Source organism: Methylobacterium sp. HMF5984, assembly GCF_045033435.1.
GTDB lineage: Bacteria > Pseudomonadota > Alphaproteobacteria > Rhizobiales > Beijerinckiaceae > Methylobacterium.
In genome coordinates, this window is sequence record NZ_JBJFLN010000001.1 from 2,587,122 (window position 1) to 2,694,400 (window position 107,279).

A 107,279-nucleotide genomic window follows, 5' to 3' on the forward strand; every position below is an offset into this window, starting at 1 on the left:
GTGCGCCTGCTGCCCGGCGTGATGGGCAAGGCGGCGTCCGGCGACGAGGAGAGCTTCGAGGGCGGCCGGCTCGAATACCCGCACTACACCCGCCCCCGCGACTGGGAGGGCCGGACGATCCCGGAGGTGCTGACCGGCGGCGACCACGGCGCGATCCGCGCCTGGCGCCGGGCCGAATCCGAGCGGATCACCGCCGAGCGCCGGCCGGATCTGATGGCGCGGCCGCGCGGCGGCTGAGGCGCATCCCGGCAGGCGCGCGAACACCGCGGCGCGATGCAAGCGGATCGGGGTGTCCACGCGTCCCCGGCCCTTGCAGGGCCGCCGGCATCGGCGCATCCCGGCGGCGGGACACGCCTCCCCGACGAGGTGCGCCCATCTGTAAGGATGGATCCTCATGTTGCGCCGACCCGACACCCGCCCCCGGGTGCCCCATTTCTCCTCCGGCCCCTGCGCCAAGCGCCCCGGCTGGACCCCGGCGGCCCTGGCCGACGCGCCGCTCGGCCGCTCGCATCGCTCGGTCGCCGGCAGGGCCAAGCTCCGCCGGGCGATCGACCTGACCCGCGACGTGCTGCGCGTGCCGGCCGACTACCGCATCGGCATCGTCCCGGCCTCCGACACCGGCGCCGTCGAGATGGCGATGTGGTCGATGCTCGGGCCGCGGACCGTGGAGGTGGCGGCCTGGGAGGCGTTCGGCTCGGAGTGGGTCACCGACGCGTTGAGGCAGCTCAAGATCAGCCCGCGCATCCACCAGACGCCCTACGGCGTGCTGCCCGACCTGTCGGCGATCGACACGAAGCACAACGACGTGGTCTTCACCTGGAACGGCACCGCCGCCGGGGTGAAGGTGCTGAACGGCGACTGGATCGCCGCCGACCGCGAGGGGCTGACGATCTGCGACGCGACCTCGGCCGCCTTCGCCCAGGCGCTCGACTGGGACAAGCTCGATGTGGTGACCTTCTCCTGGCAGAAGGTGATGGGCGGCGAGGCGGCGCACGGCATGCTGGTGCTCTCGCCCCGCGCCGTCGCCCGCCTCGAGAGCCACGTCCCGGCCTGGCCGCTGCCGAAGGTGTTCCGCCTGACCAAGGGCGGAAAGCTGATCGAGGGGATCTTCTCCGGCGACACCATCAACACGCCCTCCATGCTCGCGGTCGAGGACTACCTCGACACGCTGGCCTGGGCGCAGGACCTCGGCGGGCTCGACGCCCTGCATGCGCGGGCGGACGGCAACGCGCGGGTGATCCACGACTGGGTCGCGCGCACGCCCTGGATCGCCAACCTCGCGGTCGACCCGGCGACGTATTCCAACACCGGCGTGTGCCTCGTCATCGCCGATGCCGACGTGCTGGCGCTGGGCGACGCGGTGGTGGAGCGCGTGGCCAAGGGCATCGTCGAGACCCTGGAGCGCGAGGGCGTGGCCCTCGACATCGGCGCCTACCGCGACGCGCCGCCCGGCCTGCGCATCTGGTGCGGCGGCACGGTGGAGCGGAGCGACCTCGAGGCGCTGACGCCCTGGCTCGACTGGGCCTTCGCCCGGGAGAAGGCGGCCCTGACGCAGGCGGCGTAGGAACGCGGCCCGCGCGCCACCCGGCAGCGCGCCAACGAAAACGGGCGGCCCGATCGGGCCGCCCGTTTTCGTTGGCGTGGTGGATGCGGGACCGTGAGGACGGCCCCGCAGGCCGCCGGGATCAGAAGGTGATGCCGGTCTCGACCATGTAGCGGTCCTGCGAGGTGCGGTTGCCGGTGCGGCCGAAGCCGGTGCCGAGGGTGCCGGCCGCCAGGCTGCCGCGGGTGATGTCGTAGAGCTCGACCCGCGAGTACTCGCCGCGGAGGAAGTACTGGCCGAAGGTGAAGGTCGGCGTGACGGTGAAGGAGAGCGCTTCGCTGCCGGCGCCGTAGAGGACGGAGGTGTCGGGGAACAGGCTCAAGCGGTTTCCGCTCTGGGCGATGTACTCGAAGCGGCCGGCCAGGGCGAAGTTGTCGGTGAAGGCGTAGCTCGCGAGGATCGCGCCGCCGAAGGTCTCGGCGCCGTTGAGCCCGAGGGCGGCGTTGCGCTCGACGTTGGTGTACTGGATGTAGGGCGTCACGATCCAGGGACCGGCCGAGTAGGTGTAGTTCAGGCTGATGATGCTGCTGTTCTGCAGCGACAGGGGCGTGGCGTACTGGAAGCGCAGGCTCTGCAGGCCGGAATTGAAGCTGCTGAAGTGCGTGCCGCCGTTGATGCCGATCGTGTTGGCGTCGTCAATCTTGTAGGTGATCAGGCCGGTGATCCAGTTGAGCTCACCCGAGAAGAACCCGTCGGTCGCCGCCAGCGAGGCCGCCCACGGGCCGCTGGCGTAGTTCACCTGGACGCCCTGGTTGATCACGTTCTCCTGGTTGAATAGCAGGCCGCGGGAGATGTTCAGGTTTTGGAAGGTGAACGGCAGCTCCGAGCCGATGTTGGTCGGCATGCGGCCGCCCTGGAGCGACCACTCGTCGTTGATCTGGTACTTGCCGAACGCGATCGAGACCGGGGTGAAGAGCAGATCGGTCTGATCGAAGGCGCTGTAGATCGGCGCGCCGAGGCCGGGGATCGTGTAGGCGCCGACCGCGACGTAGAACTGGAACGGGCCGTCGGCCTTCTGGATGAAGCCCTGCAGGTTCGAGAAGTCGACGCGGCCGGCGCGGTCGGCGGGAACGCCGGGCGGCGTGACCGCGGTGTTGAACGGGTTGGTCTGCGTGTAGGCGTAGCCGGTCACCGCGCCGCCGACGTAGATCTCGCCGATGCCGCCGATGGTGAAGCAGCTCGGGTTCGGGTTCTGCTTGATGACGCCGCCGTAGGCCGGGAAGGTGATCGCGACCTTGCAGGCCTCGGGGACCGGGGGCGGAGCGGGCTTGGCCGACAGGTCGGCGGCCGACACCTGTCCGACGCAGAGCAGCGTGGCGATCGACGCCGTGGCGCCCTGGAGGAACAGCTTCAAGGTCATAGTCCGAGCCCCGTTTGTTTTTTGCTGCGGCCAAGGTGCCGAAAGTTCCCACCCTCCGCAAAAACAACTTTCGGGCAATTGCCTACGAAACGGGCAATCGCGGCCGCAGCCGCCCCAAGCTCAAGATGTGTTGCCGTCGCACCACAACCAGTCGGCCCATCCGGCGCGGATCATCCGGAATTCCGTGCGTCTTCGTTAACGGATCGTTACCAAGCGCCGCCGGACCGGGCCGGATCGACTGCATCGGCGAATCGCTCGACGATCGAGGACTGATCCTGGACTTGGTCGCGAGCCTCGGGACACGTTGCACGCATCGGCTTGGTTCGAGACGCCTCCGGACGAAGGACCGGATCCCCCGACCGCTGCCCCGCGACCGCCTCGGGGATGGCCGCCACGAAAGAAGCCCCGGTGCGGGGCACCGGGGCTTCGTCGGCGTCATGGGGACGTCGATGGATCAGTAGTTGTAGGCGCGCTCGCCGTGATCGGCGATGTCGAGGCCCTCGCGCTCCTCGTCCTGGGTCACGCGCAGGCCGATCGTCAGGTCGACGAGCTTGTACAGGATCGCCGAGCCGATGCCCGACCACAGCAGGGTGAGGCCGACGGCCTCGGCCTGGATGATGAACTGGCTCATCATGTCGTAGGTGCCGAGAACCATCTCGCCGGGCTTGGTCGCGTAGTCGGGGATGCCGACGCCGCCGAGCTTCGGATCCACCAGGATGCCCGTCGCCAGGGCGCCGAGGATGCCGCCGATGCAGTGGACGCCGAACACGTCGAGCGAGTCGTCGTAGCCGATCGCGTTCTTCACGGTGGAGCACATCACGAAGCAGACGCCGCCGGCGACGAGGCCGAGCACGATCGAGCCCATCGGGCCGGCGAAGCCCGAGGCCGGGGTGACGGCGACGAGGCCGGCGATGGCGCCGGAGACCATGCCGAGCAGCGACGGCTTGCCCTTCATCGCCCACTCCACGAACAGCCAGGAGACCGCCGCCGCCGCGGTCGCGACGAAGGTGTTGATCATGGCGAGCGCCGTGGTGCCGTTCGACTCGAGGTTGGAGCCGGCGTTGAAGCCGAACCAGCCGACCCAGAGCAGCGAGGCGCCGATCATGGTCATGGTCAGCGAGTGCGGGGCGAGCAGGTCACGGCCGTAGCCGATGCGCTTGCCGAGCATCAGGCAGCCGACGAAGCCGGCGATGCCCGCGTTGATGTGCACGACGGTGCCGCCGGCGAAGTCGAGGGCGCCCTTCTTGAACAGGAAGCCCGCATCGGCGTTGACGGCGTCGAGCGCGTCCTGCGCGGTCTTCTTGGCCGCGTCGTCGGTCGCCATGGCGAGCGCCTTGGCGGCGTTGCCGACCGCGTCCGGGCCGCCCCAGTACCAGACCATGTGCGCCATCGGGAAGTAGATCAGCGTCACCCAGAGGATGGTGAACACCACGAGCGCCGAGAACTTCATCCGCTCGGCGAAGGCGCCGACGATGAGGGCCGGGGTGATCATCGCGAACGTCATCTGGAAGCAGATGTAGACGTATTCCGGGATGACGACGCCGTTGGAGAAGGTGGCGACGGTCGAGTTCGGGTCGACGCCCTTCAGGAACGCCTTCGAGAAGCCGCCGACGAAGTCGTTGATGGTGCCGCCGTTGGTGAAGGCGAGGCTGTAGCCGTAGAACACCCACAGCAGGCAGACGATCGAGACGATCGCGAAGACCTGGGTCAGGACGGAGAGCATGTTCTTGGTGCGCACGAGGCCGCCGTAGAACAGCGCCAGGCCCGGCACGCTCATCATCAGCACGAGGGCCGACGAGATCAGCATCCAGGAGGTGTCGCCCTTGTTGGGCACCAGGGCGACGGGCGCGGGCGCCGAGGCCGCTTCCGGCACCGGCGTCTGCGCGAGGGACGGCTCGACGAGGACCAGGGCGAGCGCGGCCCCTCCCAGTCCGAGCGCGAGGGCGTTGCGAAGTTTCATGGACACGAGACTCCCGGGTCGCGGTGCTGTCAGGATTGTTGCGAGGCAGAAATGGGTGGTGAGGGCGGCGGCCCTCGCGGGCCGGCTCAGAGCGCGTCGGCGTCGGTCTCGCCGGTGCGGATCCGGACGGCCTTCTCCAGCGGCATGACGAAGATCTTGCCGTCGCCGATCTGGCCGGTGCGGGCGGCGCCCGCGATGGCGTCGATCACCGTGCTGGTCAGGTCGGCGGCGACCGCGACCTCGATCTTCAGCTTGGGCAGGAAGCTCACGGCGTATTCCGCGCCGCGGTAGATCTCGGTGTGGCCCTTCTGGCGGCCGTAGCCCTTGACCTCGGTCACCGTCAGGCCGTGCACGCCGATGCCGGTCAGTGCGTCACGCACCTCCTCCAGCTTGAACGGCTTGATGATGGCCATCACGATCTTCATGCTTGGCGCCCCCTGCGTGGGTTGGGAACCGTGTGCCGCAGCCGACGCTCGGCAGGGGGTTCCGGTCCAGGATGGTCGCGCAGGATCCGAATGACCCCGCGATCGCCGGGCCCTCATTCAAGGACTATGCCAGCGCCGAACTTTTTGGGAACCTTTTCACGCGACCGCCGGATGCACACGCTTTGGTCGCGGACTGGCGCGGGGACGGGCTCAAGCTGAGCAGTAATCGCACACAAAACGGGCAAATGCTCATCAGAAGCGCAGTAATTCGGCGCGTGCGGCGGCCTGCCGGCGGTTTGACGCCAAACTAGGCCGGCCGCGGGCGGATCAGGCCCTCCTGCGCCACCGACGCCACCAGCGTCCCGTCGCGCGCGAAGATCTGGCCGCGGGCGAACCCCCGCGCGCCGGCGGAATTGGGGCTGTCCTGGGCGTAGAGCAGCCACTCGTCGGCCCGGAACGGGCGGTGGAACCACAGGGCGTGGTCGAGGCTCGCCGACTGGATGTCGGCATCGAACACCGAGCGCCCGTGGACGATCAGCGTGGCATCGAGCAGCGTCATGTCGGACGCGTAGGCGAGCACCGCCTGGTGGATCGCCGGATCGTCGGGGAGCTGCGAGGCCGCGCGCAGCCAGACGTTGCACAGCGGCGCCTGCGGCCCGCCTTCGAGATAGCGTCGCAGGTCGACCGGCTTCAGCTCGATCGGGCGCGGACGGCCGAAATAGCCGGCCACCGCCGCGGGGATGCCGGGCATGCCCCTGGCGAGCAGGGACTTGGTGTCGGGCAGCGATTCCGGGGGCGGCGCGTCGGGCATCGCCGCCTGGTGGGCGTGGCCGGCTTCCGTCACCTGGTACGAGGCGGTCATCGCGAAGATTGCGCGCCCGTGCTGGATCGCCTTGACCCGGCGCGTGGTGAAGCTCTGCCCGTCGCGGATGCGCTCGACCTCGTAGACGATCGGGACGCTCGGGTCGCCGCCGAGCAGGAAGTAGGCGTGGAGCGAGTGCGGCGCGCGGGCGCTCGGCACCGTCCGGGTCGCGGCGACCAGCGCCTGACCCACCACCTGCCCGCCGAACACCCGCTTCCAGCCGTTCCGCGGGCTGACGCCGCGGAACAGGTCGGTCTCCAGCCGCTCGAGGTCGAGGATGGCGAGAAGCTCGGCGACGATGCCGGAATCGGTCGGCGGGACGGGATCGGTCGGCATGGCTGTGCGGCGGGCTTTCGGGGCGAGGAGGCGTCCGCCATAGCATCCGCGCGGCCTGCCTCGCCATCGGGCTCGCGGTGCGACCGCGCTTCCCTGCGCCCGCCGGACGAGCCCGCGCGTTGCCTGCGGGCGGAAGCGGTGTCACTTCCTCGCGCGAGGGAACGATGAGGACGAGGCGATGAGGGGTTCGACGACCCGCCCGGGCAGCCGCCACCTGCTGCTCGCGGGCGCAGGCATCCCGGGCCTGTCGCTGGCCCTGGCGCTGCGCCAGGCGCACGGCGACGCGCTCGCCGTCACGGTCTGCGATCCGGGCCTTCCGCGCGCGGCCGAGCGGCAGCGCGGCCGGGCCTTCGCTATCGCGGCCGGCGGCCGGCGCATGCTGGAGCGGCTCGGGATCTGGGACCGGCTCGGGGCGGCGGCCGCGCCGATCACCGAGATGGCGATCAGCGACAGCCGGCTCGCCGACCCGGTCCGCCCGGTCTTCCTGACCTTCGCGCAGACGCCGCGCGATTCCGACGGCCCCTTCGCCCACATGGTCGAGGCGGAGACGCTGGCGGCGGCGCTCCGCGCGGCCTGCGCGGCGGCCGGCGTCGCGCTCGACCCGGTCGGGATCGCCCGCGCGGAGCCCGACGGCGACGCGATCCGCGCCACCCTCTCCGACGGCCGCACCCTCCGGGCCGCGCTGCTGGTGGCCGCCGACGGGGCGCGCTCGCGCCTGCGCGAGGCGGCCGGGATCGGCTGGGTCGGCTGGTCGTACCCGCAGACGGGCATCGTCGCGACGATCCGGCACGCGCGTCCGCACGGGGGCCGGGCGACCGAGCACTTCCTCCCGAGCGGGCCGTTCGCGATCCTGCCGCTGGCCGACGGGCCGCAAGGGCACCGCTCCTCGATCGTCTGGACCGAGCGGGCCGCCGACGTCGACGCCCTGCTCGGGGGCGAGCCCGACGCGGTGCTGGCCGAGATCGAGCGCCGGTTCACGCCCGATCTCGGGCGGCTGGCCCTGGAGCAGGGCCCGAGCGCCCATCCGCTCGCCTTCGGCATCGCCCGGCGCTTCCGCGCCGAACGCCTCGCGCTCCTGGGGGATGCCGCCCACGTCATCCACCCGATCGCGGGCCAGGGCCTCAATCTCGGCCTGGCGGATGCGGCAGCCCTCGCCGAGGCGGTCACCGGCGCCCTGCGCCTCGGGCTCGATCCCGGTGCGGCGGACGTGCTCGTCGCCTACGAGCGGGCGCGCCGGTTCGACACGCTGGCGATGGCGGCGGCGACCGACTGGCTCAACCGGCTGTTCTCGAACGACGCCCTGCCGCTGCGGATCGCCCGCGACCTGGGCCTCGGCCTCGTCGACCGGATGCCCGGCCTCAAGCGCTTCTTCGTCGGCGAGGCCGCCGGCGCGCGCGGCGCCCAGCCGCGCCTGCTGCGCGGCGAGGCGCTCTGACGTCTCACGTCATCTCTTTGAAGCGCCCGGCTCTCTCCCCGTCCGCGGGGAAGGGAGCCGGGCGCGGGCCTCGATCGGCCCGGGGAAACCCTTCAGGCCTTGGCCTTCTTGGCGCGGTCGATCGCCTCGTGGATCAGGCGGTGCGCCTCGGCCTTGTCGCCCCAGCGCACGAACTTGACCCACTTGCCGGGCTCGAGATCCTTGTAGTGCTCGAAGAAGTGCTGGATCTGCTGGATCGTGATCTCGGGCAGGTCGGTGTAGTTCTCGATCCGGTCGTAGCGCTTGGTGAGGTGGCGCGAGGGCACGGCGATGATCTTTTCGTCCTCGCCGCCCTCGTCCTCCATCACCATCACGCCGACCACGCGGGCGCTCATGATCGCGCCGGGCGCCACGGCGCGGGTGTTGGCCACCAGCACGTCGCAGGGGTCGCCGTCGCCGGACAGGGTGTGCGGGATAAAGCCGTAGTTCCCCGGGTAGAACATCGGGGTGTAGAGGAAGCGGTCGACGACGAGCGCGCCGGCTTCCTTGTCCATCTCGTACTTGATCGGTTCGCCGCCGAGCGGCACCTCGATGATGACGTTGACGTCGTGCGGCGGGTTCTTGCCGATCGAGATGTTGTCGATGATCATGGCGCTGGCGCATCCCGGAAGATCGGGGCCTCGCCCCGTTGCGCGGGTCTCATAAAGCCCTTGGCGCGCGAAGCAAATCCGCGCCGCGCCGCACGCCGCGACGAACGGGAAGAACCGTCAGCCGAACAGGTAGCCGACCTTCGGCAGCGGCACGCCGGCCAAGCGGTCGAGCGCGCGCGGGCCGGGTCGCCCGCCGAGGCCGGCGTAGAAGTCGGCGGCGCGGGCGTTGTCCTCCAGCGTCCAGGCGCCGATCCGCGCCAGGCCGTGGTCGGCGAGGTCGTTGCGGACCGCCAGGAACAGGCGCCGCCCGAGGCCGACGCCCTGGTATTCCGGCCGGAGATAGAGCTCGTCGACCTCGCCCTCGACGCCGAGCGACCGGCTGCGGGCGCGGCCGTAGCCGGCGTAGCCGACCACCGTGTCGGCGGTCTCGACCACCGCGATCGGCCGGCCGCGCTTGAGCGCGGCGCGCCACCACGCGCCGTCGCGCTGCGCGATCAGCCGCTCCAGCGCGACGCCCGGGATGATCCCGCGATAGGCCTCGCGCCAGGCCGCATCGAACACCGCCGACAGCGCGCCGACATCCGCGTTGCGGGCCCGGCGGATGCTCGTGGTGCGGGTGCTCATGGCCGGACCCTTCGGTTCGATCGTGCGGTTGGCGGGGGGCAACCCGCGGCAGGCCGTCAGGTTCGCCCCCGATCGGGGCGAACAGAAGGCAGCCAAGCGCCCTTCGCGACGGGCACAGGCAAGGGAGATGCCGAATTGCCCGCCCGGGGGCGCGCTGATAGAGCCTGCCCCTCGCCACCACCGCGAGAGCCCGTGTTCAACCGCTTCCTCAGCCCCGAGACCCGCTACGCCCGGCGCATGGCCCGCATCGAGCGCTTCGCGCGGCCGATCAGCGGCGCGCCGGCACGGCTCGGCGCCTGGGCGAACATGCTGTTCGTCGATCACGGCATCTTCCGGATGGCCTATCTCAACCGCCACCGGATCGGCACGGGCAAGATGTGGCGCTCGGCCCAGCCGGGCCCGCACCAGCTGGCGCGCTTCCGGGCGGAGGGGGTCCGCACCGTGGTCTCGCTGCGCGGCGGGCGCGAGCACGGCTCCTGGCCGCTGGAGCGCGAGGCCTGCGAGCGCCAGGGGCTCAAGCTCGTCGAGTTCGTGCTGCGCTCGCGCGAGGCGCCCTCCCGCGAGACGATCCTGGCCGCGCGCGACTTCTTCGCCGGCCTCGAATACCCGGCGGTGATGCACTGCAAGTCGGGCGCCGACCGGGCGGGCCTGGGCGCCGCCCTCTACCTGATCCTGCACGAGGACCGCCCGGTGGCGGAGGCCGCGCGCCAGCTCTCGGCCCGCTACGGCCATTTCCGCTTCGCCAAGACCGGGATCCTGGATGCGTTCTTCGCCCGCTACGCCCTGGAGGGCGCAGGGCAGGGGCTCGACTTCCTGACCTGGGTCGAGACCGTCTACGACCCGGAGGCGCTCAAGCGCGGCTTCCGGCCGGGCTTCTGGTCCGACGTGGTGGTCGACCGGGTGATCGGGCGGGAGTGAGCTACTCCGCCGCCGGCCGCGCCGCGTCGCGGAACGGGTGGGCCGGGTAGGTCCCGACGATCCGCAGCTCGCGCGAGAAGTAGGCGAGCTCGGCCAGCGCGCGGGCGAGGCCCGGCTCCTCGGGATGGCCGTCGACCTCGGCGTAGAACTGCGTCGCGGTGAACTCGCCGTCGACCATGTAGCTCTCGAGCTTCGACATGTTGACGCCGTTGGTCGCGAAGCCGCCGAGCGCCTTGTAGAGCGCGGCCGGGATGTTGCGCACCCGGAAGACGAAGCTCGTCACCATCGGGCGGTCGCCCGCCGCCACCGGCAGGGCCTCGGGGCGGAACACCACGAAGCGCGTCGTGTTGTGGGCCTCGTCCTCGACGTCGCGGGCGAGGATGTCGAGGCCATAGACCTCCGCCGCCAGAGCCGGCGCCAGCGCCGCGCGGGAAGGATCGCCCGCCTCCATCACCTCGCGGGCGGCGCCCGCGGTGTCGCCGGCCACCACCGCCTTGAGGCCGAGCCGCCGGATGATGCGACGGCACTGGCCGAGCGCGTGGACGTGGGTGTGGACCGAGCGCAGGTCCTCGATCCGCGTGCCCGGCAGCACCATGAGCTGGAAGTGGATCGGCAGGAAGTGCTCGGCGACGATGTGCAGGGCCGAGGTCGGGATCAGGTGGTGGATGTCGGCGACGCGGCCGGCGATCGAGTTCTCGATCGGGATCATCGCCGCCTGCGCACGGCCCTCGGTGACCGCCGCGAAGGCGTCCTCGAAGGTGGGGCAGGGCAGGGCGGTCCAGTCCGGGTAGGCCTCCGCGCAGATGATGTGCGAGTTGGCGCCGGGCTCGCCCTGGTAGCTGATGGTCTTCGGATCGGTCATCGCAACGGTCAGTTGAGGCGGCGGGCGCCGAGCAGCGCGCGGGCGCGCTCCAGGTCGGCGGGGGTGTCGACGCCGAGCGGCAGGTCGTCGACGATCGCGGCGTCGATGCGCATCCCGGCCTCCAGCGCGCGGAGCTGCTCCAGCTTCTCGCGGGTCTCGAGCTCGCCCGGCGGCAGCGCCATGAAGCGCGCCAGCGCCCGGCGGCGATAGGCGTAGAGGCCGATATGGTGGAACAGCGGCCCGTCGCCCCAGGGGGCGCGGGCGCGGGTGAAGTAGAGCGCGCGCAGGCGCTCCGGCCCGACCGTGTGGCCGACGAGCTTGACCACGTTCGGGTTCTCGGCCTCCGCCGGGTCGACGATAGGCGCGCACAGCGTGGCGATGTCGACCGCGCGGTCGGCGAGCAGCGCCACCGCCGCCCCGATCGCTCGCGGATCGATCGTCGGCAGGTCGCCCTGCACGTTGACGACGACGTCGTGGTTGCCCTGCGGGTCGACGATCTCCAGGGCCTCGGCGAGGCGGTCGGAGCCCGACGGGTGATCGGCCCGCGTCATCACCGCGACGCCGCCCACCGCCTCGACCGCGGCGGCGATCTCGGCGGTGTCGGTGGCGACGACCACCGGCCCGATCCCGGCCTCGACCGCGCGGCGCCAGACATGCACGATCATCGCCTCGCCGGCGATCAGCGCCAGGGGCTTGTTCGGCAGCCGCGTCGCCGCGAGGCGGGCGGGGATCAGGACGAGGGGATCGGACATCGACGGGCGATCTGCAGGACGGCGGCCGGGGCGCGGGCCGGTGCTTAACAGGCGCCCGCCGGCTTGTCATCGAAGCCGTGCGCCGGGCCTCGGGCGCGCGGCGCGGGCACTCGCGCCGCCCGGGCGCGTCGAGGCGGGCGGCGGCGTGCGACCAATCGTGTGCCGACTGTCACCCATTCCGCCATTGTCAAGGTCGGCTTCGAGCGGCTAAGCACCCTCGAAATCTTCCAAAGTCCGGCGCCGGCAGGCCGGGCGCGGATTCGCCCGCCGCGCAGCGCGACAGGAGTTGAAGAAAGCATGGACTCGTTCGAGCTGAACAAGGTGGCCGGTGCGGTGCTCGGCGCCCTGCTGTTGGTGGCCGGATCGGGCTTCGTCGCCGAGCTGATCTACCATCCCAAGCCCGCGGGCAAGGCCGGCTACGACCTGCCCGAGGCCAAGGAGGAGAGCGCCGCGGCGCCCGAGGCCGCCAAGGTCGAGCCGATCGCCGTGCGGCTGGCCTCCGCCAACGTCGAGAAGGGCCAGGGCGGCACCAAGGCGTGCCAGGCCTGCCACAGCTTCGAGAAGGGCGGCCCGAACAAGGTCGGCCCCGACCTGTGGGAGGTGGTCGAGCGCAAGAAGGGCAGCCACGAGGGCTTCGACTACTCGGCCGGCATGAAGGAGAAGGGCGGCACCTGGACCTACGCCGACCTCGACGAGTTCCTCACGAGCCCCAAGGCCTACGTGAAGGGCACCAAGATGGCGTTCGCCGGCATTGGCTCGCCTCAGGAGCGCGCCAACGTCATCGCCTACCTCCACACCCTGTCGGACAGCCCCAAGCCGCTGCCGGCGGTCGAGAAGGCGGCCGATGCCAAGCCCGCCGACAAGCCGGCCGACGCCAAGCCCGCCGAAGCCAAGCCCGCCGAAGCCAAGCCGGCGGACAAGCCGACCTCCGAGAAGCCGGCGGCCGGCAAGGCCTCCGAGGGCAAGGACAGCCCGGCCAAGCCCGCCGACACCAAGGCGGAGGGCGCCAAGCCGGTGACCGAGAAGCCGCCCGGCGCGCCCGCCGGCGCCGGCTCCGAGAACCGCAATGCGGTCGAGCAGAAGTCGGCGCCCGAGAGCAGCGGGCCGTCGCCCGCCGCCGACACGGCGCCTGCGCCGACCGCGCCGCCGGCGCCCGCGACCACCGAGGCGCCGGCCAAGGCCGACCCCGCGGCCGAGCAGAAGGCCCAGGATCTCAAGGCGAACGGCAGCGAGCAGGGCGTTCCCGCCGACAAGCCGCAATAGCCCGGCACGGACGGGATCGGACAACGAGGGCCGGGCGGCGACGCCCGGCCCTTTTTCGTCCCGCCGCGACGGTCGGCCCCGGCCGCCATGCGCGGGCGCGTGTTGACCCGCGGGGCGATCCTACCGCAAACCGGACGCGACCCGGCGCGCCCGGTGCGCCACGCACCCGGACCGCCCTTCGCGATCACCGCGTCGCGACCCCACCCTCGCGAACAAGGACGCGATCCGTGACCCTCTCTCCCCCTCCGAACTCGTTCCGCACCGGCCCCGACGAGCGCGGCCGGTTCGGCATCTTCGGCGGCCGCTTCGTCGCCGAGACGCTGATGCCGCTGATCCTCTCCCTGGAAGAGGCCTACGCCGCGGCCAAGGCCGACCCGGGGTTCCAGGCCGAGATGGACGGCTACCTCAAGCACTACGTCGGCCGGCCGAGCCCGCTCTACTTCGCGGAGCGGCTGACCGAGCATTGCGGCGGCGCGAAGATCTACTTCAAGCGCGACGAGCTGAACCACACCGGCTCGCACAAGGTGAACAACGTCCTCGGGCAGATCCTGCTCGCCCGCCGGATGGGCAAGAAGCGGATCATCGCCGAGACCGGCGCCGGCCAGCACGGCGTCGCCACCGCGACCCTCTGCGCCCGGTTCGGCCTGACCTGCGTGGTCTACATGGGCGCCGTCGACGTGGCGCGCCAAGCCCCGAACGTCTTCCGGATGAAGATGCTCGGCGCCGAGGTGATCCCGGTCGAGTCCGGCACCAAGACCCTGAAGGACGCGATGAACGAGGCCCTGCGCGACTGGGTCACCAACGTCGCCGACACGTTCTACTGCATCGGCACGGTCGCCGGCCCGCACCCCTATCCGGCGATGGTGCGCGACTTCCAGTCGATCATCGGCCGCGAGACCAAGGAGCAGATGCTGGAGGCCGAGGGGCGGCTGCCCGATTCGCTCGTGGCCTGCATCGGCGGCGGCTCGAACGCGATGGGGCTGTTCCACCCCTTCCTCGACGACCGCGACGTGGAGATCTTCGGCGTCGAGGCCGCCGGCCACGGCGTCTCGTCGGGCCTGCACGCGGCCTCGCTCTCGGGCGGACGGCCGGGGGTGCTGCACGGCAACCGCACCTACCTGCTGATGGACGACGACGGGCAGATCGCGGACGCGCACTCGATCTCGGCCGGCCTCGACTATCCCGGCATCGGCCCCGAGCACGCCTGGCTGCACGAGGCCGGCCGCGTCACCTATCTCTCGGCCACCGACCAGGAGGCGCTCGGCGCGTTCAAGCTGTGCTCGATGCTCGAGGGCATCATCCCGGCGCTGGAGCCGGCCCACGCCCTCGCCAAGGTGCTGGAGATGGCCCCGAAGAAGCCGGCCGACCATCTCATGGTGATGAACCTGTGCGGCCGCGGCGACAAGGACATCCCGCAGGTGGCGGAGATCTTCGGGACGAAGCTCTGAGACTGCAAGCCCTCCCCCCCGCACCCAAGTCGGGCCTGCCCGACTTGGGCACACAGGGTGCGGATCTCGGGCGAGCACGAGATCCGTCGGGGAAGGGAAGAGCCGGTCCTACACCACCACCGTGATCGCCTGCGCCGCGCGAGTCAGGCCGGTGTAGAGCCACCGCGCCCGGTGCTCGCGGAAGGCGAACGATTCGTCGAACAGCACCACCTTGTCCCACTGCGAGCCCTGCGCCTTGTGGACGGTGAGCGCGTAGCCGTAGGTGAACTCGTCGGTCTCCCGGCGCAGGAAGGCCGGGATCTCCTCATCGGACCCGGAAATCACGGCGCGTAAAACCTTGATGTCGATGGCGCGCTTGCGCATGCCGGCGTCGTCCTCCGGCACCACGTCGAGGCGGATCGTGTCGGGGCGGGGCGGCGCGCGCAGGGCCTGCACGGTCCAGGTCGAGCCGTTGAGCAGGCCCTTGGTGCGGTCGTTGCGCAGGCAGACCAGCTTCTCGCCCACCGCCGGCATCGGGTCGACGTGGCCGGCCAGCTCCCGCAGCCGCCCGTTGTAGAGACGGCGGGTCTTGTTCATGCCCACCAGCACCTGGTCGCAGTCGAGCACCTGGGTCGGGTCGATGGCGCGGCGCGAGACCACGCGGCTGGCGCCGTACTCGCCGAGCGCGAGCCGGCCGCCCTCGCGCACCGTCATCGCCATGCGCACGATCGGGTCGTCCTTGGCCTGGCGGTGGACCTCGGTCAGCATCACGTCGGGCTCGGCCTCGGTGAAGAAGCCGCCGCCGCGCACCGGCGGCAGCTGCGCCGGGTCGCCGAGCACCAGCACCGGCTTGTCGAACGACAGCAGGTCGTGGCCGAGGTCGGAATCGACCATCGAGCACTCGTCGATGACGATGAGGTCGGCCTTGGCCGCCGGCCCGGCGCGGTTCAGCGAGAAGGCGGGGCCGCCCTCTTCCGTCTCCTTGGTGCGGTAGATCAGCGAGTGGATCGTCGCGGCGTCCTGGCAGCCCTTCTGGCGCATCACCGAGGCCGCCTTGCCGGTGAAGGCGCCGAACACCACCGAGCCGTCGACGTCGTCGGCGATGCGGCGGGCCAGCGTGGTCTTGCCGGTGCCGGCGTAGCCGAACAGCCGGAACACCTGGGCGGCGCCCTTGTCTTTGCGCCAGGCGGCGATGGCCTTCAGCGCCGCGTCCTGCTGCGGGGCGAAGCTTTTGGGGAGGTCGTCGCTCACGGCCAGCGCACGGTCGGCGGCAGCGACGACAGGATCGAGGCGACGTTGCCGCCGGTCTTCAGGCCGAAGATCGTGCCGCGGTCGTGGAGCAGGTTGAACTCGACGTAGCGCCCGCGCCGCACCTGCTGCTCCAGACGGTCGGCCTCGGTCCAGGGCGTCGCGACGTTGCGCCGGACGATCTCGGGATAGGCCGCGAGGAAGGCGCCGCCGACGTCGCGGGTGTAGGCGAGGTCGGCCTGCGGGTCGCCAGTCCAGTGGTAGTCGTAGAAGATCCCGCCGACGCCGCGGGGCTCCTTACGGTGCGGCAGGTAGAAGTATTCCTCGCACCACTGCTTGTACTTGTCGTAGTTCGCCGCCGGGGCGTGGGCGTCGCAGGCTGCCTTGAGGCAGGCGTGGAAGTGCCGCGTGTCGGGGTCGTCCTGCGTCCGCCGGCGCTCGAGCACCGGGGTGAGGTCGGCCCCGCCGCCGAACCACGTCTTCGTCGTCACCACGAAGCGGGTGTTCATGTGGACCGTCGGCACGTTCGGGTTCCACGGATGCGCGATCAGCGAGATGCCGGTGGCGAAGAAGCGCGGGTCCTCCGCAGCGCCCGGCATCTGGGCGCGGAACTCCGGCGCGAACTCGCCGTGCACCGCCGAGACGTGGACGCCGGCCTTCTCGAACACCCGGCCGTGCAGCATCGCCATGGTGCCGCCGCCGCCGGGCCGGCCGGTGTGGTCGGTCCGCTCCCAGGGGGTTTTTTCGAAGTGCCCGGCCGCAGCGGGTGCGTCCGGATGGAACGGCCCCTCGGCCTCGGCCTCCAAGGTCTCGAGCGCGCCGACGATGCGGTCGCGCAGCGTCGTGAACCACGCGGTCGCCTCGGCCTTGAGCGCCGTGACGTCGGCCTCGGGCAGGCGGGGGCGGGCTTTCTCGGTGTCCGGCATCGTCATGGACGGGATGTCCCACTCCGCCCCGGCGGCGTCAATTCACGCATCGCGAAACCGGGCTTCGACCCGCGCTTGACTTCGAGCGCGCTCGAAGCCGTAGCCTCGATGGCATCGTGGCGAGGGCCCAAAGGGTCAGAGGGTCAAAGGGCCGAAAGGCAAGCGGCACATGCGGATCGGCGAACTCGCCAAACGCTCGGGGCCGACGGCCCACACCCTCCGCTACGACGAGCGGATCGGGCTGCTGCCGTTCGTCGAGCGGGACGCCGCGGGGCACCGGGACTACGACGGGTCGATCCTGGCCTGGATCGGCTTCCTCGACCGTCTCAAGACCACCGGCATGCCGATCCGGACGATGCTGCATTACGCGGCCCTGCGGCGCGCCGGACCGGCGACGGCTCCGGAACGGCGCCTGCTGCTCGAACGGCATCGCGCGCAGGTCCGCGCGCACGTCGCCGCGTTGCAGGACGCCCTGGCCGTCCTCGACACGAAGATCGCCGGCTATGCCTGCTCGACCGAAGGGATGCACGATGACGACCGACCAGAGCCCGACCCTGGAAAGCCGCTACGCGCGGGGCGCCCGCGCGCTCGCTGAGATCGACGGGCAGGCCGGGGAGCACGTGATCGCGGCGCTGTCCGGCATCGCCCCGGATTTCGCCCGCTACCTGATCGAGTTCCCGTTCGGCGACATCTACAGCCGCCCCGGCCTCGACCTGCGATCGCGGGAGATCGCCACGATCGCGGCGCTGACGGCGATGGGCAACGCCGCGCCGCAGCTGAAGGTGCACATCGAGGCGGGCCTGAACGTCGGCCTGTCCCGCGACGAGATCACCGAGGTGATCATGCAGATGGCGGTCTATGCCGGCTTCCCGGCCGCCCTCAACGGCCTGTTCGCCGCCAAGGAGGTCTTCGCGGCCCGCGCGCCGGCGTGACGGCGTGACGCCGATCGCGCGGGCGCGAGCCACCGCCCACGGCCGCGAACCGGCGCGAGGCGCCCGGCGACACCGTCGGGCGCGCGCGGGCCGGGCGCCTCAGGCCGTCGGCCCGGCCCCCTGCCGGATCGCCTCGCCGCAGATCATCGCCGCGGCGACCGCGACGTTGAGCGAGCGCATTCCGGCGCGGATCGGCACCACCACCCGCGCGTCGGCCGCGGCGTGGACCGCCTCGGGCACGCCGGCCGATTCGCGGCCCATCAGGATGCAGTCGCCGTCGCGGAAGGCGAAGCCCGTGTAGGGCAGGGCGCCCGCGGTGGTGGCGAGCACCAGGCGGATTCCTGCCTGGAGGCGCCATTCCGAGAACGCCGCCCAGGAACGGTGCCGGGTGATCGCGACGTGGTCGAGGTAGTCGAGCCCCGAGCGGCGCAGGTGACGGTCGGACACGTCGAAGCCCGCCGGCTCGACGATCTCGACGGAGAGCCCGAGGCAGGCCGCCATGCGCAGCAGCGTGCCGGTGTTCTGGGGGATGTCGGGCTGGTAGAGCGCGAGGCGGAGCATGCTCCGGGGATATCCGCTTCGGCGCCGCCGACCAATCCACGCCGGCACCGCCGATCCGTGCCGACGCATGGCAGCCCCGACGCGCTGCGGCATCGCTCCGCGCTTGGCCGGGACGACCGCGGGCTTACATGAGGGTCACGCCTCCCCGACGCAAAGCACCGTGACACCATGTTCCTCGATTGGCTCGAGCGCCGCATCGACCCGTTCGCGCCCTTCGACGCGGAGCGGATGCCCCCTAAGACCGTGCTCGGCTTCGCCGCGTTCTACCTGCGCCCGATGCGGGCCGCGCTCGCCGCCCTGTTCGTCATCGCGGTGGTGGCGGGCACGGTCGAGGCCTCGCTCTACCTGCTGATGCGCTGGTTCATCGACCTGATGAACGGCGCCGACCGGACGACACTGCTGCAGGATCACGGGCTCGCGCTGGCGCTCGCCGCGCTGTTCCTCGTGGTGGTGCGGCCGACCACGATTTGGCTGCACGAGGTCGCCTCGAACCAGCTCATCGTGCCGCAGACCACCAACCAGGTCCGCTGGCGCACCCACCTCTACACGCTCAGCCACTCGCTCTCGTACTTCCAGGGCGACTTCGCCGGCCGCCTCGCCAACCGCATCGTCCAGGTCGGCCCGGCGGTGCGCGAGATCGCGGTCGTGTTCATCGACACCCTGCTCTACGTGGCGATCTACGCGATCACCGCGGTCGGCCTGTTCTCGTCGATCTCGGTGTGGCTGGCCTTGCCGGTGGTGGCCTGGATCGCGGCCTATGCCGGGCTGACGGCGTGGTTCGTGCCGCGGGCGCGCGAGCGGTCGCACCGCACCGCCGAGACCCGCTCGGCGCTGGTCGGGCGGGTGGTCGACAGCTACACCAACATCCTCACCGTCAAGCTCTTCGCCCGCGACCGCGAGGAGCGCGCGGCCGTGCGCGAGGCGATCGACAGCAACACCCGGACCTACCTGCACCAGTTCCGGCTGGTGACGCTGACGACGACCCTGCTCGGCATCCTCAACAGCGCCCTGCTGCTCGCCACCGGCGCCCTGTGCCTGATGCTGTGGCAGCGCGGCGGCATGACCACGGGCGAGGCCGCCGCCGGCCTCGCGCTGGTGCTGCGCCTGCTCGCGATGTCGGGCTGGGTGATGCAGACCGTGCGCGGCGTGTTCGAGAACGTCGGCGTGATCCAGGAGAGCATGCAGACGATCAGTCGTCCGCACGGGCTCGTCGACGCGCCCGACGCCGCCGTGCTGAAGGTCGCGGGCGGGGACATCCGCTTCGAGAACGTCGGCTTCCATTACGGCCGCGGCGACGCCAACGTGATCGAGAACCTGTCGCTGCACATCCGGGCCGGCGAGAAGGTCGGGCTCGTCGGCGTCAGCGGCGCGGGCAAGACCACGATCACCTCGCTGCTGCTGCGCCTGCACGACGTCGAGAGCGGCCGCATCACCGTCGACGGCCAGGACATCGCGCGCGTCACGCAGGATTCGCTGCGGGGCGCCATCGCCATGGTCAGCCAGGACACCTCGCTGCTGCACCGCTCGATCCGCGACAACATCGCCTACGGCCGCCCCGACGCGACCATGGACGCGGTCGCCCGCGCCGCCGAGCTCGCCCATGCCGACGCCTTCATCCATGACCTCGTCGACCACAAGGGGCGGCGCGGCTACGACGCCCAGGTCGGCGAGCGCGGGGTGAAGCTTTCGGGCGGCCAGCGCCAGCGCATCGCCATCGCCCGGGTGATCCTCAAGGACGCCCCCGTGCTGATCCTCGACGAGGCGACCTCGGCGCTGGATTCGGAGGTCGAGGCGGCGATCCAGGAGAGCCTCGACACCCTGATGCAGGGCAAGACCGTGCTCGCCATCGCCCACCGGCTCTCGACCATCGCGGCGCTCGACCGCCTCGTGGTCATCGACGAGGGCCGCATCGTCGAGGAGGGGACGCATGCCGAGCTGATCGGCCGCGGCGGCCTCTACGCCCGATTGTGGGAGCGCCAGTCCGGCGGCTTCCTGCCCGACCGGGCGCCCAAACCCGAGCCCCGTCGGATTTCCGACGCGTTGCCGGGGTAGAACGCGCGGAACCAGAGCCCGGAATGACGGGGAGGGCATAGGACCTCTCTTCATTCAAATGGGCGGCCGCGCCGGCCAGATCATCGAGAGACCAAGACATGCCGGCATTCGGCCTCGCGGCCTCGGCTGGGGAGGGGCGGCCTCCCGTCCGGCGACCGTGGATCGCGGAGCTGCGCGCGACCCTCGCGCTCGCCGCGCCCCTCGTCCTCACCAACCTCGCCCAGCACGGGCTGATCACCGCCGACACGGTGATGCTCGGCCGCCTCGGCGCGCCCGAGCTCGCGGCGGCGACGCTGGCCACCAGCCTGTACTTCATCCTGTTCATCTGCGGCATCGGCCTGACCTCGGCGGTGGCGCCCCTGATCGCGGAGGCGCTCGGGCGCGACCGCACCGATTCGGACGCCGTGCGCCGCCTCGTGCGGGCCGGGTTCTGGGCCGCGACCCTCGTCGCGATCCCGCTGATGCTCGGGCTGTGGCACACGCGGGCGCTGCTGGAAGCGATCGGCGAGCCGCCGGCGCTGGCCGAGGATGCCGGCCGCTACATGCGCGCGCTGCAATGGGCGATGTGGCCGGCCCTGCTGTTCATGGTGCTGCGCGGCACCTTCGCGGCGCTGGAGCGCCCGAGCTGGCCGCTCGCCGCCAGCCTGATGGCGCTGCCGGTCAATATCGGCCTCGGGGTCTGGCTCGCCTTCGAGGGCCCCGGACGCCTCGGCATGGGGCTGGTCGGGGTCGGCATCGCCACCACCTGCGCCGCGTTCTTCACCCTCCTCGTGCTCGTTGCGGTGATCCTGCGCGACCGCGGCCTGCGCCGGTACCGGCTGCTGCACCGGGTCTGGCGCTTCGATGCGAAGCGCCTCTCGGCCCTGTTCCGCCTCGGCCTGCCGATGGCGGGGACGGGGCTCGCGGAAGCCGGCCTGTTCGAGGCGGCGGTGCTCGGCATGGGGCTGTTCGGCGCGGCCCAGCTCGCCGCGCACGCGGTGGCGATCCAGATCGCGGCGCTCTGCTTCATGGTCCCGAACGGGGTCGCGCAGGGCGCCACCGTGCGCGTCGGCCTGCGGCACGGCGCGCACGACCCGCAGGGCGTGCGGCTCGCCGGCCGCGTCGCGCTGGCGCTCGGCTTCGGCTTCATGGCGGCCTGCGCCAGCCTCCAGCTCGGCGCGCCGCGCCTGCTGATCGGGCTGTTCCTCGACGTCGAGGCACCCGCCAACGCCGCGGTGATGCCCTACGCGGTCGGCTTGCTCGGCTTCGCGGCGCTGTTCGCGGTGGCCGACGGGGTCCAGTCCGTCGCCCTCGGGATGCTGCGCGGCCTGCAAGATACGAAGGTGCCGATGCTGATCGCCGTCGGCGGCTACTGGGGCATCGGCGTGCCCGCCGGCGCGGCGCTCGGCTGGGGGGCGGGGCTGCAGGGCTACGGGATCTGGCTCGGCTTCTGCGCCGGCCTGTTCGTCGTCGCGATCCTGCTCACCGCCCGCTGGCGCCGCCTGACCGCGCTTCGGGACCGCAGGCCCGGGCCCGCCGGGCCGCCCGCGCGATAGGAAACCCGATCCGTGTCGTCCTCCGGCACAGCTTGGCTTGACTTCGGGCGACGTGCGGTCGCATTGCACAGATTAGAACGATGATGCTCTGGTCCGCTCCGCACGGGCGGTCCGACGCGGCGGGCGAGATCGGATTCCCATCCGCCCGGGAGCGCTCCGCCGACCTGCCCGACGCCACGAGATCGGGCGACGGCACACTGGGAGATTGACGACCTTGGCGAACACCTCCGCCGCCGCGTCCACCGGCACCGCCGCCCCGGACGGAACCCGCCGCGACTTCCTGTACCTGGCCACCGGCGCGGGCGCCGCCGTCGGCGTCGGCGCCGTCGCCTGGCCCTTCGTCGCCTCGATGGCGCCGGACGCCGCCACCATCGCCGCCGGCGCGCCGATCGACGTCGACCTCGCCCCGATCACCGACGGCCAGATCATCAACGTGTTCTGGCGCGGCAAGCTGATCTTCGTCCGCAAGCTCACCGAGAAGGAGGTGACGGACATGAAGGCGATCCCGGAGAGCCAGCTCTCCGATCCGGCTCCCTTCGGCACGCGGGTGAAGAAGGGCCACGACCAGTGGCTCGTGGTCTACGGCAACTGCACCCATCTCGGCTGCGTGCCGATCGGCCACCAGGGCAACTTCGAGGGCTGGGCCTGCCCCTGCCACGGCTCGCAGTTCGACGCGGTCGGCCGCGTCCGCCGCGGCCCCGCCCCGATCAACCTTCCGATCCCGCCCTATTCCTTCCAGACCGACGCGAAGATCCGCATCGGCGAGGAAGCCAAGGCCGCGGCCTGAGACACGAGGGACCGCCCATGAGCGCTCACGCCAACGCCTACGTCCCCAAGAGCCGCCTCGCGAAGTGGTTCGAGGCCCGCCTGCCGATCGTCGGGCTGGTGCACTCGTCGTTCGTCGCCTTCCCGGTGCCGCGCAACCTGAACTACTTCTGGACCTTCGGCGCGATCCTGATCGCCTTCCTCGGCATCCAGATCGTCACCGGCGTCTGGCTCGCGATGCACTACGAGCCCTCGGCGACCCAGGCGTTCAACTCCGTCGAGCACATCATGCGCGACGTGAACTACGGCTGGCTGCTGCGCTACGCCCACGCCAACGGCGCGTCGATGTTCTTCGTCGCGGTCTACGTGCACATCTTCCGGGCGCTGTATTACGGGTCGTACAAGGCCCCGCGCGAGGTGCTCTACATCCTCGGCGTGATCATCTACCTCCTGATGATGGCGACCGCCTTCCTCGGCTACACCCTGCCCTGGGGCCAGATGAGCTTCTGGGGCGCGACCGTCATCACCAACATCCTCGCCGCGATCCCCGTGGTCGGCGACACCATCCAGAGCCTGCTCTGGGGCGGATACTCGGTCGGCAACCCGACGATCAACCGCTTCTTCTCGCTGCACTACCTGCTGCCGTGGATGATCGCGGGCGTCGTGGTGCTCCACGTCTGGGCGCTGCACGTCACCGGCCAGAACAACCCGACCGGCATCCCGATCAAGTCCTCGAAGGACGCGGTGCCCTTCACCCCCTACGCCACGATCAAGGACGTGTTCGCCACCGTGGTGTTCATGATCCTGTTCGCGTGGTTCATCTTCTACCAGCCGAACTATCTCGGCCACGCCGACAACTACGTCCCGGCCAACCCCGCCGTGACCCCGGCCCACATCGTGCCCGAATGGTACTTCCTGCCGTTCTACGCAATCCTGCGCGCGGTGCCGTCGAAGCTCGGCGGCGTGATCCTGATGTTCTCGGCGGTGCTGATCCTCGCGCTCGCGCCGTGGCTCGACACCTCGCGGGTGCGCTCGTGCAACTACCGGCCGATCTACCGCCAGTTCTTCTGGCTGTTCCTGGCGGTCACGGTCATCCTGGGCTGGCTCGGCGCCAAGCCGCCGGAAGGCGGCTACGTCATCGCCTCGCAGATCTGCACCTTCTACTACTTCGCCCACTTCCTCCTCGTGATGCCGATCGTCGGCCTGATCGAGACGCCGAAGGCGCTGCCCGGGTCGATCCTGGAGAGCGTGACCGGGCCGGGCAAGCAGGTGAGCGGGTCCGGGCTGCCGGCGGGCGCCGCCGCGGCGCCGACGACCAAGGGCTGAGGGCAGGACCGGAACCGACGATGAAACTCTCGAGCCTTCTCGCCGCCTCCCTGCTGGCGTTCTCCCTCGGCGCCCCGCTGGGCTCCTCGGCGGCCTCCGCCGAGGATGCGCATGGCGGCAACCAGCCGCCCCGCCTCCAGTGGAGCTACGCCGGCGTGTTCGGCCGCTTCGACCAGGCGCAGCTCCAGCGCGGGTTCCAGGTCTACAAGGAGGTCTGCTCCGCCTGCCACTCGATGAAGCTCGTGGACTTCCGCAACCTCGCGGAGGAGGGCGGTCCCGACTTCTCGGAGAGCCAGGTCAAGGCGCTCGCCGCGACCTACCAGGTCAAGGACGGCCCGAACGACGCCGGCGAGATGTTCGAGCGGCCCGGCCGCCCGGCCGACAAGTTCCCGCCGCCCTTCCCGAACGACCAGGCGGCGGCGGCGGCCAACGGCGGCAAGGCGCCGCCGGACTTCTCGGTGCTGGCCAAGGCCCGCACCTTCGAGCGCGGCTTCCCGTGGTTCATCACCGACGCGCTGCCCTTCGTCGGCTATTCCGAGCAGGGCGTGGACTACATCCACGCGGTGCTGAACGGCTACGAGGAGCCCCCGAAGGGCACCGACGTGCCGGACGGCGTGCACTACAACAAGTACTATCCCGGCCACCTGATCGCGATGCCGAACCCGATCAGCGACGGCCAGGTGACCTACCCGAAGAACGAGGCCGGCCAGCCGGTCGTGCCGGAGACGGTCGACCAGTACACCCGCGACGTGGCGGCCTTCATGGCCTGGGCCGCCGAGCCGCACATGATGGCGCGCAAGGCGCTCGGCTTCCGGGTGATCCTGTTCCTGATCCTGCTCTCGGGGCTGCTGTACTACGTCAAGAAGCGGGTCTGGGCCGACGTCGGCGGCGAGGTCCACGGTCTCCAGCCCGAGCTGCACAAGGCGGGTTGACGCCCGATCGATCCACGGACGACCGAACGGGCCCCTCGCGGGGCCCGTTCGCGTTTTTGCCGCGCGCGCAGTTCGTGATAGCGGGACGCGGAGATCTCAACCTCGCCGAGACCTGCGCGGGTCCCTTCCCCCGGGGGGAGAAGGACAGGATGAGGGGCGTGCGCAGTCCGGAGAGGTCACGCCCCTCACCCCACCCCTCTTCCCATGGAGAGGGAGCCCCGCAGCGGCTCCTACGCGCCACCTTCGACAACGGACGATCGACATGACGGCAGCGGTGCTCGGTGTGATGGGCGGGTCGGGGGTCTACGACCTGCCGGGGCTCGAGGACGTGCGCGAGGAGCGGGTGGCGTCGCCCTGGGGCGAGCCGTCCGACGCTCTGCGGATCGGGCGCATCGGGGACACCAAGGTGGTGTTCCTGGCCCGCCACGGCCGCGGGCACCGCCTCTCCCCGTCCGGCATCGACTACCGCGCCAACATCGACGCGCTGAAGCGGGCCGGCGTCACCGACCTCGTCGCGCTGTCGGCCTGCGGCTCGTTCCGCAACGAGCTGCATCCGGGCCTGTTCGTGCTCGTCGACCAGTTCGTCGACCGGACGGTGGGGCGCGCGTCCTCGTTCTTCGGGAACGGCTGCGTCGCCCACGTCTCGCTCGCCCACCCGGTCGGCCCGAACCTGCAGAAGCGCATCGCGAACGCGGCGGAGGCGGAGGGGATCGCCGTGCATCGCGGCGGCACCTACGTCTGCATGGAGGGGCCGCAATTCTCCTCGCTCGCCGAATCGAAGAGCTACAAGGCGCAAGGGTTCGACGTGATCGGCATGACCAACATGCCCGAGGCCAAGCTCGCCCGCGAGGCCGAGATCACCTACGCCACCATCGCGATGGTCACAGACTTCGACTGCTGGCATCCAGGCCACGACGCGGTCGACGTGGCCTCGGTCGTCGCGGTGGCGCGGGCCAACGCCGACAAGGCCGCCCGCCTCGTGGCGCGGCTCGCCCGCGACCTGCCCGCGACCCGCGAGGATTGCCCGGCCGGCTCGCACCGGGCGCTCGACGGCGCGATCATGACGGCGCCGTCCCACCGCGACCCGGACCTGCTGGCCAAGCTCGACGCGGTGGCGGGGCGCGTGCTCAAGGATTGAGCCGAGCCCTTCCCCCGGCGACGGCTTCCGCACTAGAAGGCACGAAAGCCGGCCGCATCGGCCCGGCGAACGAACACCCACGAAGACCATGCGCAGCGCCAGCATCAGCCGGAAGACGGCGGAGACCGACGTGTCGGTCTCGATCGACCTCGACGGCACCGGCAAGACCGGGATCGCCACCGGGGTCGGCTTCCTCGACCACATGCTCGAGCTGTTCGCCCGGCACGGCCTGTTCGACGTCGAGGCGCGGGTGACCGGCGACCTGCACGTCGACCAGCACCACACGGTGGAGGATTGCGGCATCGCGCTCGGCCAGGCCTTCGCGAAGGCGCTCGGCGACAAGCGCGGCATCGCCCGCTACGCCGACATCCACATGCCGATGGACGAGACGTTGAGCCGGGTCGCGATCGACATCTCGGGCAGGCCGTTCCTGGTGTTCCGCACCGCCTTCCGCGTCGAGAAGATCGGTGCCTTCGACACCGAGCTGGTGCGCGAGTGGTTCCAGGCCTTCGCCATGAACGCCGGCATCACGCTCCACGTCGAGACGCTCTACGGCGACAACGCCCATCACATCGCCGAGAGCTGCTTCAAGGGGCTGGCCCGCGCCTTGCGGAAGGCCGTCGCGGTCGATCCCCGCGAGGAGGGACGCGTTCCCTCGACCAAGGGTTCGCTGTAGGCGAGGATCGCGGACGGCCGTCGCGGCGGGCTCGCGCAGCCGCATCCGGCGTTCGGCCGACAGGAAAGGGAAGGGGTCGCCATGAGGATGCGCAGCTACACGCTCCATCTGCCGCACGAGGCCCGCTCCGGCGAGGCGCACGACCTCGACCGGGCGCAGCTGGTGCCGGACGGGTTCTCGTGGGCGGCCTTCGCCTTCTCGGTGCTGTGGTTCCTCTATCACCGCCTCTGGCTCGCAGCCCTGCTGGTGCTGGCCGGGCTCGGCGCCACCGCGCTCGTCGGCTACGGCCTCGGCCTGTCGCCCGCCGCCGGCACCGCGATCACGCTGCTGGTCCTGGTGCTGATCGGGCTCGAGGCGTCCTCGCTCCGGCGCTGGACGCTCGCCCGCAACGGCCGGCCGGCGCGCGACGCGGTGGTGGCCTTCAACGCCGACGAGGCCGAAGCCAAGGCGATGACGCGCTGGCTCGACCCCGCCCCCGCGCCGACCGTCCGGGCCTCGACCGCGTTCGCGGGCAACCGCGCGGCCGAGCCTGTGATCGGCCTGTTTCCCGCGCAGGGCGGCCGGTGAGCGTCTTCGAGGAACAACGACTGTGAGCGCCGAGACCGTCGCGATCATCGATTACGGGTCGGGCAACCTGCACTCGGCGGCCAAGGCCTTTGAGCGGGCGGCCCGCGAGGCCGGGCTGCCGGAGACCCGCATCGTCGTCACCGGCGATCCGGACGCGGTCGCGCGCGCCGACCGGATCGTGCTCCCCGGGGTCGGCGCCTACGCCGATTGCCGCCGCGGGCTCGACGCCGTCCCCGGCCTCGTGGCGGCGATGACCGATGCCGCCATCGGGTTGGGGCGTCCCTTCCTCGGCATCTGCGTCGGCATGCAGCTGATGGGAACGCGCGGCCTCGAATACGAGACCACGGAAGGCCTCGGCTGGATCTCCGGCGACGTCGGCCCGATCCGGCCGTCCGACCCCACGCTCAAGATCCCGCACATGGGCTGGAACACCCTGACGCCGTCCCGCGACCATCCGCTGCTCGACGGCATCCGCACCGGGCCGGACGGGCTGCACGCCTACTTCGTGCACAGCTTCGCCCTGAAGGCGGATCGCCCGGACGAGGTCGTCGCCGAGGCGGCCTACGGCGGTCCCGTCACCGCGATGGTGGCACGCGACAACCTCGCCGGCACCCAGTTCCACCCGGAGAAGAGCCAGCATCTCGGGCTGGCCCTGCTCGCGAACTTTCTGCGCTGGCGGCCGTAACCGCCGCGCCCTCCGTCGAACGACCAGAAGAAACGAGCGTCCGCGTGATCCTGTATCCGGCCATCGATCTCAAGGAAGGGCACTGCGTCCGCCTCGTGCAGGGCGACATGGCCCAGGCCGTGGTGTTCAACGACGACCCGGCGGCGCAGGCCCGGGCCTTCGCCGATCAGGGCTTCTCCTGGCTCCACGTGGTCGACCTCGACGGTGCCTTCGCCGGGGCGCCGATGAACGCGGCCGCCGTCGACGCGATCCTCGCCCAGGTCGACATCCCGGTGCAGCTCGGGGGCGGCATCCGCGAGATGCGCACGCTGGAGGGCTGGCTCGAGAAGGGCGTCGCCCGGGTGATCATCGGCACGGCGGCCGTGCGCGACCCGGCCTTCGTCCACGAGGCGGCGCGGCGCCATCCGGGCAGGATCGCGGTGGGCATCGACGCCAAGGACGGGCGCGTCGCGGTGGCGGGCTGGGCCGAGACCTCGAGCATGACCGCCGAGGATCTCGGCCGCCGGTTCGAGGATGCCGGCGTCTCGGCGATCATCTACACCGACATCGCCCGCGACGGCATCCTGAAGGGCCTCAACATCGAGATGACGGTGGCGCTCGCCGAAGCCGTGAGCATCCCGGTGATCGCGTCGGGCGGCCTCGCCTCGATCGAGGACGTGCACCGCCTGCTCGAGCCCGATTGCGCGATGCTGGCCGGCGCGATCACGGGGCGCGCCCTCTACGACGGCCGCATCGACCCGCGCGCGGCGCTGTTCGCGATCAGGGCGGCGCGCGGAGGCGGCGCTTCGTGATAGGCTCGCCCGGTCAAGGGTTTGCCGGGAGGCGGCGATGACGGCTTCGGCGAAGGCGGCGCGACCGGCCGAGACCGGGACGGCCTACGCGGACGACTTCTACGCCTGGACGCAGGAGCAGGGGGCACGCCTCCGGGCGGGCGACCTGGCCGGCCTCGATCGGGAGAACCTCGCCGAGGAGATCGAGAGCTTGGGTCGCAGCCAGTTCAGCAGCCTCGTCGGCGCGTGGCGCATCGTCCTGCTGCATATGCTCAAGTGGGATCACCAGCCATCGCGACGGACGCGAAGCTGGGTGATCTCGATCGCGACGCATCGGGTGGCTGCGGCCGACGAGCTGGCGGACAGTCCCGGCCTGAAGAGCCGTCGGGTGGAAGCGATGGAACGCGCCTACCGCCGCGCCCGTCTCGAAGCGGCTGACGAGACCGACCTTCCGCTGAAGACCTTTCCCGAGACCTGCCCCTACACTCACGACGAGATGCTCACGCGTCCCTTCGCGATCGACCCCGACGACACGACCGCCTGAAGGCTCCCAGCGTGCTCAAGACCCGCATCATCCCCTGCCTCGACGTCAAGGACGGCCGCGTCGTCAAGGGCGTGAAGTTCCTCGAGCTGCGCGACGCGGGCGATCCGGTCGAGGCGGCCAAGGCCTACGACGCGGCCGGGGCCGACGAGCTCTGCTTCCTCGACATCACCGCGAGCCACGAGGCGCGCGGCACCCTGCTCGACGTGGTGAGCCGCACGGCGGAGGCCTGCTTCATGCCGCTCACCGTCGGCGGCGGCGTGCGCGCGGTGGCGGACGTGCGCGCGCTGCTGCTCGCCGGCGCCGACAAGGTCGCGATCAACACCGCGGCCGTGAACGATCCCGACCTCGTCGCGCGGGCCGCCGAGAAGTTCGGCGCGCAATGCGTCGTGGTGGCGATCGACGCCAAGCGCACCTCCGCGCCGGGCGAGCCGGACGCGTGGCAGATCTTCACCCATGGCGGCCGCACCCCCACCGGCCTCGACGCGATCGCCTTCGCCCGCACGGTGGCGGCCAAGGGAGCGGGCGAATTGCTCGTCACCTCCATGGACCGGGACGGGACGCGCTCGGGCTACGACCTCGCGCTGATCCGCGCCGTCGCCGACGCGGTGACCGTGCCGGTGATCGCCTCGGGCGGCGTCGGCGGGCTCGACGACCTCGTGGCCGGCGTCGCCGAAGGCCATGCCAGCGCGGTGCTCGCGGCCTCGATCTTCCATTTCGGGGAAGCCAGCGTCGCCGAGGCCAAGGCGCACATGGCGGCGGCCGGCCTCGCGATGCGGCTGGACGCCTGACCCGAGATCGGGAAGACGCCGGGGGCCGCGGCCGGATCCGGCACCATTTTTCCGACAATTCCACCCGCCCGTCGCGCAAATGCGGGTGGCGAGGCGCTGCTGTGCCGGCTCCCGGCTTGCCCGGCGCCCGCCGTTGACGCAGGTTCCGGCGACGGCATCGTCGTTTCCGAACCCTGCCGCACGGGTCCTCTATGTCCGCCTACACCCTCGACGACCTCGCCCGCCTGGTGGCGAGCCGCGCCGGCACCGCGCCCGACCAATCGTACACGGCCAAGCTGCTCGCGGGCGGCCCGGCCAAGGCCGCCAAGAAGCTCGGCGAGGAGGCGGTGGAGGCCGCCATCGCCGCGGTGCAGGGCGACAAGGCCGGGCTGACCAACGAGGCGGCGGACGTGCTCTACCACCTCGTGGTGCTGCTGCGCGCCGGCGGCGTCGAGCTCTCCGCGGTGATGGCGGAGCTGGAGCGCCGCACGGCGCAGAGCGGCATCGCCGAGAAGGCGTCGAGGCCGCCGGCATGAAGGCGGCCGCGCTCGCCGCCGGCCAGACCCCGGTGACGGGGCAGAACCCGGTCACCGGCGACGGGTCGGAGCGGCTGTCGCCCTACCGCCTGTTCAGCCGCGAATCCTGGGCACAGCTGCGCGCCGACACGCCGCTGACGCTGACGCAGGAGGACATCGAGCGCCTGCAATCGCTGAACGACCCGATCTCGGTGGAGGAGGTGGTCGCGATCTACCTGCCGCTGTCGCGGCTGCTCGCGCTCTACGTCGCGGCGAGCCAGGGCCTGTTCAAGGCGACCCAGCGCTTCCTGATGGCCGAGCGCGAGACCAAGGCGCCCTACATCATCGGGCTCGCCGGATCGGTGGCGGTGGGCAAGTCGACCACGGCCCGCGTGCTCGCCGCGCTGCTCGCGCGCTGGCCGAACACCCCGAAGGTCGACCTCGTCACCACCGACGGGTTCCTGCTGCCGAACGCCGCGCTCGCCGCGCAGGGCATCATGGACCGGAAGGGATTTCCCGAGAGCTACGACACCGCCGCCCTGCTGCAGTTCCTGCACGACGTGAAATCGGGCCGGAAGCGCGTCACCGCTCCCCTCTACTCCCACCTCGTCTACGACCGGGTGGACGGCGAGGAGCGGGTGGTCGAGAGCCCCGACATCCTGATCGTCGAGGGCCTGAACGTGCTGCAGCCGGCCCGCCTGCCGCGCGACGGCACCGCGATCCCGTTCGTCTCCGACTTCTTCGACTTCTCGATCTACCTCGACGGGCACGAGGACGATCTGCACCGCTGGTACGTGATGCGCTTCATGCGCCTGCGGCAGACCGCGTTCCGCGACCCCCGCTCGTACTTCCGCAAGTACGCCGAGGTGCCCGAATCGGAAGCGCTCGCCATCGCCGACCGGCTGTGGACGACGATCAACCTGCCGAACCTGCGCGACAACATCCTGCCGACCCGCCAGCGCGCCAGCCTGATCCTGGCCAAGGGCGCGAGCCACCGCATCGAGAGCGTCGCGCTGCGGCGGTTGTAGGACCCCGCTCAGGCGAACGGAAACGCCGCCTCCGCGACGTAGGGCCCGCCCCCGGTCGAGTCGCGCGCCGAGTACAGCACCACCTGCGTCGCGGAAAAGCGCAGCGGCGTGAAGATCGGCGCCTGCGACAGGTACATCGCCACCGCCTCGGGCGTGGCCTCGCGGCGCAGGCGCGCCAGCGTCACGTGCGGCACGAACCTGCGCCGTTCCGGCTCGGCGCCCGCCCGGCGGATCAGGCGCTCCTGCTCGGCCTGGAGGTCCATCAGGTCGGGGGTGGCGGCGACGCTGGCGAGCAGCGCGCGCGGCTTGTCGCCGCCGAACACCGAGAGGCCGTCCAGCACCACCTCGAGCGCCGGCCGCGCCCGCATCTCCGACAGCGCCTCGACCGCGTCCTCAGCAAGCGCGACCGGCACGTCGCCGAGGAAGCGCAGGGTGACGTGGTGATCCGACGGCTCGATCCAGCGTGCGCCCTGCAGGCCGCCGCGGAACGGCGCCAGCCCGGCGGCGATCTCCGGCGGGAGGCCGAGCGCCGTGAACAGGCGCGGCATCGCTAACGAGCCCCGGCCGGGAGCCGCCCGAGGAAGGTCTCGACCGAGGGCAGGATGCCGGCCACGATCACGTCGACGCCCTTGGCGTTCGGGTGGAGCCCGTCGTCGAGGGTGTAGGCGCGGTCGCCGACCATGCCGGCCATGAAGAACGGGTACAGCACGAGGTCGTAGGTCCGGGCGAGATCCGGGTAGATCGCGTCGAAGCGCGCGACGTAGTCGGGCCCGAGGTTGGTCGAGGCCCGCATGCCGGCGAGCAGCACCGGGATGCCGCGCGCCTTCAGCCGCGTCACGATCGCCTCCAGCGCCTTCCGCGTCACGGCGGGATCGGTGCCGCGCAGCATGTCGTTGGCGCCGAGCTCCAGGATCACCCCGTCGGTGCCGTCGGGCACCGACCAGTCGACCCGGTCGAGGCCGTTGGTGGCGGTCTCGCCCGAGACGCCGGCATTGGCGACCGTCACCGTCCGGCCTTTCGCAGCGAGCGCCCGCTCCAGCACCGCCGGGAAGGCGGAGCCCGCCGGAAGGCGGTAGCCCGCGGTGAGGCTGTCGCCGAGCGCGACGAGCCGGATCGGCTTCGATTCGGGCTTCGGATCCGCCTTGGCCGGCGCGAGGCCCGCCATCGACAGGACCAGCCCCGCTGCGGCAAAGAGCGCCATCAGCGCCGCCCTGCGCCGGCCATCATGGCGTGGCTCCGTCGCGCTCGCCATATCGGGCCCGCGCGCATCGCCCGGCACGGGTCGTGCCGGAGCGCACCGAACGTTCGTCCGCCAACCGTGATCTCCGTCCCGCATGTTCGCCATCCGCCACAGATCGGCTCGACCGTGACCGCCGACAACCCCTCTTCCGGCAAGACCTCGCCTGCCATGTCCGCGTCCGGGACGCCAGCCATCGCTCTCTCTGGCATCGACCTCAGCCTCGGGCGGGGGGCCGCCCGCGTCCATGTGCTCCGCGGCATCTCGCTCGACGTCGGCCGCGGCGAGGCGGTCGGCCTCGTCGGGCCGTCGGGCTCCGGCAAGTCGACCCTGCTGATGGTGATGGCGGGCCTCGAGCGGCCCGATGCCGGCGCGATCCGGATCGAGGGCACCGACCTCGGCGCCCTCGACGAGGACGCGCTCGCGCGCTTCCGCGGCCGGCGGATCGGCATCGTGTTCCAGGCCTTCCACCTCGTCCCGACGATGACCGCCCTGGAGAACGTCGCCCTGCCGCTGGAGCTGGCCGACAAGCCGGACGCCCATGCCCGCGCCCGGCGGGAACTCGAAGCCGTCGGCCTCGGCCACCGGCTGCACCACTACCCGGCCCAGCTCTCGGGCGGCGAGCAGCAGCGCGTCGCCATCGCCCGCGCCGTCGCACCGGACCCGGCGATCCTGGTCGCCGACGAGCCGACGGGCAATCTCGACGAGGCGACCGGCCGCCAGATCGTCGACCTGCTGTTCGCGCTGAAGCGCGACCGCGGCGCGACGCTCGTCCTCGTCACCCACGATCCGGGGCTCGCCCGCCTCTGCGACCGCACCGTGCGCCTGCGCTCGGGGCGGATCGAGGAGCCGGTGGCGGCCTGATGCACGGCACCCTCTCCCAACCCCGGCCGACGCCCGCCCCGCGCCTGCCGCTGACCCTGCGCCTCGCGCTGCGCGAGCTCCGCGGGGGCTTGCGCGGCTTCGCCGTGTTCCTCGCCTGCATCGCGCTCGGCGTCGCGGCGATCGCCGGGGTCGCCTCGATCTCGCGCTCGCTGTCGGACGGGCTCGGCCGCGAGGGCAAGCGCATCCTCGGCGGCGACCTCAGCTACAGCCTGATCAACCGCGAGGCGACGGAGCCGGAGCGCGCGGTGCTCGACGCGCAGGGGCGTGTCGACGTGGTCGCCTCGCTCCGCGCCATGGCGGTGGCGGGCGAGGGCGCGGCGCTGGTCGAGCTGAAGGCGGTCGATGCCGGCTACCCGACCGCCGGAGAGCTCGTCACCGAGCCGCAGGCGCCCCTCGCCGACCTGCTGGCCGAGCGTGACGGGATCGACGGCGCGCTCGCCGACTCGGCGCTGCTGACCCGCCTCGACCTCAAGGTCGGCGACCGGATCACGCTCGCCGGCCGGCCCTTCGCCATCCGCGCGACCCTCGTCTCGGAGCCCGACAAGATCGCCGGCGGCATCGGCTTCGGGCCGCGGCTGATCGTGTCGCAGGATGCGCTGCGCCGCACCGGCCTGGTCCAGCCCGGAAGCCTCAACCGCTGGAGCTACCGGCTGCTGCTGCCCGGCGCCGACGATGCGGGCCTCGACGCCGCCGCCGCCCGGATCGCGGCGGCCGCTCCGCAGGCCGGCTGGGAGATGCGGGCGCGCACCAACGCCGACCCGCGGTTCTCCAAGAGCATCGAGCGCTTCACCCAGTTCCTGACGCTGGTCGGCCTCACCGCGCTGATCGTCGGCGGGGTCGGCGTCGCCAACGCCGTCAACGCCTTCGTCGAGCGCAAGCGCCCCTCGATCGCGACCCTGAAGAGCGTCGGTGCGCCGGGCTCGAAGGTCGTCGCCCTGTACCTGACGCAGGTGATGCTGATCGCCGGGCTCGGCACGGCGATCGGGCTCACTGTGGGCGCCGCGCTGCCCTTCGCCCTCGACGCGCTGTTCCGGGACAGCCTGCCCCTGCCGCTGAACCCGACGCTGGCGCCCCTCGAGCTGCTCCAGGCGGCGGCCTACGGGCTCCTCACGGCCCTGGCCTTCGCGATCACGCCCCTGGGGCGCGCCCACGACGTCCCGGTCTCGGGGCTGTTTCGCGACGCCGTCGACCCGGCAGCCAGCGGCATCCGCCCGCGCTACCGGGCGATCCTGGCGCTGGCGCTCGCCGCCCTGGTGGGGCTCGCCGTCGGCACCGCCTTCGACCGGCGCGTGGCGCTGATCTTCATCGCCGCCGCCGGCCTCGCCTTCGGCCTGCTGCGGCTGGTCGCGGTCGGCGTGATGGCGCTCGCCCGCCGGCTGCCGCATCCGCGGCGGGCCGCGCCGCGGATGGCCTTGGCCAACCTCTACCGCCCCGGCGCCCTGACGCCGGCCATCGTCCTCTCCCTCGGCCTCGGCGTGACCCTGCTGGTGACCCTGAGCCTGATCGACGTGAACGTGCGCCGCACCATCTCGGCGACCCTTCCGGCGCGCGCGCCGAACCTGTTCTTCCTGGACATCCCGGCCGCCGATTCGGGCGCCTTCCACGACTTCCTCGCGCGCCAGGCGCCCAGCGCCAAGATCGAGCGGGTGCCGATGATGCGCGGCCGCATCGTGGCGCTGGACGACGTCCCGGCCGAGAAGATCCGCCCGCCGGAGGACGCCGCCTGGGTGCTCGACGGCGACCGGGGCATCACCTACGCCGAGGACGTGCCCGAGGGCTCGACGCTCACCGCAGGCACGTGGTGGAACGCGGAGCAAGCCAGGACGCCGCTGGTCTCGTTCGAGGCGGATCTCGCGAAAAACCTCGGCCTCAAGGTCGGCAGCCGCGTCACCGTCAACGTGCTCGGGCGGAACCTCACCGCCACCATCGCCAACCTGCGCAAGGTCGAGTGGCGCAACCTCGGCATCAACTTCGTGATGGTGTTCTCCCCCGGCACCTTCCGCGGCGCGCCGCACTCGGACCTGGCGACGCTCACCCTGCCCGGGGGCACCGACGGCGCGGTCGAGAACCGGATCCTGCGCGACGTCGCCAAGGCGTTCCCCTCCGTCACCAGCGTGCGGGTGAAGGACGCCCTCGATGCCGTCGGCGACCTCGTCGGCCGGCTGGTGCTGGCGATCCGCGGCGCGAGCGCGGTGGCGGTGCTGGCGAGCCTGTTCGTGCTGGCCGGCGCCATCGCCGCGGGGCACCGGGCGCGCCTCTACGACGCCGTGGTGCTGAAGGTGCTCGGCGCGACCCGCGGACGGCTGCTGGCCGCCTACGGCCTCGAATACGGGGCGCTCGGCCTCGTCACCGCCCTGTTCGGGCTGCTCGCCGGCACGCTCGCCGGCTGGGTGATCGTCACCCGGGTGATGCGCCTCGACTTCGCCCTCGACCTGTCGGGGGCGCTGGCGGCGGCCGCGGCCGCGGTGGTGCTCGCCGTGGTGCTGGGGCTCGCCGGGACTTGGCGCATCCTCGGCCAGAAGCCGGCACCGTACCTGCGGCAGGCGTGACCCTTGCGTATCCCCCGTGTGAGCTTGCCGCGATCGTGAACGACGGCATCGGGAGCCGTCGGCGAAGTAGCAGCGAACTTTAATCCCAGACTTCGTGAACAAATTTCACCCGCGGGGATTCATCGAAAGCGCTTTTTCAAGCTCTGCCGGGCTCTTGTGCGGGGCGGCCGAAAGCAACATATTCCGACACGAGGCGCTCGATGGCGCCAGAGGTCCCCTGCGTGGGCCTCGTCTCAAACACCACGCACGAGCGAGCCTTCCGAGGTCACTCCCATGGCATTCGACAACTCTCCCTTCCGCTACGGCGCCCAGGCGCCGTCGCAGGCCGGCACCCAGGTCGCGTTCGACCAGGGCCTGCGGACCTTCATGCTCGGCGTCTACAACAACATGGTCGTCGGGCTCGGCATCTCCGGCCTCGTCGCGCTCGGCCTCAACATGGCTGCCACCACCGCGACTGCGACCGGCCGCCTCGCCCTGACCCCGTTCGGCCAGACGCTCTACAACAGCCCGCTCAAGTGGGTTCTGATGTTCGCCCCGCTCGCCTTCATCCTGGTCTTCTCGATGCGGATGGACCGGATGTCGGCCTCGTCGGCGCGGACGATGTTCTTCGCCTTCGCGGCGGTGATGGGCGCCTCGATGTCGACGCTGCTGCTGGTGTTCACCGGCGCCAGCGTGGTGCGGGTGTTCTTCATCACCTCGGCGACCTTCGGCGCGCTGAGCCTCTACGGCTACACCACCAAGCGCAGCCTTTCGGGGATGGGCTCGTTCCTGATGATGGGCCTGATCGGCATCATCATCGCCTCGATCGTCAACATCTTCCTGGCCTCGTCGGCGCTGCAGTTCGCCGTCTCGGTGCTCGGCGTGCTGATCTTCGCGGGGCTCACCGCCTACGACACCCAGAAGCTGAAGGAGATGTATCTCTCCAGCGGCTTCGACGGCGAAGCGGCGGCCAAGATGTCGGTCAACGGCGCGCTGACGCTGTACCTCGACTTCATCAACATGTTCCAGTTCCTGCTCTCGCTCCTCGGCGACCGCCGCTGAGCGAAGACGGACCGGACGAACGAAGAAGGCCCCGGCGGAAACGCCGGGGCCTTCTTCGTTCCGGGGGAGCTACGCTTACGCCGCGCCACTTCCCCCAGCGGGCAATGTCCGCCCTGCGCAGCCCCGGGATGACGGGGAGGGTCCGGAAAAGGAATCTGAAGATGTGCGAGGCCGATCGCCTGCTCGGGGGAAGGGCCCCCGCGCCGCGATCCGGGCGCGCAGCGAGCGTACCATCGGCCAAGACGGCACCGGACGAAGGATCGCCGCGCAAAAATCCGAACGCTTCACACGGCCCGCAGGGGCTTCTCCAGCACCGCGAGCACGCGGGCGAGGTCGGTGCCGCGCTTGAGCACCACGCCGGTCGCGGCGACCACGGCGTAGGCGCCCTGGCGGCGCGCGAGCTTCGGGTCCTTCTCGATCCGGTAGAGCGGCATCTCGGAGGTGCGGCGGTAGATCGAGAACACCGCCTTGTCGCGGCGGAAGTCGAGGGCGTAGTCGCGCCACTCCCCCTCCGCGACTCGGCGGCCGTAGAGGTTGAAGATCGTGCGCAGCTCGTGCCGATCGAACGCGATCTGCGGGGCGGTGGATGGGCTCGGGAAGGGGACCACGCGGGCCGTCGAATCGTCTGTCCGGATCTCGCCGCTCGTCCGCTCGGTCATCGTTCCTCCGCCGTCGGCCTGCCGCCGTCGTCTTGCCGTCAGCCGCTGAGGATGGGCCTCGGGTGGCCGGCCCGCAAGAGTCCCGCGGCGGCGATCCGATTCGTTGCGGACGGGACACGCCCAAGAAACAAATGCCGCGCTTTCGCCCCGATCACGCCTTTCCCGAGCCGCGTTGCGGCGCGACAACGAAGGCCGAACCCTCGTCGGGTCGTGCCCGTCGACGCCCGAATCCCGAGCTCCCCAGCCCTCGGGCGTCACCGGATCCCACGACGCGACATCCCAGAGGTTTCGAGACCCAAGGACTTCAGGCCGCCCGCGAGGGCGGCCTTTTTTTGTGCCCGCCCGGCCCGTTCGATCTCCCCGGGGCCCACGGGCAGCGGGAAGGCGCAAAACCCGCTATGAGGCGGACCGACCATGACCGACCCCCGCCCGCCCCGCTTCGACGACGACTTCCGGCAGGCGCTCGACGACCTGTTCGCGTGGCGCCGCGACGTGCGCCGCTTCCGGCCCGACCCGGTGGACGAGGCCCTGCTCCGCCAGAGCCTGGCGGCGGCCCATCGCAGCCCTTCCGTCGGCAACAGCCAGCCGTGGCGCTTCGTGCGCGTCGCCGACCCCGAGCGCCGCGCCGGCGTGGTCGCGAGCTTCGAGCGCTGCAACGCCGATGCGGCCCTGCGCTACGCCGACGCCCGCCAGGCGCAGTATCGCGCCCTGAAGCTCGCGGGCCTGCGCGAAGCGCCGGTGCACCTGGCCGTCTTCTGCGACGAGGCGACCGAGGCGGGCCACGGCCTCGGTCGCGCGACCATGCCGGAGATGCTGCGCTACTCCGTGGTCGGCGCCGTGCAGACCTTCTGGCTCGCCGCCCGCGCCCGCGGCCTCGGCACCGGATGGGTCTCGATCCTCGAGCCGGCGCGCATCGCGGCGCTGCTGGACGTGCCGGGCAGCTGGCACCTCGTCGCCTACCTCTGCGTCGGCTGGCCCGTCGAGGAGCATGCCGACCCCGAGCTCGTCCGCCACGGCTGGCAGGCCCAGGACGCGACGGCGCTGGATCTGATCGAGCGGTAAAGCAGGTCTTTCGACGGACGATCGCCTTTATCACGATGAAGCCCGGCGCTTTTTACCGTCTTCCCCGAAGACGGTGAGCAAGCCCGCAGTCGTCGCAGGATGAGCTGGAACGCCGAGCTTGGCCGTGGATTATTGCTGCAGCGAACGGTCACGCTTTGCAGGAAGATCCCAAGATGTCGGTCAGGAAGTACGTGTCCACGAGCCTCGGCGGCGCGCTGCTGGCCGGTCTCGTCGCGGGGGCGCCGGCCCTGGCACGCGAGGTGGTGCCGTTCTCGGACGGGGTGATGCCGGGCTCGGTGGTGATCAGCGTCTCGCAGCGCCGGCTCTACCTCGTGAACGGCGACGGAACCGCGATCCGATACCCCGTCGCGGTCGGCAAGCCGGGCAAGCAGTGGTTCGGCACCAAGTCGATCGACGGCAAGTACGTGCAGCCGGCGTGGTCGCCGCCGAGCGAGGTCAAGCGCGACAACCCGCGCCTGCCGAACCTGATCGCCGGCGGCTCGCCGCACAACCCGATGGGCGCCGCCGCGATGACGCTGTCGGGCGGCGAATACGCCATCCACGGCACCAACCGCCCGAGCTCGGTCGGCACCTGGGCCTCCTACGGCTGCATCCGGATGTACAACCAGGACGTGGTCGACCTTTACGACCGCGTCTCGGTCGGCACCCCGGTCTACGTGACGCGCTGAACGCCCCGGAACCCGCGGGATCAGGCGGCGGGCGGGGCCGTCGCCTCGATCGCCGTGAAGGTCTCCAGGATGTGGTAGGTGTGCGCGATGCCGGCCGGCACGCAGTAGGAATCGCCGGGCTCCAGCGCGACCGTCCGGTCCTCGAGCACCAGCTTGGCCCGGCCGGCGATCACGTAGCCCACGGTCTCGTGCTCCGAGGTGGTGCTCGGCTTGTCGTCGGTCGGCGGCTCGTCGCGCCACATCCGCATGGCGACCAGCGCGCCCTTCGCGAGCGCGATCTCGCCGTCGGCGCCGCTCGGCGCATCCTTGCTCGATACCTTGGTCGTCATCGGGTCCCTCGTCTCGCCGTATGCTTCGCGAGCCCAACAGCGGGCCGGCACGGTCGTTCCGGCCGGCGAGGCGCGACGTCAGAAGTCGACGGCGAGCCCCTTCACCTCCCAGTCGTCGTAGCGGACCGGCTCCAGGCCGCCGCGCCCGAGGCGCTCGGGGGCGGCCGAGACCGCGGCGGCCCGCGCGTCGATCGCCCTGCGGCGCTCGGCCGCCTCCGCCAGGGCGCGCGCGGCCGCCGGGGTGAGGGGACGGGGGGCGGTCCCGCCGCCGTCCTCGACGTGTTCGGTCCGGGCTTCGTCGGTCCCGTCGCGGCTGGTTTCACCTTGCATCGGACTCGCTCAAGTGGGAGGGCATCGGGGTCCGGCGGCAGCATGCCGGCACGAAGGATCTTTCGGGAAGTGGCATCCATGGGCAGAGGGCGCAACGCGTCCGGGCCGGCGCGGGCGGCGGGCGCGACCAAGGGTCCGCGCCCGGGGCCGAAATCGCCGACGAAATCCGCACCGGAGGCGGTCGAGGCGGACGTCGCCGGCCTCGCCGCGCGCCGGGTGGCGCACGCCGTCGTCGCCGACCTGCTGGGCAAGAACCGCGCCCTCGCCCTGGAGGATGCGCTGGCCCAGGCGTCCCGCGTCGCGGGGCTCGACGCCGGCGATGCCGGTCTGGCGCGGGCCATCGCCACGGTCACCTTCCGCCGCCTCGGCTTCCTCCGGCGCGCGCTCGCCGCGCGGATGGAGCAGGGCCTGCCCGAGGACAAGCCGCGCCTCGTCGCGCTGCTCGCCACCGGCGCCGCCCAGATCCTCGACCTCGCCGTTCCCGACCATGCCGCGGTCGACCTCGCGGTGCGCCTGGCCAAGGCCGATCCGCAGGCGCGGCATCTCGCCGGCCTCGTCAACGCGGTGCTGCGCCGGGTCGTGCGCGAGCGCGAGGCGATCCTGGCCGAATGCGACGACTCGCTCGAGGCCAACATCCCGGATTGGCTGGCCGCGCGCTGGCGCGAGGCCTACGGGCCGGAGAAAGCCGCCGCCATCGCCCGCGCGCACCTGGCCGGCGCCGCGATCGACCTGACCCTGAAGGGCGAGGCCGGCGACTGGGCCGAGCGCCTCGGCGCGGCGGCGCTGCCCACCGGCTCGCTCCGGCTCGGCGACCTGCGGGTGCCGGTCTCCGAGCTTCCCGGCTTCGCCGATGGCGCGTGGTGGGTGCAGGATGCCGCCGCCGCGATCCCCGCGCGGCTCCTCGGCGCGCAGCCCGGCGAGCGCATCGCCGACCTCTGCGCCGCGCCGGGCGGCAAGACCGCGCAGCTCGCGAGCCGGGGCGCCGTGGTGACCGCGCTGGACCGTTCGGCCCCGCGCCTGGAGCGCTTGTCCGAAAACCTCGCTCGCCTCGGGCTGACCGCCGAGGTGGTCGTCGGCGACGCGCTCGCCTTCGAGCCCCCAAAGCCGTTCGACGCGGTGCTGCTCGACGCGCCGTGCTCGGCCACCGGCACGATCCGCCGCCATCCGGACGTCGCCTGGACCAAGACCGAATCCGACCTGATCCGACTGCACCTCCTCCAGGCGCGCCTGCTCGACAAGGCCGCGACCCTGGTGCGGCCGGGCGGGCGCCTCGTCTACTGCACCTGCTCGCTGGAGCAGGAGGAGGGCGAGCGCCAGATCGCCGCCTTCCTGAAGCGCAACGCCGCGTTCGAGCGGGTGCCGGTGCGGGCGGACGAGGTCGGCGGCCTCGACGGCGTGATCAACGCCGACGGCGACCTGCGCACGCTCCCGGCCGACCTCGAAGGCTCGGACATCCGGCGCGGCGGCCTCGACGGCTTCTTCGCGAGCCGGCTGCGGCACAAGGGGTAGCGCGGGGGGCAGGGGAGCGTCCCGACCGGCCGATTGCCACGCAGGCATGCGCCGCCGTAGGAAGCGCGACGCGACCGCCCCGTCTCGGAGGTGCGGCCGCGCATCGCCGGGCCGACGTCGCCCGGCTCGGGGGAGCATGATGCAGAGCTTCGTTCGGGCCAAGCTGCACGGCATCCGCGTGACGGGCGCCGACCTGAACTATCACGGCTCGATCACGCTCGATGCCGACCTCTGCCGCGAGGCGGGGCTCGACCCGCTCGAATTCGTCGAGATCTGGAACAAGATGTCGGGCGCGCGGATCAGCACCTACGTGCTGTACGGCCCCGCCGGCTCGCGCTGCTGCGTCCTGAACGGCGCCGCCGCCCGCACCTGCCAGGTCGGCGACGAGGTCATCATCGCCTCGGCGAGCTACGGCGGCGTCGACGACGTGATCGCCCACAAGCCGCGCGTGCTGATCTTCGGCGACGGCAACGCCGTGGTCGACCGGGTCGTCTACGACGTGTTCCGCGACGACGAGGGCCGGCTCGACATGCGCATCCTCGAAGCGGAGACGGGCGCCGAGGAGCCGCCGCGGGTGGCGACCCACATCCGCGTGGCGTGAGCGTCGCGCCCCCTCGGGACGGAGGGGGGAAGCGGCGGCGCCCGCCGCGGCGCGGCCTCAGGTGGCGGGGAGCGCCCGCGGCGCCGGGCGCCGCTGATGCCGGACCAGCGACAGGGCCAGCCCCGACAGGGTCAGCAGGTCGCAGGTGAGCCCGAAGACCGAGCCGACCAGGCCGTTGTGGACGGCCCAGCACAGGCTGGCGCCGAGGAAGAGGCGCCGCATGCCCTGCGGATCGCCCTGGAGGCGGGCAGCCGTCGCCAGGAGGGCGCCGAGCCCGGCGCAGGCCGACGGCCAGCCGGACCAGGTCGCGAGCGTCGTCCCGGCGGCGACCAGCGTCGTCGCGGCGAAGAGCGGTGCCACCCAGGCGGCACGGCCCGCGGGCCCGATCGCCTGCGCCGAGACGAGGTTCTGCAGCAGGGCGATGGCGCACATCGCCGTGCCGGTGAGCGCGCCGAGATGCAGGTAGTGCAGGCCGAAGGCGGCGGCGCATCCGGCCGAGGCGAGAAGCATCCGGCGCCGATGCGGCAGGATCCCGGCGGCGAAGCCGAGCAGCAGGCCGAGGGTTCCGAAGAGGTCGAGATGCGGCTTCGCCGCGGCCCATCCGCTCAAGGCCAACGTCATCAGGGTCATGGTCCGCGCCCGGTCGGCGCGGAAGCGCGCCGCACTGGCGGCAGGCGCTCGGTCGTCATGGTAACCGGTCGGTTAACGGCCATTTCGGGTGCCCGCCTCCGTCGCTGCGGCGCAACCGCAGATCACCGCGTGGGGCGGCGCGGGCGGGACCCTCCGACGGGGGCCGGAAGCCTCTACGCCGTGCCGGCGGCTCGGGCCGCCGCGCCGACCGCCCGGTCGCGCCCGGCGCCCATCCCGGCGACGCCCGCCGCCGCGATGATCGTCGCGAACAGGGCGGCCGGGAGGACCCAGCCGTCGGTGGCGTCGTGGGCGAGGCCGAAGCCGAGGGGGCCGAGCGAGGCGAAGACGTAGCCGATCCCCTGCGCCATCGCCGAGAGGGCGCCGGCCGAGGCGGCGTCGCGGGTGCGCAGGACGAGGAGGCTCAAGCCCAGCCCGAAGCAGCCGCCGATGCCGAGGCCGAGGAGCCCGGAGGCGGGGAACCGCAGGCTCTCCGGGCCGAAGGCGAGGACGAGGAAGCCGGTCAGCGTCGCGGCCAGCACCGCGACGATCCAGCCGCGCTGGTCGCGCACGCGCGCGGCCAGCATCGCCACGACGAGGGCGCCCGGCGCCTGATGCAGCGTCACCACCGAGGCGACGAGGCCGGCATCCAGCGCCGGGAGCCCGCGCCCCTGCAGGATCGCCGGCAGCCAGCCGAACAGCACGTAGGCGAGCGAGGATTGCAGGCCCATGAAGGCGGTGACCTGCCAGGCCAGCGGATCGCGCAGGAGCCGGCCCGGCGCGGCCGCCGACGACCGCGCCGGCACGGCCCGGCTCAACGGTGCCCAGGCGAGGGCGGCGACGACCGCCGGCAGCGCCCAGACCGCGAGCGCCAGCGGCCAGCCCCGGCCGATCGCCTGCTCCAGCGGCACCGCGAGGCCGGCGCCGGCGGCGGCCCCGAGGCAGAGCGTCATGGTGTAGAGCCCGGTCATCGCCCCGGCGCGGCCGGGGAAGTCGCGCTTGACCACGGCCGGCAGCAGCACGTTGGCGAGCCCGATGCCGAAGGCGGCGACCGCGGTGCCGGCGAACAGCGCCGCGACACCGCCGAGGCCGCGCAGGGCCAGGCCGGCCGCGACCACGACGATGCCGAGGAGCACGCCGCGGTCGGCGCCGAGCCGTCGCAGGATCAGCGGCGTCAGCGCGCAGGCGAGGCCGAGGCAGAGGACGGGGAGGGTGGTCAGCACCGCGGCCCCTGCCGCGGAGAGACCCGTCGCCGCGCGGATGGACGAGAGCAGCGGCCCGACGGTGCTCAGCGCCGGGCGCAGGTTGAACGCCACCGCCATCAGGCCGCAGGTCAGCAGGAGGGGCGGGATGCGCCGCGCCGCCCTCACGCGAGCCGCCGGGCCCGGAGGGCGCCCGCGAGGCAGGCGGCGAGCATCGCCGCGAAGGGCCAGTCGCCGGCCCGGCCGTAGAGGGTGCCGCCGAGGATGCGGACGGGCAGGTCGGCATCGAGCACCGCCTCCTGCTCGATCGGCAACTGCGCGACGACGCGCCCGTGCGCGTCGATCACCGCCGAGATCCCGGTGTTGGCGTCGCGCACCAGCGGCAGGCCCTCCTCGACGGCGCGCAGGCGGGCCTGCGCCAGGTGCTGGCGCGGGCCAGGCGTGTCGCCGAACCAGGCGTCGTTGGTCACGTTCAGGATCAGGCCGGGGGGCCGATCGGCGGCGGTGGCGCCGGCCGGCAGGATCGCGCCGGGGAAGATCGCCTCGTAGCAGATCGTCGCCGCCACCGGCGGCAGGCCCGGCACGTTGAGGATGCGCTGGCCGGCGAGCGTCCCGGCCGAGAAGCCGCCCGGCACGGCCACGAACTGGCGCAGGCCCACCGCCCGCAAGGCCGCGTCGAGGGGCGCGGGCAGGTACTCGCCGAACGGCACGAGGTGGACCTTGTCGTAGCTGTCGACGATGCGGCCGCCGGGCTCGATCGCCATGATCGCGTTGAAGTAGCGCAGGCGCTCGCCGGGCAGCGGCTCCTCGGCGCGGGCCGCGCCGGTGATCAGGTGCTGGCCGGGCTCCAGCCCAGCGCCGACCTGCGCCATCGCCGCGGGATCGCGCTGGATCAGGAACGGGAAGGCCGATTCCGGCCAGAGGATGTGCGTCGGCGCCGCCTCGCCGGCCTCCGGCGGGCGCCGGCTCAGCTCGACGTAGCGTTCGACGATGTCCTGCCGGTTCTCGGGGCGGAACTTCGCGTCCTGGGGCAGGTTCGGCTGCACCAGCCGCAGGCGCACCCCGGCGACGGTGGGGTCGGGATCGGGCCCGACCCGCTCCGCGCCGTGGAGCGCCATGGCGGCCAGCACGATCGCGGCGGCGGCCGTCGGGCCGAGGCGGCTGCGCGGATGCGAGCCGGTGGCGAGCGTCGCCGGCGCGGCGCAGACGAGGACGGCGAGCAGCGTCAGGCCGTAGAGCCCGACGAGGGAGGCCGACTGCATCAGCCAGAGGTTCTGGCCGAGCGCCATGCCGAGGGTGTTCCAGGGGAAGCCGGTGAAGACGTGCCCGCGCACCCACTCGGCGCCCGCCAGCCCGAAGGCGAGGCCGGCGATGCGGGCCGGGCCGCGGACCCAGAGCAGGCCGGCGACGGCGAAGCCCGCGGCGTAGAACAGCCCGAGCGCCAGCGGCAGGCCGACGACGCCGAGCGGCAGCGCCCACAGGAACTCGTCGGCCTCCACGAGGAAGGCCGAGCCGAGCCACCACAGCCCGGCGAACAGGTAGCCGAAGCCCCAGGCCCAGCCGACCAGCGCGCAGGGGCGGAGCCGGGCGGCGACCGTGCTGCGCGAGCCCGCCGCCCCGTCCACCAGCCAGACCGCGACGACGAGGGACACGGCCAGCGCGGGCAGGAGGCCGAAGGGCGGCATCGCCAGCGCGCCGACGCTGCCGGCGAGGAAGCTCAGGGCGAGCCAGCGCCAGCCGCGCAGCAGCATGACGCCGTTGGCCAGGCGCGCGGCCGCGCCGCCCGGCAGCGTGGCTGCTGGGGGCGCTTCGGGAGCCGGCGTCACGGTGCGGGCGTCTCGATCGCGTTGACGGCAGGGGACGCGGCGGGCGGGGGCAGGGCGAGCGGCACGGCGGAGGCCGCGATGCGGGCGGGCCCGCGCTGGAAGCGCAGGCGCTTGAGGCGGCGCGGGTCGGCGTCGAGCACCTCGAACTCGAGGTCGCCGGGGCCGGCGATGAGCTCGCCGCGCGAGGGCACGCGGCCGGCCAGCGTCACGATCATGCCGCCGATCGTGTCGATCTCCTCGGCCATCTCGCCCACCGCCGCGACGAGGTCGACGCCGGTGGCCTCGGAGACCTCGGCCAGCGGCGCACGGGCGTCGGCCACGAACACCTCGGCCTCGCCCTCGAGGCGCTGGACGAGGCGGCCCTCGACCACGTCGTGCTCGTCCTCGATGTCGCCGACCACCATCTCGATCAGGTCCTCGATCGAGATCAGCCCGTCGGTGCCGCCGTACTCGTCGATGACGAGCGCCATGTGGGTGCGGGTCGCCTGCATCCGCACCAGCAGGTCGATCGCCGGCATCGAGGGCGGCACGAACAGCACCGGCCGCTGGATGCGGGTGGAGGCGAGCGTCGCGGTGAGGTCGACGTTGCCGAGGTTGAGCGTGCGCAGGGCGCGGGCGGGCGCCCGGCGCACCCGCGGGGCGGGCTTCTGCGCGTCCTTCAGCGCATCCTTGGCCGCCTCGGCCTCGGCGGGGGCGGGCGTCGCGCCGTTGGCGGCGGCCGCGGCGCTGCGGCGCGGGGCGGCCTCGGCCCGCGCGGCGATGTGGTCCACGAAGTCGCGGATGTGGACCATGCCGCGTGGGTCGTCGAGCGTCTCGCCGTAGACCGGCAGGCGGGAATGGCCGGCGGTGCGGAACAGCTTCAGCAGGTCGCCGAGGCTGGTCTCGACGGAGACCGCGACGATGTCGGCCCGCGGGATCATCACGTCGTCGACGCGCACCTTGTGCAGCCCGAGGACGTTCTTGAGCATGGCGCGCTCGAGCGGCGAGAACGCGTTCTCGCCCGAATCGGGCTCGGCCAGGGCCTCTTCGATGTCGCCGCGCAGCGAATCGCGCGGTTTCAGGTGCAGCACCTGGAGGAGGCGGTCGTACCAGGGCTCGCGCGCACCCGATTCCGCCTCGTTGGAACTGAGCGCGGCCTGGGCCGCGCCGCGACTTCGATCGTGGGTCATGTCTCTCGTGTCTGGGATCGGTTGGGACGTCGTCGCTCAGCCGGCCGCGGAGTCCGCGTAAGGGTCGGGCACGCCGAGGGTCGCGAGCGCCGCGACCTCCAGGGCCTCCATGGCCTCCGCGTCCGCGTCGCCGGTCTCGTGGTCCTGACCGAGCAGGTGGAGGGTGCCATGAACCAGGAGATGCGCGAGGTGGTGGACGAGCGGCTTCGACTGCTCGGCACTTTCGCGCACCAACGTGTCGTACGCAAGAACGACGTCGCCGAGCGGCACCGCGACGCCGGCATGGGCGGGCTGCGGCGAGGACGGAAACGACAGCACGTTGGTGGGCCGGTCCTTGCCCCGCCAGGTCCAGTTGAGCGCCTGCACGGTGGCGTCGTCGGCGAGCAGGACGCTGACCTCGACCGGGCCGGCGGGCGGCTCGGGGGCCGCGGCGAGACCGGCCTCGACGGCGCGAATCACGAAGGCTTCGAGGTCGGGGACCGCGCCGCTCCAGCGTTCGTCCTCGATCGCCACCTCGACCACCATGTCGATCGCGTGCCCCATCACGCGAGCGGCCGCCGCCGCGGGTTCGGGTTGCGGTCGGCATCCGCCTCGCCGTGGGCCGCGCCCTCGTAGGCGGTGACGATGCGGCGCACGAGGTCGTGGCGGACCACGTCCTTGTCCCGGAAGGTGATGCGGCCGATGCCCTCGACGCCGTCGAGCACCCGCACCGCCTCGACCAGCCCCGACTTCTGCCCCGGCGGCAGGTCGACCTGGGAGGGATCGCCGGTGACGATCATCCGCGAGTTCTCGCCGAGCCGGGTCAGGAACATCTTCATCTGCATCGAGGTGGTGTTCTGCGCCTCGTCCAGCAGCACGATCGCGTTGGTAAGCGTGCGCCCGCGCATGAAGGCCAGCGGCGCGATCTCGATCACCCCGGTCTGCAGGCCGCGGTCGACGTGGCGCGCCTCCATGAAGTCGTAGAGCGCGTCGTAGATCGGGCGCAGGTACGGGTCGACCTTGTCGCGCATGTCGCCGGGGAGGAAGCCGAGGCGCTCGCCGGCCTCGACCGCCGGGCGCGAGAGGATCAGCCGCTCGGCGTGGCCCTGCTCCAGCAGCGAGACCGCGTGGCCGACGGCGAGCCAGGTCTTGCCGGTGCCGGCCGGACCCTCGGCGAAGACGAGCTCGTTGGCGCGCAGGGCCTTGATGTAGGCGTCCTGTGCCGCGTTCCGGGCGCGGACCGCGCCGCGCTTGCGCGTGGCGATCTGCTCGAAATGCGGCCGGTCCGGCTCGGCGGCGATGGCGGCCGCCGGGAACAGCTGGCCCTGGACGGTGGCCTCCTGGATCGCGCCGTCGACGTCGCCGAGCGTCAGGGCGCTGCCGCCGGTCCGCACGCGGGCGTAGAGCTTCTCGAACACCCGGCGGGCACGCTCGGTCGCGTCCGGCGAGCCCTTGAGCACGACGTGGTTGCCCAGCGCGGTGGCCGTCACCTCCAGCCGCCGCTCGATATGCGCGACGTTCTGGTCGTACTGGCCGAAGACGAGGCTCGCGAGGCGGTTGTCGTCGAAGGTCAGCGAGACCTCGACCGGCTCGTCGTGGCCGAAGCCCGGGCCGAGCGGCCGCGCGGCGGGCCCGCGCCCGCGCAAGGGGCCGCTGCGCCCGGCCGTTCCGTCGAATGACGCCACGAACACTCCCTTCATCGCCCGGCCCGCCGCCCTACGCGGCCGCCGCGGCCTCGATCGCCGCGCCGAACAGGCTGTTGGTCCCCGCCTCGACGATGCGCACGGGCACGACCTGCCCGATACGGGAGGTGGGGGCGTCGAACTGAACGGCGAGCAGGTGCGGCGTCTTGCCCACGACCTGGCCGGGCCTGCGGCCGGCCTTCTCGACCAGGACCTCGACCACCTGCCCCACCGCCGCGCGCTGGAACGCGTGGCGCTGCGCGTCGAGCAGCGCCTGCAGCGCGTGCAGGCGGCCGGTCATCACGTCCTCCGGGACCGCGTCGCTGCGCTCGGCGGCCGGCGTGCCGGGGCGCGGGCTGTACTTGAAGGAATAGGCGCTCTCGAACCCGATGTCGGAGACGAGCCGCATCGTGTCGGCGAACTCGGCGTCGGTCTCGCCGGGAAAGCCGACGATGAAGTCCGAGGACAGGGCGATGTCGGGGCGGGCCCTGCGGACGCGGTCGATGATCCGCCGGTAGGCGTCCCCGGTGTGGCGCCGGTTCATCGCGGACAGGATCCGGTCGGAGCCCGACTGCACCGGAAGGTGCAGGTAGGGCATCAGCGCCGGGATCTCGGCATGGGCCGCGATCAGGTCGTCGCCCATGTCGTTGGGGTGGCTCGTGGTGTAGCGGATCCGCGCGATGCCCGGCACGCGCGCCACCGCGCGGATCAGATCGGCCAGCGTCGCCGCGCCGCCGTCGGCCCCGAGCCCGTGATAGGCGTTCACGTTCTGGCCGACGAGGCCGATCTCGCGGACCCCGCCGGCGGCGAGCTTCTCCGCCTCCGCGACGACGGCGGCGACGGAACGCGAGACCTCGGCGCCGCGGGTGTAGGGCACCACGCAGAACGCGCAGAACTTGTCGCAGCCCTCCTGCACCGTGAGGAAGGCGGAGACGCCCGCGGTGCGGCGCGCCGGCAGGTGGTCGAACTTGTCCTCGACGGGGAATTCGGTGTCGACCACGCGCCTGGCATGCGAGCGGGCGAGCAGGTCCGGCAGCCGATGGTAGCTCTGCGGCCCGACGACCACGTCCACCACGGGCGCGCGGTGCAGGATCTCGGAGCCTTCCGCCTGCGCGACGCAGCCGGCGACGACGATGCGGGTGTCGCGGCCTTCGAGCTTCCGCGCGTCCTTGAGCACGCGCAGCCGGCCGAGCTCGGAATAGACCTTCTCGGCCGCCTTCTCGCGGATGTGGCAGGTGTTGAGCACCACCACGTCCGCCTCCTCGACGGCGTCGGTGGCGGAGAACCCCTGCTCGGCCAGGACGTCCGCCATGCGGGCGGCGTCGTAGGCGTTCATCTGGCAGCCGTAGGATTTGACGAAGGCTTTTTTCGACACCGCGTCGGGTCCCGGGTTCCTTGGGATACGGCGCGCGAACATCTCTGCGGCCGAGGCGGCACGCCTCTATCATAGATCCGGCCCGCCGTCGCGACCCGGTCCGAGCGCTTGCCAATTCGTATCCTATAGAATACGAACATTTAGGATTCCGGCCCGACGCACGGCTGATTTCGCTGCTTGGCTCGGCGCCTTGCGGGATCCGCGTGCCAAGGCGCGGATCGCGATCCGGATCGACCGTCTCGCTCTGGGCAATGCCGGCGACGTGAAGCCGGTCGGCTCCGGGGTGAGCGAGATGCGCATCGATTACGGACCTGGCTACCGACTGTACTTCATCCGTCGCGGCGAAGCCCTGATCGTTCTGCTCTGCGGCGGAGACAAGGGCAGCCAGCAACGGGATATCGTGCGGGCCAGGGCGCTGGCCGCAGATCTGAAGGATGGAGACGGCGGATGACCGAGACGCAGCCCTACGATTCGGCAGACTATCTCGAGACCGACGAGGCGCTGGCGGAATACCTCACCGCGGCCTTCGAGGAAGGAGACACGGCGCTCTTCCGCCACGCGCTCGGCGTCGCCGCCCGCGCCCGCGGCATGACGCGGATCGCCCGCACCTCCGGCCTGTCGCGCGAGAGCCTGTACAAGGCCCTCTCCGAGGAGGGCAATCCGAGCCTCGATACGACGGTGCGCGTGCTGAGGGCGATGAACCTGCGGCTGACGGCGACCGTGCCGCACGCGCCCGAACCGGCCTGACGGGATTCAGGCCGCCGCCGTGCCGTCCGTGAGGCCCGGCAGCGGCCGGGCGGGCGTGTGGCCCGGCACCCCCGCGTGGCCCTGCATCGCCCCCGGGCCCTTCATCGCGGCGCGGACGGCGGCCTCGGCCTGAGCCGTGACGGCCTTGCGGTCGGTGCCGGCCTCGAAGGCGATCGGCTGGCCCCAGACCACGTGGACGTCGATCGGCCCGCGCTCGAAGAACAGGGCGAGATGGGGGGCGAGGTCCATGTCGCCGTACCACGCGATCTCGGGGCGCTCGGCCCGGCCCACGGGCAGGCCGTTGCGGCGCGGATAGGTGATCGCCAGGGGCTGCAGGCGGATGCGGTCGAGGCCGCCGTCGGCCCCTCGTGCCTGGATCGCGGCCCGCGCCGCGCCGACGAGCGAGGAGCGGAACGGCAGCAGGCGGGTGCCGTCGCCGGTGGTGCCCTCGGCGAACAGCACCACGAGCTCGCCCCGCGCCAGCCGGTCGCCGATCGCGGCGTTGACGGTCGCGGTCGCGCCGCGCCGCGCCCGGTCGATGAACACCGTGCGCTGGAGGGCGGCGAGCGTGCCGATCACCGGCCAGCCGGCGATCTCGGACTTCGCCACGAAGGAGAGCGGCCGCAGCGAGCCGACGGCAATGATGTCGAGCCAGGAGACGTGGTTGGCGAGCACCAGCGCGGCCTCGCCGGGGCGGGGCGGGGTGCCGCTCTGCGTCACGCGCACCGAGAACAGGGCCAGGAACACCCGGTGGAACAGCGCCGGCGCGAGGCCCCATCCGCGGCGCTCGCCGAAGCGCAGGGCCAGCCAGTGCGGACCGGCGAGCAGCGCGAAGGCCAGCGCGCAGACGACCAGGCGCAGGGCCACCCCGACGCGCGTCACCGGGCGCTCACGTCAGGTCGGCGCGCATGGTGAGCGCGGTCGCGCGGCTGCCGTCGGCCTGCGCGTAGTAGCCGGTCCGCGTGCCCACCCGGGTGAACCCGTGCCGGGCGTAGAGCTTGAGCGCGGGCGCATTGCCCTCGTCGACCTCCAGGTGGACCTGCGCGACGCCGATCAGCGCCAGGTGCCCGAGATGCTCGCGCAGCAGCCGATGGCTCAGGCCGCCGCCGCGGGCGGAGGGCGCCAGCACGACGGTGAGGATCTCGGCCTCGTCGGCGACCTTGCGGGACAGGATGAAGCCCTGCATCGCGCCGGCCCGCCACAGGGCGTGCCCCTGCGTCGCGCGCTCACACAGCATCCGCTCGAACTCGTGCGCGTCCCAGGGCCGCGCGAAGGCTGTGGCGTGGAGCCGGGCGAGCGTGCGCGCCTGGTCGGCCTCGCGCAAGGGGGCGACGTAGGGCTCGGGGCCCCAGGCCTCCCACCAGGCGAGCCACCATTCCAGCGGCCAGAAGGGCGAGACCGGGCGGCTCATGCCTGTGGCCCTCGATGCCGCCGCATCGCGGGCGATCCGCCGCATCGGCGGCGGCGCGCCTTCACGCTTGCCGGCGGCCGATGACCGCCGGAACGGTCCGAGCGATGAGGCTTGCGTGTCATCGGCGGGCGATCCGCGCGTGGTCCTGCGGCTGGGCGTCGGCCCCGCGCAGGTACATCGGCCGGGGCAGGGCCTGGGCCGGGTCGGCGACCAGGCCAAGCGAGGCGACCCAGGCGATGTCGGGCCCGCCGGCGCCCGCGACGTCGACCGCGACCCCGCGGGCCCGGAGCACGGCCGCCAGGAGGGCGGCACCGGAACCGACGAGGGTGACGGGGCCGGCCCCAAGCCGGTCGGCGGCTTCCTCGAGGCGCAGGTGCGTCGGCGGCACGACGATGCCGTCGCCCGCGCTCATCGCCTGGAGGTAGACCGCGCCGTGGCGGGCATCGATCGCGGCGGCGACCAGGCCGTCGCCGTTCAGCGCCAGCTGCGGCGCCAGCAGCGCCGAGAGGGTGGTGACCCCGACCACGGGAATGCCGGCGGCGAGGCCGACGGCGCGGGCCGCCGACAGGCCGACGCGCAGGCCGGTGTAGCTGCCGGGGCCGACGGTGACGGCGACGCGGGACAGGCCCTCGAACCCGGCCTCGAACCGGGCCATCACCCGCTCGACCAGCGGCAGCAGCGCCTCGGCGTGGCCGCGGGCGAGCGTCATGGATTCCTGCGCGAGCAGATCGACGGACCCGTCGGCCGCCTCGGTCGCGACGCAGGCCGAGCAGAGCTCGAGTGCCGTGTCGATGGCCAGGATATGCACGCCCACTCCCGTTCGCCGGGGCTTCGCTCCCGTCCGCCCTCTGAAGGAAGCCGCGAGCCTAAGCCAAAACGGCCGCGCCCGTCAGTGCGGGGCGGCCGTCGGCGCGCGGTTCGGGAGAAGGTGTTGCAAAGGCGCTTCGGGTGCCGGCTGGGCGCGCACCCGAAGCGCCGCGATTTCGAAGCGCCGGTCTCAGACCGCCTGGACTTCCCGGATCTCGGGCAGGAAGTGCTTGAACAGGTTCTGCACGCCGTGCCGGAGCGTCGCGGTCGAGGACGGGCAGCCGGAGCAGGCGCCCTTCATCTCCAGGTAGACGACGCCTTCCTTGTAGCCGCGGAAGGTGATGTCGCCGCCGTCGCCCGCCACGGCCGGGCGCACGCGGGTCTCGAGCAGGTCCTTGATCGTCACCACGGTGTCGTGGTCGGCGGCGTCGTAGAATTCCTCGGCGTCGTCGTCGGCCTGCGCGGAGCCTTCCGCCATCACCGGCGCGCCGGACTGGAAGTGCTCCATGATCGCGCCCAGAAGGGCCGGCTTGACCTGCGGCCACTCGTCGACGCCGTCGGCCTTGGTCACCGAGATGAAGTCGTGGCCGAAATACACGCCGGCGACGCCGGGCACGTCGAACAGGCGCTGCGCCAGGGGCGAGCGGGCGGCGCCGTCCGCGTCCTTGGCCTCGAAGGTGCCCTCCTGCAGCACCACCCGGCCGGGCAGGAACTTCAGGGTGGCGGGGTTCGGGGTCGCTTCGGTCTGGATGAACATGTCTGACAGGATCCTCGTCCGCTGCGCCGGTTCAAGGCCGGCCGGGAACGGCGCGTCTCGCGCCATCCTCCATGTGGACCGCGGACCGGATTTTCTCAACCGGCGCGGGCAATCGACGGGCCCCGCCGGCAATGGGCAATCGCCGCCGGCAATCGACGGGCGCGGCCGGCAATCGACAAGCGCGTGGGCTTGGTGTATCGCGGCGCCAACTCAAAACAGGATGCCGAAATCCTGACGCCCGCAAGCCCATCCGGGGCAGCGCGGCGCGACGGCCGGAGCTATTCATGAACATCATCCAGCAGCTCGAGCAGGAAGAAGTCGCTCGACTGAACAAGACCATCCCCGACTTCCAGCCCGGCGACACGGTGGTCGTGAACGTCAAGGTCAAGGAAGGCGAGCGCACCCGCGTCCAGGCCTACGAGGGCGTGGTGATCGCGCGCTCCGGCGGCGGCCTCAACGAGAGCTTCACCGTCCGCAAGATCTCCTACGGCGAGGGCGTCGAGCGCCTGTTCCCGGTCCACGGCCCGCTGATCGATTCGATCAAGGTGGTGCGCCGCGGCAAGGTGCGCCGGGCCAAGCTGTACTACCTGCGCGATCGCCGCGGTAAGTCCGCCCGCATCGCCGAGCGCACCGACAAGAACAAGGGCAAGGCGAAGGCCGCGCCGGCCGCCGCCGAGTAGTCCGCGCCTCCCCGTACGGGGAGCGGACGCGACGAGAAAAGCCCGCCGCGATCCGATCGCGGCGGGCTTTTCGTTGCCGCTGTTGCGTGCCGGCCGAGGCGCTCAGGCGGTGCGCAGGGCCCGGCGCTTGCTCGAGGCGGTCACCTGCATCAGCCCGACCATCACCAGGATCGTGCCGACGTAGACGATGCCCTGGAGCGCGGTCGGGCGGTCGGTGTAGCCGACGAGCGCGTGCAGCACGCGGCCCGGCCAGCCGTTCTCCGGGATCAGGCCGGACGAGTTCCACAGGATCTGGTCGAGCCCGGTGACGATGCCGGCGTTCGACAGGAACTGCGCCGCCTGCGCCGCGAGGCCGGCGGCGAGGAAGATGATCAGCGCGCTCGTCACCGAGAACACGTAGCGGCTCGGGATCGCGGCGAGGCCGAAATAGCTGATGCCCGAGAGCAGGGCGCCCGCGCCGACGCCGGCGAGCGCCCCGGCCTGCAGGTCGGCCCCCGACGCCCCCGAGGCGACGAGGCCGTAGAGGAACAGCACCAGCTCCGCGCCCTCGCGCAGGATCGCCGCGCCGACGACCAGCGCCAGCGCCGCCGCGGTGCGCTGCCCGGAGCGGACGGCCTCGCCCGCCGCCCGCAGCTCGCCCGCGAGCTCGCGCCCGTGGGCCGCCATCCAGGTGTTGTGCCAGACCAGCATCAGCACGGCGACGATGAGCACGGCGGCGTTGAGCAGGTCCTGCCCCGCGCCCTCGAACGCGTCCGAGATCTTCTCGGCGAACAGCGCGACGAGGGCGGCGCCGGCCAGGCCCCCGACGATGCCGAGCGCGACCCAGCGGCCGCGCCCGGGAATGCCGCGAGTGGCCGCCAGCACGATCGAGATGATGAGGCCCGCCTCGATGACCTCGCGGAAGGCGATGACGAAGGCTCCGATCATGCGGATATCCCGGCTTTCGCGTTGATGGGGCGCTCGCGCGCTACCAGATCCAGAACAGAAGCGCCCAGTTCGCCACCGCGAGGCCCGCGGCGGCACCGATGCACAGGGTGGTGGCGACCCGGCGCGGGCCGCCGGCCGACAGGCCGGCGATCCGCCAGGCCAGCCAGAGGCTCCACAGGCTGGCCCCGCCGAGGAGGCCGGCGCGGACCTCGTCGACGTAGGGCAGGACGAAGCCCTCGCCGCGCAGGAAGGTGACCGTGAGCGCCGAGAGGCCGAGGAAGACGCCGCAGCCGGCGATCGGGATCAGCGCCTGCGTCAGGTGGTGGAAGCGGGCGGTGGACCACGGCCCGCCCGCGCGGGTCGCGAGCGCGACCAGGCCGGTCAGCGCGAGCCCGATGCCGAGGCAGGCGGCGGCGATGTAGGCGAGCAGCATCGCGCCGTCGAGGAGGGTGAGCACGTCGTTGTGCTCGGGGTAGTTCGTCAGCACGAACCACGGCGCCGAGGTCTCCAGCGGCCAGGTGACGCCGCGCTCGATCAGCCAGGTGGCGAGCCACTGCTTGCCGTCGATGTACCAGGGGCTCGACGACCACTGGAACGCGCCGACGGCGAGGCCCATCATGCCGAACAGGATCAGCACGGTCTGGTCGAGGGAGGGCTCGTCGCCGGCCACGTGCACGATCTCGTGGTTGGGCGAACGGCGGGCCAGCCGCACGGCGCCGCGATAGCCGCTGCAGCGCCCGCACATGTGGCAGGCGCCCGAGCCGCGCATGGTCTTCACCGCCACGAGGGGCGCGCAGTTGAAGCCTTGCCCCGGCTTCGGCTTCGGCGAGGCGCTCCAGGCGGCGCCGTCGACCTGGAAGCTCACCGGCGCGAGCTTGGAGAGCACCGCGAACACGCCGTTGACCGGGCAGAGGTAGCGGCACCACACCCGCTTGTTGCGCCCGTACACGGCGCCGACGAGGATCGCCGCCACGGTCGAGCCGCCGAGCACGGCGAGCACCGGCTTCGGGTAGCCGTAGACGCTGACCATCTGGCCGTAGACCGTGGTGCCGGCGAACGCCAGGAACGGCCACCCGCCCCAGGTGATCCAGCGCGGCACGGCGCGGCCGAGGCTCCACCGGCTGGCGAACTCGGTGAGCGTGCCTTCGGGGCACAGCACCCCGCACCAGGCGCGCCCGGCGATGACCATGCTGAGCAGCACGAACGGCCACCAGATGCCCCAGAACGCGAATTGCGCCGCCAGCGTCAGGTTCGACCAGAGATGGGCGCCGCGGTCGGGCAGCGGCAGGAAGGCGGGCACGGCCACGAGCACGACGTAGATGCCGACCACCGCCCACTGGATGGTGCGCAGCACGCCGCCGTGCCGGCGGAGCCAGTCGCCGAAGTCGGCGAGGCGTCCGTCGATCCAGGCCTCCCGGCCGGGGCTGAGGGTCGCGCCGGCCACCGGCTACTTCGCCACCGAGTCCTTGGCCACCAGCGTCGCCTTCGCCTCCGGATGGAAGTCGTCGAAGACGTCGTAGCTGCCAGGATCGAGGGTGCGGAAGATGATCGACGAGGTCGAGCCGGCGGCGAGCGCCTTCTCGCGCTTCAGCTCGAGGCTCTCGAACTCCACCGGCGAGGTTCCGGTGTTCGAGATCTCCAGCTTGAAGCGGGTCTTGGCCGGAACCTCGATGATCGCGGGCAGGATCACGCCGTCCTTCATCTCGACCTTGATCACCGGCATGTCGTCGGCGCGCGCGGCCCGAGGCGCCAGGAGAAGCGGCGCCAGGAGAAGCGGTGCGAGGGCGAGCAGCGCCCAGCGGGCGGGAAGACCGGTCGCGGCCTGCATCCTCAGTACGCGCCCTTCTTGCCGATGCCGGCGAAGGTGAAGTCCTGGGTGATGTCGAACGGCTTGAACCACTCGGCCACCCCGGTCTCCTTGTCGACGTGGCGGCCGAAATGGGCGTGCGGGCCGGGGGGCGCCACGGTGAGCTTGAGGCGGTAGCGGCCCGGCCCGAACAGCTTGACGTTGTCGCCGTAATGCGGGCCGTCGTTGGCGACCATGCCCATCAGCGGCCCCGAGACCTTCTGGTCGGTGGGCTTGTCGCCGTCGAGCTTCACCACCTCGAAGGTCACGGTCAGCGACGGCACGAAGTCGCCCTCGGCGAAGCCGTTGCGGTTGTCCTTGGCGGCGCGGATGTCGGCCTCGAGGTGCAGGTCGGACTGCGCCGCCGCGCGCATCATGTCGGGCGGGTCCATCTCGATCGGCTGCAGGTACACCGCCGCGACCTCGAGACCGTTCTGGGTCACGTGGGGCCCGACGGGGATCTCCTTGGCGACCGCGGAGGCGGTGAGGCCGGCCAGGCCGGCGAGCAGGGGGAGGGTGAGACGGAGCGCGCGCATGGGATGCATCGCATACCCGGCCGCGCCGAAATTGGAAGAGGCTTGTTCGTCACATGCTCAAATCATAATCGTTCCAAACTGGGAACTATACAGTCCAGGTTGGTGGAAATCAGCCGGCTTGAAAGATGAATCATAGATCTCGGAAGCTCGAACTCCGTCGGGCGCCTGCCCCGCCGGAGGTCTCGACTTAGAAATGCCCTGCGAGCAGCACGACGCCGGAGGCGACCACTGCGCCGCCGAGCATGGGAGCCATGACCGTACGGCGGGTGCCGGCCGCGATCGCCAGGCCGAGGCCGAGGCCGGCGGCGTGGAGCAGGGCGGTGCCGGCGAGGAACCCGAGGCCGTAGACGAGGCCGGAGGCGGTCTCGGGCATCTCCGCGCCGTGGGCATAGCCGTGGAACGCGGCAAAGCCGCCGACGAGGGCGCCGAGCGCGGCGACCGGAAGCCGGAGGCCGAACGCGGCCGCGAGGCCGAAGGCGACCACCGACAGGGCGATCCCGGTCTCGGCCACCGGCAGGCCGAGGCCGGAGACCTCGACGCCCGCCATGCCGAGCCCAGCGCCCGCCGCCATCAGCGCCAGGAAGGCCGCGGGCAGCGCCCACAGGGCCCGGCCGCCGCGCAGGGCCGCCAGCAGCCCGACCGCGACCATGGCGAGGACGTGGTCGGCTCCGCTCACCGGGTGCAGGAAGCCGTGGACGAGGCCCGCGGCCTCGCCGTGGCCGGGATGGGCGAGCGCCGCCTGCGGCAGCAGGACGAGGGCGGGAAGAGCGAGGGCGGCGAGACGCTTCATGGGGTGTCCTGACGGTCTGGTCGGGTCGATCATCGGATGGATAGGCGGCGGGCGCCAGGGGTCACCGACACCCTGGCAAAAATCACTCCATCGTCGGAGCGAGGGTCTTCACCCCCGGGACGTCCTCCCCGAGCCACGCCGCGTTCTTGGCGGTGCCGTCGAAGGTCGCGCTGGTCTTGAACAGCTCGTACTTGCCTTCGAGCGCGTAGGGGCGGCTGCGCCCGAGCAGCTCGGCGACCGCCGCCTTGTCCATCGGCCGGAAGGTCTTCACCGCCTCGAACGCCTGATCGAGGTCGCGCTGGCTCTGGATGCCGGTGATCAGCACCGAGACCGGCAGGTTGAGGCCGAAATGCAGGTACTCGATCGGCTTGATCGGCGCGTCGCTCTTCAGGATGACGCCGTCGCCGAAGGTCTTCATGCCGAGCGCGGCGATGCCGTTCTGCACGAGGTAGGGCAGGACGAGGTGGCCGAACGAGCGGAAATGCGCGTCCATGACGTTGAGCGGCATCTGCACCGAATCGAACTGGAACCCGCGCTCGTGGGCGACCTCCAGCATCTGCAGATGGATGCGCGGGTCCTTGTGCCCGGTGAAGCCGATGTAGCGCAGCTTGCCCGCCTTCTTCGCCTCGACGAAGGCCTCCATCGCGCCGCCCTCGGCGAAGACCCGGTCCGGGTCGTCGTAGCGCAGGATCTCGTGGTGCTGGACGAGGTCGATCCGGTCGGTGCGCAGGCGGTGCAGCGAGGCATCGATCTGCTTCATCGCCTCCTCCTTGGTGCGCCCGTCCATCTTGGACATCAGGAACACCTTGTCGCGCCGGCTGCCCTCCTGCAGCGCCGCGCCCATGCGCAGCTCGGAGCGGCCCTCGTTGTAGTCCCAGCAATTGTCCATGAAGGTGATGCCGCGCTCGATCCCCTGGTGGATCAGCCGCGTCGCCTCGTCGTCCGTCACCGCGCTCTTGCCGAGGTGGAACCCGCCCATGCCGATGGCCGAGATCTTGTCGGAATGGCGTCCGAAGGCGCGATAGAGCATCTCGCCGCGGCGCTCGCCCGGATCGGTGACGAGGGGGAGGCTCGCGGGATCGGACGGCCGGTTGCCGGGCAGGGCCGTCGGGTCGACGGCCGCGGTGGCGGTGGCGGTGCTGCCGCCGGCTGCGGCGAGGCCCGCGCCGACGACGGCGCTCTGAAGGAAGCTGCGGCGTTCCATGGGATTCTCCTGAGTTCGGGCGACGGGATCGGTTCAGCCGGCCGCCCGGAGGCGTTCGGCGGTGTGGAGCAGGCGCAGGGCGGCGCAGGCCGCGCCGTAGCCGTTGTCGATGTTGACGACCGCGAGGCCGGGGGCGCAGCTCGCGAGCATCGCGTCGAGCGCCGTGCGGCCGCCCTCGGCGACGCCGTAGCCGACCGAGGTCGGCACGCCGATCACCGCGCCGGCGACGAGGCCGCCGAGCACGCTGGGCAGCGCCGCGTCCATGCCGGCGACGCAGATCACCACCGGGTGCGCGCGGATCTCGTCGAGGCGCCGGGTCAGCCGCCACAGGCCGGCGACGCCGACATCGGCGACGAGGGTCGCCGCGCAACCCTGGTAGGCCAGCGTCCGCAGCGCCTCGCGGGCGACCGGCACGTCGGAGGTGCCGGCCGCGACCACGGCGATGCGGGCCGGCCCCTCGAGCGGACGGGCAGCACCGAAGACGGCGGTGCGCGAGACCGGGCAGTAATCAAGCGCCGCGCGGTGGGCCGCCTGCAGGGCGGCGTGCTTGTCCGCGTCGAGGCGGGTCAGGAGGAAGCGCGCCTCCCGCTCGGCCGCGGCAGCGAGGATCGCGTCGATCTGCGCGGCGGACTTGCCGGCGCAGAACACCGCCTCCTCGAGGCCGATCCGCTCGGCGCGGGCGAAATCCAGGGTGAACTCGTCGGAAACGCTCATGCCCGGGCCCCGCCGCCGACGAGAAAGGCGCTGCCGGTGCGGTAGGGCTCGAAGCGGATCGCGTTCGCGGCGAGGCGTCCCGGTGCCTGCGCCGCGATCCAGCCTTCGAGCGCGTCCCGGCCGCCGGCATCGAGCGCCGCGAGGCTCGCCGGATCGAGCTCGACGACGATCCCCGCGGCGCGCACGCGGCAGCGCACGGCGCGGCCCGGCTCCGCCCGGGTCGCCAGCGCGGCCCCGACGCGGCGCTCGACCGCGTGGATGAAGGCCAGCACCTCCGGCTCGATGCGGATGCCGGTCTCGACCCGGCTCGACAGGCAGGGGGCGGAGGGCAGCTCGGCCACCGCGCCGAGGCCGAGATCGCGGCTCAGCCGCCGCACCGCCGCCTTGTCGAGGCCGGCCTCGACGTAGGGGTGGCGGACGCCGTAGCCGGCCGCGGCGTCGAGGCCGGGCCGGTACTCGCCGAGGTCGTCGAGGTTGGCGCCCGAGGCCATCGGCCGGTCGGTGACGCCGCGGATCGCGCCGTAGAGATTGGTCTTGCAGAAGAAGCAGCGGTTCACCGGGTTGGCGCGATAGGCCGGATCGGAGAACTCGCCGGCCTCGATCACCCGCAGGCTCCAGCCGGCGCGCGCCGCCTCGGCACGGACGCGGTCGGTGGCTTCCGCCGGCACGGCGGGGGAGGCGGCATGCACCATCAGCGCGGCGTCGGCGCCGAGCACGCGATGGGCGAGCGCCGCCAGCGTCAGGCTGTCGACGCCGCCGCTCACCGCCACGGCGACGGACCCGATCTCGCGCAGGACGGCCTCGAGCCGGGTGGAAAGGGCGCTCACGACGTCGGCTCCGGGCTCTCGAGGGCGATCCGCTCGGCCTCGCGGCGCAGGGCGGCCCGGGCGGCGTGGCCGCCAAGCGACCGGGCGTCGTCGGCCTCGGCCTTGGCGGTGGGCCCGCCCGGCCGCTCCGCAAGCTTGACCCGCACGTCCCGGCCTTCGACCGCGACGGTCGTGGCCCGGCGGGGCAGGGCGCGGCCGGCGACGAGCGCGTGGCGCAGGCCGATCGTCGCGGTCTCGGAGAAGCACGCGGCGACCACGGCATCGAGGGCGTCGGCGCGGGCGAGCAGGCGGACATGCACCATCATCCGGCCCTTCTTGCCGAAGACCGGCATCTGCACGACGTCGAGCACGTCGTCCCGCATCCGCAGGCGGTCGAGCCCCATGGCCAAGTCCTCGCCGGACTGGTCGTCGACCTCGAACTCGATCACCGCGATCGTGCGATGGTCCGGATGCGTCTCCGGCGCCGCGTCATCGAAGGCAAGCACCCGCACGCAATTGCTCAGGCCGGGCAGGCGCCTGGTGCCGAAGCCGACGCCGGAGCGCCCGAGACGGCGCGGGCCGCTCGGCGCCGATCCGGCCCCGCCGCAGAGATGGCGCAGGATCGCGGCGCCGGTGGGCGTCACCCGCTCGCCCGGCACGCCGTCGTCGCGGGTCGGGAAGCCGTCGAGCAGCAGCGCGGTCGCCGGGGCCGGTACCGGCAGCAGGCCGTGCTGCGTGCGCACCATCCCGGAGCCGAGGGGGAGGGCGCCGACGCTCCATCGCGTGGCGCCGAGCGCGGCGACGAGGTGGGCGGCGGCGACGATGTCGGCGATCGAATCCCAGGCGCCGACCTCGTGGAACGCCACCTGCTCGACCGCGATGCCGTGCACGCGCGCCTCCGCCTCGGCGAGGTGGCCGAAGATCGCGAGCGCGTGCCCGCGCACCGCCGCTTCGAGATCGGCGCGTTCGAGCGCGACGCGGATCTCGGACCACGGGCGGTGATCGTGACCGTGGTCGCCCGCGTGGGCGTGGGCGTGGGCGTGCGACGAGCCGTGCGCAGGATCGTGATGGTGGGGGCCGTGCGCGTGATGGCCGTGCGCGTGCCGGTCCGCGCCCTGCGGCGCGGGACCGGGCTCGCCGGGCCCGGAGACCAGGAAGCGGCTGCCCTGGAGCACGCCGTCGTTGTGCGGCAGCACGCGGCAGGCGACGCCCGCCCGGCTCGCCGCGCGGACGCTCGCCGACACGCCCTCGGCGTGCTCGGGAAAGGCGTCGAGGAGGGCGGCGACGAACATGTCGCCGGCCATGCCGCCGACCGCGTCGAGGTGGATCTGCATGCCTGTCCGATGGTGGAGCGGGCGAAAGGCCCGTCGGTTCGAACACCAGATCGGCCGGAAAGGTTTCGCGGCAAGGCCCCGCGGCCGAGCCCCGGCGAGGCGGATGGCCGCGCCGGCCGGCGGGTGCCGGGCCCGGCGCCGGCATGATAGCGGTCGGGCCGCAGCCGCAGGCTTTCGGACGATCGTGCCGGATGGTCGGGCCTTCCCAACGACAGGACCCTCATGACACGCCTCCCGCTTCTCGCCCTCGCCGGCCTCCTGTCGATCGGCGGCGCCCAGGCCGCCCCGGTCGTCGAGCGCCTGCGCGGCACGATCGAGGCGGTCGCGCCCGGCGCGATCACCCTGAAGACCATCGACGGCGTGTCGGAGACGATCGCGCTCGGCGACGACACCAAGTTCGTCTCGGTGGTCAAGGCCAGCCTCGACGACGTGAAGGAGGGCACCTTCATCGGCACCGCCACCAAGGGCGAGAGCCCGCGCACCGCGATCGAGGTCGTGCTGTTCCCCGAAGCCATGCGCGGCACCGGCGAGGGCCATTACGGCTGGGACGCGATCCCCGACACCACCGCCGGCGGCGCCCGGGTGAAGAGCGCCATGACCAACGGCACGGTCAAGGCCGACGCCCCGGCCCCCCGGGTGAAGAGCGCGATGACCAACGGCACCGTGTCGGCCAGCGCCGCCGGCGGCGGGGAGCGCACGCTGACCGTGACCTACAAGGACGGCGCGCAGACGGTGGTCGTGCCGCCCCAGGTGCCGGTGGTGACCTTCGAGCCGGCCGACCGGGCGGTCCTGAAGCCCGGCGCCAAGGCCTTCGTCACCGCGGCCCGCGACGGCAGCGCGTTGAGCGCCCGCCGGGTCGCCGTCGGCAAGGACGGGCTGACACCGCCGATGTAGGCGTCGCGCCCCGATCGCGCGGGCGGGCCGGGGATTCCGACCCGCCCGCCACCCCGCCCGCGTTCGTCGTCACACGGACGTCATGGGGACGTGGGGAGAAGCGGCCCCGAGCCGCGTTCCAGCCGGCGCTTCAGGAGACGACGGCGATGCGTGCGATCCTCAACGGCGTCATCGTCGCCGGCCTGCTCGGCACCGCCGCCGCGGCGGCCGAGCGCCCCCGCAACGTGATCCTGTTCGTCCCCGACGGGATGCGCGCCGGGATGGTCACCCCGGAGACCGCGCCCGCCATGGCGGCGCTGCGCGACCAGGGCGTGAACCTCGCCAACAGCCATTCGCTGTTCCCGACCTTCACCACCGCCAACGGCTCGGCGATGGCGACCGGCCACCACCTCGGCGACACCGGCGACTTCTCGAACACGATCTACGTCGACAAGCCGGTCGCGGCGCAGAACGGGACGGTGACGCCCTTCGTCGAGAACGACGCGGTGCTCGGCGAGATGAACGGCTTCTTCAACGGCGACTGGCTCAACGAGGAGACGGTGCTGCGGGCCGCCGCCAAGGCCGGGATCAGCACCGCGGCGATCGGCAAGCTCGGGCCGACCCTCAACTTCGACAACACCAGCCGCGACGGCGCCCCGACGATCATCGTCGACGACGACACCGGCTCGGCGCGCGGCATCCCCTTCAGCGCCGAGATGCGGGGCCTGCTGGCGGCCGGCGGCCTGCCGCTGGCCGCCCCCTCGCGCGGGGAGAACGGCAAGGCCGGCGACGCGACGACGCCGGGCACGCTGGTCGCCAACGTCGCGCAGCAGGCCTACTTCGTCGACGTCGCCACGAAGGTCGTGCTGCCGCTGTTCAAGGCCCGCGGAAAACCGTTCGTGCTGGTCTACTGGTCGCGCGACCCGGACGCCGTGCAGCACAACCACGGCGACAGCCTCGGCAAGCTCGTGCCCGGCATCAATGGGCCGACCTCGCTCGCCGGCATCCGCAACGCCGACGACAACCTCGCGGCGCTGCGCCGGGCGCTGGACGCGCTCGGGCTGGCCGACACCACCGACATCGTCGTCGCCGCCGACCACGGCTTCTCGACCATCTCGAAGGAGAGCGCGACGAGCCCGTCGGCGAAGACCGCGCTTCCCGGCGTGCCCGCGGGGCAGCTGCCGCCGGGCTTCCTCGCGCTCGACCTCGCGGCCGCCCTCGGCCTGCCGCTGCACGAGCCCGATGCGAGCGCCGCCCCCGTCCTCGCCGGCCAGCGGCCGAAGCTCGGCAACGCCCTGCTCGGCCCCGACCCGAAGGCGCCGGACCTCGTCGTCGCGGTCAACGGCGGCTCGGACCTCGTCTACCTGCCGAAGGGCGACACGGCGCTCGCCGCGCGCACGATCGCGGCGCTCCTGGCGCAGGACTACGTCAGCGGCCTCTTCGTCGACGACGCGCTCGGGCGCTTCCCCGGCACGCTGCCGCTTTCGGCGGTGAACCTGAAGGGCGAGGCCGCGACGCCGACGCCGGCGATCGTCGTCAACTTCCGCTCGTACAGCACCGGCTGCGCCAACCCGGAGACCTGCGTCGTCGAGGTCGCCGACACGGCGCTGCAGCAGGGCCAGGGCATGCACGGCAGCTTCAGCCGGGCCGACACCCACAACTTCATGGCCGCCATCGGCCCGAGCTTCAAGGCCGGCTTCGTCGACCCGCTGCCGGTGAGCAACGCCGATGTCGGGCAGACGCTCGCCGCCCTGCTCAAGCTCGAGATCCCCGCCAAGGGCCGCCTGATCGGCCGCCCGATGCGGGAGGCGATGCGGGAGGCGCCGGTGCCGCAGGCGCAGGCCGGCACGCTCCGCTCGGAACCATCGCCGGCGGGCCTGACCACGGTGCTGCGCTTCCAGCAGGTCGGGGACCAGCGCTACTTCGATGCGGCCGGGTTCCCGGGGCGGACGTTCGGGCTGGAGTGAGGCCGCCGGCCGAGGCGCCCGACGCCGGGCGTTTGCCATCACGACGGATTCGCGGCCGGCTGGACCGGCATCGAGTCGCCTCGCGGCGGCGCGGGCGCTACCGTGGGTTCGCCGAGACCGGGCCGTGCGGCCCGGTCCCAGGAACAGGAGTCGTCCGATGAGCACCGTCCGCATCCTGCCCGTGATCCTGTGCGGCGGCTCGGGCACGCGGCTGTGGCCGGTATCGCGCGAGAGCATGCCGAAGCAGTTCGCGCGGCTGGTGGACGCGTCGGAATCGACGTTCCAGGCCACCGCGCGGCGGGTGGGCGACGCGGCGGTCTTCGCCCGGCCGGCGGTGATCGCGGCGGCCGAGTCGCGCTTCATCGTGGCCGAGCAGCTGGCCCAGGCCGGGATGTCCGCCGACATCATCCTGGAGCCGGAGGGGCGCGACTCGGCCGCCGCCGTGGCGGTGGCGGCCTTGCACGCGGCCAAGGCCGACCCGGAGGCGGTGGTGCTGATCATGGCCGCCGACCACGTGATCGGCGACGTGCCGGCCTTCGCCGCCGCCGTGCGCACGGCGGCGGTCGGCGCGCGGGCCGGCTACACCATGACGCTCGGCATCGAGCCGACGCGCCCGGCGACCGATTACGGCTACATCCGCCGCGGGGGGGCGCTGCCGGAGGCCGAGGGCGCCTTCGCGGTAGAGCGCTTCGTCGAGAAGCCGGATGCGGAGGGCGCCGCCGCGCTGATCGCAGAGGGCGCCCTGTGGAACTCGGGCTACTTCCTGTTCCGCGCCGACCTGATGCTGACGGAGCTGGAGGCGTACGCCCCCGCGGTGCTGGCCGCCGCCCGGGCGGCGCTGGAGGCTGCCACCACCGACCTCGACTTCGTCCGCCTGGACGCGGCGGCGTTCGGGCAGGCGCCCAAGATCTCGATCGACTACGCGGTGATGGAGCGCACGACGCGCGCCGGCGTGCTGCCGGTGTCATTCCCGTGGTCGGACGTCGGCACCTGGGACGCGGTCTGGCAGGTGCTGCCGCAGGACGCCGCCGGCAACGCGGTGCGCGGCCGGGTCGAGCTCCTGGGCACGCGCAACAGCCTGGTGCACAGCGAGGGCGAGGGGCTGACCACGGTGGTCGGCCTCGACGACGTGGTGGTGGTGGCCACCCCCGACGCGGTGCTGGTCGCCTCGAAGGCGCAGTCGGGCCGGGTCAAGGAGCTGGTCGGGGTGCTGCGGGCCCGGGCCCATCCGGAGGCCGACGCGCACCGGCGGATGTACCGGCCCTGGGGCTGGTACCAGCGCGTCGACATCGGCGAGCGCTTCCAGGTCAAGCGCATCATGGTGACGCCGGGCGGGCGCCTGTCGCTGCAGAAGCACCATCACCGCGCCGAGCACTGGGTGGTGGTGAAGGGCACGGCGGAGGTGACGCTGGGCGAGCGCCTGGTCCTCGTGCACGAGAACGAGGCGGTGTACCTGCCGATCGGCTCGCTGCACCGCCTGACCAATCCCGGCAGGATCCCGCTCGAGCTGATCGAGGTCCAGGTCGGCTCCTATACCGGCGAGGACGACATCATCCGCGTCGAGGACGTCTACGGGCGGTGACGCGCCGGCGCGCCCGGCAGATGCATCCGATCCTCTGAACGACCCGGCCGCCGTCGGCGCGGGAATTGCCGGCGCTCAGTTGCGCAGCATCGCGATCCAGGACGAGACCGGGTCGACGACGTAGGCGGCGACCGAGGCCGCCCAGGCGCGGGCACGGGCCGGGAGCGAGCGGGCATCGCGTCCGGCCTCGACGTCGCGGGCGGCCATCAGCGCCGCGACGACGGCGTCCTCGCGCTCCTTGCATTCGTCGAGGGCGTTGCGCTGCGAGCCGGCGCGCCCCTGGGCCGGCGGCTGGTGCGCATAGGCTTCCCGCACGCAGTCGCGCCACGCCTGCTCCAGCGCCGCCGGGTCGGCCGCCCGCGGCGCCTGCGCAGCCGCGCAGGGCAGGGCGTTCAGGGACAGGAGGACAGCGAGGACGGGCATCCGCATGCGCGACGGTATCGCCGATTCGGGGCCGGCTCGGCAAGAACGAAGCGGCAACACGTTCGCGTGCATGCGCATGCCCCCGCTTATCCCCGCGCCGCGCGGGTCGAGCGGGTCGAGCGAGACGCTGCCGATCATCGCCGCGCCGGCGCACGGGTCTCGCGGGTTTTCGCGCGCGATCCGCACGCGTCGGCCGGCGGCTTAGGGGCGGATTAACCAAACGCGCGCCCAATACGGATCAGTCGCAGTTCTCTCGATCCCCGCACGGCCGACCCCATCGGCCGGCCCGCCGCCCGCCGATCCGTCGCGGGCGCGGGCCGGACGCTGCGCGGCTGCGGGCACCGGGTCGCCTTCGAGTCGAGTCCGCATGCCTCATCACCCGCGCTCCTCCTGCGGCCTCACGCGTCCCGCCCGCCGCCGGCGGGCACGCCGCCACCCGATCCTTCGCAACACGCTCGCCGCCCTGCTCTGCCTCGTCACCCTCGAGGGCGTGCCGCCGGGCGGCGGGACCGAGCCGGTGCCGCAGGTCGCGAGCCTCCAGGCCCGCAGCACCGGGTCGACCGCCCTCGCCGCCCTGTTCGATCCCCGGCCGATGCTGGGCCCGGAGGCCGGCGCGGACCGTCAGGGCGCGCCCCTCGGCGCCGCGCTCACCCCGCCCGAGCCGCGTTTCGCCCCGCCGGTCGCGACGCTCGCGGCCGCCGAGCCGCGTTCGACGGAAGCCGCGCCCCCGGTGCAGACCGGCCGGCAGGCCCAGGTCGTGGAGCAGGTGCGGGCCCTGCGGGCAAACCAGGTCTTACGGGACACGCAGGTCCTGCGGGTTACCCAGGTCCTGCGGGACACCGAGGTCGTGCGGCAGGCCCAGATCGTGCCGCTGCCGGTCGCCCGCCCGGCGGACCTGATCGCCGCCCCCGTGCCGCAGCGCCTCGCCCTGCGCCGCGCTCCGCGCCGGGTGCCCGAGGCGGTCCCGGCGCCCACCGCCGAGACGCCGTCGTTCTTCGAGGAGCTGTTCGCCGCGCGGAAGGATTCGGGCCCGGCTTTGGCCTACGCCGCCCTCGAGAGCCCCGGGCTGGAGCGGTCGCGCGGCCGCCTGTTCCCCGGCCCCGACGCGGGCGCCGGCACGGCGATCTACGACATCACCGCCCGCACCGTCCGCCTGCCGAACGGCGAGGTGCTGGAAGCCCATTCCGGCCTCGGCGCCAGCATGGACCATCCCGACTTCGTGCACCTGCGGATGCGCGGCTCGACCCCGCCGGGCACCTACGACCTCACCGAGCGCGAGGCTTTGTTCCACGGCGTGCGGGCGATCCGCCTCAACCCGGTGGGCGGCGCCGCCGCGATCCACGGCCGCGACGGGCTGCTGGCCCACACCTACATGCTCGGGCCGAGCGGCGCCTCGAACGGCTGCGTGTCCTTCCGCAACTACGACCGCTTCCTGCAGGCGTTCCTGCGCGGCGAGATCCGCCGCCTCGTCGTGGTGACCGGCCGCGGCGACGGCCCGGCCCGCTTCGCCGCGAGCCGCTGACGCCGTCACCGATCGGCCACACCCGGCGACGGCGTCCGAAAGCCGGATTGACGGGCCGGCGGCGCCCGACGCAACCTGCACGCGACGGTTCCTCATCGAGGATCAAAAGGGAACGCGGTGAGGGGAGGGCCCGACGGGGCCTTGCCCGAAGCCGCGGCTGCCCCCGCAACTGTAAGCGGCGAGCCTTCCACCACTGGACGTCACTGGATGCGCCGCATCCGGGAAGACGGTGGCGGGCGATGACCCGCGAGCCAGGAGACCTGCCGTCAGTCGTGGTCACACGCGAAGCGCGTCGGGCGGGGTGTTCCGGCGGGTGTCGAAGCCCCCGGCCGTCCGACGGACGGAGCGGTGGATCGGCCTCGTTCGCGGTGACGTGCCACGTCCGCGTCGCCCGAGGTCCCGTGTCCGCGTCCCAGTCCCCGCCCGTCTTCCGAACGCCAACCCTGCTCGCTCTCGCCTGCGCCGCCGCCCTCTCGGGCCCGGCCGCGCTGGCGCGCCCCGCCGCCGGGGAGGCCGAGGCGAACCTCGCCGAGATCTCCGTGACGGCCGACGATCCCAGGCCCGCCGCCGGGGCGGCGGCGAGCGCCGGCTACGTCGGCGGCACCATCGGCGCCGGCGGGGCGCTTCGGACGGTGGATGCGGCGAGCGCCGGCATCGTTTCCGGCGCCGAGATCAACAGCCGCCCGATCACGCGGCCGGGCGAGGTGCTCGAATCCGTGCCCGGCCTGATCGTCACCCAGCATTCGGGGGAGGGCAAGGCCAACCAGTTCTTCCTGCGCGGCTTCAACCTCGACCACGGCACCGACATCGCGATCGAGGTCGACGGGATACCGGTGAACATGCGCACGCACGCGCACGGCCAGGGCTACGCCGACATCAACTTCCTGATCCCCGAGCTCGTCGGCGCGGTGGCGTTCCACAAGGGGCCGTACTTCGTCCGCGACGGCGACTTCGCCTCGGCCGGCTCGGTACGGATCGACTACCTCGACACCGTCGCCAAGAACGTCGCGCTGACCGCGTTCGGCAGCTTCGGCTACGCGCGGGCGCTGACCATCGCCTCGGCCCCCCTCGGCCAGGGCAACCTGCTCGTGGCGGGCGAGGCGCAGGTCTACGACGGCCCGTGGGACGTGCCGGATGCGCTGCGCAAGGTGAACGGCGTGGTGCGCTACAGCCAGGGCACGGCGCTCGACGGGTTCTCGGTCACCGGCATGGCCTATGCCAGCCGCTGGACCGCGACCAACCAGATCGCATCGCGCGCGGTGTCGGAGGGGATCATCGGCCGCTTCGGCACCCTGAACCCGACCGACGGCGGCGACAGCAGCCGGTTCTCGCTCTCGGGCCGCTGGAGCATGACCGACGACACCGGCGTCACGCGGGCCTCGGCCTACGTCATCCGCTCGCAGCTCAACCTATTCAACGACTTCACCTACTTCCTCAACGATCCGGTCAACGGAGACCAGTTCCACCAGCTCGACCAGCGCATCCTCGGCGGCGGCGAGGTGAGCCACGTCTTCCAAGGCGACCTGTTCGGGCATCCGATGGAGAACGAGATCGGGGTGCAGACCCGCACCGACGCGATCCGCGTCGGGCTGTTCAACACCGCGAACCGCCAGTTCCGCACGGGCGTCCTCGACGACCGGGTGCTGGAGGCGAGCGGGGCGTTCTACGTCGACAACCGCGTGCGCTGGACCGACTGGCTGCGCACCAGCGTCGGCTTCCGGGCCGACGGCTACTACGGCGACGTGGTCTCCGACACGGCGGCCAATTCCGGCAAGGCACGGGACGGCATCGTCAACCCGAAGCTCGGGCTGGTGCTGGGGCCGTGGTTCGACACCGAGCTCTACGTGAACTACGGCGGCGGCTTCCACTCGAACGACGTGCGCGGCGTGACCGCGACGGTCGACCCGGCGAGCCCCCTCTTCAACATCGCGCGCTCGCCCTTCCTCGTGCCCTCGACCGGCTACGAGGTCGGCATCCGCAACCGCTCGATCGCCGGGCTGGAGACGGCATTGGCCCTGTTCCGCCTCGATTTCGCGTCGGAGAACCTGTTCCAGGGCGACACCGGCACGACGGAGCCGAGCCGGCCGAGCCGCCGCTTCGGCATCGAGTGGACCAACCGCTACGCGGTGACGCCGTGGCTGAGGCTGGAGGGGGACCTCACCGTCACCAATGCCCGCTTCTCCGACGTCGACCCGGTCGGCAACCGCATCCCCGAGGCGCCGACCACGATCGCGTCGGCCGGGTTCACCTTCGGCGAGGGCCTCGGCTGGTTCGGCGCGATGCGGCTGCGCTACTTCGGCCCGCGCCCGCTGATCGAGGACAATTCCGTGCGCTCGAAGCCGACGGCGCTGCTCAACGGCCGCGTCGGCTACCATTTCGACAACGGCCTCAGCCTGTCGCTCGACGTGCTGAACCTGACAAACGCCAAGTCGGACCAGATCACCTACTACTATATCTCGCGCCTGCCGGGCGAACCGGCCGACGGCGTCGCCGACCGGCACTTCCACCCGGTCGAGCCCACCGCCGTGCGGCTGACGCTGGCCGGGCGGTTCTGAGCGGCGGCCCTCGATCCGAGCGGCAGGCCCGGCGAAAACGGCCTCGCACGGTTCTGCCGCATTGACGGGGTGGCGGCCGGCGCCCTAGGCGTGGGACATGCGCATGTGGCGGCCAGATTGGCGGGTCTGCCGCGCGGTCATCGCCGTGACCGCGCTCTACGCGCTCGCCCTGCAGGCCGTCCTCGGCGGGATGACGGGCGTGCGCACCCTCGACCCGGCGCACGCGCTCTGCCTGCAGGAATCCGGCGCGGACGGGCAGGGCCCGGCCGACGCGCCCCATCACGGCGACCACCTGGCATGCTGCACGGCCGCGCAGGCGATGCCGATGGCGGACGTGCCGGTTCCGGCGGCCGTCGCGGTCGCCCGGTCCGCTCCCCCGGCCGTCGACGTTCCGTGGCGTCCCGTCCTCGCCGCCGCCGCCCGCGCTCCGCCGGGCATCGGCGCCGGCGCACGCGCCCCACCCGCCGCCTGATCCACCGCCCGGCCGCCGCCCAGCCGGAACGCGGCGTCGCGCCCTGCCTCACGGTTGCGCGCCGAAAGCCGTGCTCCGGGAAGGCCTCGGCCCGCATCGACCGATGCAGCCTGCCGCATCGCCGTCGCTCGGCCCCTCGCGATCGCGCGAGCCGGCATGCCCGGGACGCCGTCCCCCAACCGCCCGGCCGCCCGCGGCCGCGACCGATACCGCCCCCTTCAGGAGAGTTGCCATGTCCAAGCTGTTCCGTCGCCGCGCGACCGGCTCCCTCGTCGCCCTCGCGCTGCTCGCGGTCCCGGCCGGCGCCCACGAGTACAAGGCCGGCGCGCTCGCGATCGCCCATCCCTGGACGCGGGCGACCCCGAACGGCGCCAAGGTCGGCGGCGGCTACCTCAGCGTCACGAACACCGGCACCGCGCCGGACACGCTGCTCGGCGCCACGGTGACCGGGGCGGACCACGTCGAGATCCATTCGATGACGATGGACGGCACCGTGATGAAGATGGCTCCGGTCCCGGGCGGCCTGGTCATCGCCCCCGGCGCCACGGTGACGCTCGCGCCGGGCGGCTACCACATGATGTTCGTCGACCTGACGGCGCCCCTGAAGAAGGGCGAGCGCGTCAAGGGCACGCTGCGGTTCGAGAAGGCGGGGACCGTCCCGGTCGAGTTCGCGGTCGAGGCGATCGGCGCGAAGGCCCCCGAGGGCGCGCAAGGGGCGGCCGGCGGCCACGATCATGCCCATTGATCCGCCGCCCGTCACGCCGGCCCAGCGCCGGGCGGGCTACGGCATCCTCGCGGCGGTGCTCGTCGGCATCCTCGGCATCGCCGGGGGCGTCGTGGCGATGCTGCCGCGCGGGCCCGCCAAGCCGGCGATGTCGGTGGTCGGCGGCCCGTTCCGGCTGCAATCGTCCAAGGGTGGGATCCTCGATTCGGCGACGCTGGCCAACCGGCCCTTCCTGGTGTTCTTCGGGTTCACCCGCTGCCCGAACGTCTGCCCGACGACGCTGGCCGACCTCTCCAACCTGATCGACGACCTGCACAAGGCCGGCGGCGACATCGGCGCCTACTACATCACCCTCGATCCCGAGCGCGACGACGCCGCGGTGCTGCGCGACTACATGGGCTCGTTCAGCGATTCGATCACGGGGCTGACCGGGACCCGCGAGGAGATCGACCGGGTGGCGCGGTCCTACCGCGTCTTCTCCAAGAAGGTCCCGCTGCCGGGGGGCGACTACACCCTGGAGCACACGCTGATGGTCTACCTGATGGACCGGAACGGCGGCTTCGTCGGCCCGCTCGATCTCGCGGCCGGGCACGGGCTCGCCCTCCGGCAGATCCAGGCCGTCCTGTGACGGGTCGGGCGAAGCGCGTCGGCGCCCTCGGCACCGCGCTGATCCTGCTGGCGATCTGGGCGCAGTCGATCGTGCCGCTCGCCGCCCTGCGGATGGCGCCCGACGCCGCGCCGCTCGGCCTGTCGGCGATCTGCGGCCATGCCGGCGCAGCCGACGCCGCGGGGGAGCCGGCTCCGCTCGTTCCCGGCTGCCACGCCTGCCCGCTCTGCGCCGTGGGGCTCGCCGCGCCGGTCGTCGCCGCACCGCAGCCGGCGGCGCGGGTCCTGCGCTGGTCGCCCGTCGCCTGGCCGACCCCGCCGCCCGCCCGCACCCCGCATCGCCCCCGGATCGCCGGCCGGCCGAGGGCACCGCCGACCCTGCTCTGATCGAATCGCGAACCTCTTCCGGCGGGCCGATCCCGCCTGCCTCCCGATCAGACGAGCCCGCCCGATGCCCTTCCTGCCCAAGCTCCGGCTGCGCGCCGGCCTCCTCCTCCTGTCCGCCAGCCCGCTCGCCGTCGCGCAGGCGCAGGCGCAGGCACAGGCACAGGCACAGGAGAGCGTCACGCTCTCCGAGCTCTCGGTGGTCGGCGAGCGCGACGGGCCGGCACCGGCGGCCGGCATTCCCTTCGGCGTCGCCGCGCCGCAGGGCTCGGCGCCCAGCGTCATCGAGCATCCGGTCGGGCAGGTCGTGACCGGGATCGGGCGGCGCGACACGATCGAGAACCGGCCGGCGACGAGCGTCGGCGCGGTGCTCGCCAACAGCCCCGGCGTCACCGTGCGCCAGGGCAACGGCGGGCGCGACGTGATCATCTCGATCCGCGGCAACAACGCCCGCTCCACCGGCGTGATCAAGAACACGGTGGTGCTGGAGGACGGCTTCGTCCTGACCCAGCCCGACGGCGCCGCGCGCTTCGACCTCGCCGACCCGCGGGCCTATTCCCGCATCGACGTGTTCCGCGGGCCGCAATCGGCCCTGTTCGGCAACTACGCCACGGGCGGCGCGCTGGCCTTCCGCACCCGCACCGGCCGCGAGATCGACGGCTACGAGATCGGCACCGATGCCGGCAGCTTCGGCTATCTCAGCACCTCCTTCACGGTCGGCGGCGTCAGCGGCCCGTTCGAGATCAGCCTGTTCTCCAGCGACGTGCGCGCCAACGGCTACCAGGACCATTCGTCCTACGACACGCAGACCATCGACCTGCTGGCGAGCTACACCCCGACGCCGGACAACCGCTTCACCCTCAAGGTGATCAACAACGACCTGCACGCGGACCTCGCCGCCCGGTCGTCGCTGGCCGAGTTCCGCACCAACCCCTATCAGCGCGGCTGCGCGGCGGCGGCGACCGCGGCGGCGGGCTGCTCGCTCACCAACCTCTTCGTCAACGGCGCCTACGGCCGAAGGGTCGGCGTCACCGCCGACGAGGCCGGCTTCGAGCGCAAGGACCGGCGCACGATCGTGGCGGCGCGCTACGAGCACGACATCGACGCCCAGACCACCTGGCGCACGCAACTCGGCTTCGACGAGCGCAATTTCAACCAGCCGTTCTACGCGACCGCGTCACGGGGCTCGTACCCGTCCTGGAACTTTCTCACCGACCTCACCCGGCGCTACGACCTGTTCGGCCTGCCGGCGGTCGGCTACGTGGCTTTGGCCTACAGCACCATCGACAACCGGATCTCGACCTACAACCGCGCGCCCTACGGCGGCCCGCGGCTGGGCGCGCTGATCGGCGACCAGGAGGCGGTGCAGTCGAACCTCGGCGGCCGCGCCCGCACCGAGGTCGCGCTCTCCGAGCAGTGGACGGGCGTCGTCGGCATCGGCGCCGAGACCACGTCGATCACCGGGCGCAGCCTCGCCTACGCCTACGCGGCCGCGGGCGCGACCACGACGATCGCGGACGCGAACCGCAGCTTCCTCAACGTCGCCCCGGAACTGGCGCTGGTCTACCGCCCGAGCGCCGAATGGGCGTTCCGCGGCCGCGTCGCCACCGGCTACACCACGCCGGCGGCGAGCAACCTGTTCGTGACCTCGGCGGGCCTGCCCGGCAACAACACCGGGCTGCAGACCCAGGAGAACCTCGGCTTCGACCTCGGCACCGACTGGACGCCGGTCGAGGGGCTGCGCCTCAGCGTCACCGGCTTCTACGAGATCTTCCGCAACGAGCTCGTCTCGCAATCGCCCGGGGCCGGCCTGCAGAGCTACACCTTCAACGCCCCGGCCTCGGAGCACCGCGGCCTCGAGGTCGGCGCCGACTGGGCCTTCGCGCCGGGCTGGCGCATCGTCGCCGCCTACACCTTCGACGACCAGGTCTACACCCGCTACGTCGAGCAGCTCAGCGCCGGAGCGCTGACCCGCCGCCTCGACCGCGCCGGCAACCGCATCCCCGGCGTGCCGGCCAACCAGCTGCTCGCCCGCGTCGGCTACGACGTCCCGGCCGGGCCGCTCACCGGGCTCGGCGCCTTCGTCGAGACCGTGTTCCAGGACGATTTCTACCTCGACAACGCCAACCAGCTGAAGGCGCCGGGCTACGCGATCGTCAACGCCAACGTCCACTACGCGACGGAACTCCCCGGCGGCTACGCCAAGCGCCTCACGCTCTACGCCGAGGTGCGCAACCTGTTCAACACGGTCTACGCCGCCTCGGCCCAGAACCTCGCCGACACGATCAGCGCGACGACCGGGCTGCAGAACGGCGCGGGCGTGCTCGCCGGCACCACCGGCTCGATCTATGCCGGCGCCCCGCGCAACCTCGTCGCCGGGATGAAGCTGGCGTTCTGATGCCGACCCTCGGTGAGCCCGGCTCATCGAGGTTCGGCCCCCGCGACCGCCGGACCTCATGGGTTCTCACCTACGAGGCTTGGCCTGAAGACTCGGCATGAGCCTCAGATCACCGCCTCGATCAGGCCGAGGGTGCGGGCCTCCTCGGCCTCGATGTACCAATTGTAGGGAGCCCGCTCGATCACCTGATCGAGGGTCACGCTCGAGCCCTCGACGAGGTTGGCGAAGCCCTCGTTCTGGATCGCGATCGAGCACTCGATCTCGTGGAGCGTCGCCTTCACCGTGGCGATGCAGGTGGTCAGCGGACCGTTGATCCGGAGCTCCTTGGCGAGCTTGCGCTCGTGGATCATCAGCCGCGTGCCGGGGGTGAGGTAGCGGTTCTGCCGGGTGAAGAAGCTCATGAAGGTGGTGCCGGCGGAGTAGATCGCCGCCTTGCCGAGGAAGGCGTAGCGGCATTGCGGGTTCATCGCGCTCTTGAAGCGGATGTCCTCGCCCATCATCCGCGCGACCTCCGGGTCGCCGCCGAGCGTGGTCAGCTCGACGACGACCAGCCCCTCGCACGGGGCCTTTCCGATCTGGGCCCGGAAGTCCCGGTACATGTCGTAATCCACCGTGCCGGCGAGCAGGACGGTTGGAGCCGCGAAGTCGGCGGCTTTCAGGGTCGTATCCGGGGTCGTGGTGTTCATGGGGCGGGGCGGCCTTGCGATGCGGACGGGTTTGCGATCCGAACGGGATCGCGGCCTGCACAACCCGCGCCGGACCTGTTCGTTCAGGAAAAGATCCGCATCGGGGACGCCGTCAGCGCGACAGCCCGTCGTCGGGCGCGCGCAGGCGGTAGCCGACGCCGGTCTCGGTGAGCAGCAGGCGCGGGCGCTCGGGATCGGCCTCCAGCTTCTGCCGGAGCTGGCGCATGTAGACCCGGAGGTATTGCGGGTCGGACGAGGCCGAGACCGCGCCCATCAGCTGGGCATGGGTCAGCACCTTGCCGGCATGCTGCACCAGCACCCGCAGGAAGTCGTACTCGCGCGGCGTCAGCTTCACCTCGCGCCCCTCCACCCGGACGATGCGGCGCACGAGGTCGACGCTCAGGGGCCCGACCTGGAACAGCGGGCGCTGCCCTTCCGTCGCGAGCTGGTGGCGGAGCGCCGTGCGGATGCGGGCCAGCAGCTCGCCCATGCCGAAGGGCTTGGTGACGTAGTCGTCGGCCCCGAGGTCGAGCGCCTCGACCTTGCCGGTCTCGTCGTCGCGGCTCGACAGCACCACCACCGGCAGGGCGGGATGCGCCGCGCGGATCCGGGCGAGGAGGTCGTGCCCGCGCATGTCGGGCAGCCCGAGATCGAGGATCACGAGGTCCACCGTCTCGTGGCCGGACGCCTTGCGGCCCAGGGTCTCCAGGGCGGTGCGGCCGTCGGGCGCCTCCAGCACGGCGTAGCCCTGGGTCCCGAGCCCGGTGCGCAGCAGCCGCCGGATCGGCGGCTCGTCGTCGACGACGAGGATGTGCAGGGTCATGCCGCCCGATCCGAGGCGGTCCGCGCGGGCTCGGCGGGGACCGGCAGGGTGATGGTGAACACCGCGCCGGAGCGGTCGCGGCGGTTGGCGCCGACGACCGTGCCGGCCATCGCCTCGATGAAGCCGCGGGAGATCGGCAGGCCGAGGCCGGTTCCGGCCCGCACGCTGTCGGCCTTGGCGACGCGGTAGAACGTGTCGAACACCCGTTCCAGGTCCGCCTCCGGCAGGCCGCCGCCCTCGTCGAGGATCTCGATCCGCACCCGCATCCCGTCCCGCCGCCCGCGCAGGCGGATGGTCGATCCCTCGGGGGCGTACTTGCCGGCGTTGTCGAGGAGGTTGACCAGCACCTGCTCGAACAGCACCGGATCGAGCCGCAGCGGCGGCAGGCCGGGCGCGATCTCCACCACGACGCGGTGGCCGGACAGGATCGCCTCCAGGCGGCGCAAGGCCGTGTCGGCGATCTCGGCGACGTCGTGCAGCGCGACGTTGGGCACCACGGCGCCGGCCTCCAGGCGGGTCATGTCGAGGAGGTTGGCGATGAAGCGGTTGAGGCGCTCGGATTCCGCGATGACGGTCGCGAGGAGATCCGCCTTCGCGGGGGCGTCGAGGGCGTCGTCGAGGTCGCGCAGCGTCGTGGCCGCGCCGAGCACGGCGGCGAGCGGCGTGCGCAGGTCGTGCGAGATCGAGGTGAGCAGCGCCTGGCGCAGGCGGTCGGTCTCGGCCGCGCGCTCGGCCCGGTCGAGGTCCTCGACGAGGCGGACGCGCTCGATGGCCAGCGCGCCCTGGTCGGAGAGCGCGTCGACGAGGCGCCGGCTCTCCGGTGAGAGGATCGGCCCGGCCCGGTCGGCGTCGAGGCCGATGACGCCGAGCGTCCCCCGGCCGGTCCGCATCGGCAGGAACAGGCGCTTGGCGCCGGGCAGGGTGTCGGCGCCGCGGCCTGCCGCCCGGTCGTTGTCGAAGGCCCACTTGGCGGCGGCGAGGTCGGCCGCGTCGAGGGTGTCCTCCGGCGGGTAGCCGGCGCGCACCGCGATCGCGCCGGCCTCGGGCAGGAGCAGCACGACGCGGACGTCGAGGCTCGCGGCGATCTGGTAGGCGGTCGCCCACAGCACGTCGTCGAGGGTGCCGCAGCCGGCGAGCTTGCGGCTGAAGCCGTAGAGCCGCTCGCTCGCCACGGCCCGCGCCCGCGAGACCACCGCCTCCTGGCGGGTGCGCGCGGCGAGGTTCGAGACCAGCACGGCGACCAGCGTGAACAGGCAGAAGGCGGCGACGTTGGTCGGGTCGGCGATGGTGAAGGTGTAGAGCGGCGGCAGGAAGAAGAAGTTGTAGGCGAGCGAGGCCGCCACCACGGCGGCGAGCGAGGGCCCGAGGCCGAAGCGCACCGCCACGGCGACCACGGCGGTGAGCAGGACGAGGTCGGCGTTCTCGACGCCGAGCATCGGCTGCAGCGCGAGCGCGATCCCGAGGGCGCCCCCGACGGCCGCGAGCGCGACCGCGTAGGGCCAGGCCGAGCGGGACGGCTCCGCGGCCGTGCGCACGCTCTTCGGCCCGGCCGCGTCCCCGCCCTGCGCCTCCCCACTCTGCGCCTCGCCCGCGATGACGTGGACGCTGATCTGCCCTGAGCCGCGCACGAGGTCGTGCACCACCGAGCCGTTCAGGATCTCGAAGAGCCGCGAGCGCTCGGACTTGCCCACCACGACGTGGTTGGCGTTGGCGCTCCGCGCATAGGCCAGGATGTCGTCGGCGATCCGCCGCGAGCCCGGCACGGTCGCCGCCTCGCCGCCGAGCCGGTCGGCCAGCCGCAAGGTGTCGGCGATGCGGTCGCGCGCGGCCTCCGACAGCGCCTGCGCCCGCGGCCCCTCGACCGAGAGCGCGGTCCAGGGCGCGTGCAGGCGGTCGGCCAGGCGCTTGGCGTAGCGCACCAGCCCGGCCGCGCGCGGATCCTCGCTGACGCAGACCAGCACCCGCTCGCCCGCGCCCCAGGGCCCGGGGATGGCGTTGGCCCGCATGTGGCTCAGGAGCTCGTCGTCGACCCGGTCGGCGGTGCGGCGGAGCGCCAGCTCGCGCAAGGCCGTGAGGTTGCCGCGGGAAAAGTAGTGCCGCAGCGCGCGGGCGGCGTTGCGGGGCAGGTAGACCTTGCCGTCCTCGAGGCGCCGGATCAGGTCGTCGGGGTTGAGGTCGATCACCTCGATGTCGTCGGCCCGGTCGAGGATGCCGTCGGGCACGGTCTCGCGCACCCGGATGCGGGTGATCTGGGCGACGACGTCGTTCAGGCTCTCGACGTGCTGGATGTTGAGGGTGGTGTCGACGTCGATGCCGGCGTCGAGCAATTCCTCGACGTCCTGGTAGCGCTTCGGGTGGCGCGAGCCCGGCGCGTTGGTGTGGGCGAGCTCGTCGACCAGCGCCAGGGCCGGGCGCCGGGCCAGCAGCGCGTCGAGATCCATCTCGTCGAGGCGGGTGCCCTTGTAGGCGACGGCGCGGCGCGGGACGACCTCCAGCCCGGCGAGCAGGCTCTCCGTCTCCGCGCGGCCATGAGTCTCGACCACGCCGATCACCACGTCGAGGCCGGCGCGGGCCTTGGCCTGGGCCGTGGTCAGCATCTCGTAGGTCTTGCCGACCCCCGGCGCGGCGCCGAGGAAGATCTTCAGCCGGCCGCGCGACCGGCTTTCGCGGCGCGCGGCTTCGAGCAGCGCGTCGGGGGAGGGGCGGGACGGGTCTCGGCTCGGCTCGGGCATCGGGGGCGCATCCTACCCGCAACGGGGCCCGAATGGGCCAGCGCCTATTTCGCCAGCCCGTCCAGCGCGAGGTTGAGCGCCAGCACGTTCACCCGCGGCTCGCCGAGGATGCCGAGCCAGCGACCGCGGACCTGCCCCTCGACGAGGTCGCGCACGGCCGGCTCGGGGAGCCCGCGCGCGGCCGCCACGCGCTTCACCTGGAACAGGGCGGCGGCGGGCGAAAGGTCGGGGTCGAGGCCCGAACCGCTCGTGGTCACGAGGTCGACCGGCACCGGCACGCCCGGGTTCTCGGCCTTCAGGCGGGCGAGGTCGGCGCCGACCCGCTCGGCGAGCGCCGCGCTCGTCGGGCCGAGGTTGGAGCCCGACGAGTTCGCGGCGTTGTAGGGCGCCGGCACGGTCTTGGCGGGGTCGGCCGGGTCGGCGGCGCTGGTCGCGGACGGCCGGCCCTGGAAGTAGCGCGCGCCGGCGAAGGCCTGGCCGATCAGGCTCGACCCGACGGGCTTGCCGTCGCGCAGGACGATCGAGCCGGCGGCCTGGCTCGGGAAGGCGAGGCCGGCGATCCCGGTCATCGCGAGCGGATAGGCGAGCCCGGTGAGCGCGGTCAGCGCGATCAGCAGGACGAGGGCGGGGCGAAGCTGGGTCAGCATGGCGGGGTCTCGTGACGCGAAGGGGGAGGATCAGGCGAGGCGGAGCGCGGTGACGGCGAGGTCGATCGCCTTGATGCCGACGAAGGGCACCAGGATTCCGCCCAGGCCGTAGACCGCCAGGTTCCGGCGCAGCAGCGCGCCGGCGCCGACCGCGCGGTAGGCCACGCCGCGCAGGGCCAGCGGGATCAGCGCGACGATGATCAACGCGTTGAAGATGATCGCCGACAGGATCGCGCTCTGGGGCGAGGCGAGCCCCATCACGTTCAGTGCCTGGAGCTGCGGATAGAGCCCGAGGAACATCGCCGGGATGATGGCGAAGTACTTCGCCACGTCGTTGGCGATCGAGAAGGTGGTCAGCGCGCCGCGCGTCATCAGCAGCTGCTTGCCGATGCCGACGATCTCGATGAGCTTGGTCGGGTCGGAATCGAGGTCGACCATGTTGCCGGCCTCGCGCGCCGCCACCGTGCCGGTGTTCATCGCGACGCCGACGTCGGCCTGGGCGAGGGCGGGGGCGTCGTTGGTGCCGTCGCCGCACATCGCGACGAGCTTGCCCTGCGCCTGCTCGCGGCGGATCAGCGCCAGCTTGTCCTCGGGGGTGGCCTGGGCGAGGAAGTCGTCGACGCCGGCCTCGGCGGCGATCGCGGCGGCGGTGACCGGGTTGTCGCCGGTGATCATCACCGTGCGGATGCCCATGCGGCGCAGCTCGGAGAAGCGCTCCCGGATGCCGCCCTTCACGATGTCCTTCAGCGTCACCACGCCGAGGAGGCGTCCGTCGCGGGCGACGGCGAGCGGCGTGCCGCCGGCCTTGGCGACGTCGTCGGCGATGGCGCGGACCTCCTCGACGCTCTCGGCCGAGGCGGTCGGCGCGTAGGCCAGGGCCGCGCTGGAGCCCCGGGTCGCGACCGGGCCGCCGCTCACCGCCGCGACGATCGAATCGACGGCGCCCTTTCGGATCTGCGAGCCGGCGAGGTCGACGCCGCTCATCCGGGTCTGTGCGGTGAACGGCACGAAGGTGGCGTCGAGGCTTGCCATGTCGCGGGCGCGGATCCCGTAGCTCTCCTTGGCCAGCACCACGATCGAGCGGCCCTCCGGCGTCTCGTCGGCGAGGGAGGCGAGCTGCGCCGCGTCGGCGAGCTCCTGCTCGGTGACGCCGCGGACGGGGCGGAACGCGGTGGCCTGACGGTTGCCCAGCGTGATCGTGCCGGTCTTGTCCAAGAGCAGCGTGTCGACGTCGCCGGCCGCCTCCACGGCGCGGCCCGACATGGCGAGCACGTTGAAGCGCACCAGCCGGTCCATGCCGGCAATGCCGATGGCCGAGAGCAGCGCGCCGATGGTGGTCGGGATCAGCGTCACGAACAGCGCGACCAGCACGATCAGCGGGATCGCGCCGCCGGCATAGGAGGCGAAGCTCGGGATCGAGGCGACGGCGAAGACGAAGATCAGGGTCAGGCCGGCGAGCAGGATGTTGAGCGCGATCTCGTTCGGGGTCTTCTGGCGGGCGGCGCCCTCGACGAGCGCGATCATCCGGTCGACGAAGGTCGAGCCGGCCGCGGCCGTGATCCGCACCCGGATCTCGTCGGAGAGCACCTGCGTGCCGCCGGTCACCGCCGAGCGGTCGCCGCCCGATTCGCGGATCACCGGGGCGGATTCGCCGGTGATCGCCGCCTCGTTGACCGAGGCGATGCCGAGGATCACCTCGCCGTCCGAGGGGATGATGTCGCCGGCCTCGACCAGCACCACGTCGCCGACCTTGAGGTCGTTGCCGGGGACGGTCTCGAAGGCGCGGCCCGCACCCGTCAGCCGCTTGGCCATGGTCTCGGTGCGGGTGCGCCGCAGGGAATCCGCCTGCGCCTTGCCGCGCCCCTCGGCGATCGCCTCGGCGAAGTTGGCGAACAGCACCGTGAACCAGAGCCACAGGATGATCTGCCCGGAGAAGGCGAGGTTCTCGGCGCCCGTCGCGGCGTCGCGGACGAACAGCACCGTGGTGAGCGCGGCGACGACCTCGACGACGAACATCACCGGGTTGCGCACCATGAGGCGCGGATCGAGCTTCCGCAGCGCGCCGAGGAGGGCCGGGCCGACGAGGGCGGCGCTGAGCAGGGTCTGGGAGGGGCGGGACATGGGGTTTCGTCCGGATGCGGGGGAGGGCCGGCGGGCTCAGTGTCCGAGCGCGCGGCCGAGGAGGGCGGCGCCGGCCATCAGGCCGAGGGCGCCGAGGAGGGTGAGGCTCAGCATCGCCAGGATCAGGTCGGAGACCCGGACCGGCGGGCGGCGCCCGGCGACGGCCGGGCGCGGGCGCTGCGCGCCCCGCTTGCGCCGCGGCAAGGGGCGGGGTGCTGTGCGGGGGGCGGCGTGGAGGAGGGTGCGGCCCACGGGTCAGCCCCCCGCCGCGAAGGTCTGGCCGAGGCCGCCGGCGAGGTGCTCGACGATCGGCCCCAGCGCCAGCGCCGGGAAGAAGGTCAGGCCGCCGACGATGAGGATCACGCCGACGAGGAGCCCGACGAACAGGCCGCCGTCGGTGGGGAACGTTCCGGACGAGGCCGGCACGGTCTTCTTGGCGGCGAGCGCGCCGGCGATGGCGAGCGCCGGGACGATCACGAAGAACCGCCCGACCAGCATGCCGGCCGCCAGCGTGGTGTTGTAGAAGGTCGTGTTCGCCGTCAGGCCGCCGAAGGCCGAGCCGTTGTTGGCCGCCGCCGAGGTGAAGGCGTAGAGCATCTCGGAGAAGCCGTGCGGGCCGACATTGGCGGGCCCCGCGAGCCCCGCCGCGACCACGGTGGCGAGCGCGGTGCCGCCGAGCATCATCAGCGGCAGGCAGAGGATGGCGAGCATCGCCATCTTCACCTCGCGCGCCTCGATCTTCTTGCCGAGGTATTCCGGCGTGCGCCCGACCATCAGCCCGGCGACGAAGATCGTGACGATGACGAAGACCAGCATGCCGTAGAGCCCGGCGCCGACGCCGCCGACGATGATCTCGCCGAGCTCCATGTTGATCAGCGGGATCATGCCGCCGAGCGCGGTGAACGAGTCGTGCATGGCGTTGACCGCGCCGCAGGAGGCGGCGGTGGTGACGACGGCAAACAGCGCCGAGGCCACGATCCCGAACCGGATCTCCTTGCCCTCCATGTTGCCGCCGGGAAGCCCGAGCGCGTTCAGGACCGGGCTGCCGGCGGCTTCGGCGCCGTAGGTGACCGCGATCCCGGCCCCGAACAGCACGGCCATCGCGGCCAGGATCGCCCAGCCCTGACGCTCGTCGCCGACGCTGCGGCCGAACAGGTTGGTGAGCGCGGCGCCGATCGCGAAGATCGAGACCATCTGCACGAAGTTCGACAGCGCGGTCGGGTTCTCGAACGGGTGGGCGGCGTTGGCGTTGAAGAAGCCGCCGCCGTTGGTGCCGAGCATCTTGATCGCGACCTGGCTCGCCACCGGCCCGACCGCGATGGTCTGGGGCGCGCCCTCGAGCGTCGTCGCCGCGACGGCGCCGCCGAAGGTCTGCGGGATGCCCTGCCAGACCAGGAACAGCGTGAACACGACGCAGAGCGGCAGCAGCAGGTAGAGGGTGCAGCGGGTGAGATCGACCCAGAACGAGCCCACCGTCCGCGCCGAGGCCCGCGAGAATCCCCGGACGAGGGCGACGGCCAGGGCGATGCCGGTCGCGGCCGACAGGAAGTTCTGGTGGGTCAGCCCCAGCATCTGCGACAGGTACGAGAGCGTGGTCTCACCGCCGTAGGACTGCCAGTTGGTGTTGGTGACGAAGCTCGCCGCGGTGTTGAAGGCGAGGTCCGGCGCCACGGCGCCCTGCCCGTCCGGGTTCAGCGGCAGGGCCGCCTGCAGCCGCAGCAGGCCGTAGAGCAGCACGAAGCCGGCCGCGTGGAAGACGAGCATCGCGGTGGCGTAGGCGAGCCAGTGCTGCTCGTGGGTCCGGTCGATGCCGGCCAGGCGATAGAGCCCGCGCTCGATCGGCTTGAGCACGGGCGAGAGCAACGTCCGCTCGCCCGCGAACACGCGGGTCATGTAGCCGCCGAGGGGGCGCACGAGCGCCAGCACGACCGCGCAGAAGAGCGCGATCTGGATCCAGCCGTTCACGGTCATGGGCTTGGTGTCCTTCAGAACCGCTCGGGGCGGACGAGGGCGTAGGCGAGGTAGGCGAGGAGGCCGACCGTCACGAGGGCGCCGAGGGTCAGGTCGAGAGACAGGCCGTAGGGCATGGCGGGGCCCTCACAGGCGCGCACACAGGCCGGCATAGCCGACCGCGAGGGCGAAGAAGGCGAGGCCTCCGGCGAGGAAGACGAGGTCGAGCATGGCGGGCGTCCGGACGAGGAGCCGGCAACGCGGTCGTGGGCCGACCGGTCCGCTTCGACCGATCCGCCCCGGCGACCTGCTTGCCGTGATCGTCAGAGTGGCCGGACGCGCCGTAGGAATGCGAGAGGGAGGCGGCGCCGAATCCATAAGGATCCCATCAGGATCGGGCCGGCTCGGCGGTGTCGGGCACGGACGACCGCGTCCGGTCGAAGGCGCGGCGGATCGCGCGCTGTCCCGGCGTCTCGACGGCGTAGCGGATCACGGTCGCGAGCCCGACCGAGGCGAGGACGGCCGCGAGGATCGCCGATCCGGACGACCATCCGCCGGCCTCCAGCGCCCGGATGATCGCGTAGCCGAGGATCTGGTGGACGAGGTAGAGCGGGTAGGAGATCGCCCCGAGGAAAACCAGGGGCGCGCAGCCGAGCCAGGGCAGCCGCCCGGTCGCGGCGGCGAGGACCGTGCCGGCAAAGCCGAGCACGAGCAGGACGTAGAGGCCCGTCCCGACGCCGCCGTGGTCGACGGCGGGCCCGAGGGCGGTGAAGCCGAACGCGGCGGCGAGCGCCCCGAGGCCGAGGGGGGTCAGCGCGCCCGCCGCGAGGCGCGCGAGCATCGCCCCGATCACGAACAGCAGCGCGAAGGGAAGGTTGAGGAGCACGACCACCTGCAGCGTCCGGACCGGAAGGACCAGCGTGCCGACGAACGCCGCGGCGAGCCATCCGGCGCAGATCCGCTCCAGGCGCAGCCCGGGATCGGTCGCCGGGCCCCTATGGATCAGGGCGAGGGCGGCGAGGGCGTAGAAGGCGACCTCGTAGGTCAGCGTCCAGTGGGACGGATCGATCGGCGGCACCCGGATCAGCGAACTGAGCATCGTCAGACCCGCGAGGGCCGCGCCCGGCGTGATCCCCACGGGATTCGGGCCGCCGAGGGCGAAGATCCCCAGCGTGACCCCCGAGCAGACGAGGAAGGCGGGATACAGCCGCGCGACCCGCCGCACGGCGTAGTCTCCGAGGGACGGCGTCCGCCCGAGCGTACCGGCAATCACGAAACCGCTCAGGATGAAGAACAGCTCGACGCCGAAATGCCCGGCGGCGAAGCTCGGAACGCGGTCGACATGCGGCCCGATGCGGCCTTCGTAGCTGAAGAGGTAATGGTGCAGCATCACCATCGTTGCGGCGAGACCACGCAGGGCGTCGATGGATCGGATTCGGCCGATGGGGCGGACGGGGGTGTTGCCCGAATCAATCGACATACTTTAGGTACGTTTTCCGCAACGCGTTCCCGTCACGCCATGACAGCGCGGTTGCCTTAAGAAACGTCGACCCCTGCCGTGCGGGATACCGGCCATTCGAAAAAAGCGTGGCTGCACCGTTGGAAAGGTATAGATTGATACCACGATTACAGTGCTCCTCTTGATTGTATTCCGAGAGCGCCGGTTACACCGCACATCCGGGCATCCCGCCCGACAGCACGAACCCTGTGAGGCCAGCCCCATGACGACCGCGGAACAGAAGAAGCCGACCGATGCCGACCACACCGTCGGCAACCGCATCGCGGTGCTTCGGGCCGCCCGCGGGATCAGCCAGACCGCCCTGGGCCAGGCGCTGGGGGTGAGCTTCCAGCAGGTCCAGAAGTACGAGAAGGGCCGCAACCGCGTCGGCGCCGGCCGCCTGCAGACGATCGCCGACCATCTCGGCGTCCCGGTCTCGACCTTCTTCGAGAGCGAGCCCGGCGAGGCCCGCAGCTTCGAGGACGGCACGAGCCTGCCCTTCCTTGGCATCGCCGGCGCCGCGGAGCTGCTGAAGGCCTACGCCGCGATCGCCGACCTGCAGATGCGCCGCGACGTCCTGGCGATGGTGAAGTCCGCCGCCCGGATCGCCCGCGCCAGCACGCCCGACGCGTCCGCTTCCGACATCGCCTGACACGCGGGCCGACGCCACGGCGCCGGCCGCACGCGACAACGTGATCGCCGGGCGCTCCGATGCGCCTATCTTCCCGGATGCGAGCCACGCCGGCTTGCCGAAAGGGAGGATCCGATGATCCGCACCGTCCGCGGCGGCTTCGCCGCATTGGCGCTGTCCGCCTTCGCGCTGTCCGCGACCGTCTCCGGGGCGTCGGCAGCCGAAGGTCTGGCGTACCGGGCTGCGCTGAAGGCAGGTTCGGAAGTGCCCGCCAACGACAGCAAGGGCACCGGCGAGATCTCGGCGACCTACGATCCGGCGAGCAAGACGCTGACCTGGAAGGGCAGCTACAATGGGCTGACCGGGCCCGTGACGGCCGCGCATTTCCACGGTCCGGCCGAGGCCGGCGCCAATGCCGGCGTGCTGATCCCGGTGACCGCCGCCGCCAGCCCGTTCGAGGGCTCGGCCACGATCGACGACGCCAAGGCGGCCGACCTCGTCGCGGGCAAGATCTACGTCAACCTCCACACCGCCGCGAACCCGAAGGGCGAGATCCGCGGGCAGGTGGTGCGCGCGCCGTAGGCCTTTTCCGGGCCGCGCGCTTTCTGTAGGCCGCTCGCCGGGGGACGGCATGCGGAGGCTCGGTCGGTGAAGCAATCGGACGCCATCATCGCCTGGACGCCGGCGCGCTGGGCGGAGCTGCGCCCGGACACCGCCGGCCAGGTCGCGGTGCTGCCCCTCCCCGACACCGAGGGCGCGGCCAAGCGCTTCATGATGCGCGGCGGGGCCGGCTCCTCGGCCCTCCAAGCCCTGACGGGGGAGGCGCGCATCGCCCGCCTGTTCATCGACTTCCAGACCCTGGTGGTGCGCGACGGCCTCGACCCGCAGGCGGTGCACCGGGCGTTCCTCGCCATCGACGAGTACCGGTTCCGCATCGCCCCCGACACGGAGGGCGCGGAGTTCGAGGATCCGCCGGAAGAGGATTGATCGCAGAGCCGCCCGAACGGCTCGCAGAGTCACAATCGAGAAAAGGCGGGCGCTTACTCACGGTTGCCCTAGTTGAGTCCCGGCACGCCTTGCGCCACGGAGCCTTCCGCGATGCCTCTCGCAGCCTTTCCCGCCCCCAGCGGCCTGTCCCGCCGCGCGCTGATCGCCGCCGCCGGGCTGATGCCCTTGGCCCAAACCCTCGCGGCGGAGGAGGCGCTGATCCGCCGGCCGATCCCGTCGACGGGCGAGCTGCTGCCGGTGGTCGGCATCGGCACCTCGCGCCGCTACGAGGTCGCGCCGACGCCGGACGCCGTCGCGCCGCTGCGGGCGGCGGTGGAGCGCTTCGTGGCGCTCGGCGGATCGGTGATCGACACCGCCCCGAGCTACGGCACGGCAGAGGACGTGCTCGGCCTCATCCTCCCGGACGGGGCCCTGCGCGAGAAGGTGTTCCTGGCGAGCAAGGTGGACACCACCGGCCGCGAGGCGACGCGCGCCGAGTTCGAGCGCTCGCTGGCGCGGATGAAGGTCGCGCGGATCGATCTGCTGGCCGTGCACAACCTGATCGACGCGACCGAGAACCTCGCGGTGCTGCGCGACCTCAAGGCCGAGAAGCGGATCCGCTACCTCGGCGTCACGGTCTGGCGCGACGGGCAGTTCGACGGGCTGGAGCGGATGATGCGCGGCGAGACCCTCGACGCGATCCAGGTCAACTACGCGATCGACAACCGCGAGGCCGCCGAGCGCATCCTGCCGCTCGCCGCCGACCGGGGGCAGGCGGTGATGGTCAACGTGCCGTTCGGGCGCGACCGCCTGTTCAAGGCGGTCCAGGGCAAGGCGGTGCCGGACTTCGCCAAGGGCTTCGGCTGCGAGACCTGGCCGCAATTCTTCCTGAAATACGTCCTCGGCCACCCGGCCGTGACCTGCCCGATCCCCGGCATGGCGAAGGTCGCCTACGTCGAGGACAACCTCGCCGCAGCCCGCGGGCGCCTGCCCGATGCGGCCGAGCGGAAACGGATGGAGGCCTTCATCGATGCGCTCTGACCTTTTGGGACTTTCCCGTCGTGCCGCGCTCATCGCCGGCCTCGCATGCCTCGCGTTTCCGGCGATGGCGCAGGAAGCATCCAAGAAAATCCGGATCGGCGTGATCGGCTCGGGCAACATCGGCGGCACGATCGGGAGCCTCTGGGTCAAGGACGGGCACGAGGTGATGTTCTCCTCCCGCCATCCCGAGACCCTGAAGGCCCTGATCGAGGCCCTCGGGAGCAAGGCCAAGGCCGGCACGCCCGAGGAGGCGATCGCCTTCGGCGACGCGGTGCTCGTGGCGGTGCCGTACAAGGCCTATCCGGAGCTCTCGACATCCTACGCCGCCGCGCTCAAGGGCAAGGTCGTGCTCGATGCCGGCAACGCCACCAAGGCGCGCGACGGCGAGCTCTACGACGAGGTCCAGGCCAACGGCATCGGCGCCACCTCGGAGAAGTACTTCCCCGGCGCCAGGCTCGTCCGGGCGTTCAACGCCGCCAACTACAAGGTCTTCGCCAAGGAGGGCGCCAACGGCGGGGCCGACCGGGCCGGCGGCCGCATGGCGATCCCGATCGCCGGCGACGACGCCAGCGCCCTCAAGGTCGCCGAGGGCCTCGTGCACGATGCCGGCTTCGACTCGGTGGTGGTCGGCGGCCTCAAGGACGCGAGCAAGTTCGCCATGGGCTCGCCGGGCTTCGGCCACGAGAAGACCGCGCCGGAGCTGCGCAAGACCCTCGGGCTGACGCCGTGACGATGGCCACCGGGCAACTCCCTCTCCCCTCTGCGGGGGAGGGCGCGTCGGAGCCGGTCCTTGCAACAAGTTGACCCGATGAATCACGCAACGCCGCCGAGCGAGGCCGCGCCTTCGAACGCCCTCGCGCGCCTGATCGGCGTCCGGCCCGGAGAGGGGCCGGCCCTGGCCTGGTCCTGGGCCTACATCTTCTCGATCCTGGCCGCCTACTACGTGCTGCGGCCGATCCGCGACCAGATGGGCGTGGCCGGCGGCATCGAGAACCTGCCCTGGCTGTTCACGGCGACGCTGGTCGGGATGCTGGCGCTGAACCTGCCCTTCGCCTGGCTGGTCAAGCGCATGCCGCGCGCGCGCTTCGTGCCGCTGACCTACCGGTTCTTCGGCGCCAACATCCTTTTGTTCGCGCTGGCGCTCTACCTCGCCCCGCCGGACTGGGACGTGTGGATCGGGCGGGTGTTCTTCGTCTGGCTCTCGATCTTCAACCTGTTCGTGGTGTCGATCTTCTGGGCGACCATCGTCGACGTGTTCTCGACGAGCCAGGGCAAGCGCCTGTTCGGCTTCATCGCGGCCGGCGCGACGCTCGGGGCGATCGCCGGCTCGGCGACGACCGCGCTGCTCGCCAAGACCGTGCCGACCTGGGGCCTGATGCTCGGCGCGGTCGCGCTGCTCGAATGCGCCGTGTTCAGCATGCGCGGGCTCGCCCGCCTGTCGGAGCGGCTGCGGCAGGCGCCGTCCGGCGGGCCGGAGCAGGGGACGGGACAGGTGATCGGCGGCGGCGTGTTCGCCGGCGTCACCCGGACGTTCGCCTCGCCCTACCTCCTGAACATCTCGCTGTTCCTGCTGCTGTTCTCGGTGACCTCGACCTACCTGTATTTCCAGCAGGCGGCGATCGCCAAGGCGAGCTTCCCCGACCGGGCGGCGCAGACGGCGTTCTTCGCCGGCGTCGACCTGGCGGTGAACGTGCTGACGCTGGGGGTGCAGTTCTTCCTCACCGGGCGGATCGTGCGCCGGATCGGCGTCGGGCTCACCCTGGCGATCCTGCCCGCGCTGAGCATCCTCGGCTTCGGGCTGCTGGCGCTGGCGCCGTCCATCGCCGCCATCGTCGGCTTCCAGGTGCTGCGGCGGGCGGGCAACTTCGCGATCAGCCGGCCGATCCGCGAGGTGCTGTTCACGGTGGTGCCGCGGGAGGACCGCTACAAGGCCAAGAGCTTCATCGACACGGTGGTCTACCGCCTGGGCGACCAGGCCGGCGCGTGGTCCTATGCCGGCCTCGGGGCGCTCGGGTTCGGCGCGGCGGCGGCCTCGGTGGTGGCGGTGCCGCTCTCGGCGGCCTGGCTCGTCAACAGCCTGTGGCTCGGGCGGGCGCAGGACCGGCGCCACCGCGCCGCGCGGGCGGCCGAAGCCCCCGGCTACGCCGACGGGATCTGAGGACCGGCCGGCGGCTCAGCGGCGGCGGGCGCGCACCCGGACCGGCCGCAGGACGGGCGCGCCCGCGTGGCGGTCGCCGAGCGCCCGGCCGACGAGGCCCGCGACGCCGATCGCCGCGCATCCGGCGAGCGCCGCGGCGACGTCCTGGCCGAGCCATTCGACAAACCCGAGGATCGCCATGCAACAGCCCTCCGAATCCTGCTCCAGGCTGAGCGCCGGACGGTTAACGAAAGGTTAATGCGCCGACGCCGCATCCCCGCCGCACAGCCGCCGCCCCGGGACGGGATCTGTCCGGCACCGCAACCGTTAAGCCGACGTTAACCCTGGCGCTTCGATGGAGCGTCGGACGCGACCGGCCTAGGGGAGGTCTCGAAGGCATGACCTGCTGGTCCGATTCGCGGCCCGTCCTGTGGCTCGCCCCGGCGCTCGCCCTCGTGAGCCTGCCCCTTATGATCGGGCCCCTTGCGATCGGTCCCCTTGCGATCGGGCCCGCCTCGGCGCAGGAACCGCTCTTCCTGCGCATCCGCCCCTCGGATGCGCCTCCGCCCGCGCTCGGCTCCGGCGGGGTCGATCCGGAGATCGCGGCGGCGCGGGCGGCGCGCGAGGCGGTGTGGGAGCGCAGCACCGTCCGCGCGAACATCGCGATCGCCTCGGTCTGCACCGGCTGCCTCGGACGGCCGCCGGCGCCGACGCCCCTGCGGCCGGACCGGCCGCGGCCCGCCACCCCGCCGGAGAGCGCGCGCGCCGCGCTCGCTCCGGCCGAACCTTCCCCCGACGCGGCCGCCGGCCCCGCCGCGGACCCGACATCGACCCGAGGTGATCCATGACCCAAGCCCATCCGACCAGCGGCGCCGAGCCCGATGCCGCCTGCCCGGTCTCCCTGGAACTGCTCGGCGAGGTCTACCGGGCCGACGAGTACGACTTCCCCGAGATCGTCGCCGGCATCGCGCCGCTGAAGCGGGCGCAGCTCGCCGCCTACCTTTACGGCAAGAGCCACATGCACCAGCTCGGCCTGAAGGTGGCCCGCGCCTGCGAGCGCGAGGACCTGATCCGGGTCGCCGGCGAGGTCGGATCGGTGATCCACGGGCAGGCGCACCTCAAGCCAGCGCCCGCCCCCGTCCCGGTGGTCGAGGCCGGCGCGCCGAAGCCGAAGAAGGTCAGCCTCGGCGGGCCTGCCAAGAAGATCAGCCTCGGCGGCTCGGCCGCCAAGGGCCGCAGCTTCGACTGAAGCCCCTCTTTCTCGTCGGCCCGGATACGGCACCGGTGCCGCGCGGAGGGAGCCCGCGGCGCGCCGGTGCCGCTCGTCGCGCGCGCCTCGCCTGGAGTGTCAACGCATGTACGGTTCTTGGTTCAAGCTCGGGATGGACGCCACGATGCTGGCGTTCGAATCGCAGCAGGTGATCGGCATGCGGCTGATGATGCTCTCGGCGGGCGGGGCCGTCGGCCAGGCCGAGGCGCAGCGCATGGTCACCGAGAAGGTCGTGGCGGCGGGCGAAGCCGCGCTGATGATGGCGTCCGGCGCCTCGACCGCCAAGGTCATCGCCGGCTACCGGCGCAAGGTCCGGGCGAACGCGCTCCGCCTGTCGAAGCGCTGACGACCCCGCGCCGGCGCACGGATTCGCGCCGGCTTCGCACCGCAACACCCGTTAACCCTGCCTTAACCACCGGCTTTCATCGTTTCCCCGGGACAGCAACGGGAGACGAGACATGGACCTGATCGAGCACCGGGTGCGCGAGCGCGCCTACTACATCTGGGAGGACGAAGGCCGCATCCACGGCCGGGCGGACGCCCACTGGCTGCGCGCCGAAGCCGAGATCGCCGCGCCCGCGCCGATCCTGACGATCGAGGCCGTCGCCGAGACCAGCCTCGCCCCGAGCCCGGCCAAGACCCTGAAGCCCCGCGCCAGCCGCGCCAAGGCCATTGCGAAGCCCGCCGAGGCCGCCGCGAAGCCTGCCGCCAAGACAACTGCCAGCAAGACCGCTGCCGCCAAGCCGGCCCCGAAGGCCGCGGCGTCCAAGATCGCGGCCCCCAAGGCTCCGAAGGCGCTCGCGGCCGCCAGCCTCGCCGCCAAGCCGAAAGCCGCCCGCGCCACGACCGGCGCCAGCCTGCACTGAGCCGCCGCCGAGGCCTCGAAACTCGACCGCAAGAGCCCGCCCCTCGACCGAGGGGCGGGCTCTTGCCGTTTCGAGGACCCGCTCGGCCCCTTCCCGGATGCCCCCTTCCCGGATGGCCCCGGATGCGGGATACGCCGATCCTGCAGGCGCGAGGGACGGATCCCCGAATCTCCGTAAGCCAGGGGTTGTGGTTCGCATGCCAGACGCCGTGAGCGGGGCCGACGCGCCCGCATCCGCCAAGCCGTCGGTCCTGACCCACCTCGCGGATCGCCGCATCGTGGCGATGCTCGGGCTCGGCTTCAGCTCCGGGCTTCCGTTCCTGCTGGTCTACGTCACGCAGTCGGCGTGGCTGTCGGAGGCGAAGGTGCCGATCGGCATCCTCGGGCTGCTGAGCGAGCTGACGCTGGCCTACAAGTTCAAGTTCCTCTGGGCGCCGTTCCTCGACCGCTACGACGCCCCGATCCTCGGGCGCTGGCTCGGGCGGCGGCGCGGCTGGATCGTGGCGACGCAGCTCGGCGTGGCGCTGACGCTCGCCGGCATCGCCTTCGGCGACCCGGCCGACTTCCTCGCCTGGACGGTGGTGTTCTCGCTGGCGCTGGGATTCGCCGGCGCGACGCAGGACGTGGTGATCGACGGCTGGCGCATCACCGCGGCGGCGCCCGAGCGGCAGGCGCTGATGTCGTCCTTCGCCGAGGTCGGCTGGCGGGTCGGCAACCTCGCGGCGGGCGCCGGGGCGCTCTACCTCGCCGACGCCTACGGCTGGCGCGCCGCCTACCTGTGCATGGCCGTGCTGATGGCGCCCGGGATGATCGCGGCCCTGATCGCCCCCGAGCCGGAACCCGCCCGGCCCGCGACGCACGAGCGCGCCGGCTTCGTCGAGACCGTGGTCGCGCCGATCCGCGAGCTGGTGACGCGGCTCGGGCCGATGGCGGTGCCGATCCTCGTGATGGTCGCGGGCTTCCGCATGCCCGGCTACGTGTCGAGCGCGATGGCGATGCCGCTGTTCAAGAGCCTGCACTACTCCAACACCGACATCGCCACGGTGACCAAGCTGTTCGGCTTCGGCGTCGCGCTGGCCGGCACGTTCCTGGCGAGCTTCGTCGTGCCGCGGATCGGGATCCTCGCGAGCCTCGTCGCGGGCACCGTGTTCGGCTCGGCCTCGCACCTCGCGCTCGCCTACCTCGCGATCCACGGCGGTGACGGGGGAGCGGCGTTCTGGACCTTCGCGATCGCCGTCAGCGTCGACAGCTTCGCCTACGCCTTCGCCTCGATCGTGCTGATCACCTACATGTCGTCGCTGGCCGCGAGCGAGCACGCTGCCAGCCAGTACGCGCTGCTGACCTCGCTGTGCGCGCTCCCCGGCAGCCTGCTGGCCGGCGCCTCCGGCTTCATCATCGCCGATGTCGGCTTCGCCTGGTTCTTCGTCGGCACGGCGCTGATCGGCGTGCCGGTGGCGCTCCTGTGCGCCTATGTCTGGCACGTCCATCCGCGGACGGAGGCGCCGGCGGCGTGAGTCCGCGACGAGGGCCGTGGAACGGCGGCGAAGCTGTGCCGTTGTCCGACGAGAACCCTGCACCGGCCGGGATACGCGCGCGCCCCGCGCGCCGCCCTTTCCGACACGAGGACCCGATGACGCTCCGCACAGCCAGCCTTCTGCTCGCCCTGCTCGCCGTCCCGGCCGCCGCGCAGGCGCAGGTCTATCGCGACCGCGCGCCGGCTGGCCCGCTCGGCGAGACCGTGCCGATCACCGTCGGCGGCCGCGCGCCCTGGCAGCCGGCCTGGGCCTACGATTCCGGCGGCGACAACGACCGGCGGCCGGAGCTGCCCTATTACCAGCAGGGCCGCGGCCAGCAGACCGGCGGCCCCACGCGCAACCTGCTGCCCGACGACGGCCTGCGCCTCGTCCCGATCCCGCGCTGAGCCGATGAAAGCCGCGATCTTCGACATCGACGGGACGCTGCTCGACAGCGTCGACCTTCACGCGGAGGCCTGGGTCGAGGCCTTCCGCCATTTCGGCGTCGAGACCGACGTCGCCAAGGTCCGCAGCCAGATCGGCAAGGGCGGCGACGAGCTGATGCCGGTCTTCCTGTCGGAGGCGCAGCTGCGCGACCAGGGCGAGGCGATCGAGGCCTACCGCTCCGACCTGTTCAAGCGCGCCTACCGCGACCGGGTGAAGCCGTTCCCGGGCGTGCGCGCCCTGTTCGAGCGGATCCGCGCCGACGGCACGACGATCGCGCTGGCCTCCTCGGGCAAGCGCAGCGAGGTCGAGCACTACCAGGACGTGCTCGGCATCGCGGACCTCGTCGACGCGGCGACGAGCTCGGACGACGCCGAGCGCTCGAAGCCCCATCCCGACATCTTCGAGGCGGCGCTGAAGCGGCTCGAAGGCATCGACCCCGCCGAGATCGTGGTCCTGGGCGACACGCCCTACGATGCGCAGGCGGCCGGCAAGGCCGGGCTCGCCACCGTCGGCCTGCTGTGCGGCGGGTTCCCCGAAACCGACCTGAAGGCGGCCGGCTGCATCGCGATCTATCGCAGCCCGCAGCACCTGCTCGAAGACTTCGAATCCTCGCCGCTGGCAAAGCGCAAGACGATCTGACGTCGAATCCGGTGCGCGCCCGCAATTGTCCCCGCAATCCTGGCATGCGTGTGGCCCGGATGCGACGCGGTCTCGCGCCGGCTACGGACAACGCAGGATAAGACTGGCGCGGGTGGCGCGAAAGGCGTAGCCACCCCGCCGGAACTTCCTGGGATCCTTCTAAGGACGGGGCGGATCATGCGTCAGACGGCCGAGACCAGCGTACAGACCTGGAATCCCTGCAGCGACAGGCCTCTCCACGAGCGGATCGCGGAGGCGGTCCAGAGCCGCGCCACGCCGATCAGCCAGCTCCTGCGCCTGATGTCGGCCCTCGACGCCGAGGGCAACGCCAACGAGAACCTGCGGCTTCAGCTGCGTGCCCGCATCGGCGCGCCGCTCAGCGCCTGAGGCCGACGCGCCCCGATGGGGGCCCGGCGTCGACGACGGTCCCGGCGATGCGCCCGCCGCCGGGGTGAGCCGGAGCAGGACGGCTGCCGGCGCCTCCCCGCATCTCGGCGCGACGCATCGACCGACCCGCAGGCCGTCGTCCTGGCTTCAGCTCCTCAAGGCTGAACCCAGAGGCAGGCCGGTTCGCCCTTCACCGCAAGGCATTCGAACGGCGCGCCGCCGATCATCGCGCGGTGCTCGACCGCGCCGACGTCGGCGCGCCGGATCGCCTTGCAGCCGGGCCGGGTGCCGGCCTGGGCGAGGGCGGCGGCGCGGTCGGGGGCGGCGGTCGTAAGGAGGCGGAGCGACACGAGGGTATCGCAGGCCGCGACCCGATCGTCCGGCTGCGCGAGCGCGGGGGTGACGAGCATCGCGGCCAGCCCGATGCCGGCCCGGCACGCACGCCGTCGGAAATGCCGCTCGATCATGTTTCCCTCGGCGGTCTGCGGACAGGCGGGACGGCCGCGCGAGGCGCGAAGGTCCGGAAGAAACGGCAACGCCGTCCGCGGCGGGCGGACGGCGCTGTCTGGCGGCCGATGCGACGCAGCGTCCGCGTCAGCGCTTGGTCTTCACCTTGGCCTTGCGGGCGGCATAGCGGGCGTCGCGGAGTTCCTTCTTCGCGGCGAGCTCGGCGGCCTTGCGCTCCTGCAACGCCGCGGCCTCGGCGGCCTCGCGGGCGATCTGGGCGGCGAGCTCGGCCTCCTCGCGGGCGCGCTTCTCTTCCGCGGCCTGCTTCTCGGCGGCGATGCGGGCGGCTTCGCGCTCGCGGAGACGGGTCTCGCGGGCCTGGACGAGCCCGGCCCGGGCCTTGGCCTTGGCGATCATCTCGGGGTCGTCGGCCGGGGGGCGCGCCTTGAACTTGGCGAGCAGGGCAGCCTTGGCGGCTGCGGAATTCTGGCGGCGGTCGTCGAAATTGCGATAGTCGAATGCGCTCATCTGACCTTTCTCGTACGGTGTCTCACTTCGGGTTTCGGGAGCGTCCGCGACGGATCAATCCGCGGGACGGGGCCGGGGGAACGGGCCCTTCAGCAAATCAGATTCGGCAAGCCTGATTCCGCCTCGCGGCGAATCGAAAAAGCCAATGACCGACGGATGGGCGGCGTGCAACCTGAGCTGCATTCGGAAATCGCCGCGATGGGTGACAATCGTCGTCGCGCCGTCGCAAATCCAGGGACAGATGCGGATATGCCGCAGCGGGACGATCGACGCCCCCGGACCGCTCCGTCCGGAGGCGTCGCTGTCGCGGATCAGGCCGCCTGGAGGTTTCCGGCCGACTGCTTGCCGGTGCGCCGGTCGTTCTCGATCTCGTAGGAGAGCTTCTGGCCCTCGATCAGGTTGCGCATGCCGGCGCGCTCGACGGCGGAGATGTGGACGAACACGTCCTTGCCGCCGTCATCCGGCTGGATGAAGCCGTAACCCTTGGTCTCGTTGAACCATTTCACGGTGCCCGTGCTCATGGCGCCTACCTCCGTCGTATCGATGTGTTGAGCCTGCCGGCCCGAGCGGCTGTCCACGCGCGGGGGTGGGCGAAGCAGGTTGGATGTCGAGATGGAATGTCAGTCGAAGCGACGCCCTTGCAAGTGGCTAAAGGGACAGCGGGCGGAGCAACCCGGCGGCGGCCGGCAAGCATCGACGCACGCTGGAGTTAGGTCGCGGCCTGCCGTCTGACAAGAGTCCGGCCGACAGTCCCGCCGCCGCCCCCTGCGAAGGCCGCCGAAGGTTGCCGCAGCCGGCCCGGCCGTCTAGGTTCGGCCGGTGCGCGATGGGGTCCGGACGGAGGGTCCGGCGCCCGATCACCTCGGATCCGGCTCGGGCGGGGGACCACCGGCAGCGACCTTCCTTAAGGCCTGCTCCGGCATGATCGGCATCGCGACGAGGGGGGGACTTCGAGATGAGCGCGACGGAATTTCCGCACGCCGCGGACGTGCAGCGGACGGCCGGCCCCTGCGCGTGACGCGACGGAACCCGGATCGCGCCACCACCGTCCCGCGCGGCCGCAACGGCGCCTTCGCCGGCGCCGTCATGGCCGCCGGCCTGTCCCTGGCCGCCTCGCCGGCCGCGGCCTTCGACCTGTTCGGGTTGTTCGGCTCCGAGGAGGAGCCCCTGGCGCCGAGCGCCACCGCGCTGCCCTACGCGCTGAAGATCCAGGGCACCGACGACTCCGACCTGGAGAAGACGCTGGAGGACACCTCGACTCTCCACCGCCTGCGCCGCGAGCCGCCGCCGGACGGGGAAGGGCTGGTGCGCCGCGCCGAGGCCGACCTGCGGCGCCTGCCCGACGCGCTCTCCGGCTACGGCTACTACGCCGGCCGTGTCACCGTCCGGATCGAGGAGGTGGTGCTCGGCGGCGAGGCCTCGCTGATCGCCGCCGCGCGGGCGGCGGATGCCGAGCGCGCCCGCGCCCTGGTCCCGGTCCGCATCGCGGTCGATGCCGGGCCGCTCTACACCCTGCGCACCGTCACCGTGCGCGACCCGCAAGGCGCCGCCTTCCCCGAGGAGGTGCTGCCGAAGCGCTTCACCCGCGTCGACGACGAGACGCCGGCGCGCTCCAGCCTCGTGCTCGCCCGCGAGGCGAAGATCGTCGACCGCTTCCGCGAGCGCGGCCACCCCTTCGCCAAGGTGGTGTCGCGCGATCCCGTCGTGGACGACGCCGCCCACGTCATGGACGTGACCTTCACCGTCGATCCCGGCCCGCAGGCCGGCCTCGGCGCGGTCACGGTCCGCGGCACGAAGGACATCGACCCGGCGGTGGTGCGCTCCTTCATCGACGCGGAGCCGGGCGACCCGTACTCGCCGAAGGCGCTCACCGACATGCGCCGGGCGCTGGTGAAGGTCGAGGGTCTCGGCTCGGTGCGGGTGCGCGAGGGCGAGGCGCTGGATGCGCAGGGCAACCTGCCGATCTTCGTCGACGTGACCGAGCGCGACCGCAACCTGATCGGCGTCTCGGCCCGCTACTCCACCGTCGACGGCCCCGGCATCCGCGCGACCTACGCCAACCGCAACCTGTTCGGCGGCGGCGAGACGATCCGGCTCGACGCCGACCTGTTCTACCTCGGCAACGATCTCTACGCCACGCAGCGCAAGCTCGCCGGCATCGAGTCGAACGGGCTCGGCGGGCGGTTGTCGGCCACCTTCGTGAAGCCGGCCCTGTGGGGCACCCGCAACGACCTGATCGCCAACCTGTTCGCGGGTCGCGAGGCGCAGCAGAGCTACGTCGCGGACGCCGCCGGCGGGACGCTCGGCGTCCGCCACCGCTTCTCGGACACGTTCTACGCGCAGGTCGGCGTCGAGGGGCAGGCGGGCCGCGCCCAGGACGCGCTCGGCAAGGTCGATTACCGCCTGGTCGGCATCCCGGTCTCGGTGTCCTACGATTCGACCGACAACCTGCTGGACCCGACCAGGGGCGTCCGGCTGACGGCCTCGGCGACGCCCTATGCCGGCTTCCTCGGCTCCGATCCGTCGATCTTCGTCGCCAAGGCGCAGGGCTCGACCTACTACGCCCTGGACGAGGACGCGCGGTACATCCTCGCCGGCCGCCTCGGCTTCGGCTCGATCTCCGGCGCGAGCCTGGAGGACATCCCGGCCAACATCCGCTTCTTCGCCGGCGGCGGCGGCTCGGTGCGCGGCTTCCCCTATCGCACGCTCGGCCCGCGCGGGCCGTTCAACCTGCCGGTCGGCGGCCGAAGCCTGCTGGAAGCCTCGTTCGAGGCCCGGATCAAGGTCACCGACACGATCGGCGTGGTGCCGTTCTTCGATGCGGGCACGGCGTTCGCCGGCTCGCTCCCCGACTTCGACGAGCGCATCCGCACCGCGGTGGGCCTCGGGCTTCGCTACTACACCGGCATCGGCCCGATCCGCGTCGACGTCGCATTCCCCCTCGACCGGATCAAGGGCAACCACGAGCGCCCGGTCGCCCTCTACATCAGCCTCGGGCAGTCGTTCTGATGGGGATTCGGGATCGGTTCGCGCGCGTTCTCCCTCCCCCCGCAGGGGGGGGAGGGATCCGCGTCGCCGTCGCGATCCTGCTCGTCCTCGGCCTCGCCGCGCCCGCGGCCGTCACCCAGGCCGCCGACGAGGCCGAGAAGACCGTGCTCGGCGGGCTGCTGTCGCGCGCGCTCTCCACCCCGTCGTCGCGCGTCGCCATCGGCGCGGTCGACGGCGCCCTCTCGTCGGACGCCACGATCCGCGACGTGGCGATCAGCGACCGCGACGGGGTCTGGCTGAAGCTCGACCGGGCGCGCATCGTCTGGCGCCGCCTCGCGCTGCTCTCCGGCCGGCTCGAGGTCGACACCCTCGAGGTCGGCCGGCTCGACGTGCTGCGGCGCCCGGTGCCCTCCGCCGTCGCCGCGACGCCGGAGCCCGACGGCACCCTGCTGCCGGACCTGCCGGTCAAGGTCGAGATCAAGGACTTCTCGCTCGCCGAGCTCGTCCTCGGCGAAGGGCTCGCCGGGCAGCCGGCGCGGCTCTCGGCCAAGGGCCGGGCGAAGCTCGGCGCGCCGTCCGAAGGGCTCGACCTCGACGCGGCGGTGCAGCGCCAGGATGCCGGCGGCCGGTTCGGCCTCAAGCTGCTGTTCGTGCCGCAGGGCGAGCGCCTGGAGTTGAAGGCGACCCTGACCGAGCCGGCCGGCGGCCTGCTCTCCAGGGGCCTGAACATGCCCGGCGCCCCGCCTGTCGACCTCGACCTCGACGGCCGCGGGACGCTGGACGCCTGGAACGCCCGCCTCGACTTCTCCGCCGGCGAGACCATCGGCGCCCAGGGCGGCGCCCGGATCTCGCGAGTCGGGACCGAGCGGCGCCTCGCCCTCGACCTCGCCGCGCGCATCGAGGGCCTGCTTCCAGGCCCGGCCGCGGCGGTGTTCTCCGGCACGACCAAGCTCGACGGCGCCCTCGGGTTTTCCGATGGCGGCGCGCTCAGGATCGACCGGCTCGAGCTGACCTCGCGGACCGCCCGCCTCGACGCGCGCGGCACCCTGGACGCGGCGCGGAACGCCGATTTCACCCTCCAGGCCCGCGCCGTGCCGACCGAGGGCGGGGTGACCCGGGCCGCCGACAGCGAGCTCAAGACCCTGGTGTTCGACGGCAGCCTGAAAGGCCCGCTCGCCCGGCCGCACGTGGCGGGCAGCCTGAAGGCCGCCGGCCTGCGCACCCGGGACAGCGCCCTGGACCTCGTCGAAGCCCGGCTCGCGGCCGAGCCCGCCGCGGCCGACCGCTTCGACCTCAGCGCCGACGCCCGGGTCGAGGGGCTGACGCTGCCCGACCCCGCCCTGCGGCGGGCGCTCGGCGCACGCGCCGGCTTCGACTTCCGCGGGACCCTGGAGCCCGACAACGCGGTTTCGGTCTCGCGCCTGCACGTCGAGGCGCCGACGATGCGGGCGGACTATGCCGGCCGCGTCGGGCGCAACACGCTCACCGGCACGGTCGAAGCCGCGCTGTCAGACCTTTCGGCCTTCTCCGACCTCGCGGGCCGGCCGCTCGCCGGAAGGCTGTCGGGCACGGCCAAGCTCGGCGGCGATCCGGCGCGGAAGGCCGTGACCGCGGAGGTGGATGTCCGCACCGAGGCGCTGTCCCTCGGGCGACCGGCGCTCGACGGGCTGCTCGGGGCGGCCCCGCGCGTCACCGGGCGCCTGTCCCAGGTCTACGACGGCTACGCCTTCGACGGCGCGAAGCTCGAGGGCGCGGCCGTCGTCGCGCGCCTCGACGGCCGCGCCACCGCCCGGGTCGCCGACGCCAAGCTCGACGTCGACCTGAAGGACCTGTCCGCCCTCGACGACGCGCTCGCCGGGCGGGCCGGGCTGTCCGGGCGGCTCTCGGGGACCCTCGAGCATCCCGACCTGTTCGCCCTCGTCAGCGCATCCGAGGCCAGCGCCATGGGCCGCCCCGTGCGGGGCCTGAAGGTCGAGGCGACCCTCAAGGACCTGACCGGCGCGCTCGACGGCACGGTCGCCCTCGGCGGCACCGTCGGCGGCAAGCCGCTGCAGGGAGGGGCCCACCTCGCGCGCTCGGGGGCCGACTGGCGCCTCGACCGGCTCGGGCTCGGACTCGGCTCGGTGACCCTCGACGGCAGCGCCGCCCTCGACGCCGCGACCCGGCTGACGGAGGGCGCGGTCCGGCTCAAGGCGGCCGACCTCGACGACCTCACGCCGCTGGCGCTGACGCGGCTCGCCGGCCACCTCGACGCCGACATCGCGCTGTCCCGCGCGAGCGGCCGGCAGGACGCGACGATCCGCGCGACCGGCGCGCGCCTGCAGGCCGGCGCGATCGGCCTCGCCCGGCTCGACGCGGACCTGACGGGACAGGACCTTCTCGGGGCGCCGCGGATCGACGGGCGGGCCGAGGCCGACCGCATCGTCGCCGCCGACCAGATCCTCGACACGGTGCGCCTGACGGCGGCGGGCTCCCCGGCGGCGACCGATCTCGTGCTCAAGGCGCGCGCCCGCGGCTTCGACCTCGACGGCGCCGCCCGCCTCGTGCCGGGCCGCGGCTCGGACGCGGCCACCCGGATCGACCTGCTGCGCGTCTCCGCCGCGCGGGGCGCCGACCGGCTGGCGCTCGCGGGCCCTGCGACGGTGACCCTCGAAGGCGGCGGCGCGCGGATCGATAACCTGACGATCGCCGCGGGCGGCGGCCGCGTCACCGTCGCGGGCAAGGCCGGGCGCGACAACGACCTGACGATCGGCATCCGCGCTCTGCCGCTGGCGCTCGCGCGCATCGCCGCGCCCGGCCTGGCGCTGAGCGGCACCCTGGACGGCGAGGCCGCGATCCGGGGGCCGACGGATCGGCCGCAGGGGCACTACGCCCTCACCGTCGCCCGCCTCGTCACGCCGGAGACGCGCAAGGCCGGCCTGCCGCCGATCGAGGCCCGGGCGTCGGGCGACCTCGGCGACGGCCGGATCGGGCTCGACGGCCGCATCACCGCGGGGCCCGGCGTCGCGATGACCCTGTCCGGCTCGCTGCCGGCGGCGGCCGGCGGCAGCCTCGCGGTGAAGGCGCGGGGAACGCTCGACGCGGCGCTGGCCAACAGCCTGCTCAGCGTCGGCGGCCAGCGGGTCGGCGGGCGGGTGGCGATCGATGCGGGGGTGACGGGCACGCTCGCCGCACCGCGGGCGGAGGGCAGCGCGACGCTCTCGGGCGGCAGCTTCACCGACCCGCTCAACGGCATCCGGCTGACCAACATCGAGGGCCGCGCCACGGGGCGCGGCGACGCGGTCGTGCTGGAACGCCTCACCCTGGCGACCCGCAACGGCGGGACGCTGCGCGCCGACGGCCGCGTGGCGCTCGAGCCCCAGGCCGGGTTCCCGGGCACGATCCGCATCGCGGGCGAGCGCGCCGAGCTGATCTCGAGCCCGCTGATGACGGCGGTGGCGAGCCTGAACCTCGCGCTCTCCGGCCCGCTGTCGCGCACGCCGCGGATCGCCGGCCGCGTCGACGTGGTCTCGATCGACGTGTCGGTGCCCGACCGGCTGCCCGCGACGGTGCAGCCGCTGCCGGGCATCCGCCGGGTCAACACCCCGCCCGACATCCGCGCCCGGCTCGACGCCAAGGCCCTGCGCGGGGCGCAGGTGGCGGCCGTGGGAAGACGCGGCGCGCGCGGCAAGCCCGCCGTGCCGTTCGACGCCACCCTCGACGTCGCGGTGAGCGCTCCGAACCGCATCTTCGTGCGCGGGCGCGGCATCGACGCCGAGCTCGGCGGGAGCTTGCGCGTCACCGGCACCTCGCGCGACCCGAACGCGAACGGCGCGTTCGAGCTTCGGCGCGGGCGTCTCGCGGTGATCGGGCAGCGCCTCGACTTCACCCGCGGCCGCGTGACCTTCGGCGGCGCCATCGCGGCCCCCGACCTCGACTTCGTCGCCGAGACCAAGGCCACCGACATCACCGCCCGCATCGCGGTCTCGGGGCCGGCCGACAGCCCGGCCTTCGCAATCTCCTCGGACCCGAGCCTGCCGCAGGACGAGGTGCTGTCGCGGCTGCTGTTCAAGAAGGCGTCGGGCAGCCTGTCGCCGTTCCAGGCGCTGCAGCTGGCGCAGGCCGTGTCGCAGCTCTCGGGCGGGGCAGGGGGCGTCGACGTGTTCGAGGCGGCGCGCAAGGGCCTCGGGCTCGACAGCCTCGACGTCTCGACCGGGACCAGCGGCGGCCCGGCGCTCGGCGCCTCGCGCTACCTCAGCGATCGGCTCAGCGTCGGCATCAAGGCCGGCGCCAAGCCGGCCGACACGGGCGCGACCATCGACTACGACGTGACGCGCCGGGTGAAGATCCAGGGCGAGGCCGGCAGCGACGGCCGCACCAGCGTCGGCGTCGGCGCGGAATGGGAGTACTGAGCGCGCGACGCGCTCAGTGGCGGGCGAGGCCGGCCTGCTTCGGGCCGACGGCCTGGGCGAGGCGCCGGCCGACATGCAGCATTGCCCTCTCGATCAGGGCGAGCGTCGGCGGATCGTTGTCGAGCTTGGCGTACTCGTAGGCGACGATCAGGCCGTCGGCGATGCCTTCGAGCAGGCTGACGGTCTCGCTGGCCGCGTCGGCCAGTTGACGGAAAGGATCGCCGGACGTCCCCTCGGCGGCCCGAGCCTCCGCACTGTGAGCCTCGGCGACGTGAGCCGTGCAGCGGTCGAGGATCCCCTGCGACGCCTCGATCGTCTTGCGGGTCTCCTCGATGATCTCGCGCATCTCCGCGACGAGGGAAGGCTGGTCCGCGACCTTCGGGTGATCGATGCTCATGCTGATATTGCCCCCACGACGGAGCAAGCTTGCATCCTATGGTTGAGATGCGTCAACAGGATTCGCATGTCGCGCGACGTCGCACGGTCGGCCGCAAGGGTCCGGTGCCAAGGGGCCGGTGCCAAGGGGCCGGTGCAAGGGTCCGGTGGAGACGGGTGCAGGACGGGAAGCGGAACCGGACGTGCGTCAGGAAGCGTCCGAACGAAAACGAGCCGCGCCCGTTTCCGGGGCGGCTCGCAGGTGGCACAGCCGACGCGACCCCGCAGGGTCGCGCCCGAGGGTCACTTGATCAGCATCAGCAGGGCCTTGCCGGCGGGGGACTTCAGCTCCTTGGCGTCGAGCGTGCCGTCGTTGTCCGGGTCGGCGGCCTGGAAGCGGTCGGCGACGGCGGCGAGGTATTCCTTCTTGTCGATCGTGCCGTCGTTGTCCGGGTCGGCCTTCTTCAGGCCGGCGGCGCTCAGGCGGCCCTTCAGCTCCTTCTTGTCGAGGGTGCCGTCGGCATCCTTCTCGAGGCGATCGAAGGTCGCCGAGGCGGTCGCCTCGATCTCCTTCATGTCGACGGTGCCGTCGTTGTCGGTGTCGATCATCTTGACCGCCTGGGCGCCGGTCATCGGCTTGGCGAAGGCGACGGGGGCGGTCATGGTGGCCGAGGCCAGGACGAGAGCGGCGAAGGTGCTGGAAAGACGAAGGGTCATTGCCGAATTATCCCGAAATGTGTTGCGCGAACTTCCTACGCGTGACGATTGCACTGCACAAGCGATTTCTCTTGATCGATCGCTGAGGTTGCCCATGGCGCGTCCCACGCCGAAGGCGGGGCGAGCCCGGCGCGACATCCCTGCGGGCGCGGGCGCGAGCCCAACGCGCCATCGTCCGCGTCGTTGCGAAGGCTCGCCGAATCGCCATCGTCCCGACGGACGGTGCGCCCCGAACGGCCGACGCGGGGGCCGGCGTGCCGCCCGCCCCACCCTCCAGCGCGAGACCCCGATCCGATGGCAGCCCGTCCGCTGATCTTCTATCCCGACCCGCGGCTGGACGTGCCGTCCGACCCCGTGACGGCCTTCGATGCCGATCTCGGCGACCTCGCCCGGGACGTGACGGAGACCCTTGATTCGGCCGCGGCCGCCGGGTTGACCGCGGCGCATCTCGGCGTGCGGCGGCGCCTCGTCGTGCTGCGCCCGGAGCCGGGCGGGCCGGCCATGGTCTACGTCAACCCCGAGATCGTCGACCGCTCGCCCGAGCGCGTCACGGCGCGGGAGGGCAGCGTCTCGATGCCGGGCGTGTCCGAGCCGGTCGAGCGGGCGGCCACGATCCGGGTGCGGTTCCAGGATCTCGACGGCGTCGCGCAGGAGGAGGCGGCCGAGGGGTTTCGGGCCGCCTGCCTCCAGCACGAGATCGACCAGCTCGACGGCATCTTCTGGATCGCCCGCCTCTCGCGCCTGCGCCGGGAGCGGGCGGTGAAGCGCTTCGCCAAGCTGCGGGCGCAACCGTGAGCGCGATCCCGTCTCGAGGCCATCCGGCCTTGGGCCGCGCCGTGCCGGCCACGCCGGCTCGATCACGGAGGCTTGACGCCGTGACAGAGGCTTGGCCCGATGCCGGCCTGCGCTTAGGAGGAGGCATGCGTCTCGCGATCCTGCTCGCCACGTCCCTGTCCGCCCTGGCCGTATCCCGGCCCGTGCAAGCCCAGGCGCCGGGCAGGCCGGCCAAGCCGGCGCCGGCCGTGCAGGGGCCGGTCTCCGCACCGGTGATCGCGTGCCCGTCGCTGGCGAACTACCGTCTCCTGCGGCGGGAAGCGCCCGACGAGGCCGCCGCGCTCGCACGCCTGGGCGATGCCAGGGCCGACCACCTCGGCTGCACGGCGTTTCCGCGGGATCGGATCGCCGCGCTCGCCGAGCACGTCGCCCTCGGCGGCGCGCA

Annotated in this window: 112 protein-coding genes and 1 riboswitch (2 of these 113 cut by a window edge); of the genes, 60 read left to right on the forward strand and 52 right to left on the reverse strand. The window is 72.5% G+C overall.

The genetic code is table 11. From position 1 onward, the window contains the following. A protein-coding gene (gene trmD, locus ACFZ8E_RS12495; RefSeq protein WP_405042883.1) for a tRNA (guanosine(37)-N1)-methyltransferase TrmD crosses the window boundary here: on the forward strand, positions 1-237 show its 3' end. It extends 483 nt beyond the left edge of the window; only the last 237 of its 720 coding nucleotides appear in the window; its start codon lies beyond the left edge, outside the window; the stop codon is at positions 235-237. 157 nt (positions 238-394) lie between these two features. After that, the gene (locus ACFZ8E_RS12500) at positions 395-1,564 is read left to right on the forward strand and encodes a phosphoserine transaminase (protein WP_243950410.1); all 1,170 of its coding nucleotides are present in this window, start codon (positions 395-397) and stop codon (positions 1,562-1,564) included. A 121-nt stretch (positions 1,565-1,685) separates the two neighbouring features. Here ACFZ8E_RS12500 and ACFZ8E_RS12505 read toward each other — a convergent pair whose 3' ends face one another. From ACFZ8E_RS12505 to tesB, 4 genes are all read right to left on the reverse strand, one after another. Beyond that, entirely contained in the window at positions 1,686-2,963 is a 1,278-nt protein-coding gene (locus ACFZ8E_RS12505) for an outer membrane beta-barrel protein (RefSeq protein ID WP_147728186.1), read from the reverse strand. A gap of 454 nt (positions 2,964-3,417) precedes the next feature. Beyond that, the gene (locus ACFZ8E_RS12510) at positions 3,418-4,923 is read right to left on the reverse strand and encodes an ammonium transporter (protein ID WP_147728185.1); all 1,506 of its coding nucleotides are present in this window, start codon (positions 4,921-4,923) and stop codon (positions 3,418-3,420) included. 86 nt (positions 4,924-5,009) lie between these two features. Then, the gene (locus ACFZ8E_RS12515) at positions 5,010-5,348 is read right to left on the reverse strand and encodes a P-II family nitrogen regulator (RefSeq protein WP_147728184.1); all 339 of its coding nucleotides are present in this window, start codon (positions 5,346-5,348) and stop codon (positions 5,010-5,012) included. 307 nt (positions 5,349-5,655) lie between these two features. After that, positions 5,656-6,546, reverse strand: a complete 891-nt coding sequence (gene tesB / locus ACFZ8E_RS12520) for an acyl-CoA thioesterase II (RefSeq protein WP_147728183.1) — start codon at positions 6,544-6,546, stop codon at positions 5,656-5,658. A gap of 178 nt (positions 6,547-6,724) precedes the next feature. Here tesB and ACFZ8E_RS12525 point away from each other — a divergent pair, with 178 nt between their 5' ends. Next, entirely contained in the window at positions 6,725-7,981 is a 1,257-nt protein-coding gene (locus tag ACFZ8E_RS12525) for an FAD-dependent monooxygenase (RefSeq protein WP_405042884.1), read from the forward strand. A 92-nt stretch (positions 7,982-8,073) separates the two neighbouring features. Here ACFZ8E_RS12525 and ppa read toward each other — a convergent pair whose 3' ends face one another. Both ppa and ACFZ8E_RS12535 read right to left on the reverse strand, forming a co-directional pair. Beyond that, positions 8,074-8,610, reverse strand: coding sequence for an inorganic diphosphatase (gene ppa, locus ACFZ8E_RS12530; protein WP_147730016.1), 537 nt, complete (start codon positions 8,608-8,610; stop codon positions 8,074-8,076). Between the two features lie 117 nt (positions 8,611-8,727). Beyond that, positions 8,728-9,234 carry a GNAT family N-acetyltransferase gene (locus ACFZ8E_RS12535; RefSeq protein WP_147844117.1) on the reverse strand — a complete coding sequence of 169 codons (507 nt, stop codon included), beginning with the start codon at positions 9,232-9,234 and terminating at the stop codon, positions 8,728-8,730. Positions 9,235-9,426: 192 nt separating this feature from the next. Here ACFZ8E_RS12535 and ACFZ8E_RS12540 point away from each other — a divergent pair, with 192 nt between their 5' ends. Continuing rightward, positions 9,427-10,152 (forward strand): tyrosine-protein phosphatase, encoded by a 726-nt coding sequence (locus tag ACFZ8E_RS12540; RefSeq protein ID WP_147844116.1) that lies wholly within the window; start codon positions 9,427-9,429, stop codon positions 10,150-10,152. Between the two features lies 1 nt (position 10,153). On the opposite strand, the gene ACFZ8E_RS12545 is transcribed toward ACFZ8E_RS12540, so the two are convergent. After that, entirely contained in the window at positions 10,154-11,014 is an 861-nt protein-coding gene (locus ACFZ8E_RS12545; protein ID WP_147729380.1) for a prephenate dehydratase, read from the reverse strand. 8 nt (positions 11,015-11,022) lie between these two features. After that, on the reverse strand, positions 11,023-11,766 hold the full coding sequence (locus ACFZ8E_RS12550; RefSeq protein WP_147729379.1) for a 3-deoxy-manno-octulosonate cytidylyltransferase: 744 nt from the start codon (positions 11,764-11,766) through the stop codon (positions 11,023-11,025). 297 nt (positions 11,767-12,063) lie between these two features. On the opposite strand from ACFZ8E_RS12550, the gene ACFZ8E_RS12555 reads away from it, so the two are divergent. After that, on the forward strand, positions 12,064-13,029 hold the full coding sequence (locus tag ACFZ8E_RS12555) for a c-type cytochrome (RefSeq protein WP_405042885.1): 966 nt from the start codon (positions 12,064-12,066) through the stop codon (positions 13,027-13,029). Between the two features lie 227 nt (positions 13,030-13,256). Beyond that, positions 13,257-14,477, forward strand: coding sequence for a tryptophan synthase subunit beta (gene trpB / locus ACFZ8E_RS12560; RefSeq protein WP_147844278.1), 1,221 nt, complete (start codon positions 13,257-13,259; stop codon positions 14,475-14,477). 108 nt (positions 14,478-14,585) lie between these two features. On the opposite strand, the gene ACFZ8E_RS12565 is transcribed toward trpB, so the two are convergent. Then, positions 14,586-15,707, reverse strand: a complete 1,122-nt coding sequence (locus tag ACFZ8E_RS12565; protein ID WP_405042886.1) for an ATP-dependent RecD-like DNA helicase — start codon at positions 15,705-15,707, stop codon at positions 14,586-14,588. Then, complete coding sequence (gene hemF, locus ACFZ8E_RS12570) at positions 15,704-16,636, reverse strand: oxygen-dependent coproporphyrinogen oxidase (protein WP_405042887.1); 933 nt, start codon at positions 16,634-16,636, stop codon at positions 15,704-15,706. Before hemF ends, ACFZ8E_RS12565 begins: the two co-directional genes overlap by 4 nt. Positions 16,637-16,799: 163 nt before the next feature. Between hemF and ACFZ8E_RS12575 the strand changes: the two genes are divergently transcribed. Beyond that, entirely contained in the window at positions 16,800-17,225 is a 426-nt protein-coding gene (locus ACFZ8E_RS12575) for a MerR family transcriptional regulator (protein WP_405042888.1), read from the forward strand. Further along, a complete protein-coding gene (locus ACFZ8E_RS12580; protein WP_243950418.1) occupies positions 17,161-17,562 on the forward strand; it encodes a carboxymuconolactone decarboxylase family protein in 402 nt (133 codons plus the stop codon). Before ACFZ8E_RS12575 ends, ACFZ8E_RS12580 begins: the two co-directional genes overlap by 65 nt. Before the next feature lie 99 nt (positions 17,563-17,661). Here ACFZ8E_RS12580 and ACFZ8E_RS12585 read toward each other — a convergent pair whose 3' ends face one another. Beyond that, positions 17,662-18,123, reverse strand: a complete 462-nt coding sequence (locus ACFZ8E_RS12585; protein WP_147842697.1) for a tRNA (cytidine(34)-2'-O)-methyltransferase — start codon at positions 18,121-18,123, stop codon at positions 17,662-17,664. A 168-nt stretch (positions 18,124-18,291) separates the two neighbouring features. Between ACFZ8E_RS12585 and ACFZ8E_RS12590 the strand changes: the two genes are divergently transcribed. The 14 genes from ACFZ8E_RS12590 to coaA all read left to right on the forward strand — a co-directional run bounded on the left by ACFZ8E_RS12590 (position 18,292) and on the right by coaA (position 31,423). After that, a complete protein-coding gene (locus tag ACFZ8E_RS12590) occupies positions 18,292-20,175 on the forward strand; it encodes an ABC transporter ATP-binding protein (RefSeq protein ID WP_405042889.1) in 1,884 nt (627 codons plus the stop codon). A 98-nt stretch (positions 20,176-20,273) separates the two neighbouring features. After that, positions 20,274-21,710 carry an MATE family efflux transporter gene (locus ACFZ8E_RS12595; protein ID WP_405042890.1) on the forward strand — a complete coding sequence of 479 codons (1,437 nt, stop codon included), beginning with the start codon at positions 20,274-20,276 and terminating at the stop codon, positions 21,708-21,710. A gap of 214 nt (positions 21,711-21,924) precedes the next feature. Beyond that, the gene (gene petA / locus ACFZ8E_RS12600) at positions 21,925-22,497 is read left to right on the forward strand and encodes a ubiquinol-cytochrome c reductase iron-sulfur subunit (protein WP_147842694.1); all 573 of its coding nucleotides are present in this window, start codon (positions 21,925-21,927) and stop codon (positions 22,495-22,497) included. 17 nt (positions 22,498-22,514) lie between these two features. After that, positions 22,515-23,801 carry a cytochrome b N-terminal domain-containing protein gene (locus tag ACFZ8E_RS12605; protein ID WP_147725806.1) on the forward strand — a complete coding sequence of 429 codons (1,287 nt, stop codon included), beginning with the start codon at positions 22,515-22,517 and terminating at the stop codon, positions 23,799-23,801. 20 nt (positions 23,802-23,821) lie between these two features. Next, entirely contained in the window at positions 23,822-24,733 is a 912-nt protein-coding gene (locus tag ACFZ8E_RS12610; protein ID WP_405042891.1) for a cytochrome c1, read from the forward strand. A 262-nt stretch (positions 24,734-24,995) separates the two neighbouring features. Continuing rightward, positions 24,996-25,871 carry an S-methyl-5'-thioadenosine phosphorylase gene (locus ACFZ8E_RS12615; protein ID WP_147725804.1) on the forward strand — a complete coding sequence of 292 codons (876 nt, stop codon included), beginning with the start codon at positions 24,996-24,998 and terminating at the stop codon, positions 25,869-25,871. An 88-nt stretch (positions 25,872-25,959) separates the two neighbouring features. Next, the gene (gene hisB, locus ACFZ8E_RS12620) at positions 25,960-26,547 is read left to right on the forward strand and encodes an imidazoleglycerol-phosphate dehydratase HisB (protein ID WP_405042892.1); all 588 of its coding nucleotides are present in this window, start codon (positions 25,960-25,962) and stop codon (positions 26,545-26,547) included. A gap of 87 nt (positions 26,548-26,634) precedes the next feature. Beyond that, the gene (locus ACFZ8E_RS12625; protein ID WP_147725814.1) at positions 26,635-27,114 is read left to right on the forward strand and encodes a DUF2628 domain-containing protein; all 480 of its coding nucleotides are present in this window, start codon (positions 26,635-26,637) and stop codon (positions 27,112-27,114) included. A 22-nt stretch (positions 27,115-27,136) separates the two neighbouring features. Continuing rightward, a complete protein-coding gene (hisH, locus tag ACFZ8E_RS12630; RefSeq protein WP_405042893.1) occupies positions 27,137-27,799 on the forward strand; it encodes an imidazole glycerol phosphate synthase subunit HisH in 663 nt (220 codons plus the stop codon). A 44-nt stretch (positions 27,800-27,843) separates the two neighbouring features. Then, the gene (gene hisA / locus ACFZ8E_RS12635; RefSeq protein WP_405042894.1) at positions 27,844-28,590 is read left to right on the forward strand and encodes a 1-(5-phosphoribosyl)-5-[(5-phosphoribosylamino)methylideneamino]imidazole-4-carboxamide isomerase; all 747 of its coding nucleotides are present in this window, start codon (positions 27,844-27,846) and stop codon (positions 28,588-28,590) included. A 37-nt stretch (positions 28,591-28,627) separates the two neighbouring features. Further along, positions 28,628-29,113, forward strand: a complete 486-nt coding sequence (locus ACFZ8E_RS12640) for a DUF29 domain-containing protein (protein WP_405042895.1) — start codon at positions 28,628-28,630, stop codon at positions 29,111-29,113. An 11-nt stretch (positions 29,114-29,124) separates the two neighbouring features. Further along, positions 29,125-29,901 (forward strand): imidazole glycerol phosphate synthase subunit HisF, encoded by a 777-nt coding sequence (hisF, locus tag ACFZ8E_RS12645; protein ID WP_147725799.1) that lies wholly within the window; start codon positions 29,125-29,127, stop codon positions 29,899-29,901. Positions 29,902-30,092: 191 nt separating this feature from the next. Then, positions 30,093-30,416, forward strand: coding sequence for a phosphoribosyl-ATP diphosphatase (locus ACFZ8E_RS12650; protein ID WP_147750565.1), 324 nt, complete (start codon positions 30,093-30,095; stop codon positions 30,414-30,416). After that, positions 30,413-31,423, forward strand: coding sequence for a type I pantothenate kinase (gene coaA, locus ACFZ8E_RS12655; protein WP_147725797.1), 1,011 nt, complete (start codon positions 30,413-30,415; stop codon positions 31,421-31,423). The genes ACFZ8E_RS12650 and coaA overlap by 4 nt, the downstream gene beginning before the upstream one ends. A gap of 8 nt (positions 31,424-31,431) precedes the next feature. On the opposite strand, the gene thpR is transcribed toward coaA, so the two are convergent. Then, positions 31,432-31,971: an RNA 2',3'-cyclic phosphodiesterase gene (thpR, locus tag ACFZ8E_RS12660; RefSeq protein ID WP_243937838.1), complete on the reverse strand. Its 540-nt coding sequence runs from the start codon at positions 31,969-31,971 to the stop codon at positions 31,432-31,434. Between the two features lie 2 nt (positions 31,972-31,973). After that, entirely contained in the window at positions 31,974-32,624 is a 651-nt protein-coding gene (locus ACFZ8E_RS12665; RefSeq protein WP_243935727.1) for an arylesterase, read from the reverse strand. Between the two features lie 207 nt (positions 32,625-32,831). Here ACFZ8E_RS12665 and ACFZ8E_RS12670 point away from each other — a divergent pair, with 207 nt between their 5' ends. The 3 genes from ACFZ8E_RS12670 (at position 32,832) to ACFZ8E_RS12680 (ending at position 37,135) form a co-directional block, all read left to right on the forward strand. Further along, positions 32,832-33,524 (forward strand): ABC transporter ATP-binding protein, encoded by a 693-nt coding sequence (locus tag ACFZ8E_RS12670; protein WP_147725813.1) that lies wholly within the window; start codon positions 32,832-32,834, stop codon positions 33,522-33,524. After that, on the forward strand, positions 33,524-36,094 hold the full coding sequence (locus ACFZ8E_RS12675; RefSeq protein WP_405042896.1) for an ABC transporter permease: 2,571 nt from the start codon (positions 33,524-33,526) through the stop codon (positions 36,092-36,094). Before ACFZ8E_RS12670 ends, ACFZ8E_RS12675 begins: the two co-directional genes overlap by 1 nt. 273 nt (positions 36,095-36,367) lie before the next feature. Next, positions 36,368-37,135: a Bax inhibitor-1/YccA family protein gene (locus tag ACFZ8E_RS12680; RefSeq protein ID WP_147844215.1), complete on the forward strand. Its 768-nt coding sequence runs from the start codon at positions 36,368-36,370 to the stop codon at positions 37,133-37,135. A 284-nt stretch (positions 37,136-37,419) separates the two neighbouring features. Here ACFZ8E_RS12680 and ACFZ8E_RS12685 read toward each other — a convergent pair whose 3' ends face one another. Continuing rightward, positions 37,420-37,794: a DUF2794 domain-containing protein gene (locus ACFZ8E_RS12685; RefSeq protein WP_147727234.1), complete on the reverse strand. Its 375-nt coding sequence runs from the start codon at positions 37,792-37,794 to the stop codon at positions 37,420-37,422. Between the two features lie 414 nt (positions 37,795-38,208). Between ACFZ8E_RS12685 and bluB the strand changes: the two genes are divergently transcribed. Together bluB and ACFZ8E_RS12695 are read left to right on the forward strand one after the other, a co-directional pair. Continuing rightward, positions 38,209-38,856, forward strand: coding sequence for a 5,6-dimethylbenzimidazole synthase (bluB, locus tag ACFZ8E_RS12690; RefSeq protein WP_147727235.1), 648 nt, complete (start codon positions 38,209-38,211; stop codon positions 38,854-38,856). A gap of 173 nt (positions 38,857-39,029) precedes the next feature. Beyond that, positions 39,030-39,545, forward strand: a complete 516-nt coding sequence (locus tag ACFZ8E_RS12695) for a L,D-transpeptidase (RefSeq protein WP_243950436.1) — start codon at positions 39,030-39,032, stop codon at positions 39,543-39,545. A 20-nt stretch (positions 39,546-39,565) separates the two neighbouring features. Here the strand turns inward: ACFZ8E_RS12695 and ACFZ8E_RS12700 are convergent, their stop codons facing one another. Both ACFZ8E_RS12700 and ACFZ8E_RS12705 read right to left on the reverse strand, forming a co-directional pair. Further along, the gene (locus tag ACFZ8E_RS12700; protein WP_147844212.1) at positions 39,566-39,874 is read right to left on the reverse strand and encodes a cupin domain-containing protein; all 309 of its coding nucleotides are present in this window, start codon (positions 39,872-39,874) and stop codon (positions 39,566-39,568) included. A gap of 78 nt (positions 39,875-39,952) precedes the next feature. After that, positions 39,953-40,204, reverse strand: coding sequence for a DUF1674 domain-containing protein (locus ACFZ8E_RS12705; protein WP_147859053.1), 252 nt, complete (start codon positions 40,202-40,204; stop codon positions 39,953-39,955). Positions 40,205-40,282: 78 nt separating this feature from the next. On the opposite strand from ACFZ8E_RS12705, the gene ACFZ8E_RS12710 reads away from it, so the two are divergent. Continuing rightward, on the forward strand, positions 40,283-41,713 hold the full coding sequence (locus tag ACFZ8E_RS12710; RefSeq protein ID WP_405042897.1) for an RsmB/NOP family class I SAM-dependent RNA methyltransferase: 1,431 nt from the start codon (positions 40,283-40,285) through the stop codon (positions 41,711-41,713). Between the two features lie 139 nt (positions 41,714-41,852). Continuing rightward, the gene (gene panD / locus ACFZ8E_RS12715) at positions 41,853-42,314 is read left to right on the forward strand and encodes an aspartate 1-decarboxylase (RefSeq protein WP_147729911.1); all 462 of its coding nucleotides are present in this window, start codon (positions 41,853-41,855) and stop codon (positions 42,312-42,314) included. Between the two features lie 57 nt (positions 42,315-42,371). Here panD and ACFZ8E_RS12720 read toward each other — a convergent pair whose 3' ends face one another. The 7 genes from ACFZ8E_RS12720 to miaB all read right to left on the reverse strand — a co-directional run bounded on the left by ACFZ8E_RS12720 (position 42,372) and on the right by miaB (position 50,216). Further along, on the reverse strand, positions 42,372-42,944 hold the full coding sequence (locus tag ACFZ8E_RS12720) for a YgjV family protein (RefSeq protein WP_405042898.1): 573 nt from the start codon (positions 42,942-42,944) through the stop codon (positions 42,372-42,374). A 173-nt stretch (positions 42,945-43,117) separates the two neighbouring features. Beyond that, on the reverse strand, positions 43,118-44,311 hold the full coding sequence (locus ACFZ8E_RS12725; RefSeq protein WP_405042899.1) for an MFS transporter: 1,194 nt from the start codon (positions 44,309-44,311) through the stop codon (positions 43,118-43,120). After that, on the reverse strand, positions 44,308-45,969 hold the full coding sequence (gene lnt / locus ACFZ8E_RS12730; RefSeq protein ID WP_405042900.1) for an apolipoprotein N-acyltransferase: 1,662 nt from the start codon (positions 45,967-45,969) through the stop codon (positions 44,308-44,310). Before lnt ends, ACFZ8E_RS12725 begins: the two co-directional genes overlap by 4 nt. Continuing rightward, entirely contained in the window at positions 45,966-47,138 is a 1,173-nt protein-coding gene (locus tag ACFZ8E_RS12735; protein ID WP_405042901.1) for a CBS domain-containing protein, read from the reverse strand. The genes lnt and ACFZ8E_RS12735 overlap by 4 nt, the downstream gene beginning before the upstream one ends. Before the next feature lie 36 nt (positions 47,139-47,174). After that, a complete protein-coding gene (gene ybeY, locus ACFZ8E_RS12740) occupies positions 47,175-47,681 on the reverse strand; it encodes an rRNA maturation RNase YbeY (RefSeq protein ID WP_243950441.1) in 507 nt (168 codons plus the stop codon). Next, entirely contained in the window at positions 47,681-48,763 is a 1,083-nt protein-coding gene (locus ACFZ8E_RS12745) for a PhoH family protein (protein WP_243937865.1), read from the reverse strand. Before ACFZ8E_RS12745 ends, ybeY begins: the two co-directional genes overlap by 1 nt. Before the next feature lie 70 nt (positions 48,764-48,833). Further along, positions 48,834-50,216 (reverse strand): tRNA (N6-isopentenyl adenosine(37)-C2)-methylthiotransferase MiaB, encoded by a 1,383-nt coding sequence (gene miaB, locus ACFZ8E_RS12750; protein ID WP_405042902.1) that lies wholly within the window; start codon positions 50,214-50,216, stop codon positions 48,834-48,836. A gap of 148 nt (positions 50,217-50,364) precedes the next feature. On the opposite strand from miaB, the gene ACFZ8E_RS12755 reads away from it, so the two are divergent. Further along, positions 50,365-50,625: a type II toxin-antitoxin system RelE/ParE family toxin gene (locus ACFZ8E_RS12755; protein WP_405042903.1), complete on the forward strand. Its 261-nt coding sequence runs from the start codon at positions 50,365-50,367 to the stop codon at positions 50,623-50,625. After that, the gene (locus ACFZ8E_RS12760) at positions 50,622-50,921 is read left to right on the forward strand and encodes an addiction module antidote protein (RefSeq protein WP_147844005.1); all 300 of its coding nucleotides are present in this window, start codon (positions 50,622-50,624) and stop codon (positions 50,919-50,921) included. Before ACFZ8E_RS12755 ends, ACFZ8E_RS12760 begins: the two co-directional genes overlap by 4 nt. A gap of 6 nt (positions 50,922-50,927) precedes the next feature. Here the strand turns inward: ACFZ8E_RS12760 and ACFZ8E_RS12765 are convergent, their stop codons facing one another. The 4 genes from ACFZ8E_RS12765 to ACFZ8E_RS12780 form a co-directional block, all read right to left on the reverse strand. Further along, complete coding sequence (locus ACFZ8E_RS12765; protein WP_243935718.1) at positions 50,928-51,803, reverse strand: lysophospholipid acyltransferase family protein; 876 nt, start codon at positions 51,801-51,803, stop codon at positions 50,928-50,930. A 7-nt stretch (positions 51,804-51,810) separates the two neighbouring features. Then, a complete protein-coding gene (locus ACFZ8E_RS12770; RefSeq protein WP_147844003.1) occupies positions 51,811-52,332 on the reverse strand; it encodes a GNAT family N-acetyltransferase in 522 nt (173 codons plus the stop codon). A gap of 118 nt (positions 52,333-52,450) precedes the next feature. After that, on the reverse strand, positions 52,451-53,140 hold the full coding sequence (gene tsaB, locus ACFZ8E_RS12775) for a tRNA (adenosine(37)-N6)-threonylcarbamoyltransferase complex dimerization subunit type 1 TsaB (RefSeq protein ID WP_405042904.1): 690 nt from the start codon (positions 53,138-53,140) through the stop codon (positions 52,451-52,453). A gap of 189 nt (positions 53,141-53,329) precedes the next feature. Then, a complete protein-coding gene (locus ACFZ8E_RS12780; protein WP_147729514.1) occupies positions 53,330-53,896 on the reverse strand; it encodes a NifU family protein in 567 nt (188 codons plus the stop codon). 284 nt (positions 53,897-54,180) lie between these two features. On the opposite strand from ACFZ8E_RS12780, the gene rplS reads away from it, so the two are divergent. Continuing rightward, positions 54,181-54,576: a 50S ribosomal protein L19 gene (gene rplS, locus ACFZ8E_RS12785; RefSeq protein WP_405042905.1), complete on the forward strand. Its 396-nt coding sequence runs from the start codon at positions 54,181-54,183 to the stop codon at positions 54,574-54,576. A gap of 102 nt (positions 54,577-54,678) precedes the next feature. On the opposite strand, the gene ACFZ8E_RS12790 is transcribed toward rplS, so the two are convergent. From ACFZ8E_RS12790 to ACFZ8E_RS12830, 9 genes are all read right to left on the reverse strand, one after another. Next, positions 54,679-55,503, reverse strand: coding sequence for an FTR1 family protein (locus ACFZ8E_RS12790; protein ID WP_147859047.1), 825 nt, complete (start codon positions 55,501-55,503; stop codon positions 54,679-54,681). A 40-nt stretch (positions 55,504-55,543) separates the two neighbouring features. After that, positions 55,544-56,947 (reverse strand): 4Fe-4S binding protein, encoded by a 1,404-nt coding sequence (locus tag ACFZ8E_RS12795; RefSeq protein WP_147844019.1) that lies wholly within the window; start codon positions 56,945-56,947, stop codon positions 55,544-55,546. Between the two features lie 3 nt (positions 56,948-56,950). Then, on the reverse strand, positions 56,951-57,331 hold the full coding sequence (locus ACFZ8E_RS12800; protein WP_147729274.1) for a cupredoxin domain-containing protein: 381 nt from the start codon (positions 57,329-57,331) through the stop codon (positions 56,951-56,953). A 2-nt stretch (positions 57,332-57,333) separates the two neighbouring features. Further along, the gene (locus tag ACFZ8E_RS12805; RefSeq protein ID WP_405042906.1) at positions 57,334-57,894 is read right to left on the reverse strand and encodes an iron transporter; all 561 of its coding nucleotides are present in this window, start codon (positions 57,892-57,894) and stop codon (positions 57,334-57,336) included. 178 nt (positions 57,895-58,072) lie between these two features. After that, the gene (locus ACFZ8E_RS12810) at positions 58,073-58,675 is read right to left on the reverse strand and encodes a HupE/UreJ family protein (RefSeq protein WP_147859046.1); all 603 of its coding nucleotides are present in this window, start codon (positions 58,673-58,675) and stop codon (positions 58,073-58,075) included. A gap of 82 nt (positions 58,676-58,757) precedes the next feature. Continuing rightward, positions 58,758-59,879 (reverse strand): aldo/keto reductase, encoded by a 1,122-nt coding sequence (locus tag ACFZ8E_RS12815; protein ID WP_147844023.1) that lies wholly within the window; start codon positions 59,877-59,879, stop codon positions 58,758-58,760. A 33-nt stretch (positions 59,880-59,912) separates the two neighbouring features. Continuing rightward, the gene (larB, locus tag ACFZ8E_RS12820; protein WP_405042907.1) at positions 59,913-60,593 is read right to left on the reverse strand and encodes a nickel pincer cofactor biosynthesis protein LarB; all 681 of its coding nucleotides are present in this window, start codon (positions 60,591-60,593) and stop codon (positions 59,913-59,915) included. Next, positions 60,590-61,420 carry an adenine nucleotide alpha hydrolase gene (locus ACFZ8E_RS12825; RefSeq protein WP_405042908.1) on the reverse strand — a complete coding sequence of 277 codons (831 nt, stop codon included), beginning with the start codon at positions 61,418-61,420 and terminating at the stop codon, positions 60,590-60,592. Before ACFZ8E_RS12825 ends, larB begins: the two co-directional genes overlap by 4 nt. Beyond that, positions 61,417-62,733 carry a LarC family nickel insertion protein gene (locus ACFZ8E_RS12830; protein ID WP_405042909.1) on the reverse strand — a complete coding sequence of 439 codons (1,317 nt, stop codon included), beginning with the start codon at positions 62,731-62,733 and terminating at the stop codon, positions 61,417-61,419. The genes ACFZ8E_RS12825 and ACFZ8E_RS12830 overlap by 4 nt, the downstream gene beginning before the upstream one ends. A 222-nt stretch (positions 62,734-62,955) precedes the next feature. Here ACFZ8E_RS12830 and ACFZ8E_RS12835 point away from each other — a divergent pair, with 222 nt between their 5' ends. The 3 genes from ACFZ8E_RS12835 (at position 62,956) to ACFZ8E_RS12845 (ending at position 67,155) form a co-directional block, all read left to right on the forward strand. Next, positions 62,956-63,627, forward strand: coding sequence for a metal ABC transporter permease (locus ACFZ8E_RS12835; protein WP_147729579.1), 672 nt, complete (start codon positions 62,956-62,958; stop codon positions 63,625-63,627). 146 nt (positions 63,628-63,773) lie between these two features. After that, positions 63,774-65,573 carry an alkaline phosphatase family protein gene (locus tag ACFZ8E_RS12840; RefSeq protein WP_405042910.1) on the forward strand — a complete coding sequence of 600 codons (1,800 nt, stop codon included), beginning with the start codon at positions 63,774-63,776 and terminating at the stop codon, positions 65,571-65,573. Positions 65,574-65,730: 157 nt separating this feature from the next. Beyond that, complete coding sequence (locus ACFZ8E_RS12845; RefSeq protein WP_405042911.1) at positions 65,731-67,155, forward strand: mannose-1-phosphate guanylyltransferase/mannose-6-phosphate isomerase; 1,425 nt, start codon at positions 65,731-65,733, stop codon at positions 67,153-67,155. 75 nt (positions 67,156-67,230) lie between these two features. On the opposite strand, the gene ACFZ8E_RS12850 is transcribed toward ACFZ8E_RS12845, so the two are convergent. Next, entirely contained in the window at positions 67,231-67,584 is a 354-nt protein-coding gene (locus ACFZ8E_RS12850) for a hypothetical protein (RefSeq protein ID WP_147729975.1), read from the reverse strand. Positions 67,585-67,945: 361 nt separating this feature from the next. On the opposite strand from ACFZ8E_RS12850, the gene ACFZ8E_RS12855 reads away from it, so the two are divergent. The 7 genes from ACFZ8E_RS12855 to ACFZ8E_RS12885 all read left to right on the forward strand — a co-directional run bounded on the left by ACFZ8E_RS12855 (position 67,946) and on the right by ACFZ8E_RS12885 (position 76,239). Further along, positions 67,946-69,100 (forward strand): DUF2778 domain-containing protein, encoded by a 1,155-nt coding sequence (locus tag ACFZ8E_RS12855; protein WP_243948260.1) that lies wholly within the window; start codon positions 67,946-67,948, stop codon positions 69,098-69,100. Between the two features lie 68 nt (positions 69,101-69,168). Then, positions 69,169-69,383, forward strand: a riboswitch (cobalamin riboswitch). A 118-nt stretch (positions 69,384-69,501) separates the two neighbouring features. Continuing rightward, positions 69,502-71,655: a TonB-dependent receptor gene (locus ACFZ8E_RS12860; protein WP_405042912.1), complete on the forward strand. Its 2,154-nt coding sequence runs from the start codon at positions 69,502-69,504 to the stop codon at positions 71,653-71,655. Positions 71,656-71,758: 103 nt separating this feature from the next. Then, positions 71,759-72,127 carry a hypothetical protein gene (locus ACFZ8E_RS12865; protein WP_147862925.1) on the forward strand — a complete coding sequence of 123 codons (369 nt, stop codon included), beginning with the start codon at positions 71,759-71,761 and terminating at the stop codon, positions 72,125-72,127. Positions 72,128-72,359: 232 nt separating this feature from the next. After that, positions 72,360-72,872: a copper chaperone PCu(A)C gene (locus ACFZ8E_RS12870; RefSeq protein ID WP_147729784.1), complete on the forward strand. Its 513-nt coding sequence runs from the start codon at positions 72,360-72,362 to the stop codon at positions 72,870-72,872. Continuing rightward, positions 72,862-73,479, forward strand: coding sequence for an SCO family protein (locus tag ACFZ8E_RS12875; protein ID WP_243948262.1), 618 nt, complete (start codon positions 72,862-72,864; stop codon positions 73,477-73,479). Before ACFZ8E_RS12870 ends, ACFZ8E_RS12875 begins: the two co-directional genes overlap by 11 nt. Beyond that, the gene (locus tag ACFZ8E_RS12880; protein ID WP_243933474.1) at positions 73,476-73,844 is read left to right on the forward strand and encodes a DUF2946 family protein; all 369 of its coding nucleotides are present in this window, start codon (positions 73,476-73,478) and stop codon (positions 73,842-73,844) included. Before ACFZ8E_RS12875 ends, ACFZ8E_RS12880 begins: the two co-directional genes overlap by 4 nt. Positions 73,845-73,908: 64 nt before the next feature. Beyond that, positions 73,909-76,239 (forward strand): TonB-dependent receptor family protein, encoded by a 2,331-nt coding sequence (locus tag ACFZ8E_RS12885; protein WP_405042913.1) that lies wholly within the window; start codon positions 73,909-73,911, stop codon positions 76,237-76,239. A gap of 104 nt (positions 76,240-76,343) precedes the next feature. On the opposite strand, the gene ACFZ8E_RS12890 is transcribed toward ACFZ8E_RS12885, so the two are convergent. The 9 genes from ACFZ8E_RS12890 to ACFZ8E_RS12930 form a co-directional block, all read right to left on the reverse strand. Continuing rightward, complete coding sequence (locus tag ACFZ8E_RS12890) at positions 76,344-76,925, reverse strand: peptidase S14 (RefSeq protein WP_147728117.1); 582 nt, start codon at positions 76,923-76,925, stop codon at positions 76,344-76,346. A gap of 112 nt (positions 76,926-77,037) precedes the next feature. Beyond that, the gene (locus ACFZ8E_RS12895) at positions 77,038-77,748 is read right to left on the reverse strand and encodes a response regulator (protein WP_147728118.1); all 711 of its coding nucleotides are present in this window, start codon (positions 77,746-77,748) and stop codon (positions 77,038-77,040) included. After that, positions 77,745-80,480, reverse strand: a complete 2,736-nt coding sequence (locus ACFZ8E_RS12900; protein WP_243948266.1) for a sensor histidine kinase KdpD — start codon at positions 80,478-80,480, stop codon at positions 77,745-77,747. The genes ACFZ8E_RS12895 and ACFZ8E_RS12900 overlap by 4 nt, the downstream gene beginning before the upstream one ends. Positions 80,481-80,524: 44 nt before the next feature. Then, positions 80,525-81,127: a K(+)-transporting ATPase subunit C gene (locus tag ACFZ8E_RS12905; protein ID WP_147729400.1), complete on the reverse strand. Its 603-nt coding sequence runs from the start codon at positions 81,125-81,127 to the stop codon at positions 80,525-80,527. A gap of 30 nt (positions 81,128-81,157) precedes the next feature. Further along, positions 81,158-83,248, reverse strand: coding sequence for a potassium-transporting ATPase subunit KdpB (gene kdpB / locus ACFZ8E_RS12910; protein WP_243933468.1), 2,091 nt, complete (start codon positions 83,246-83,248; stop codon positions 81,158-81,160). 36 nt (positions 83,249-83,284) lie between these two features. After that, positions 83,285-83,500, reverse strand: a complete 216-nt coding sequence (locus ACFZ8E_RS12915; RefSeq protein WP_243933467.1) for a hypothetical protein — start codon at positions 83,498-83,500, stop codon at positions 83,285-83,287. A gap of 3 nt (positions 83,501-83,503) precedes the next feature. Further along, positions 83,504-85,219 carry a potassium-transporting ATPase subunit KdpA gene (gene kdpA, locus ACFZ8E_RS12920; protein ID WP_405042914.1) on the reverse strand — a complete coding sequence of 572 codons (1,716 nt, stop codon included), beginning with the start codon at positions 85,217-85,219 and terminating at the stop codon, positions 83,504-83,506. Between the two features lie 14 nt (positions 85,220-85,233). Continuing rightward, positions 85,234-85,335 (reverse strand): K(+)-transporting ATPase subunit F, encoded by a 102-nt coding sequence (locus tag ACFZ8E_RS12925; RefSeq protein WP_210246746.1) that lies wholly within the window; start codon positions 85,333-85,335, stop codon positions 85,234-85,236. Between the two features lie 251 nt (positions 85,336-85,586). Further along, positions 85,587-86,678, reverse strand: a complete 1,092-nt coding sequence (locus tag ACFZ8E_RS12930) for an acyltransferase (RefSeq protein ID WP_243948268.1) — start codon at positions 86,676-86,678, stop codon at positions 85,587-85,589. A gap of 241 nt (positions 86,679-86,919) precedes the next feature. On the opposite strand from ACFZ8E_RS12930, the gene ACFZ8E_RS12935 reads away from it, so the two are divergent. The 6 genes from ACFZ8E_RS12935 to ACFZ8E_RS12960 all read left to right on the forward strand — a co-directional run bounded on the left by ACFZ8E_RS12935 (position 86,920) and on the right by ACFZ8E_RS12960 (position 91,513). Continuing rightward, entirely contained in the window at positions 86,920-87,348 is a 429-nt protein-coding gene (locus ACFZ8E_RS12935; RefSeq protein WP_147727688.1) for a helix-turn-helix domain-containing protein, read from the forward strand. A 114-nt stretch (positions 87,349-87,462) separates the two neighbouring features. Further along, positions 87,463-87,909, forward strand: coding sequence for a CHRD domain-containing protein (locus tag ACFZ8E_RS12940; RefSeq protein ID WP_243935696.1), 447 nt, complete (start codon positions 87,463-87,465; stop codon positions 87,907-87,909). A gap of 66 nt (positions 87,910-87,975) precedes the next feature. Further along, positions 87,976-88,314, forward strand: a complete 339-nt coding sequence (locus tag ACFZ8E_RS12945; RefSeq protein ID WP_147727690.1) for a hypothetical protein — start codon at positions 87,976-87,978, stop codon at positions 88,312-88,314. 111 nt (positions 88,315-88,425) lie between these two features. Continuing rightward, positions 88,426-89,355, forward strand: coding sequence for an aldo/keto reductase (locus tag ACFZ8E_RS12950; protein WP_405042915.1), 930 nt, complete (start codon positions 88,426-88,428; stop codon positions 89,353-89,355). Next, positions 89,345-90,085, forward strand: coding sequence for an NADPH-dependent F420 reductase (locus ACFZ8E_RS12955; RefSeq protein WP_405042916.1), 741 nt, complete (start codon positions 89,345-89,347; stop codon positions 90,083-90,085). The genes ACFZ8E_RS12950 and ACFZ8E_RS12955 overlap by 11 nt, the downstream gene beginning before the upstream one ends. Before the next feature lie 78 nt (positions 90,086-90,163). Further along, complete coding sequence (locus ACFZ8E_RS12960) at positions 90,164-91,513, forward strand: NTP/NDP exchange transporter (RefSeq protein WP_405042917.1); 1,350 nt, start codon at positions 90,164-90,166, stop codon at positions 91,511-91,513. 15 nt (positions 91,514-91,528) lie between these two features. Here the strand turns inward: ACFZ8E_RS12960 and ACFZ8E_RS12965 are convergent, their stop codons facing one another. After that, positions 91,529-91,693: a hypothetical protein gene (locus ACFZ8E_RS12965; protein WP_405042918.1), complete on the reverse strand. Its 165-nt coding sequence runs from the start codon at positions 91,691-91,693 to the stop codon at positions 91,529-91,531. A gap of 197 nt (positions 91,694-91,890) precedes the next feature. Here ACFZ8E_RS12965 and ACFZ8E_RS12970 point away from each other — a divergent pair, with 197 nt between their 5' ends. The 8 genes from ACFZ8E_RS12970 (at position 91,891) to ACFZ8E_RS13005 (ending at position 96,614) form a co-directional block, all read left to right on the forward strand. Continuing rightward, complete coding sequence (locus ACFZ8E_RS12970) at positions 91,891-92,340, forward strand: hypothetical protein (RefSeq protein ID WP_405042919.1); 450 nt, start codon at positions 91,891-91,893, stop codon at positions 92,338-92,340. Further along, positions 92,337-92,741 (forward strand): hypothetical protein, encoded by a 405-nt coding sequence (locus ACFZ8E_RS12975; RefSeq protein WP_147727278.1) that lies wholly within the window; start codon positions 92,337-92,339, stop codon positions 92,739-92,741. Before ACFZ8E_RS12970 ends, ACFZ8E_RS12975 begins: the two co-directional genes overlap by 4 nt. Before the next feature lie 106 nt (positions 92,742-92,847). Further along, positions 92,848-93,108 carry a hypothetical protein gene (locus tag ACFZ8E_RS12980; RefSeq protein ID WP_147859544.1) on the forward strand — a complete coding sequence of 87 codons (261 nt, stop codon included), beginning with the start codon at positions 92,848-92,850 and terminating at the stop codon, positions 93,106-93,108. A 112-nt stretch (positions 93,109-93,220) separates the two neighbouring features. Beyond that, complete coding sequence (locus ACFZ8E_RS12985; protein WP_405042920.1) at positions 93,221-93,628, forward strand: DUF2934 domain-containing protein; 408 nt, start codon at positions 93,221-93,223, stop codon at positions 93,626-93,628. Between the two features lie 196 nt (positions 93,629-93,824). After that, on the forward strand, positions 93,825-95,141 hold the full coding sequence (locus ACFZ8E_RS12990) for an AmpG family muropeptide MFS transporter (RefSeq protein WP_243986592.1): 1,317 nt from the start codon (positions 93,825-93,827) through the stop codon (positions 95,139-95,141). A 116-nt stretch (positions 95,142-95,257) separates the two neighbouring features. Beyond that, on the forward strand, positions 95,258-95,548 hold the full coding sequence (locus tag ACFZ8E_RS12995) for a hypothetical protein (RefSeq protein WP_405042921.1): 291 nt from the start codon (positions 95,258-95,260) through the stop codon (positions 95,546-95,548). Positions 95,549-95,552: 4 nt separating this feature from the next. Beyond that, positions 95,553-96,227: an HAD family hydrolase gene (locus ACFZ8E_RS13000; protein WP_243986594.1), complete on the forward strand. Its 675-nt coding sequence runs from the start codon at positions 95,553-95,555 to the stop codon at positions 96,225-96,227. Positions 96,228-96,404: 177 nt separating this feature from the next. Then, entirely contained in the window at positions 96,405-96,614 is a 210-nt protein-coding gene (locus tag ACFZ8E_RS13005) for a hypothetical protein (protein WP_147843412.1), read from the forward strand. A 155-nt stretch (positions 96,615-96,769) separates the two neighbouring features. On the opposite strand, the gene ACFZ8E_RS13010 is transcribed toward ACFZ8E_RS13005, so the two are convergent. The 3 genes from ACFZ8E_RS13010 to ACFZ8E_RS13020 form a co-directional block, all read right to left on the reverse strand. Further along, positions 96,770-97,081, reverse strand: coding sequence for a hypothetical protein (locus ACFZ8E_RS13010; RefSeq protein WP_147843413.1), 312 nt, complete (start codon positions 97,079-97,081; stop codon positions 96,770-96,772). A 127-nt stretch (positions 97,082-97,208) separates the two neighbouring features. Beyond that, positions 97,209-97,589: a DUF6481 family protein gene (locus tag ACFZ8E_RS13015; protein WP_405042922.1), complete on the reverse strand. Its 381-nt coding sequence runs from the start codon at positions 97,587-97,589 to the stop codon at positions 97,209-97,211. A 311-nt stretch (positions 97,590-97,900) separates the two neighbouring features. After that, the gene (locus tag ACFZ8E_RS13020; RefSeq protein ID WP_018043862.1) at positions 97,901-98,110 is read right to left on the reverse strand and encodes a cold-shock protein; all 210 of its coding nucleotides are present in this window, start codon (positions 98,108-98,110) and stop codon (positions 97,901-97,903) included. Positions 98,111-98,675: 565 nt separating this feature from the next. Here ACFZ8E_RS13020 and ACFZ8E_RS13025 point away from each other — a divergent pair. Both ACFZ8E_RS13025 and ACFZ8E_RS13030 read left to right on the forward strand, forming a co-directional pair. Continuing rightward, positions 98,676-100,598: an autotransporter assembly complex family protein gene (locus tag ACFZ8E_RS13025; protein WP_147843414.1), complete on the forward strand. Its 1,923-nt coding sequence runs from the start codon at positions 98,676-98,678 to the stop codon at positions 100,596-100,598. Further along, a complete protein-coding gene (locus ACFZ8E_RS13030; RefSeq protein ID WP_405042923.1) occupies positions 100,598-104,968 on the forward strand; it encodes a translocation/assembly module TamB domain-containing protein in 4,371 nt (1,456 codons plus the stop codon). The genes ACFZ8E_RS13025 and ACFZ8E_RS13030 overlap by 1 nt, the downstream gene beginning before the upstream one ends. A 13-nt stretch (positions 104,969-104,981) precedes the next feature. Here ACFZ8E_RS13030 and ACFZ8E_RS13035 read toward each other — a convergent pair whose 3' ends face one another. Both ACFZ8E_RS13035 and ACFZ8E_RS13040 read right to left on the reverse strand, forming a co-directional pair. Continuing rightward, complete coding sequence (locus ACFZ8E_RS13035; protein WP_147726352.1) at positions 104,982-105,365, reverse strand: hypothetical protein; 384 nt, start codon at positions 105,363-105,365, stop codon at positions 104,982-104,984. 281 nt (positions 105,366-105,646) lie between these two features. After that, positions 105,647-106,060, reverse strand: a complete 414-nt coding sequence (locus tag ACFZ8E_RS13040) for an EF-hand domain-containing protein (RefSeq protein ID WP_147726351.1) — start codon at positions 106,058-106,060, stop codon at positions 105,647-105,649. A gap of 294 nt (positions 106,061-106,354) precedes the next feature. Here ACFZ8E_RS13040 and ACFZ8E_RS13045 point away from each other — a divergent pair, with 294 nt between their 5' ends. Then, positions 106,355-106,855 (forward strand): peptide deformylase, encoded by a 501-nt coding sequence (locus ACFZ8E_RS13045; RefSeq protein WP_243935683.1) that lies wholly within the window; start codon positions 106,355-106,357, stop codon positions 106,853-106,855. Between the two features lie 125 nt (positions 106,856-106,980). Next, on the forward strand, positions 106,981-107,279 hold the 5' portion of the coding sequence (locus ACFZ8E_RS13050) for a hypothetical protein (protein ID WP_147859539.1). The gene runs 124 nt beyond the window's last position; the window shows 299 of its 423 coding nt (coding positions 1-299); it begins with the start codon at positions 106,981-106,983; the stop codon falls past the right edge of the window.

Excerpts from the sequence above, each read along its gene's own strand:
- ACFZ8E_RS12735 (WP_405042901.1), bottom strand. The coding sequence starts at position 47,138 with ATGACCCACGATCGAAGTCGCGGCGCGGCCCAGGCCGCGCTCAGTTCC.
- ACFZ8E_RS12845 (WP_405042911.1), top strand. The coding sequence starts at position 65,731 with ATGAGCACCGTCCGCATCCTGCCCGTGATCCTGTGCGGCGGCTCGGGC.
- ACFZ8E_RS13030 (WP_405042923.1), top strand. The coding sequence starts at position 100,598 with ATGGGGATTCGGGATCGGTTCGCGCGCGTTCTCCCTCCCCCCGCAGGG.
- miaB (WP_405042902.1), bottom strand. The coding sequence starts at position 50,216 with ATGTTCGCGCGCCGTATCCCAAGGAACCCGGGACCCGACGCGGTGTCG.
- tesB (WP_147728183.1), bottom strand. The coding sequence starts at position 6,546 with ATGCCGACCGATCCCGTCCCGCCGACCGATTCCGGCATCGTCGCCGAG.
- ACFZ8E_RS12545 (WP_147729380.1), bottom strand. The coding sequence starts at position 11,014 with ATGACCGATCCGAAGACCATCAGCTACCAGGGCGAGCCCGGCGCCAAC.
- ACFZ8E_RS12700 (WP_147844212.1), bottom strand. The coding sequence starts at position 39,874 with ATGACGACCAAGGTATCGAGCAAGGATGCGCCGAGCGGCGCCGACGGC.
- ACFZ8E_RS12960 (WP_405042917.1), top strand. The coding sequence starts at position 90,164 with ATGAATCACGCAACGCCGCCGAGCGAGGCCGCGCCTTCGAACGCCCTC.
- ACFZ8E_RS12850 (WP_147729975.1), bottom strand. The coding sequence starts at position 67,584 with ATGCGGATGCCCGTCCTCGCTGTCCTCCTGTCCCTGAACGCCCTGCCC.
- ybeY (WP_243950441.1), bottom strand. The coding sequence starts at position 47,681 with ATGGGGCACGCGATCGACATGGTGGTCGAGGTGGCGATCGAGGACGAA.
- ACFZ8E_RS12720 (WP_405042898.1), bottom strand. The coding sequence starts at position 42,944 with ATGACCCTGATGACGTTGGCCTTGAGCGGATGGGCCGCGGCGAAGCCG.
- ACFZ8E_RS12800 (WP_147729274.1), bottom strand. The coding sequence starts at position 57,331 with ATGCAGGCCGCGACCGGTCTTCCCGCCCGCTGGGCGCTGCTCGCCCTC.
- ACFZ8E_RS12650 (WP_147750565.1), top strand. The coding sequence starts at position 30,093 with ATGTCCGCCTACACCCTCGACGACCTCGCCCGCCTGGTGGCGAGCCGC.
- ACFZ8E_RS12810 (WP_147859046.1), bottom strand. The coding sequence starts at position 58,675 with ATGAAGCGTCTCGCCGCCCTCGCTCTTCCCGCCCTCGTCCTGCTGCCG.
- ACFZ8E_RS12980 (WP_147859544.1), top strand. The coding sequence starts at position 92,848 with ATGTACGGTTCTTGGTTCAAGCTCGGGATGGACGCCACGATGCTGGCG.
- ACFZ8E_RS13040 (WP_147726351.1), bottom strand. The coding sequence starts at position 106,060 with ATGACCCTTCGTCTTTCCAGCACCTTCGCCGCTCTCGTCCTGGCCTCG.
- ACFZ8E_RS12555 (WP_405042885.1), top strand. The coding sequence starts at position 12,064 with ATGGACTCGTTCGAGCTGAACAAGGTGGCCGGTGCGGTGCTCGGCGCC.
- ACFZ8E_RS12830 (WP_405042909.1), bottom strand. The coding sequence starts at position 62,733 with ATGCAGATCCACCTCGACGCGGTCGGCGGCATGGCCGGCGACATGTTC.
- ACFZ8E_RS12535 (WP_147844117.1), bottom strand. The coding sequence starts at position 9,234 with ATGAGCACCCGCACCACGAGCATCCGCCGGGCCCGCAACGCGGATGTC.
- ACFZ8E_RS12900 (WP_243948266.1), bottom strand. The coding sequence starts at position 80,480 with ATGCCCGAGCCGAGCCGAGACCCGTCCCGCCCCTCCCCCGACGCGCTG.
- ACFZ8E_RS12865 (WP_147862925.1), top strand. The coding sequence starts at position 71,759 with ATGTGGCGGCCAGATTGGCGGGTCTGCCGCGCGGTCATCGCCGTGACC.
- ACFZ8E_RS13020 (WP_018043862.1), bottom strand. The coding sequence starts at position 98,110 with ATGAGCACGGGCACCGTGAAATGGTTCAACGAGACCAAGGGTTACGGC.
- ACFZ8E_RS12580 (WP_243950418.1), top strand. The coding sequence starts at position 17,161 with ATGACGACCGACCAGAGCCCGACCCTGGAAAGCCGCTACGCGCGGGGC.
- ACFZ8E_RS12515 (WP_147728184.1), bottom strand. The coding sequence starts at position 5,348 with ATGAAGATCGTGATGGCCATCATCAAGCCGTTCAAGCTGGAGGAGGTG.
- larB (WP_405042907.1), bottom strand. The coding sequence starts at position 60,593 with ATGAGCGTTTCCGACGAGTTCACCCTGGATTTCGCCCGCGCCGAGCGG.
- ACFZ8E_RS12610 (WP_405042891.1), top strand. The coding sequence starts at position 23,822 with ATGAAACTCTCGAGCCTTCTCGCCGCCTCCCTGCTGGCGTTCTCCCTC.
- ACFZ8E_RS12935 (WP_147727688.1), top strand. The coding sequence starts at position 86,920 with ATGACGACCGCGGAACAGAAGAAGCCGACCGATGCCGACCACACCGTC.
- ACFZ8E_RS12940 (WP_243935696.1), top strand. The coding sequence starts at position 87,463 with ATGATCCGCACCGTCCGCGGCGGCTTCGCCGCATTGGCGCTGTCCGCC.
- ACFZ8E_RS12950 (WP_405042915.1), top strand. The coding sequence starts at position 88,426 with ATGCCTCTCGCAGCCTTTCCCGCCCCCAGCGGCCTGTCCCGCCGCGCG.
- coaA (WP_147725797.1), top strand. The coding sequence starts at position 30,413 with ATGAAGGCGGCCGCGCTCGCCGCCGGCCAGACCCCGGTGACGGGGCAG.
- ACFZ8E_RS13015 (WP_405042922.1), bottom strand. The coding sequence starts at position 97,589 with ATGAGCGCATTCGACTATCGCAATTTCGACGACCGCCGCCAGAATTCC.
- ACFZ8E_RS12780 (WP_147729514.1), bottom strand. The coding sequence starts at position 53,896 with ATGTTCATCCAGACCGAAGCGACCCCGAACCCCGCCACCCTGAAGTTC.
- ACFZ8E_RS12995 (WP_405042921.1), top strand. The coding sequence starts at position 95,258 with ATGACGCTCCGCACAGCCAGCCTTCTGCTCGCCCTGCTCGCCGTCCCG.
- ACFZ8E_RS12815 (WP_147844023.1), bottom strand. The coding sequence starts at position 59,879 with ATGGAACGCCGCAGCTTCCTTCAGAGCGCCGTCGTCGGCGCGGGCCTC.
- ppa (WP_147730016.1), bottom strand. The coding sequence starts at position 8,610 with ATGATCATCGACAACATCTCGATCGGCAAGAACCCGCCGCACGACGTC.
- ACFZ8E_RS13025 (WP_147843414.1), top strand. The coding sequence starts at position 98,676 with ATGGCCGCCGGCCTGTCCCTGGCCGCCTCGCCGGCCGCGGCCTTCGAC.
- ACFZ8E_RS12710 (WP_405042897.1), top strand. The coding sequence starts at position 40,283 with ATGGGCAGAGGGCGCAACGCGTCCGGGCCGGCGCGGGCGGCGGGCGCG.
- ACFZ8E_RS12975 (WP_147727278.1), top strand. The coding sequence starts at position 92,337 with ATGACCCAAGCCCATCCGACCAGCGGCGCCGAGCCCGATGCCGCCTGC.
- ACFZ8E_RS12510 (WP_147728185.1), bottom strand. The coding sequence starts at position 4,923 with ATGAAACTTCGCAACGCCCTCGCGCTCGGACTGGGAGGGGCCGCGCTC.
- ACFZ8E_RS12770 (WP_147844003.1), bottom strand. The coding sequence starts at position 52,332 with ATGAGCCGCCCGGTCTCGCCCTTCTGGCCGCTGGAATGGTGGCTCGCC.
- ACFZ8E_RS12665 (WP_243935727.1), bottom strand. The coding sequence starts at position 32,624 with ATGGCGCTCTTTGCCGCAGCGGGGCTGGTCCTGTCGATGGCGGGCCTC.
- ACFZ8E_RS12885 (WP_405042913.1), top strand. The coding sequence starts at position 73,909 with ATGCCCTTCCTGCCCAAGCTCCGGCTGCGCGCCGGCCTCCTCCTCCTG.
- ACFZ8E_RS12625 (WP_147725814.1), top strand. The coding sequence starts at position 26,635 with ATGCGCAGCTACACGCTCCATCTGCCGCACGAGGCCCGCTCCGGCGAG.
- ACFZ8E_RS12550 (WP_147729379.1), bottom strand. The coding sequence starts at position 11,766 with ATGTCCGATCCCCTCGTCCTGATCCCCGCCCGCCTCGCGGCGACGCGG.
- ACFZ8E_RS12695 (WP_243950436.1), top strand. The coding sequence starts at position 39,030 with ATGTCGGTCAGGAAGTACGTGTCCACGAGCCTCGGCGGCGCGCTGCTG.
- ACFZ8E_RS12890 (WP_147728117.1), bottom strand. The coding sequence starts at position 76,925 with ATGAACACCACGACCCCGGATACGACCCTGAAAGCCGCCGACTTCGCG.
- ACFZ8E_RS12985 (WP_405042920.1), top strand. The coding sequence starts at position 93,221 with ATGGACCTGATCGAGCACCGGGTGCGCGAGCGCGCCTACTACATCTGG.
- ACFZ8E_RS12585 (WP_147842697.1), bottom strand. The coding sequence starts at position 18,123 with ATGCTCCGCCTCGCGCTCTACCAGCCCGACATCCCCCAGAACACCGGC.
- ACFZ8E_RS12965 (WP_405042918.1), bottom strand. The coding sequence starts at position 91,693 with ATGGCGATCCTCGGGTTTGTCGAATGGCTCGGCCAGGACGTCGCCGCG.
- ACFZ8E_RS13035 (WP_147726352.1), bottom strand. The coding sequence starts at position 105,365 with ATGAGCATCGATCACCCGAAGGTCGCGGACCAGCCTTCCCTCGTCGCG.
- ACFZ8E_RS13005 (WP_147843412.1), top strand. The coding sequence starts at position 96,405 with ATGCGTCAGACGGCCGAGACCAGCGTACAGACCTGGAATCCCTGCAGC.
- ACFZ8E_RS12605 (WP_147725806.1), top strand. The coding sequence starts at position 22,515 with ATGAGCGCTCACGCCAACGCCTACGTCCCCAAGAGCCGCCTCGCGAAG.
- kdpA (WP_405042914.1), bottom strand. The coding sequence starts at position 85,219 with ATGACCGTGAACGGCTGGATCCAGATCGCGCTCTTCTGCGCGGTCGTG.
- thpR (WP_243937838.1), bottom strand. The coding sequence starts at position 31,971 with ATGCCGCGCCTGTTCACGGCGCTCGGCCTCCCGCCGGAGATCGCCGCC.
- ACFZ8E_RS12760 (WP_147844005.1), top strand. The coding sequence starts at position 50,622 with ATGACCGAGACGCAGCCCTACGATTCGGCAGACTATCTCGAGACCGAC.
- ACFZ8E_RS12790 (WP_147859047.1), bottom strand. The coding sequence starts at position 55,503 with ATGATCGGAGCCTTCGTCATCGCCTTCCGCGAGGTCATCGAGGCGGGC.
- ACFZ8E_RS12855 (WP_243948260.1), top strand. The coding sequence starts at position 67,946 with ATGCCTCATCACCCGCGCTCCTCCTGCGGCCTCACGCGTCCCGCCCGC.
- ACFZ8E_RS12805 (WP_405042906.1), bottom strand. The coding sequence starts at position 57,894 with ATGCATCCCATGCGCGCGCTCCGTCTCACCCTCCCCCTGCTCGCCGGC.
- ACFZ8E_RS13000 (WP_243986594.1), top strand. The coding sequence starts at position 95,553 with ATGAAAGCCGCGATCTTCGACATCGACGGGACGCTGCTCGACAGCGTC.
- ACFZ8E_RS12525 (WP_405042884.1), top strand. The coding sequence starts at position 6,725 with ATGAGGGGTTCGACGACCCGCCCGGGCAGCCGCCACCTGCTGCTCGCG.
- ACFZ8E_RS12870 (WP_147729784.1), top strand. The coding sequence starts at position 72,360 with ATGTCCAAGCTGTTCCGTCGCCGCGCGACCGGCTCCCTCGTCGCCCTC.
- ACFZ8E_RS12505 (WP_147728186.1), bottom strand. The coding sequence starts at position 2,963 with ATGACCTTGAAGCTGTTCCTCCAGGGCGCCACGGCGTCGATCGCCACG.
- ACFZ8E_RS12640 (WP_405042895.1), top strand. The coding sequence starts at position 28,628 with ATGACGGCTTCGGCGAAGGCGGCGCGACCGGCCGAGACCGGGACGGCC.
- ACFZ8E_RS12680 (WP_147844215.1), top strand. The coding sequence starts at position 36,368 with ATGGCATTCGACAACTCTCCCTTCCGCTACGGCGCCCAGGCGCCGTCG.
- ACFZ8E_RS13010 (WP_147843413.1), bottom strand. The coding sequence starts at position 97,081 with ATGATCGAGCGGCATTTCCGACGGCGTGCGTGCCGGGCCGGCATCGGG.
- ACFZ8E_RS12685 (WP_147727234.1), bottom strand. The coding sequence starts at position 37,794 with ATGACCGAGCGGACGAGCGGCGAGATCCGGACAGACGATTCGACGGCC.
- ACFZ8E_RS12905 (WP_147729400.1), bottom strand. The coding sequence starts at position 81,127 with ATGCTGACCCAGCTTCGCCCCGCCCTCGTCCTGCTGATCGCGCTGACC.
- rplS (WP_405042905.1), top strand. The coding sequence starts at position 54,181 with ATGAACATCATCCAGCAGCTCGAGCAGGAAGAAGTCGCTCGACTGAAC.
- panD (WP_147729911.1), top strand. The coding sequence starts at position 41,853 with ATGCAGAGCTTCGTTCGGGCCAAGCTGCACGGCATCCGCGTGACGGGC.
- ACFZ8E_RS13045 (WP_243935683.1), top strand. The coding sequence starts at position 106,355 with ATGGCAGCCCGTCCGCTGATCTTCTATCCCGACCCGCGGCTGGACGTG.
- ACFZ8E_RS12705 (WP_147859053.1), bottom strand. The coding sequence starts at position 40,204 with ATGCAAGGTGAAACCAGCCGCGACGGGACCGACGAAGCCCGGACCGAA.
- ACFZ8E_RS12675 (WP_405042896.1), top strand. The coding sequence starts at position 33,524 with ATGCACGGCACCCTCTCCCAACCCCGGCCGACGCCCGCCCCGCGCCTG.
- ACFZ8E_RS12500 (WP_243950410.1), top strand. The coding sequence starts at position 395 with ATGTTGCGCCGACCCGACACCCGCCCCCGGGTGCCCCATTTCTCCTCC.
- bluB (WP_147727235.1), top strand. The coding sequence starts at position 38,209 with ATGACCGACCCCCGCCCGCCCCGCTTCGACGACGACTTCCGGCAGGCG.
- ACFZ8E_RS12925 (WP_210246746.1), bottom strand. The coding sequence starts at position 85,335 with ATGCCCTACGGCCTGTCTCTCGACCTGACCCTCGGCGCCCTCGTGACG.
- ACFZ8E_RS12575 (WP_405042888.1), top strand. The coding sequence starts at position 16,800 with ATGCGGATCGGCGAACTCGCCAAACGCTCGGGGCCGACGGCCCACACC.
- ACFZ8E_RS12875 (WP_243948262.1), top strand. The coding sequence starts at position 72,862 with ATGCCCATTGATCCGCCGCCCGTCACGCCGGCCCAGCGCCGGGCGGGC.
- ACFZ8E_RS12895 (WP_147728118.1), bottom strand. The coding sequence starts at position 77,748 with ATGACCCTGCACATCCTCGTCGTCGACGACGAGCCGCCGATCCGGCGG.
- ACFZ8E_RS12670 (WP_147725813.1), top strand. The coding sequence starts at position 32,832 with ATGTCCGCGTCCGGGACGCCAGCCATCGCTCTCTCTGGCATCGACCTC.
- hisB (WP_405042892.1), top strand. The coding sequence starts at position 25,960 with ATGCGCAGCGCCAGCATCAGCCGGAAGACGGCGGAGACCGACGTGTCG.
- ACFZ8E_RS12970 (WP_405042919.1), top strand. The coding sequence starts at position 91,891 with ATGACCTGCTGGTCCGATTCGCGGCCCGTCCTGTGGCTCGCCCCGGCG.
- ACFZ8E_RS12590 (WP_405042889.1), top strand. The coding sequence starts at position 18,292 with ATGTTCCTCGATTGGCTCGAGCGCCGCATCGACCCGTTCGCGCCCTTC.
- ACFZ8E_RS12615 (WP_147725804.1), top strand. The coding sequence starts at position 24,996 with ATGACGGCAGCGGTGCTCGGTGTGATGGGCGGGTCGGGGGTCTACGAC.
- kdpB (WP_243933468.1), bottom strand. The coding sequence starts at position 83,248 with ATGTCCCGCCCCTCCCAGACCCTGCTCAGCGCCGCCCTCGTCGGCCCG.
- ACFZ8E_RS12930 (WP_243948268.1), bottom strand. The coding sequence starts at position 86,678 with ATGTCGATTGATTCGGGCAACACCCCCGTCCGCCCCATCGGCCGAATC.
- hemF (WP_405042887.1), bottom strand. The coding sequence starts at position 16,636 with ATGACGATGCCGGACACCGAGAAAGCCCGCCCCCGCCTGCCCGAGGCC.
- ACFZ8E_RS12595 (WP_405042890.1), top strand. The coding sequence starts at position 20,274 with ATGCCGGCATTCGGCCTCGCGGCCTCGGCTGGGGAGGGGCGGCCTCCC.
- ACFZ8E_RS12990 (WP_243986592.1), top strand. The coding sequence starts at position 93,825 with ATGCCAGACGCCGTGAGCGGGGCCGACGCGCCCGCATCCGCCAAGCCG.
- ACFZ8E_RS12835 (WP_147729579.1), top strand. The coding sequence starts at position 62,956 with ATGACACGCCTCCCGCTTCTCGCCCTCGCCGGCCTCCTGTCGATCGGC.
- ACFZ8E_RS12955 (WP_405042916.1), top strand. The coding sequence starts at position 89,345 with ATGCGCTCTGACCTTTTGGGACTTTCCCGTCGTGCCGCGCTCATCGCC.
- ACFZ8E_RS12840 (WP_405042910.1), top strand. The coding sequence starts at position 63,774 with ATGCGTGCGATCCTCAACGGCGTCATCGTCGCCGGCCTGCTCGGCACC.